The sequence below is a fragment of the Pseudomonas sp. GM74 genome (genome assembly GCF_000282455.1).
Taxonomy (GTDB): Bacteria; Pseudomonadota; Gammaproteobacteria; order Pseudomonadales; family Pseudomonadaceae; genus Aquipseudomonas.
The window spans coordinates 1-84,127 of sequence record NZ_AKJG01000161.1 but is presented as its reverse complement, the minus strand read 5'-3'; the positions used below and the strand labels follow the sequence as shown (position 1 = coordinate 84,127).

Annotated in this window: 89 protein-coding genes and 4 tRNA genes; 72 read left to right on the top strand and 21 right to left on the bottom strand. The window is 59.2% G+C overall.

The annotated features are described in order from the left end of the window. Window positions 1-185: 185 nt before the first annotated feature. From birA to bfr, 49 genes are all read left to right on the top strand, one after another. Window positions 186-1,145 carry a bifunctional biotin--[acetyl-CoA-carboxylase] ligase/biotin operon repressor BirA gene (birA, locus tag PMI34_RS01525; protein WP_008053879.1) on the top strand — a complete coding sequence of 320 codons (960 nt, stop codon included), beginning with the start codon at window positions 186-188 and terminating at the stop codon, window positions 1,143-1,145. Continuing rightward, entirely contained in the window at window positions 1,135-1,884 is a 750-nt protein-coding gene (locus tag PMI34_RS01530) for a pantothenate kinase (RefSeq protein WP_008053878.1), read from the top strand. Before birA ends, PMI34_RS01530 begins: the two co-directional genes overlap by 11 nt. A gap of 7 nt (window positions 1,885-1,891) precedes the next feature. Then, entirely contained in the window at window positions 1,892-2,332 is a 441-nt protein-coding gene (locus PMI34_RS01535) for a hypothetical protein (RefSeq protein WP_008053877.1), read from the top strand. Window positions 2,333-2,475: 143 nt separating this feature from the next. Next, window positions 2,476-2,560: transfer RNA gene (locus PMI34_RS01540), tRNA-Tyr, on the top strand. A gap of 24 nt (window positions 2,561-2,584) precedes the next feature. Further along, window positions 2,585-2,658 (top strand) — tRNA-Gly (locus PMI34_RS01545). Window positions 2,659-2,684: 26 nt separating this feature from the next. Further along, window positions 2,685-2,760, top strand: a tRNA-Thr gene (locus tag PMI34_RS01550). Window positions 2,761-2,934: 174 nt separating this feature from the next. Further along, window positions 2,935-3,010, top strand: a tRNA-Trp gene (locus PMI34_RS01555). Between the two features lie 45 nt (window positions 3,011-3,055). Next, a complete protein-coding gene (secE, locus tag PMI34_RS01560; protein ID WP_007984402.1) occupies window positions 3,056-3,424 on the top strand; it encodes a preprotein translocase subunit SecE in 369 nt (122 codons plus the stop codon). 9 nt (window positions 3,425-3,433) lie between these two features. Further along, window positions 3,434-3,967: a transcription termination/antitermination protein NusG gene (nusG, locus tag PMI34_RS01565; protein WP_007984405.1), complete on the top strand. Its 534-nt coding sequence runs from the start codon at window positions 3,434-3,436 to the stop codon at window positions 3,965-3,967. A 117-nt stretch (window positions 3,968-4,084) separates the two neighbouring features. Further along, window positions 4,085-4,516, top strand: coding sequence for a 50S ribosomal protein L11 (gene rplK / locus PMI34_RS01570; RefSeq protein WP_007933726.1), 432 nt, complete (start codon window positions 4,085-4,087; stop codon window positions 4,514-4,516). Continuing rightward, entirely contained in the window at window positions 4,516-5,211 is a 696-nt protein-coding gene (gene rplA / locus PMI34_RS01575) for a 50S ribosomal protein L1 (RefSeq protein WP_003186095.1), read from the top strand. The genes rplK and rplA overlap by 1 nt, the downstream gene beginning before the upstream one ends. A 198-nt stretch (window positions 5,212-5,409) precedes the next feature. Next, the gene (gene rplJ / locus PMI34_RS01580) at window positions 5,410-5,910 is read left to right on the top strand and encodes a 50S ribosomal protein L10 (protein WP_007970413.1); all 501 of its coding nucleotides are present in this window, start codon (window positions 5,410-5,412) and stop codon (window positions 5,908-5,910) included. Between the two features lie 75 nt (window positions 5,911-5,985). After that, complete coding sequence (gene rplL, locus PMI34_RS01585; protein WP_007970414.1) at window positions 5,986-6,351, top strand: 50S ribosomal protein L7/L12; 366 nt, start codon at window positions 5,986-5,988, stop codon at window positions 6,349-6,351. Window positions 6,352-6,571: 220 nt separating this feature from the next. Next, window positions 6,572-10,645, top strand: a complete 4,074-nt coding sequence (rpoB, locus tag PMI34_RS01590; RefSeq protein WP_007984407.1) for a DNA-directed RNA polymerase subunit beta — start codon at window positions 6,572-6,574, stop codon at window positions 10,643-10,645. A gap of 64 nt (window positions 10,646-10,709) precedes the next feature. Next, entirely contained in the window at window positions 10,710-14,909 is a 4,200-nt protein-coding gene (rpoC, locus tag PMI34_RS01595; protein WP_008053876.1) for a DNA-directed RNA polymerase subunit beta', read from the top strand. A 216-nt stretch (window positions 14,910-15,125) separates the two neighbouring features. After that, on the top strand, window positions 15,126-15,497 hold the full coding sequence (gene rpsL / locus PMI34_RS01600) for a 30S ribosomal protein S12 (protein ID WP_003186084.1): 372 nt from the start codon (window positions 15,126-15,128) through the stop codon (window positions 15,495-15,497). Window positions 15,498-15,605: 108 nt separating this feature from the next. Beyond that, a complete protein-coding gene (rpsG, locus tag PMI34_RS01605) occupies window positions 15,606-16,079 on the top strand; it encodes a 30S ribosomal protein S7 (protein WP_007994653.1) in 474 nt (157 codons plus the stop codon). 30 nt (window positions 16,080-16,109) lie between these two features. Further along, window positions 16,110-18,215 carry an elongation factor G gene (gene fusA, locus PMI34_RS01610; RefSeq protein ID WP_007994652.1) on the top strand — a complete coding sequence of 702 codons (2,106 nt, stop codon included), beginning with the start codon at window positions 16,110-16,112 and terminating at the stop codon, window positions 18,213-18,215. 30 nt (window positions 18,216-18,245) lie between these two features. Beyond that, window positions 18,246-19,439, top strand: coding sequence for an elongation factor Tu (tuf, locus tag PMI34_RS01615; protein WP_008053875.1), 1,194 nt, complete (start codon window positions 18,246-18,248; stop codon window positions 19,437-19,439). Between the two features lie 157 nt (window positions 19,440-19,596). Continuing rightward, complete coding sequence (gene rpsJ / locus PMI34_RS01620) at window positions 19,597-19,908, top strand: 30S ribosomal protein S10 (RefSeq protein WP_003186070.1); 312 nt, start codon at window positions 19,597-19,599, stop codon at window positions 19,906-19,908. Window positions 19,909-19,988: 80 nt separating this feature from the next. Further along, on the top strand, window positions 19,989-20,624 hold the full coding sequence (gene rplC, locus PMI34_RS01625) for a 50S ribosomal protein L3 (protein ID WP_003186059.1): 636 nt from the start codon (window positions 19,989-19,991) through the stop codon (window positions 20,622-20,624). Window positions 20,625-20,636: 12 nt separating this feature from the next. Continuing rightward, window positions 20,637-21,239, top strand: coding sequence for a 50S ribosomal protein L4 (rplD, locus tag PMI34_RS01630; RefSeq protein ID WP_003228735.1), 603 nt, complete (start codon window positions 20,637-20,639; stop codon window positions 21,237-21,239). Beyond that, complete coding sequence (rplW, locus tag PMI34_RS01635; RefSeq protein ID WP_002555488.1) at window positions 21,236-21,535, top strand: 50S ribosomal protein L23; 300 nt, start codon at window positions 21,236-21,238, stop codon at window positions 21,533-21,535. Before rplD ends, rplW begins: the two co-directional genes overlap by 4 nt. Before the next feature lie 14 nt (window positions 21,536-21,549). Continuing rightward, on the top strand, window positions 21,550-22,374 hold the full coding sequence (rplB, locus tag PMI34_RS01640) for a 50S ribosomal protein L2 (protein ID WP_008053874.1): 825 nt from the start codon (window positions 21,550-21,552) through the stop codon (window positions 22,372-22,374). A 16-nt stretch (window positions 22,375-22,390) separates the two neighbouring features. After that, window positions 22,391-22,666 carry a 30S ribosomal protein S19 gene (gene rpsS / locus PMI34_RS01645; protein ID WP_002555486.1) on the top strand — a complete coding sequence of 92 codons (276 nt, stop codon included), beginning with the start codon at window positions 22,391-22,393 and terminating at the stop codon, window positions 22,664-22,666. 11 nt (window positions 22,667-22,677) lie between these two features. Next, window positions 22,678-23,010, top strand: coding sequence for a 50S ribosomal protein L22 (gene rplV / locus PMI34_RS01650; RefSeq protein WP_003103908.1), 333 nt, complete (start codon window positions 22,678-22,680; stop codon window positions 23,008-23,010). A 13-nt stretch (window positions 23,011-23,023) separates the two neighbouring features. Continuing rightward, window positions 23,024-23,710 (top strand): 30S ribosomal protein S3, encoded by a 687-nt coding sequence (gene rpsC, locus PMI34_RS01655; protein WP_007970424.1) that lies wholly within the window; start codon window positions 23,024-23,026, stop codon window positions 23,708-23,710. A gap of 12 nt (window positions 23,711-23,722) precedes the next feature. Continuing rightward, window positions 23,723-24,136 carry a 50S ribosomal protein L16 gene (gene rplP, locus PMI34_RS01660; RefSeq protein ID WP_003228729.1) on the top strand — a complete coding sequence of 138 codons (414 nt, stop codon included), beginning with the start codon at window positions 23,723-23,725 and terminating at the stop codon, window positions 24,134-24,136. Continuing rightward, the gene (gene rpmC / locus PMI34_RS01665; protein ID WP_002555481.1) at window positions 24,136-24,327 is read left to right on the top strand and encodes a 50S ribosomal protein L29; all 192 of its coding nucleotides are present in this window, start codon (window positions 24,136-24,138) and stop codon (window positions 24,325-24,327) included. The genes rplP and rpmC overlap by 1 nt, the downstream gene beginning before the upstream one ends. Window positions 24,328-24,329: 2 nt before the next feature. Next, window positions 24,330-24,596: a 30S ribosomal protein S17 gene (gene rpsQ, locus PMI34_RS01670; protein ID WP_003176419.1), complete on the top strand. Its 267-nt coding sequence runs from the start codon at window positions 24,330-24,332 to the stop codon at window positions 24,594-24,596. Window positions 24,597-24,619: 23 nt separating this feature from the next. Then, window positions 24,620-24,988 (top strand): 50S ribosomal protein L14, encoded by a 369-nt coding sequence (gene rplN, locus PMI34_RS01675; protein ID WP_002555479.1) that lies wholly within the window; start codon window positions 24,620-24,622, stop codon window positions 24,986-24,988. An 11-nt stretch (window positions 24,989-24,999) separates the two neighbouring features. After that, window positions 25,000-25,314, top strand: a complete 315-nt coding sequence (gene rplX, locus PMI34_RS01680; protein ID WP_003186046.1) for a 50S ribosomal protein L24 — start codon at window positions 25,000-25,002, stop codon at window positions 25,312-25,314. Between the two features lie 20 nt (window positions 25,315-25,334). Further along, window positions 25,335-25,874 carry a 50S ribosomal protein L5 gene (rplE, locus tag PMI34_RS01685; RefSeq protein ID WP_003210069.1) on the top strand — a complete coding sequence of 180 codons (540 nt, stop codon included), beginning with the start codon at window positions 25,335-25,337 and terminating at the stop codon, window positions 25,872-25,874. A 13-nt stretch (window positions 25,875-25,887) separates the two neighbouring features. Further along, entirely contained in the window at window positions 25,888-26,193 is a 306-nt protein-coding gene (rpsN, locus tag PMI34_RS01690; RefSeq protein ID WP_003176414.1) for a 30S ribosomal protein S14, read from the top strand. Window positions 26,194-26,402: 209 nt separating this feature from the next. Beyond that, a complete protein-coding gene (gene rpsH / locus PMI34_RS01695; RefSeq protein WP_003186040.1) occupies window positions 26,403-26,795 on the top strand; it encodes a 30S ribosomal protein S8 in 393 nt (130 codons plus the stop codon). A gap of 12 nt (window positions 26,796-26,807) precedes the next feature. Further along, on the top strand, window positions 26,808-27,341 hold the full coding sequence (gene rplF / locus PMI34_RS01700; protein ID WP_003176412.1) for a 50S ribosomal protein L6: 534 nt from the start codon (window positions 26,808-26,810) through the stop codon (window positions 27,339-27,341). Window positions 27,342-27,351: 10 nt separating this feature from the next. Next, the gene (gene rplR, locus PMI34_RS01705) at window positions 27,352-27,702 is read left to right on the top strand and encodes a 50S ribosomal protein L18 (protein WP_003186037.1); all 351 of its coding nucleotides are present in this window, start codon (window positions 27,352-27,354) and stop codon (window positions 27,700-27,702) included. 3 nt (window positions 27,703-27,705) lie between these two features. Beyond that, window positions 27,706-28,206, top strand: a complete 501-nt coding sequence (rpsE, locus tag PMI34_RS01710) for a 30S ribosomal protein S5 (RefSeq protein ID WP_003186035.1) — start codon at window positions 27,706-27,708, stop codon at window positions 28,204-28,206. 2 nt (window positions 28,207-28,208) lie between these two features. Then, on the top strand, window positions 28,209-28,385 hold the full coding sequence (gene rpmD, locus PMI34_RS01715) for a 50S ribosomal protein L30 (protein WP_003176408.1): 177 nt from the start codon (window positions 28,209-28,211) through the stop codon (window positions 28,383-28,385). Between the two features lie 3 nt (window positions 28,386-28,388). Continuing rightward, window positions 28,389-28,826: a 50S ribosomal protein L15 gene (gene rplO, locus PMI34_RS01720; RefSeq protein ID WP_003228720.1), complete on the top strand. Its 438-nt coding sequence runs from the start codon at window positions 28,389-28,391 to the stop codon at window positions 28,824-28,826. Continuing rightward, a complete protein-coding gene (gene secY / locus PMI34_RS01725) occupies window positions 28,827-30,155 on the top strand; it encodes a preprotein translocase subunit SecY (protein WP_003228718.1) in 1,329 nt (442 codons plus the stop codon). It begins immediately after the preceding gene. A gap of 24 nt (window positions 30,156-30,179) precedes the next feature. Then, the gene (gene rpmJ, locus PMI34_RS28630; protein WP_002555468.1) at window positions 30,180-30,296 is read left to right on the top strand and encodes a 50S ribosomal protein L36; all 117 of its coding nucleotides are present in this window, start codon (window positions 30,180-30,182) and stop codon (window positions 30,294-30,296) included. 130 nt (window positions 30,297-30,426) lie between these two features. Next, window positions 30,427-30,783: a 30S ribosomal protein S13 gene (gene rpsM / locus PMI34_RS0127590; protein ID WP_009045849.1), complete on the top strand. Its 357-nt coding sequence runs from the start codon at window positions 30,427-30,429 to the stop codon at window positions 30,781-30,783. A 30-nt stretch (window positions 30,784-30,813) separates the two neighbouring features. After that, window positions 30,814-31,203 carry a 30S ribosomal protein S11 gene (rpsK, locus tag PMI34_RS01730; protein WP_002555466.1) on the top strand — a complete coding sequence of 130 codons (390 nt, stop codon included), beginning with the start codon at window positions 30,814-30,816 and terminating at the stop codon, window positions 31,201-31,203. An 18-nt stretch (window positions 31,204-31,221) separates the two neighbouring features. Continuing rightward, window positions 31,222-31,842 (top strand): 30S ribosomal protein S4, encoded by a 621-nt coding sequence (rpsD, locus tag PMI34_RS01735; RefSeq protein ID WP_003176404.1) that lies wholly within the window; start codon window positions 31,222-31,224, stop codon window positions 31,840-31,842. Window positions 31,843-31,864: 22 nt separating this feature from the next. Continuing rightward, complete coding sequence (locus PMI34_RS01740) at window positions 31,865-32,866, top strand: DNA-directed RNA polymerase subunit alpha (RefSeq protein ID WP_007970428.1); 1,002 nt, start codon at window positions 31,865-31,867, stop codon at window positions 32,864-32,866. Window positions 32,867-32,908: 42 nt separating this feature from the next. Further along, entirely contained in the window at window positions 32,909-33,295 is a 387-nt protein-coding gene (gene rplQ, locus PMI34_RS01745; protein ID WP_007970429.1) for a 50S ribosomal protein L17, read from the top strand. A 238-nt stretch (window positions 33,296-33,533) separates the two neighbouring features. Then, window positions 33,534-34,988 carry a catalase gene (locus PMI34_RS01750; protein ID WP_008053868.1) on the top strand — a complete coding sequence of 485 codons (1,455 nt, stop codon included), beginning with the start codon at window positions 33,534-33,536 and terminating at the stop codon, window positions 34,986-34,988. Window positions 34,989-35,136: 148 nt separating this feature from the next. Further along, the gene (bfr, locus tag PMI34_RS01755) at window positions 35,137-35,601 is read left to right on the top strand and encodes a bacterioferritin (RefSeq protein WP_008053867.1); all 465 of its coding nucleotides are present in this window, start codon (window positions 35,137-35,139) and stop codon (window positions 35,599-35,601) included. A 64-nt stretch (window positions 35,602-35,665) separates the two neighbouring features. On the opposite strand, the gene uvrA is transcribed toward bfr, so the two are convergent. Further along, the gene (gene uvrA, locus PMI34_RS01760) at window positions 35,666-38,500 is read right to left on the bottom strand and encodes an excinuclease ABC subunit UvrA (protein ID WP_008053866.1); all 2,835 of its coding nucleotides are present in this window, start codon (window positions 38,498-38,500) and stop codon (window positions 35,666-35,668) included. A gap of 191 nt (window positions 38,501-38,691) precedes the next feature. Between uvrA and PMI34_RS01765 the strand changes: the two genes are divergently transcribed. The 3 genes from PMI34_RS01765 (at window position 38,692) to PMI34_RS01775 (ending at window position 41,653) form a co-directional block, all read left to right on the top strand. After that, window positions 38,692-40,089 (top strand): MFS transporter, encoded by a 1,398-nt coding sequence (locus tag PMI34_RS01765; protein WP_008053865.1) that lies wholly within the window; start codon window positions 38,692-38,694, stop codon window positions 40,087-40,089. A 9-nt stretch (window positions 40,090-40,098) separates the two neighbouring features. Next, window positions 40,099-40,617, top strand: coding sequence for a single-stranded DNA-binding protein (locus PMI34_RS01770; protein ID WP_007984430.1), 519 nt, complete (start codon window positions 40,099-40,101; stop codon window positions 40,615-40,617). Window positions 40,618-40,780: 163 nt separating this feature from the next. After that, window positions 40,781-41,653, top strand: a complete 873-nt coding sequence (locus PMI34_RS01775) for an AraC family transcriptional regulator (protein ID WP_008053864.1) — start codon at window positions 40,781-40,783, stop codon at window positions 41,651-41,653. Between the two features lie 30 nt (window positions 41,654-41,683). Here PMI34_RS01775 and PMI34_RS01780 read toward each other — a convergent pair whose 3' ends face one another. Together PMI34_RS01780 and PMI34_RS01785 are read right to left on the bottom strand one after the other, a co-directional pair. Continuing rightward, entirely contained in the window at window positions 41,684-42,184 is a 501-nt protein-coding gene (locus PMI34_RS01780; protein ID WP_008053863.1) for a YkgB family protein, read from the bottom strand. Window positions 42,185-42,405: 221 nt separating this feature from the next. Beyond that, complete coding sequence (locus PMI34_RS01785; protein WP_008053862.1) at window positions 42,406-42,966, bottom strand: cysteine hydrolase family protein; 561 nt, start codon at window positions 42,964-42,966, stop codon at window positions 42,406-42,408. 101 nt (window positions 42,967-43,067) lie between these two features. Here PMI34_RS01785 and PMI34_RS01790 point away from each other — a divergent pair, with 101 nt between their 5' ends. From PMI34_RS01790 to PMI34_RS01800, 3 genes are all read left to right on the top strand, one after another. Beyond that, on the top strand, window positions 43,068-44,060 hold the full coding sequence (locus PMI34_RS01790) for a GlxA family transcriptional regulator (RefSeq protein WP_008053861.1): 993 nt from the start codon (window positions 43,068-43,070) through the stop codon (window positions 44,058-44,060). 301 nt (window positions 44,061-44,361) lie between these two features. Next, a complete protein-coding gene (locus PMI34_RS01795; protein WP_008053860.1) occupies window positions 44,362-45,471 on the top strand; it encodes a DUF3182 family protein in 1,110 nt (369 codons plus the stop codon). Then, a complete protein-coding gene (locus tag PMI34_RS01800) occupies window positions 45,461-46,219 on the top strand; it encodes an alpha/beta hydrolase family protein (RefSeq protein ID WP_008053859.1) in 759 nt (252 codons plus the stop codon). The genes PMI34_RS01795 and PMI34_RS01800 overlap by 11 nt, the downstream gene beginning before the upstream one ends. Before the next feature lie 138 nt (window positions 46,220-46,357). Here PMI34_RS01800 and PMI34_RS01805 read toward each other — a convergent pair whose 3' ends face one another. The 4 genes from PMI34_RS01805 to PMI34_RS01820 all read right to left on the bottom strand — a co-directional run bounded on the left by PMI34_RS01805 (window position 46,358) and on the right by PMI34_RS01820 (window position 50,785). Then, a complete protein-coding gene (locus PMI34_RS01805) occupies window positions 46,358-47,344 on the bottom strand; it encodes a lysylphosphatidylglycerol synthase domain-containing protein (protein WP_008053858.1) in 987 nt (328 codons plus the stop codon). Further along, window positions 47,331-48,623, bottom strand: a complete 1,293-nt coding sequence (gene clsB, locus PMI34_RS01810) for a cardiolipin synthase ClsB (protein ID WP_008053857.1) — start codon at window positions 48,621-48,623, stop codon at window positions 47,331-47,333. Before clsB ends, PMI34_RS01805 begins: the two co-directional genes overlap by 14 nt. Continuing rightward, window positions 48,620-49,384, bottom strand: coding sequence for an endonuclease/exonuclease/phosphatase family protein (locus tag PMI34_RS01815; protein WP_032829929.1), 765 nt, complete (start codon window positions 49,382-49,384; stop codon window positions 48,620-48,622). Before PMI34_RS01815 ends, clsB begins: the two co-directional genes overlap by 4 nt. Window positions 49,385-49,573: 189 nt before the next feature. Further along, complete coding sequence (locus tag PMI34_RS01820) at window positions 49,574-50,785, bottom strand: MFS transporter (RefSeq protein WP_008053855.1); 1,212 nt, start codon at window positions 50,783-50,785, stop codon at window positions 49,574-49,576. Between the two features lie 205 nt (window positions 50,786-50,990). Between PMI34_RS01820 and PMI34_RS01825 the strand changes: the two genes are divergently transcribed. After that, the gene (locus tag PMI34_RS01825) at window positions 50,991-53,120 is read left to right on the top strand and encodes a mechanosensitive ion channel family protein (protein ID WP_008053854.1); all 2,130 of its coding nucleotides are present in this window, start codon (window positions 50,991-50,993) and stop codon (window positions 53,118-53,120) included. 151 nt (window positions 53,121-53,271) lie between these two features. Here the strand turns inward: PMI34_RS01825 and PMI34_RS01830 are convergent, their stop codons facing one another. Next, a complete protein-coding gene (locus PMI34_RS01830; RefSeq protein ID WP_008053853.1) occupies window positions 53,272-57,579 on the bottom strand; it encodes a DNA glycosylase AlkZ-like family protein in 4,308 nt (1,435 codons plus the stop codon). Between the two features lie 308 nt (window positions 57,580-57,887). Between PMI34_RS01830 and PMI34_RS01835 the strand changes: the two genes are divergently transcribed. Next, entirely contained in the window at window positions 57,888-58,772 is an 885-nt protein-coding gene (locus PMI34_RS01835) for a sugar nucleotide-binding protein (RefSeq protein ID WP_008053852.1), read from the top strand. Next, window positions 58,765-59,694, top strand: coding sequence for an NAD-dependent epimerase/dehydratase family protein (locus PMI34_RS01840; protein ID WP_008053851.1), 930 nt, complete (start codon window positions 58,765-58,767; stop codon window positions 59,692-59,694). The genes PMI34_RS01835 and PMI34_RS01840 overlap by 8 nt, the downstream gene beginning before the upstream one ends. Window positions 59,695-59,822: 128 nt before the next feature. Here the strand turns inward: PMI34_RS01840 and PMI34_RS01845 are convergent, their stop codons facing one another. The 5 genes from PMI34_RS01845 to PMI34_RS01865 all read right to left on the bottom strand — a co-directional run bounded on the left by PMI34_RS01845 (window position 59,823) and on the right by PMI34_RS01865 (window position 64,002). Beyond that, window positions 59,823-60,521, bottom strand: coding sequence for an OmpW/AlkL family protein (locus tag PMI34_RS01845; protein ID WP_008053850.1), 699 nt, complete (start codon window positions 60,519-60,521; stop codon window positions 59,823-59,825). A 248-nt stretch (window positions 60,522-60,769) separates the two neighbouring features. Then, window positions 60,770-61,288 carry a DUF3299 domain-containing protein gene (locus PMI34_RS01850; protein ID WP_008053849.1) on the bottom strand — a complete coding sequence of 173 codons (519 nt, stop codon included), beginning with the start codon at window positions 61,286-61,288 and terminating at the stop codon, window positions 60,770-60,772. An 11-nt stretch (window positions 61,289-61,299) separates the two neighbouring features. Continuing rightward, a complete protein-coding gene (locus tag PMI34_RS01855) occupies window positions 61,300-62,565 on the bottom strand; it encodes an ABC transporter permease (protein WP_008053848.1) in 1,266 nt (421 codons plus the stop codon). Between the two features lies 1 nt (window position 62,566). Beyond that, window positions 62,567-63,277, bottom strand: a complete 711-nt coding sequence (locus PMI34_RS01860) for an ABC transporter ATP-binding protein (protein WP_008053847.1) — start codon at window positions 63,275-63,277, stop codon at window positions 62,567-62,569. Window positions 63,278-63,411: 134 nt separating this feature from the next. Next, a complete protein-coding gene (locus PMI34_RS01865) occupies window positions 63,412-64,002 on the bottom strand; it encodes a DUF2796 domain-containing protein (RefSeq protein ID WP_008053846.1) in 591 nt (196 codons plus the stop codon). Between the two features lie 135 nt (window positions 64,003-64,137). Between PMI34_RS01865 and PMI34_RS01870 the strand changes: the two genes are divergently transcribed. Further along, window positions 64,138-64,476, top strand: a complete 339-nt coding sequence (locus PMI34_RS01870; RefSeq protein WP_008053845.1) for a hypothetical protein — start codon at window positions 64,138-64,140, stop codon at window positions 64,474-64,476. A gap of 31 nt (window positions 64,477-64,507) precedes the next feature. On the opposite strand, the gene trxA is transcribed toward PMI34_RS01870, so the two are convergent. From trxA to PMI34_RS01885, 3 genes are all read right to left on the bottom strand, one after another. Beyond that, entirely contained in the window at window positions 64,508-65,380 is an 873-nt protein-coding gene (trxA, locus tag PMI34_RS01875; protein ID WP_008053844.1) for a thioredoxin, read from the bottom strand. A gap of 211 nt (window positions 65,381-65,591) precedes the next feature. Continuing rightward, window positions 65,592-66,245 (bottom strand): class I SAM-dependent methyltransferase, encoded by a 654-nt coding sequence (locus PMI34_RS01880; RefSeq protein WP_008053843.1) that lies wholly within the window; start codon window positions 66,243-66,245, stop codon window positions 65,592-65,594. Continuing rightward, the gene (locus tag PMI34_RS01885; RefSeq protein ID WP_008053842.1) at window positions 66,242-66,706 is read right to left on the bottom strand and encodes a YbaY family lipoprotein; all 465 of its coding nucleotides are present in this window, start codon (window positions 66,704-66,706) and stop codon (window positions 66,242-66,244) included. The genes PMI34_RS01880 and PMI34_RS01885 overlap by 4 nt, the downstream gene beginning before the upstream one ends. A gap of 127 nt (window positions 66,707-66,833) precedes the next feature. Here PMI34_RS01885 and nrdR point away from each other — a divergent pair, with 127 nt between their 5' ends. The 11 genes from nrdR to PMI34_RS01940 all read left to right on the top strand — a co-directional run bounded on the left by nrdR (window position 66,834) and on the right by PMI34_RS01940 (window position 74,856). Then, window positions 66,834-67,298 carry a transcriptional regulator NrdR gene (gene nrdR, locus PMI34_RS01890; protein ID WP_003228656.1) on the top strand — a complete coding sequence of 155 codons (465 nt, stop codon included), beginning with the start codon at window positions 66,834-66,836 and terminating at the stop codon, window positions 67,296-67,298. Then, entirely contained in the window at window positions 67,295-68,428 is a 1,134-nt protein-coding gene (ribD, locus tag PMI34_RS01895) for a bifunctional diaminohydroxyphosphoribosylaminopyrimidine deaminase/5-amino-6-(5-phosphoribosylamino)uracil reductase RibD (RefSeq protein WP_008053840.1), read from the top strand. The genes nrdR and ribD overlap by 4 nt, the downstream gene beginning before the upstream one ends. 47 nt (window positions 68,429-68,475) lie before the next feature. Beyond that, window positions 68,476-69,141 carry a riboflavin synthase gene (locus PMI34_RS01900; RefSeq protein ID WP_007984458.1) on the top strand — a complete coding sequence of 222 codons (666 nt, stop codon included), beginning with the start codon at window positions 68,476-68,478 and terminating at the stop codon, window positions 69,139-69,141. A 16-nt stretch (window positions 69,142-69,157) separates the two neighbouring features. Next, the gene (gene ribBA / locus PMI34_RS01905; protein WP_007984459.1) at window positions 69,158-70,249 is read left to right on the top strand and encodes a bifunctional 3,4-dihydroxy-2-butanone-4-phosphate synthase/GTP cyclohydrolase II; all 1,092 of its coding nucleotides are present in this window, start codon (window positions 69,158-69,160) and stop codon (window positions 70,247-70,249) included. A gap of 91 nt (window positions 70,250-70,340) precedes the next feature. Further along, window positions 70,341-70,817 carry a 6,7-dimethyl-8-ribityllumazine synthase gene (ribH, locus tag PMI34_RS01910; protein ID WP_003228649.1) on the top strand — a complete coding sequence of 159 codons (477 nt, stop codon included), beginning with the start codon at window positions 70,341-70,343 and terminating at the stop codon, window positions 70,815-70,817. Continuing rightward, entirely contained in the window at window positions 70,814-71,314 is a 501-nt protein-coding gene (gene nusB / locus PMI34_RS01915) for a transcription antitermination factor NusB (protein WP_008053839.1), read from the top strand. Before ribH ends, nusB begins: the two co-directional genes overlap by 4 nt. Before the next feature lie 18 nt (window positions 71,315-71,332). Continuing rightward, on the top strand, window positions 71,333-72,298 hold the full coding sequence (gene thiL / locus PMI34_RS01920; RefSeq protein ID WP_008053838.1) for a thiamine-phosphate kinase: 966 nt from the start codon (window positions 71,333-71,335) through the stop codon (window positions 72,296-72,298). Beyond that, window positions 72,295-72,798, top strand: coding sequence for a phosphatidylglycerophosphatase A family protein (locus tag PMI34_RS01925; protein ID WP_007970166.1), 504 nt, complete (start codon window positions 72,295-72,297; stop codon window positions 72,796-72,798). The genes thiL and PMI34_RS01925 overlap by 4 nt, the downstream gene beginning before the upstream one ends. Window positions 72,799-73,022: 224 nt before the next feature. Further along, on the top strand, window positions 73,023-73,640 hold the full coding sequence (gene ribA / locus PMI34_RS01930) for a GTP cyclohydrolase II (RefSeq protein WP_008053837.1): 618 nt from the start codon (window positions 73,023-73,025) through the stop codon (window positions 73,638-73,640). Then, window positions 73,637-74,056 (top strand): hypothetical protein, encoded by a 420-nt coding sequence (locus PMI34_RS01935; protein WP_008053835.1) that lies wholly within the window; start codon window positions 73,637-73,639, stop codon window positions 74,054-74,056. Before ribA ends, PMI34_RS01935 begins: the two co-directional genes overlap by 4 nt. Beyond that, window positions 74,056-74,856 carry a cobalamin-binding protein gene (locus PMI34_RS01940; RefSeq protein WP_008053834.1) on the top strand — a complete coding sequence of 267 codons (801 nt, stop codon included), beginning with the start codon at window positions 74,056-74,058 and terminating at the stop codon, window positions 74,854-74,856. Before PMI34_RS01935 ends, PMI34_RS01940 begins: the two co-directional genes overlap by 1 nt. A gap of 108 nt (window positions 74,857-74,964) precedes the next feature. Here PMI34_RS01940 and PMI34_RS01945 read toward each other — a convergent pair whose 3' ends face one another. From PMI34_RS01945 to PMI34_RS01965, 5 genes are all read right to left on the bottom strand, one after another. Further along, entirely contained in the window at window positions 74,965-76,824 is a 1,860-nt protein-coding gene (locus tag PMI34_RS01945) for a TonB-dependent receptor domain-containing protein (RefSeq protein ID WP_008053833.1), read from the bottom strand. A gap of 140 nt (window positions 76,825-76,964) precedes the next feature. Then, window positions 76,965-78,863 carry a 1-deoxy-D-xylulose-5-phosphate synthase gene (gene dxs, locus PMI34_RS01950; RefSeq protein ID WP_008053832.1) on the bottom strand — a complete coding sequence of 633 codons (1,899 nt, stop codon included), beginning with the start codon at window positions 78,861-78,863 and terminating at the stop codon, window positions 76,965-76,967. A 91-nt stretch (window positions 78,864-78,954) separates the two neighbouring features. Beyond that, window positions 78,955-79,842: a (2E,6E)-farnesyl diphosphate synthase gene (ispA, locus tag PMI34_RS01955; protein WP_008053831.1), complete on the bottom strand. Its 888-nt coding sequence runs from the start codon at window positions 79,840-79,842 to the stop codon at window positions 78,955-78,957. Continuing rightward, complete coding sequence (locus PMI34_RS01960; protein ID WP_007970180.1) at window positions 79,839-80,081, bottom strand: exodeoxyribonuclease VII small subunit; 243 nt, start codon at window positions 80,079-80,081, stop codon at window positions 79,839-79,841. Before PMI34_RS01960 ends, ispA begins: the two co-directional genes overlap by 4 nt. A gap of 90 nt (window positions 80,082-80,171) precedes the next feature. Further along, window positions 80,172-81,323: a Fic family protein gene (locus PMI34_RS01965; protein WP_032829928.1), complete on the bottom strand. Its 1,152-nt coding sequence runs from the start codon at window positions 81,321-81,323 to the stop codon at window positions 80,172-80,174. Window positions 81,324-81,600: 277 nt separating this feature from the next. Here PMI34_RS01965 and PMI34_RS01970 point away from each other — a divergent pair, with 277 nt between their 5' ends. Together PMI34_RS01970 and PMI34_RS01975 are read left to right on the top strand one after the other, a co-directional pair. Next, on the top strand, window positions 81,601-82,392 hold the full coding sequence (locus tag PMI34_RS01970; RefSeq protein WP_008053829.1) for a YfaP family protein: 792 nt from the start codon (window positions 81,601-81,603) through the stop codon (window positions 82,390-82,392). A gap of 39 nt (window positions 82,393-82,431) precedes the next feature. Continuing rightward, the coding region (locus PMI34_RS01975; RefSeq protein ID WP_008053828.1) for a DUF2138 domain-containing protein at window positions 82,432-84,127 on the top strand (1,696 nt) is incomplete at its 3' end.

Below are 84,127 nucleotides of genomic sequence, written 5' to 3'. Positions count from 1 at the left end.
GCCGATGGTAGTGTGGGGTTTCCCCATGTGAGAGTAGGTCATCGTCAAGATTAAATTCCGAAACCCCAATTGCGAAAGCAGTTGGGGTTTTGTTTTTGTCCGCAGAAAAGCCACGATTACTGGATTTCTATGCAATCGCTCGGTGCGTGGCTATCATGCGGGCCTCATTGTGAGGCGAGACCTGCATGCTGACGTTGTTAAAGCTTCTTAAAGATGGCCGATTCCATTCGGGTCAAGCATTGGGTGCTGCCCTGGGCGTCAGTCGTAGCGCTGTGTGGAAGCAGCTTCAGCATTTGGAGGCTGAGCTGGGTTTGTCTATTCATAAGGTTCGCGGGCGCGGCTATCAATTGTCCGCGCCATTAGCGCTGCTCGATCCTGCCGAGATCAGCGCTCAGGCGCACTCTTGCGCCTGGCCCGTCCAGGTTTACGACTCGATTGACTCCACTAATGCCGAAGCACTGCGCGCGATTGATCGCGGGCAAGCGGCACCCTTTGTGGTGCTTTCGGAGCGGCAGACGGCCGGGCGCGGGCGACGTGGTCGCAAGTGGGTCAGTCCATTCGCAGAAAACGTCTATTACAGTCTGGTGCTACGTATTGATGGTGGGATGCGTCAGCTGGAGGGCTTGAGTCTTGTTGTTGGACTCGCTGTCTTGCAGACGTTGCGTGAGCTCGGTATTGCAGCCGCTGGATTGAAATGGCCTAACGATGTCCTTGTAGGCCAGAAAAAAATCGCGGGAATACTGCTCGAGTTGGTTGGTGACCCTGCTGATGTGTGTCACGTGGTCCTGGGTGTAGGAATCAATGTGAACATGCAGTCCACTGACGAAGTGGATCAGCAATGGACATCCCTGCGGCTCGAGTCAGGCAAATTGTTTGATCGCAACCAATTGGTTGCGATGCTGGGGGAGATGCTGCAGCAATACCTGGCTCGTCACCAGGCGGGTGGTTTTTTGGCCATCCAGTCGGAGTGGGAGCAAAATCACCTGTGGCAGGGGCAAAGCGTGTCGTTGATTGCCGGCGTCAATCAAATTGATGGTGAGGTACTTGGTATCGATGGCCAGGGCGCCTTGCGCCTGAAGGTGGATGGTGTGGAGAAAGTCTTCAGTGGTGGTGAGTTGAGCCTGAGGTTGCGTGATGATTCTTGAGCTCGATTGTGGGAATAGTTTCATCAAGTGGCGTGTGCTTGCCGCTAATGCCGGGCAGGTGCTGGGTGAAGGGGTCGTCGATTCCAATCCTGGATTGCTGGAGGGGGTGGGGGCGCTCAAGGGGCTTGCCCTCACGTTTTGCCGGTTGGTGAGCGTCAGGACCGCGGAGGAAACCGCTGCGCTGACGTCTTTGCTCGGCGATACCTTTGATGTGCCGGTTGTATGCGCAACGCCTGCGCGCGAAATGTCAGGCGTGCGCAATGGGTATGAAGAGTTTGAGCGGTTGGGCCTGGATCGGTGGCTTGCGATGCTTGGGGGCTTTCATCTGGCTTCAGGTGCGTGCCTGGTACTCGATTTCGGTACGGCGGTGACTGCTGACTTTATCGCGGCGGATGGAGAGCACCTGGGTGGTTTCATCTGTCCGGGGATGCCGTTGATGCGCAACCAGTTACGCACTCACACGCGCAAAATTCGTTATGGGGATCTGGCGGCCGAGCAGGCCCTGGAGCGTCTTGTTCCAGGTCGCGCGACTGTCGAGGCTGTAGAGCGTGGTTGTCTGTTGATGTTGCGCGGCTTCGTGCTGACCCAACTCGAATTGGCGCGCAGTTACTGGGGTGAGGACTTTGTCGTGTTCCTCACCGGGGGGGATGCGAACCTGGTTGCTGAGGTCGTGCCTCAGGCCAGGGTTGTTCCGGACTTGGTGTTTGTCGGATTGGCCATGGCCTGTCCCTTGTCCTGAGGTTTTTATGCGTTGGTTGTTTCTGCTGCTGCTTGTCCTCAATGGGTTCTATTACATCTGGCATCAACAAGAGGCCCCTTTGCGCGCGAAGGATGTCACGCCTTTGAGTCTTTATCGCGGATCTCAACAAGATATCCGCTTGTTGAGCGAAGCAAGTGACGTATCAAGGGATAAGGGTAAAGCTGTCTCGACAGACAATGGCTGCCTCTATCTGGGCGGCTATGCGCGCCAGGAGGCTGCACAGGCGGTTGAACGTCGTTTGAGCGGGATGGAGGTCAAGTATCAGTCCCTGCCGAAAGCTGCGACCGAAGGGGCAGGGTATTGGGTGCGTATCGCACCGGAAAGCCGGCGTTGGCTGGACGATTTGCAGCTGCAAAACCTTTCTAAAGAATTCAATGAGTTAAAACATAAAATAATGCCGTGCGAGGGGGTTGCACCCACCGAATAGTTTGCATAGAATGGCGCCCGCTCCACAGCGAACACCGGAAACGGTAAACGGTGTGAGGCGAGGTCAACGCAGCTAAGCTCAGGTTTTTAATGAGAAAAATGCTTGACAGAAGGCTGGCATGATGTAGAATGCCGGCTCGCTTAGGAGGGGTTCCCGAGCGGCCAAAGGGATCAGACTGTAAATCTGACGTCTACGACTTCGAAGGTTCGAATCCTTCCCCCTCCACCATTTTTAGCGAGAGCTGTAAGCCTCGCGGGTATAGTTTAGTGGTAGAACCTCAGCCTTCCAAGCTGATGATGCGGGTTCGATTCCCGCTACCCGCTCCAAGTTTACAGGTTTTGCACAGTGTTACGCTCTTGTAGCTCAGTTGGTAGAGCACACCCTTGGTAAGGGTGAGGTCAGCGGTTCAAATCCGCTCAAGAGCTCCATATAACAAGGCAGATATGAAAATATCTGCCTTTGTTTTAGGTGGTAGTGGTTGCGCCTGATTGGGTTTCTGAAGGTTGTCGGTATCGTGAATGCCGGCGTTGCAGCCAGGATTGCCTCGTAAGTGTTGTAAAGTCTTTTTCGGGTCGGCATAATGGTCGGCCTGATTTTGTTTTAGGTCAGTAGCTCAATTGGCAGAGCGACGGTCTCCAAAACCGTAGGTTGGGGGTTCGATTCCCTCCTGACCTGCCAGATTCACTCGGTGTGTCTGGCTTTCTTTTCACAGGATCTTCATAGATGACTCCTAAAGCTGAAGCTCAAGGCTCTCGTTTCGACCTCCTCAAGTGGCTTGTAGTAGTCGCTCTGGTGGTTGTTGGCGTTGTTGGCAATCAGTACTTTTCTGCTTCGCCGATCCTGTACCGCGTACTCGCATTGCTTGCCATTGCTGCCGTAGCTGCCTTTGTAGGCCTGCAGACGGTCAAGGGCAAGTCTTTCTTTGTACTGGTTAAGGAAGCGCGCACCGAAATTCGTAAAGTCGTTTGGCCAACTCGCCAAGAAACCACGCAGACCACGTTGATCGTTGTGGCTGTTGTCCTGGTTATGGCGTTGCTGTTGTGGGGGCTCGATTCCCTGCTCGGCTGGCTTGTTTCCTTGATCGTCGGCTAAGGGTGTCCCGTGGCTAAGCGTTGGTATGTTGTGCATGCTTACTCCGGTTACGAGAAGCATGTAATGCGCTCGCTGATCGAGCGCGTAAAGCTGGCCGGTATGGAAGATGGCTTCGGCGAGATTCTGGTTCCCACTGAAGAAGTGGTTGAAATGCGCAATGGCCAGAAGCGCAAAAGCGAACGCAAGTTCTTCCCTGGCTATGTGCTGGTGCAGATGGATATGAACGAGGGTACTTGGCACTTGGTCAAGGACACTCCTCGGGTGATGGGTTTCATTGGCGGTACTGCCGATAAGCCTGCGCCAATTACCGATAAAGAAGCAGAAGCGATTCTGCGTCGTGTTGCCGATGGCAGCGACAAGCCGAAGCCGAAGACGTTGTTCGAGCCGGGTGAGTCGGTGCGCGTCAATGACGGTCCGTTCGCAGACTTTACCGGTGTTGTTGAAGAAGTTAACTACGAAAAGAGCCGGATCCAGGTCGCAGTGCTCATTTTCGGTCGCTCTACTCCGGTGGAGCTCGAGTTCAGCCAGGTCGAAAAGGTCTAGTTGAACAAAAATCCCAACCCCGCAGCCGTAGGCTGTGGGGTTTTGTCGTCACTGGGATAAACGCGCAAGTAACCGGGGAGCCTCTCGAGGCGTTCGAACCCGTAATTGGAGTGCCTCATGGCCAAGAAGATTACCGCTTACATCAAGCTGCAAGTGAAGGCCGCTCAGGCTAACCCAAGCCCACCTGTTGGTCCTGCTCTGGGTCAGCACGGCGTGAACATCATGGAATTCTGCAAGGCTTTCAACGCCCGTACTCAGGGTCTTGAGCCAGGTCTGCCGACTCCAGTGATCATCACTGTCTACAGCGACCGTAGCTTCACTTTCGAAACCAAATCCACCCCTGCTTCGGTTCTGCTGAAGAAGGCGGCCGGTCTGACCAGCGGTTCCGCTCGTCCGAACACCGTTAAGGTTGGCACCGTGACTCGTGCTCAGCTGGAAGAAATCGCGAAAACCAAAAACGCGGATCTGACTGCAGCTGATATGGAAGCAGCCGTGCGTACCATCGCCGGTTCTGCTCGTAGCATGGGCCTTAACGTGGAGGGTGTGTAATGGCTAAGCTGACCAAGCGTCAAAAGGCTATCGCCGGCAAAATCGAAGCAGGCAAGGCCTACAACTTTGTAGACGCCGCTGCCCTGCTGGCCGAGCTGTCGACTGTCAAGTTCAGCGAGTCGTTCGACGTAGCTGTAAACCTGGGTGTTGACCCGCGTAAATCCGACCAGGTCGTTCGTAGCGCTACTGTGCTGCCACACGGCACTGGCAAGACCGTTCGCGTTGCTGTGTTCACCCAGGGTCCAGCTGCTGAAGCCGCTCTGGCTGCCGGCGCTGACCGTGTAGGCATGGACGACCTGGCTGCCGAAATGAAAGGCGGCGACCTGAACTATGACGTAGTGATCGCATCCCCGGATGCAATGCGCGTTGTAGGTCAGTTGGGTCAGATCCTCGGTCCACGTGGCCTGATGCCTAACCCTAAAGTCGGCACCGTAACTCCAGACGTAGCTACCGCGGTTAAAAACGCCAAGGCTGGTCAGGTTCGTTATCGCACCGACAAAAACGGCATTATCCACACTTCCGTTGGCAAGATCGGCTTCGATGCCGTCAAGCTGAAGGAAAACGTTGAAGCCCTGATCGCTGATCTGAAGCGTATCAAGCCAGCTTCCTCGAAAGGCATTTACGTCAAGCGCGTTACCCTGAGCACCACTATGGGCCCAGGTCTGGTCATCGACCAAAGCTCGCTCGACGCGTAAGACACAGATTGGCGCGAGCGATCGCGCCAATTGAAAAATTGGGGTCCCTGCCTGGCGGGGGCTATCCAAGACCGTAGGCGACGCAAGTCTTAAACCTCAAGCCTACGCAGATGGTGCTCCCGGTTCCTTACCGAATCAGACACCAAAACGACATCCGGTTTCGACCAGATGAAACGGTAACAAGCAGGAGTTAAACCCGTGGCAATTAAACTCGAAGACAAGAAGGCCATCGTCGCTGAAGTCAACGAGGCTGCCAAAGTCGCTCTGTCCGCTGTCGTGGCTGATGCCCGTGGCGTAACAGTAGGCGCGATGACCGGACTCCGTAAAGAGGCTCGTGAAGCTGGCGTTTACGTACGTGTTGTACGTAACACCCTGCTCAAGCGCGCTGTTGCTGACACTGAATTCAGTGTCCTCAACGACGTGTTCACTGGCCCTACCCTGATTGCGTTCTCCAAAGAACATCCAGGCGCTGCTGCCCGGATCTTCAAGGAATTCGCAAAGGGTCAGGACAAGTTCGAGATCAAGGCAGCTGCGTTCGAGGGCAAGTTCCTCGCAGCTAACCAAATCGACGTACTGGCAACTCTGCCGACCCGTGACGAAGCAATTTCTCAGCTGATGAGCGTGATTCAAGGCGCTACCAGCAAGTTGGCTCGTACTCTGGCGGCAATTCGCGACCAGAAAGAAGCTGCTGCAGCCTAAGGCTCGTCAACTTCTCGCGTTTTTTGTTTTTTTCGATGGTCGCGTAGGCCGTCCCCAATATCAGGAATTAGATTCATGTCTATCTCTCAGAACGATATCCTTGAAGCAGTTGGCAACATGTCCGTAATGGAAGTTGTTGAGCTGATCAAAGCTTTCGAAGAAAAATTCGGTGTTACCGCTGCTGCTGCATCGGCTGGTCCAGCTGTTGCTGCTGCCGTTGCTGAAGAGCAAACCGAATTCAACGTCATGCTGACCGAAGCTGGCGAGAAGAAAGTTAACGTGATCAAGGCTGTACGTGAACTGACCGGTCTGGGCTTGAAAGAAGCCAAGGCTGTAGTTGACGGCGCACCTGCCATGGTTCTGGAAGCTGTTGCCAAAGACGCAGCTGACAAAGCCAAAGCAGCTCTGGAAGAAGCAGGCGCTAAAGTCGAGCTGAAGTAAGCATCGACTTTGCTCCTCCAGCCCGAGCGTTAAGCGACAGGCTGATGGCTGGTGGCTCTTGCCACCGGCCTTTTTCCGTTATTGGCAGCCGACTGGGTCGGTGTCGATAACGTGCTGTAACCACCCGATGTGGTGGCGCAAACCATGGGGTTTGCACGATTTTCTGGCTGCTCCCGTCGGGAGGGGCCAAACAAGCAGGTGACCAAGCTGGGGAACGCTGATGGCTTACTCATATACTGAGAAAAAACGTATCCGCAAGGACTTTAGCAAGTTGCCGGACGTCATGGATGTGCCGTACCTCCTGGCCATCCAGCTGGATTCGTATCGTGAATTCTTGCAAGCGGGAGCGACTAAAGATCAGTTCCGCGACGTGGGCCTGCATGCGGCCTTCAAATCCGTTTTCCCGATCATCAGCTACTCCGGCAATGCTGCGCTGGAGTACGTCGGTTATCGCCTGGGCGAACCGGCATTTGATGTCAAAGAATGCGTATTGCGCGGTGTAACTTACGCCGTACCTTTGCGGGTAAAAGTGCGCCTGATCATTTTCGACAAAGAATCGTCGAACAAAGCGATCAAGGACATCAAAGAGCAAGAAGTCTACATGGGTGAAATCCCCCTGATGACTGAGAACGGTACCTTCGTAATCAACGGTACCGAGCGTGTAATCGTTTCCCAGCTGCACCGTTCCCCGGGCGTGTTCTTCGACCACGACCGTGGCAAGACGCACAGCTCCGGTAAACTGCTGTACTCCGCGCGCATCATTCCTTACCGCGGTTCGTGGCTGGACTTCGAGTTCGACCCGAAAGACTGCGTATTCGTGCGTATCGACCGTCGTCGCAAGCTGCCAGCCTCGGTACTGCTGCGCGCGCTGGGCTATACCACTGAAGAAGTGCTGGACGCGTTCTATACCACCAACGTATTCCACGTGAAGGGCGAGACCCTGAGCCTGGAGCTGGTGCCTCAGCGCCTGCGCGGTGAAATCGCTGTCCTCGATATTCAGGATGACAAAGGCAAGGTTATTGTCGAGCAGGGTCGTCGTATTACCGCTCGCCACATCAACCAGCTGGAAAAAGCCGGGATCAAAGAGCTGGATGTGCCTCTGGACTATGTCCTGGGTCGTACAACCGCCAAGGTCATCGTGCACCCGGCAACCGGCGAAATCCTGGCAGAGTGCAACACCGAGCTGAACACTGAGATCCTGGCCAAAATCGCCAAGGCTCAGGTTGTTCGCATCGAAACTCTGTACACCAACGATATCGACTGCGGTCCGTTCGTCTCCGACACCCTGAAGATCGACTCCACCAGCAACCAACTGGAAGCACTGGTCGAGATCTATCGCATGATGCGTCCTGGCGAGCCGCCAACCAAGGACGCTGCCGAGACCCTGTTCAACAACCTGTTCTTCAGCCCTGAGCGCTATGACCTGTCTGCAGTCGGCCGGATGAAGTTCAACCGTCGTATCGGTCGTACCGAGATCGAAGGTTCGGGCGTGCTGTGCAAGGAAGACATCGTCGCGGTACTGAAGACCCTGGTCGACATCCGTAACGGTAAAGGCATCGTCGATGACATCGACCACCTGGGTAACCGTCGTGTTCGCTGCGTAGGCGAAATGGCCGAGAACCAGTTCCGTGTTGGCCTGGTACGTGTTGAGCGTGCGGTCAAAGAGCGTCTGTCGATGGCTGAAAGCGAAGGCCTGATGCCGCAAGACCTGATCAACGCCAAGCCAGTGGCTGCGGCGGTGAAAGAGTTCTTCGGTTCCAGCCAGCTGTCCCAGTTCATGGACCAGAACAACCCGCTGTCCGAGATCACCCACAAGCGTCGTGTTTCCGCACTCGGCCCTGGCGGTCTGACTCGTGAGCGTGCCGGCTTTGAAGTGCGTGACGTACACCCGACGCACTACGGTCGTGTTTGCCCGATCGAAACGCCGGAAGGTCCGAACATCGGCCTGATCAACTCCCTGGCTGCCTATGCGCGCACCAACCAGTACGGCTTCCTCGAGAGCCCGTACCGTGTGGTGAAAGACGCTCTGGTCACCGACGAGATCGTGTTCCTGTCCGCCATCGAAGAAGCCGATCACGTGATCGCTCAGGCTTCGGCCACGATGAACGACAAGAAAGTCCTGATCGACGAGCTGGTAGCTGTTCGTCACCTGAACGAATTCACCGTCAAGGCGCCGGAAGACGTCACTTTGATGGACGTTTCGCCGAAGCAGGTAGTTTCGGTTGCTGCGTCGCTGATTCCGTTCCTCGAGCACGACGACGCCAACCGTGCGTTGATGGGTTCGAACATGCAGCGTCAAGCTGTACCAACCCTGCGCGCCGACAAGCCGCTGGTAGGTACCGGCATGGAGCGTAACGTAGCCCGTGACTCCGGCGTTTGCGTCGTGGCTCGTCGTGGCGGCGTGATCGACTCCGTCGACGCCAGCCGTATCGTGGTTCGTGTTGCCGATGACGAAGTTGAAACCGGTGAAGCCGGTGTCGACATCTACAACCTGACCAAATACACCCGCTCCAACCAGAACACCTGCATCAACCAGCGTCCGCTGGTGCGTAAGGGTGATCGGGTTCAGCGTAGCGACATCATGGCCGACGGCCCGTCCACCGACATGGGTGAACTGGCTCTGGGTCAGAACATGCGCATCGCGTTCATGGCATGGAACGGCTTCAACTTCGAAGACTCCATCTGCCTGTCCGAGCGTGTTGTTCAGGAAGACCGTTTCACCACGATCCACATCCAGGAACTGACCTGTGTGGCCCGTGACACCAAGCTTGGCCCAGAGGAAATCACTGCCGACATCCCGAACGTGGGTGAAGCGGCTCTGAACAAGCTGGACGAAGCCGGTATCGTTTACGTAGGTGCTGAAGTTGGCGCAGGCGACATCCTGGTCGGTAAGGTCACTCCGAAAGGCGAGACCCAGCTGACTCCGGAAGAAAAACTGTTGCGTGCGATCTTCGGTGAAAAAGCCAGCGACGTTAAAGACACCTCCCTGCGTGTACCTACCGGTACCAAAGGTACTGTCATCGACGTACAGGTCTTCACCCGCGACGGCGTTGAGCGTGATGCTCGTGCCCTGTCGATCGAGAAGTCCCAGCTGGACGAGATCCGCAAGGACCTGAACGAAGAGTTCCGTATCGTTGAAGGTGCTACTTTCGAACGTCTGCGTTCCGCTCTGGTCGGCCACAAAGCCGAAGGCGGCGCCGGTCTGAAGAAAGGCCAGGACATCACCGACGAAGTTCTCGACGGTCTTGAGCACGGCCAGTGGTTCAAACTGCGCATGGCTGAAGATGCTCTGAACGAGCAGCTCGAGAAGGCTCAGGCCTACATCGTTGATCGTCGCCGTCTGCTGGACGACAAGTTCGAAGACAAGAAGCGCAAACTGCAGCAGGGCGATGACCTGGCTCCAGGCGTGCTGAAAATCGTCAAGGTTTACCTGGCAATCCGTCGTCGCATCCAGCCGGGCGACAAGATGGCCGGTCGTCACGGTAACAAAGGTGTGGTCTCCGTGATCATGCCGGTTGAAGACATGCCGCACGATGCCAATGGCACCCCGGTCGACGTCGTCCTCAACCCGTTGGGCGTACCTTCGCGTATGAACGTCGGTCAGATCCTTGAAACCCACCTGGGCCTCGCGGCCAAGGGTCTGGGCGAGAAGATCAACCGCATGGTTGAAGAGCAGCGCAAGGTTGCCGAGCTGCGCAAATTCCTGCACGAGATCTATAACGAGATCGGCGGTCGTCAGGAAAGCCTCGATGACTTCTCGGACCAGGAAATCCTGGACCTGGCTCAAAACCTGCGTGGCGGCGTTCCAATGGCCACTCCAGTGTTCGACGGCGCCAAGGAAAGCGAAATCAAGGCCATGCTGAAACTGGCGGACCTGCCAGAAAGCGGCCAGATGCAGCTGACCGACGGCCGTACCGGCAACAAGTTCGAGCGCCCGGTTACCGTTGGCTACATGTACATGCTGAAGCTGAACCACTTGGTAGACGACAAGATGCACGCTCGTTCTACCGGTTCGTACAGCCTGGTTACCCAGCAGCCGCTGGGTGGTAAGGCGCAGTTCGGTGGTCAGCGTTTCGGGGAGATGGAGGTCTGGGCACTGGAAGCATACGGTGCCGCTTACACTCTGCAAGAAATGCTCACAGTGAAGTCGGACGATGTGAACGGCCGTACCAAGATGTACAAGAACATCGTGGATGGCGATCACCGTATGGAGCCGGGCATGCCCGAGTCCTTCAACGTGTTGATCAAGGAAATTCGTTCCCTCGGCATCGATATCGATCTGGAAACCGAATAACACGTGACGCGAATCGAGAGCGGGGCTGGATTGCCCGCTCTCTGCTCCGCCAGGAGGAAAGGCCTTGAAAGACCTACTGAATTTGCTGAAAAACCAGGGTCAAGTCGAAGAGTTCGACGCCATCCGTATCGGATTGGCATCGCCTGAGATGATCCGTTCGTGGTCGTTCGGTGAAGTTAAAAAGCCGGAAACCATCAACTACCGTACGTTCAAACCTGAGCGTGACGGCCTGTTCTGCGCCAAGATCTTTGGCCCGGTAAAGGATTACGAGTGCCTGTGCGGTAAGTACAAGCGCTTGAAGCACCGTGGTGTGATCTGCGAGAAGTGCGGCGTTGAAGTCGCGCTGGCAAAAGTTCGTCGTGAGCGCATGGCGCACATCGAACTGGCCTCGCCGGTTGCCCACATCTGGTTCCTGAAATCGCTGCCGTCTCGTATCGGCTTGCTGATGGACATGACCCTGCGTGATATCGAACGCGTTCTCTACTTCGAGAGCTACGTCGTTATCGATCCAGGCATGACCACCCTTGAAAAAGGTCAGCTGCTGAACGACGAGCAGTACTTCGAAGCGCTGGAAGAGTTCGGCGACGATTTCGATGCCCGCATGGGTGCCGAAGCTGTCCGCGAACTGCTGCACGCTATCGACCTGGAGCACGAGATTGGCCGCCTGCGTGAAGAGATTCCGCAAACCAACTCCGAAACCAAGATCAAGAAGCTGTCCAAGCGTCTGAAGTTGATGGAAGCCTTCCAGGGTTCCGGCAACCTGCCAGAGTGGATGGTGCTGACCGTTCTGCCGGTTCTGCCGCCAGATCTGCGTCCACTGGTCCCGCTCGATGGCGGTCGCTTCGCGACTTCCGACCTCAACGATCTGTATCGTCGAGTGATCAACCGTAACAACCGTTTGAAGCGCCTGCTGGATCTGTCCGCTCCGGACATCATCGTGCGCAACGAAAAGCGTATGTTGCAGGAAGCTGTCGACGCATTGCTCGACAACGGTCGTCGTGGCCGCGCTATCACCGGTTCCAACAAGCGTCCTCTGAAATCCCTGGCTGACATGATCAAGGGTAAGCAAGGTCGTTTCCGTCAGAACTTGCTCGGTAAGCGTGTTGACTACTCCGGTCGTTCGGTAATTACCGTAGGTCCGACCCTGCGTCTGCACCAGTGCGGTCTGCCGAAGAAGATGGCTCTCGAGCTGTTCAAGCCGTTCATTTTCGGCAAGCTTGAAATGCGTGGTCTCGCTACCACCATCAAGGCTGCCAAGAAGATGGTCGAGCGCGAGCTGCCAGAGGTTTGGGACGTTCTCGCTGAAGTGATTCGCGAACACCCGGTTCTTCTCAACCGTGCACCGACCCTTCACCGTCTGGGTATCCAGGCGTTTGAACCGGTACTGATCGAAGGCAAGGCTATCCAGCTGCACCCTCTGGTCTGCGCCGCGTACAACGCCGACTTCGACGGCGACCAAATGGCCGTGCACGTACCGCTGACGCTGGAAGCCCAGCTCGAAGCGCGTGCGTTGATGATGTCGACCAACAACATTCTGTCGCCAGCCAACGGTGAGCCAATCATCGTTCCGTCGCAGGACGTTGTATTGGGTCTGTACTACATGACTCGTGAAGCGATCAACGCCAAGGGCGAAGGTCGTGTGTTCGCGGATCTGCAGGAAGTTGACCGTGTGTTCCGTGCCGGCGAAGCCGCACTGCACGCCAAGGTCAAAGTCCGGATCAACGAAACCGTCAACGACCGTGATGGCGGCAGCGTGACCAACACCCGTATCGTCGACACCACTGTCGGCCGTGCGCTGTTGTTCCAGGTTGTGCCAAAGGGTCTGTCGTACGACGTCGTCAACCTGCCGATGAAGAAAAAGGCGATCTCCAAGCTGATCAACCAGTGCTACCGCGTGGTTGGTCTGAAAGAGACCGTGATCTTCGCTGACCAGTTGATGTACACCGGTTTTGCCTATTCGACCATTTCCGGCGTTTCCATCGGTGTTAACGACTTCGTTATCCCGGATGAAAAAGCCCGCATCATCGGTGCAGCCACCGACGAAGTGAAAGAGATCGAAAGTCAGTACGCCTCCGGCCTGGTAACCCAGGGCGAGAAGTACAACAAAGTGATCGACCTTTGGTCCAAGGCGAACGACGAAGTTTCCAAGGCGATGATGGCCAACCTCTCGAAAGAGAAAGTCATCGACCGTCATGGCGTCGAAGTCGACCAGGAATCCTTCAACTCGATGTACATGATGGCTGACTCTGGTGCGCGGGGTTCCGCAGCACAGATTCGTCAGCTGGCCGGTATGCGTGGCCTGATGGCCAAGCCGGACGGTTCCATCATTGAAACGCCGATTACCGCGAACTTCCGTGAAGGTTTGAGCGTACTCCAGTACTTCATCTCCACTCACGGTGCTCGTAAGGGTCTTGCGGATACCGCGTTGAAAACGGCGAACTCGGGTTACCTGACTCGTCGTCTGGTAGACGTGGCGCAGGATCTGGTTGTAACCGAGATCGATTGCGGCACCGAACACGGTCTGCTGATGACTCCGCACATTGAAGGCGGTGACGTTGTAGAGCCGTTGGGTGAGCGCGTATTGGGTCGAGTTATCGCCCGTGACGTATTCAAGCCAGGTACCGAGGACGTCATCGTTCCTGCCGGCACCCTGGTAGACGAGAAGTGGGTCGAGTTCATCGAGCTCAACAGCATCGACGAAGTGATCGTACGTTCGCCGATCAGCTGCGAAACCCGTTTCGGTATCTGCGCCAAGTGCTACGGCCGCGACCTGGCTCGTGGTCACCAGGTGAACATCGGTGAAGCGGTCGGCGTTATCGCTGCCCAGTCCATCGGTGAGCCGGGTACCCAGCTGACGATGCGTACGTTCCACATCGGTGGTGCGGCAAGCCGGACCTCCGCTGCGGACAGCGTCCAGGTGAAGAATGGCGGTACCGTTCGTCTGCACAATTTGAAGCACGTGGAACGAGTTGATGGTCACCTGGTTGCCGTGTCCCGTTCCGGTGAGCTGGCCATCGCTGATGACTTCGGTCGTGAGCGTGAGCGTTACAAGCTGCCGTACGGTGCCGTGATTTCGGTTAAAGAAGGTGACAAGGTCGAAGCTGGCGCCATTGTGGCCAAGTGGGATCCGCACACTCACCCGATCGTTACCGAAATGAAAGGTACCGTGACCTACGTGGGCATGGAAGAAGGCATCACGATCAAGCGTCAGACCGACGAATTGACCGGTATGACCAACATTGAAGTACTCGACGCCAAAGACCGTCCAGCTGCCGGTAAGGACATCCGTCCTGCCGTGAAGATGGTCGACGACAACGGCAAGGATCTGTTGCTGCCAGGCACTGACGTTATCGCTCAGTACTTCCTGCCAGCCAACGCCCTGGTCGGTGTGGCGGATGGCGCGAAGATCGCGATCGGTGATGTTATCGCTCGTATCCCGCAAGAGACTTCGAAAACTCGCGACATCACCGGTGGTCTGCCGCGTGTTGCCGACTTGTTCGAAGCCCGTCGTCCGAAAGAAGCGTCGATTCTGGCTGAAGTCAGCGGCACCATCGCGTTCGGTAAAGAGACCAAGGGCAAGCGCCGTCTGGTTATCACCCCGAACGACGGTAGCGATCCGTACGAAGAGCTGATTCCGAAGTGGCGTCACCTGAACGTGTTCGAAGGCGAACAGGTAAACCGCGGCGAAGTTATCTCCGACGGTCCTAGCGATCCACACGACATCCTGCGTCTGCTGGGTGTGAGTGCGCTGGCCAAGTACATCGTCAACGAGATCCAGGACGTTTACCGTCTGCAAGGCGTGAAGATCAACGACAAGCACATCGAGACCATCCTGCGTCAGATGCTGCGTAAAGTTGAGATCGCTGAATCCGGCGATTCCAGTTTCATCAAGGGCGACCAGATGGAATTGACTCACGTGCTGGTAGAGAACGAACGTCTGAGCGGCGAAGACAAGTTTGTCTCCAAGTTCACTCGCGTTCTGCTGGGTATCACCAAGGCGTCGTTGTCCACCGAATCGTTCATCTCGGCGGCTTCCTTCCAGGAAACCACTCGCGTACTGACCGAGGCGGCGGTAACCGGCAAGCGCGATTACCTGCGCGGCCTGAAAGAAAACGTGGTCGTGGGTCGTCTGATCCCGGCTGGTACCGGCCTGGCTTATCACAGCGAGCGTAAGCGCCGCCGTGATGCAGACAAGCCGTTGCGCGTAAGCGCCAGTGAAGTGGAAGCTGCACTGACCGAAGCGCTGAACTCGAGCGGTAACTGAGTTCTGCGGTAAATGAGTGTGAGGCCCTGGTCACTCCGTTCATCGAATCGAGACAAATTGTCGAGATTGGATGAGCGGGGAGGGCGGGGCCTTGCCTTGACTGGGGACAAGATCCTCTTTAGACTCTTGTACCCCTAAATTTGGCGGGAACTCGTTCCTGCCATTTTGCTTTTCTTGCAAGACAATAGCGTCGCAAGACAACAGTGGAGCTAGTAGATGGCAACTATCAACCAGCTGGTACGTCAGCCGCGTAAGCGTATCGTCGAGAAATCCGACGTGCCTGCGCTGCAGAACTGCCCGCAACGCCGTGGCGTGTGCACCCGTGTGTACACCACCACGCCGAAAAAACCTAACTCGGCACTGCGTAAAGTATGCCGTGTGCGCCTGACCAACGGTTTCGAGGTTTCCTCGTACATCGGCGGTGAAGGCCACAACCTGCAAGAGCACAGCGTGGTACTGATCCGCGGCGGTCGTGTAAAAGACTTGCCAGGTGTTCGTTACCACACCGTTCGCGGTTCGTTGGATACTTCCGGTGTTAAAGGTCGTAACCAGGGTCGTTCGAAGTACGGTACCAAGCGTCCGAAGTAATCGGCCGTTTTGCAGTTTTTCATTTTATTGAGTCGATAAGAGTAAGGTCGGGCACGCATCCACAGGAGCTGTCCCGGGCTAACCTGAAGACCGTTTGAGGGCTTATCAATGCCAAGACGTCGCGTAGCAGCCAAGCGTGAGATTCTGGACGATCCGAAATACGGAAGCCAAATCCTCGCCAAATTCATGAACCACGTAATGGAAAGCGGCAAGAAAGCCGTTGCCGAGCGTATCGTTTATGGTGCCCTGGATACCGTGAAGGCTCGTAAGGCCGGCACCGATCCCCTGGAACTCTTCGAAAAAGCACTCGACGCCATCGCTCCGCTGGTCGAAGTGAAGTCGCGCCGCGTTGGTGGTGCTACTTACCAGGTTCCGGTCGAGGTTCGTCCTTCCCGTCGTAACGCTCTGGCAATGCGCTGGTTGGTAGACTACGCCCGCAAGCGCGGCGAGAAGTCTATGGCTCTGCGTTTGGCTGGCGAACTGTTGGACGCTGCCGAAGGTAAAGGTGCTGCAGTTAAGAAGCGTGAAGACGTTCACCGTATGGCTGAAGCCAACAAGGCTTTCTCGCACTACCGCTTCTAATTTTAGCGTCACTAATTTTGCGAGGGCTTTATGGCTCGTACAACACCGATTAATCGCTACCGTAACATTGGTATCGTTGCACACGTGGATGCTGGTAAAACCACCACCACCGAGCGCGTCCTTTTTTACACTGGCAAAAGTCACAAAATGGGCGAGGTGCATGACGGCGCCGCGACCACAGACTGGATGGTGCAGGAGCAGGAGCGTGGTATTACCATTACTTCTGCTGCCATTACCGCCTTCTGGCAGGGTTCCGCCAAGCAGCACAAAGACCAGTACCGTTTCAACGTCATCGATACCCCGGGCCACGTAGACTTCACTATTGAAGTTGAGCGTTCCCTGCGTGTACTCGACGGCGCGGTCGTTGTGTTCTGCGGTACTTCCGGCGTTGAGCCTCAGTCCGAAACCGTATGGCGTCAAGCCAACAAGTACGGTGTTCCACGTATCGTTTACGTGAACAAGATGGACCGTGCCGGTGCGAACTTCCTGCGCGTGATCGCTCAGATCAAGCAGCGTCTGGGTCACACTCCGGTGCCTATCCAGCTGGCTATCGGTTCCGAAGACAACTTCCAGGGTCAGATCGATCTGATGACCATGGAAGCCGTTTACTGGAACGATGCCGACAAGGGTATGACTCCTCGTCGTGAAGCCATCCCTGCTGAACTGCAGGAGCTGGCTGAAGAGTGGCGCAACAACATGGTTGAGGCTGCGGCCGAAGCCAGCGAAGAACTGATGAACAAGTACCTTGAAGGTGAAGAGCTCACCATCGAGGAGATCAAGGGTGCTCTGCGTCAGCGTACTATCGCTGGTGAGATCGTTCTGGCTGTTTGCGGTTCTTCTTTCAAGAACAAGGGTGTTCCCCTGGTTCTCGACGCCGTTATCGACTACCTGCCGGCTCCAACCGACATTCCTGCCATCAAGGGTACTGACCCGGATGACGAGGAAAAGCAAATGGAGCGTCATGCAGACGACAACGAGCCGTTCTCGGCTCTGGCGTTCAAGATCGCTACCGACCCATTCGTGGGTACCTTGACTTTCGTCCGTGTTTACTCGGGCGTGTTGGCCTCCGGCGACGGCGTGATCAACTCGGTCAAAGGCAAGAAAGAGCGCGTGGGTCGTATGGTGCAAATGCACGCAAACGCCCGCGAAGAGATCAAGGAAGTTCGCGCTGGCGACATCGCGGCCCTGATCGGCATGAAGGACGTCACCACTGGTGAAACCTTGTGCAACGCTGACAAGCCAATCATCCTGGTTCGCATGGACTTCCCGGAGCCGGTTATTTCGGTTGCCGTAGAGCCTAAGACCAAGGATGACCAGGAAAAAATGGGTATCGCTCTGGGCAAGCTTGCTCAGGAAGACCCGTCTTTCCGCGTCAAGACTGATGAAGAGACTGGTCAGACGATCATCTCTGGCATGGGCGAGTTGCACCTGGACATCCTGGTTGACCGGATGCGCCGTGAGTTCAACGTCGAAGCCAACATCGGTAAGCCTCAGGTTTCGTATCGTGAGCGCATCACGAAGAATTGCGAAATCGAAGGCAAGTTCGTTCGTCAGTCCGGCGGTCGTGGCCAGTTCGGCCATTGCTGGATCCGTTTTGCTCCTGCTGACGAAGGTCAGGAAGGTCTGCAATTCGTGAACGAAGTAGTGGGTGGTGTGGTTCCTAAGGAATACATCCCGGCTATCCAGAAGGGTATCGAAGAGCAGATGAAGAACGGCGTAGTTGCCGGCTATCCGCTGATCGGCCTGAAGGCTACCGTGTTTGATGGTTCTTACCACGACGTCGACTCGAACGAGATGGCGTTTAAGGTGGCTGCTTCCATGGCGACCAAGCAACTGGCCCAGAAGGGCGGTGGTGAGTTGCTCGAGCCGATCATGGCGGTAGAGGTTGTTACGCCTGAAGACTATATGGGTGACGTGATGGGCGACCTTAACCGTCGTCGCGGCATGATTCTGGGTATGGAAGACACGGTCTCCGGTAAGGTGATCCGTGCTGAAGTTCCGTTGGGCGAGATGTTCGGTTATGCGACCGACGTTCGTTCGATGTCCCAGGGTCGCGCAAGCTACTCTATGGAATTCAAAAAATACAATACAGCTCCGTCGCACATCGTCGAAACTGTAACCAAAAAACAAGGCTGATTCAGTCCTTTAGGCAAGGAGTTAATTGTCGTGGCTAAAGAAAAATTTGATCGTTCCCTACCGCACGTCAACGTTGGCACCATCGGTCACGTTGACCACGGTAAAACCACTCTGACCGCAGCTCTGACTCGCGTTTGCTCCGAAGTTTTCGGTTCCGCAATCGTTGATTTCGATAAAATCGACAGCGCTCCAGAAGAAAAAGCTCGTGGTATCACCATCAACACCGCGCACGTCGAGTACAACTCGAAGATCCGTCACTACGCTCACGTTGACTGCCCAGGTCACGCTGACTATGTGAAGAACATGATCACCGGTGCTGCCCAGATGGACGGCGCGATCCTGGTTTGCTCGGCCGCTGATGGTCCGATGCCACAAACCCGTGAGCACATCCTGCTGTCCCGTCAGGTAGGCGTTCCGTACATCGTGGTTTTCCTGAACAAGGCTGACCTGGTAGACGACGCTGAGCTGCTGGAACTGGTCGAGATGGAAGTTCGCGACCTGCTGTCCACCTACGACTTCCCGGGCGATGACACTCCAATCATCATCGGTTCGGCTCGTATGGCGCTGGAAGGCAAAGACGACAACGAAATGGGCACCACTGCCGTTCGTAAACTGGTTGAAACCCTGGATAGCTACATCCCAGAACCAGAGCGTGCTATCGACAAGCCATTCCTGATGCCAATCGAAGACGTATTCTCGATCTCGGGTCGTGGTACTGTTGTGACTGGTCGTATCGAGCGCGGTATCGTTCGCGTTCAAGATGCACTGGAAATCGTTGGTCTGCGTGACACCACCACCACCACCTGCACTGGTGTTGAAATGTTCCGCAAGCTGCTCGACGAAGGTCGTGCTGGCGAGAACTGCGGCGTTCTGCTGCGTGGTACCAAGCGTGACGACGTTGAGCGTGGCCAGGTTCTGGTTAAGCCAGGTTCGGTTAAGCCGCACACCAAGTTCACCGCAGAAGTTTACGTTCTGAGCAAGGAAGAAGGCGGTCGTCACACTCCGTTCTTCAAAGGCTACCGTCCACAGTTCTACTTCCGTACTACTGACGTGACTGGTAACTGCCAGCTGCCAGAAGGCGTTGAAATGGTAATGCCAGGTGACAACATCCAGATGGAAGTTACCCTGATCAAGACCATCGCAATGGAAGACGGCCTGCGTTTCGCTATCCGTGAAGGCGGTCGTACCGTCGGCGCTGGCGTCGTAGCCAAAATCATCGAGTAAGCATCTCTTTTGAGATAGCTTCGATGCTTTGAAAAGCCCCCGCTCAGCGGGGGCTTTTTTATTGGGTTGACACCCATCTGGGGCGTCTATAGAATTGCGCCTCCTTTTAACGGGCGTATTGCGCCCGGTGGGAATAGCAGCCGGAGTCTGAAATCCAATGCAAAATCAGCAAATCCGTATCAGGTTGAAGGCTTTCGACCATCGCCTGATCGACCAATCAACCCAGGAAATCGTGGAAACCGCGAAACGTACTGGTGCTCAAGTGCGTGGTCCAATTCCACTGCCTACCCGTAAAGAGCGGTTCACCGTTCTGGTCTCCCCGCACGTCAACAAAGACGCGCGTGACCAGTACGAGATCCGTACTCATAAGCGCGTTCTGGACATCGTCCAGCCAACGGATAAAACCGTTGATGCTCTTATGAAGCTTGATCTTGCGGCCGGTGTGGAAGTGCAGATCAGCCTCGGCTAAGACTCGGTCTTAGTCGTGTAACGCTCTGAAATGGGCGGCCATAGCGGGTGAAAGCCCCGTACACTCATGAGGTTTACAACATGACTATTGGTGTAGTCGGTCGTAAATGCGGTATGACCCGTATTTTCACCGAAGAAGGTGTCTCCATTCCGGTCACGGTCATTGAGATCGAGCCGAATCGCGTCACCCAGTTCAAAACTGAAGAGACCGATGGCTATCGTGCAGTGCAAGTCACTGTCGGCGAGCGTCGTGCTTCGCGTGTAACAGCAGCTCAGGCTGGCCACTTCGCTAAAGCGAACGTTGCCGCTGGTCGTACCGTAATGGAATTCCGCCTTGAAGAAGGCGAGTACCAGGCCGGCGATCTGATCAACGCTGAAATCTTCGCCGCTGGTCAACTGGTTGATGTAACCGGTCAGTCCAAGGGTAAAGGCTTCCAGGGTACGATCAAGCGTTGGAATTTCCGCGGGCAAGATAACACCCACGGTAACTCCGTATCCCACCGCGTTCCAGGCTCTATCGGCCAGTGCCAGACTCCTGGTCGTGTATTCAAGGGCAAAAAAATGTCCGGTCATATGGGCGCTGAGCGCGTGACCGTGCAGTCCCTCGAAGTAGTGCGCGTGGACGCTGAACGCAATCTGTTGTTGGTCAAGGGCGCTGTTCCTGGCGCTACTGGCGGCAACTTGGTTGTACGTCCAGCAGCCAAGGCTCGCGGTTAAGGGGAAGCTGACATGCAATTAAATGTAAATGACGCTCAAGCGATCGAAGTTTCCGAACTGACATTTGGCGGCGAATTCAACGAGACGCTGGTTCACCAAGCAGTCGTAGCCTACATGGCTGGCGGTCGTCAGGGTTCCAAGCAGCAAAAGACCCGTTCCGACGTTCGTGGTGGCGGTAAGCGCCCATGGCGTCAGAAAGGTACTGGCCGTGCTCGTGCCGGTACTATCCGTAGCCCAATCTGGCGTGGCGGCGGTACCACTTTCGCAGCTCGTCCTCAGGATCACTCCCAGAAGCTGAACAAGAAGATGTATCGCGCAGCAATGCGCTCCATCCTTGCTGAGCTGGTGCGTACTGATCGTCTGGTCGTGGTTCAGGATTTCGCCGTTGAAACGCCGAAAACCAAAGACCTGCTGGGCAAACTGAACAACATGAGCCTGACCGACGTTCTGATCGTGTCCGACGCTGTTGATCAGAACCTGTACCTGGCTGCTCGTAACCTGCCACACGTAGATGTACGTGACGTGCAAGGTTCCGATCCAGTTAGTCTGATCGCATACGACAAGGTGTTGATCACCGTGTCGGCCGTGAAGAAATTCGAGGAGCTGCTGGGATGAACCAGGAACGCGTATTTAAAGTTCTGCTTGGCCCGCACGTTTCCGAGAAGGCTACGGTTCTGGCAGACAAGAAAGGCCAGTTCGTTTTCAAGGTTGCTACCGACGCAACCAAGCTGGAAATCAAGAAGGCCGTCGAAAGCCTGTTCAGCGTGAAAGTAGAGCGTGTTACTACCCTGAATGTTCTGGGTAAGAGCAAGCGCACTGCTCGCGGTCTGGGCAAGCGTAATGACTGGAAGAAGGCAGTTATCTCCCTTCAGCCAGGCCAAGATCTCGATTTCAGCAGCAGTGCTGAGTAAGGAAGGGGTGCATCATGGCAATCGTTAAATGCAAACCGACTTCCCCTGGCCGCCGTTTTGTGGTCAAGGTGGTCAACCAGGAGCTGCATAAAGGCGCTCCTCACGCACCGCTGCTCGAGAAGAAATCGAAGTCTGGTGGTCGTAACAACAATGGCCGTATTACCACTCGTCACATCGGTGGTGGTCATAAGCAGCATTATCGTCTGGTCGACTTCCGTCGCAACGACAAAGATGGCATCTCTGCCACTGTCGAGCGTATCGAATACGATCCAAACCGTACTGCTCACATCGCTCTGCTGCTGTACGCAGATGGCGAGCGTCGCTACATCATCGCCCCTAAAGGCGTGAGCGCTGGCGACCAGCTGATCGCAGGTGCCCTGGCGCCGATCAAGCCGGGCAACGCTCTGCAACTGCGCAACATTCCAGTTGGTAGCACCGTACACGGCATCGAATTGAAGCCAGGTAAAGGCGCTCAGATCGCTCGTTCCGCTGGTGCTTCGGCTCAGTTGATCGCTCGTGAAGGCGTGTACGTTACCCTGCGTCTGCGTTCCGGTGAAATGCGTAAAGTCCTGGCTGAATGCCGTGCGACCCTGGGCGAAGTCTCGAACTCCGAGCACAGCCTGCGTTCGCTGGGTAAAGCTGGTGCCAAACGCTGGCGTGGCGTTCGCCCAACCGTTCGTGGTGTTGCCATGAACCCGGTTGACCACCCACATGGTGGTGGTGAAGGTCGTACCTCTGGTGGTCGTCATCCGGTATCGCCATGGGGCTTCCCGACTAAGGGCGCGAAGACTCGTGGTAATAAGCGTACCGACAAAATGATCGTCCGTCGTCGCAAGTAAATAGAGGGATACGACAGTGCCACGTTCTCTGAAAAAAGGTCCTTTTATCGATCTTCACCTACTGAAGAAGATCGAAGTGGCGGCGGAAAAGAACGATCGCAAACCGGTGAAAACCTGGTCGCGTCGTTCGATGATCCTGCCACAAATGGTCGGTCTGACCATCGCAGTACACAACGGTCGTCAGCACGTCCCAGTTCTCGTGAACGAAGACATGGTCGGCCACAAACTGGGCGAGTTCGCCGGTACCCGCACTTATCGCGGGCACGTGGCAGACAAGAAAGCCAAGCGTTAAGGGGTTAGGAAATGGAAGTAGCCGCTAAGTTGTCGGGCGCTCGAATCTCCGCCCAGAAAGCCCGCTTGGTCGCCGACCAGATCCGCGGGAAGAAGGTGGGCGAAGCGCTCAACCTGTTGGCTTTCAGCAGTAAGAAAGCCGCCGAGATCATGAAGAAAGTGCTGGAGTCGGCCGTAGCCAACGCCGAGCATAACGAAGGCGCAGACGTTGATGACCTGAAGGTCAGCACTGTTTTCGTCAACGAAGGGCGTTCGCTGAAGCGCATCATGCCACGTGCCAAAGGCCGTGCTGATCGCATCGTCAAGCGGTCTTGCCATATCACTGTCAAGGTTGCTGACAAGTAACGGAGTCGAAGAGATGGGTCAGAAAGTACATCCCATTGGCATTCGCCTGGGAATCGTCAAGGAGCACACCTCCGTCTGGTACGCAGACGGTCGGACTTATGCGGACTATTTGCTCGCAGATCTGAATGTGCGTGAGTACCTCCAAGACAAACTAAAAAGCGCGTCCGTAAGCCGTATCGATATCCATCGTCCGGCCCAAACTGCACGCATCACCATCCACACCGCTCGTCCAGGTATCGTTATCGGGAAGAAAGGTGAAGATGTTGAGAAACTGCGTCAGGACCTGACCAAGCAAATGGGTGTGCCTGTGCACATCAATATCGAAGAGATCCGTAAGCCGGAGCTCGACGGTATGCTGGTTGCGCAGAGCGTAGCTCAGCAGCTGGAGCGTCGCGTAATGTTCCGTCGCGCTATGAAGCGCGCCGTACAGAACGCCATGCGCATTGGTGCCAAAGGCATCAAAATCCAAGTGAGCGGTCGTCTCGGCGGTGCTGAAATCGCACGTACTGAATGGTATCGCGAAGGTCGTGTGCCATTGCACACCCTGCGTGCCGACATCGACTATGCCAACTACGAAGCTCACACCACTTACGGTGTGATCGGTGTAAAGGTTTGGATCTTCAAAGGCGAAGTAATTGGTGGTCGCCAAGAAGAACTGAAACCACAAGCACCAGCGCCTCGTAAAAAAGCTGCTAAGTAAGGGGTACGCCAAATGTTGCAACCAAAGCGTACGAAGTTCCGCAAGCAAATGACTGGTCACAACCGTGGCCTGGCATTGCGCGGTAGCAAAGTCAGCTTCGGCGAGTTCGCGCTGAAGTCTGTTGCTCGTGGTCGTCTCACCGCTCGTCAGATCGAGTCAGCGCGTCGTGCTCTGACCCGTCACGTAAAACGTGGCGGCAAGATCTGGATCCGTGTATTCCCGGACAAGCCTATTTCCAAGAAGCCACTCGAAGTTCGGATGGGTAAAGGTAAGGGTAACGTCGAATACTGGGTTGCCCAGATTCAGCCAGGCAAAGTCCTGTATGAAATCGAGGGTGTTTCTGAAGAGCTGGCGCGTGAGGCTTTCGCCCTGGCTGCTGCAAAGCTGCCGCTCGCCACCTCCTTTGTTAAACGGACGGTGATGTGATGAAAGCGAATGAACTTCGTGAAAAATCCGCACAGCAGCTGAACGAGCAACTGCTCGGCTTGCTGCGCGACCAGTTCAATCTGCGTATGCAGAAAGCAACTGGCCAGTTGGGGCAGTCTCATCTGCTCTCGCAAGTTAAGCGTGACATCGCTCGCGTGAAGACTGTGCTCAACCAGCAGGCAGGTAAGTAATCATGGCTGAAGCCGAAAAAACTGTCCGTACGCTGACTGGCCGTGTTGTCAGCGACAAGATGGACAAAACCATCACCGTTCTGATCGAGCGTCGCGTTAAGCACCCGATCTACGGTAAATACGTTAAGCGTTCGACTAAGCTGCACGCGCACGACGAAACCAATCAGTGCCACATCGGCGACAAAGTCACTATTCGTGAAACTCGTCCTTTGGCCAAGACCAAGTCTTGGGCGCTGGTTGATGTTCTCGAACGCGCTGTGGAAGTCTAAGGACTAGGGGTCGGAGAAATTATATGATTCAGACTCAATCCATGCTCGATGTGGCCGATAACAGCGGCGCTCGCCGCGTTATGTGCATCAAGGTGCTGGGTGGCTCCCATCGTCGTTACGCTGGTATCGGTGACATCATCAAAGTTACCGTCAAGGAAGCAATTCCTCGCGGTAAAGTGAAAAAAGGCCAAGTGATGACTGCTGTTGTAGTCCGCACTCGTCACGGCGTACGTCGTGCTGATGGCTCCATTATCCGCTTTGATGGCAACGCTGCTGTTCTTCTGAACAACAAGCAAGAGCCGATCGGCACCCGTATCTTTGGGCCAGTGACCCGTGAACTTCGTACTGAGAAGTTCATGAAGATCGTCTCGCTCGCCCCAGAAGTGCTGTAAGGAGATCCGACATGCAAAAGATTCGTCGTGACGACGAGATCATCGTGATCGCCGGCAAAGACAAAGGTAAGCGCGGTAAGGTGCTGAAGGTTCTTGCTGACAACCGTCTGGTTGTTGGTGGTCTGAACCTGGTCAAGCGTCATACCAAGCCTAACCCGATGTCGGGCGTACAGGGCGGTATCGTCGAGAAAGAAGCGCCACTGCACGCTTCCAACGTCGCCATCTTCAACGGCGAAACCAACAAGGCTGACCGCGTTGGTTTCAAAGTAGAAGACGGTAAGAAAATTCGTGTCTTCAAGTCGACCCAAAAAGCGGTTGATGCTTGAACACTGCTAGGTAGAAGACCATGGCACGACTAAAAGAGATTTACCGGAAGGAAATCGCTCCGAAACTTAAGGAAGAACTTAAGCTTTCGAACGTGATGGAAGTTCCGCGCGTTACCAAAATCACCCTGAACATGGGTCTGGGCGAAGCGATCGGCGACAAAAAAGTCATCGAGCACGCTGTTGCTGACCTGGAAAAGATCACCGGCCAGAAAGTCGTTGTGACCTACGCTCGCAAATCCATCGCTGGCTTTAAAGTCCGTGAAGGTTGGCCGATCGGCGTCAAAGTGACCCTGCGCCGTGAGCGTATGTACGAGTTCCTGGATCGTCTGCTGTCGATCTCCCTGCCTCGGGTTCGCGACTTCCGCGGCCTGAATGCCAAGTCCTTCGATGGTCGTGGCAACTACAGCATGGGCGTGAAAGAGCAGATCATCTTCCCGGAAATCGACTACGACAAGATCGATGCTCTCCGCGGTCTGGACATCACCCTGACCACCACTGCCAAGAACGATGATGAAGGCCGCGCTCTGCTGCGTGCGTTCAAATTCCCGTTCCGCAACTGATTGGAGTAGGACCATGGCCAAGATGAGCATGAAAAACCGCGAGCTGAAGCGTCAGCTCACGGTTGCCAAGTACGCCAAGAAGCGTGCAGCACTGAAAGCTATCATCGTTGATCTGAACGCAAGTCCAGAAGCGCGTTGGGAAGCTACAGTAGCCCTGCAGAAGCAGCCACGTGACGCAAGCGCTTCGCGCATGCGTAACCGCTGCCGCCTGACCGGTCGTCCACACGGCGTTTACCGCAAGTTCGGCCTCGGCCGTAACAAGCTGCGTGAAGCTGCCATGCGTGGTGACGTACCGGGTCTGGTTAAAGCCAGCTGGTAAGTACTGTCAAAGTCTCGGTGTCCAGGATCGCAAGATCCTGACCACCGGTGGCCTTGAATCTGGATCAAGCCCCTTTTGGGGCTTGATTCATTTCTGGGGTGTGTCTAGAATACCCGGCTCGCCTGAGCCCGTGTTTTTCATGCTCGGAGATTCTCGGCGACACGTAATAGCCGCAAGGCTAATTTTTTTGTATTAGGAGCGTCTAGCCCATGAGTATGCAGGACCCGTTAGCGGACATGCTAACTCGTATCCGTAATGCCCAGATGGCTGAAAAGTCCGTCGTAAGCATGCCATCTTCCACGTTGAAGGTAGCTGTTGCCAAAGTCCTGAAGGACGAAGGTTACATTGCGGGTTATCAGATCAGCAGCGAAATCAAACCACTGCTGTCCATCGAGCTGAAGTACTTCGAAGGCCGTCCGGTTATCGAAGAAGTGAAGCGCGTTAGCCGTCCAGGCCTGCGTCAGTACAAGTCCGTCGATGATCTGCCAAAAGTTCGTGGCGGTCTCGGTGTGTCTATCGTCTCCACCAACAAGGGTGTGATGACTGATCGTGCTGCGCGCGCTGCCGGTGTCGGCGGCGAAGTTCTTTGCACTGTGTTCTAAGGGGGGATAAGCATGTCTCGCGTCGCTAAGAACCCCGTTAAGCTGCCAGCCGGTGTCGAAGTAAAATTCGCAGGCCAACAGCTTTCGGTGAAGGGTGCCAAGGGCACTCTCGAACTGAACATCCACTCGTCCGTTGAGATCGTTGAAGAAGCCGGTGAGCTGCGTTTCGCTGCTCGCAATGGCGATCAACAGACTCGCGCGATGGCTGGTACCACTCGTGCGTTGGTAAACAACATGGTCCAAGGCGTAAGCCAAGGCTTCGAGCGCAAGCTCCAGCTGGTCGGTGTTGGTTACAAAGCGCAAGCAAAAGGCACAGTGCTGAACCTGGCTCTTGGCTTCTCGCACCCAGTGGATTACGAACTGCCGGAAGGCATCACCGCTGAGACTCCTAGCCAGACCGATATCCTGATCAAGGGCATCGACAAGCAGCTGGTAGGTCAAGTGGCCGCCGAGATCCGCGACTTCCGTCCACCAGAGCCGTACAAAGGCAAAGGTGTGCGCTACGCGGACGAAGTCGTCCGTCGTAAAGAAGCCAAGAAGAAGTAGGGCATAGCAAATGACCGACAAAAAAGTTACTCGACTGCGTCGCGCTCGCAAAGCACGCCTGAAAATGCACGAACTCGAAGTCGTGCGTCTCTGCGTGTTCCGCTCTTCGCAGCACATCTACGCCCAGGTCATTTCGGCCGACGGCAACAAAGTCCTGGCAAGCGCCTCGACTTTGGATAAAGAACTGCGTGATGGTGCCACCGGCAACATCGACGCGGCCACTAAGGTTGGCCAGCTGGTCGCTACGCGTGCTAAAGCCGCTGGCGTCTCGCAGGTGGCTTTCGACCGCTCTGGCTTCAAGTACCACGGCCGCGTCAAGGCGCTGGCTGATGCTGCTCGTGAAGCTGGGCTGGAGTTCTAAGTTATGTCAAATAACGACCAAAAGCGCGACGAAGGCTACATCGAGAAGCTGGTTCAAGTTAACCGCGTAGCCAAAACCGTTAAAGGCGGCCGTATCTTCACTTTCACCGCGTTGACCGTGGTTGGTGATGGTAAGGGCCGTGTTGGCTTCGGCCGTGGCAAGTCGCGTGAAGTGCCTGCTGCGATCCAGAAGGCAATGGAAGCTGCTCGCCGCAACATGATCCAGGTTGATCTGAACGGCACCACTCTGCAGTACGCAATGAAGTCCGCTCACGGCGCTTCGAAGGTGTACATGCAGCCTGCTTCTGAAGGTACCGGTATCATCGCTGGCGGCGCTATGCGTGCTGTCCTCGAAGTTGCTGGCGTTCAGAACGTTCTGGCCAAGTGCTACGGCTCGACTAACCCGGTAAACGTGGTTCACGCCACTTTCAAGGGTTTGAAAGCAATGCAGTCTCCTGAATCCATTGCTGCCAAGCGTGGCAAAAGCGTCAAGGAGATCTTCTGATCATGGCTACCGTAAAAGTAACGCTGATCAAAAGCATGACCGGCCGCATCCCTAACCACAAACTGTGCGTTAAGGGTCTGGGTCTGCGTCGCATCGGTCACACTGTAGAAGTCCAGGATACTCCCGAGAATCGCGGGATGATCAACAAGGCTTACTACATGCTGCGTGTCGAGGGTTAATCGATGAAACTCAATGATCTGAGTCCAGCGCCGGGTTCCCGTCGCGAAAAGCATCGTCCGGGCCGTGGTATCGGTAGCGGTTTGGGTAAGACTGGTGGCCGTGGTCACAAAGGTCAGACCTCCCGCTCCGGTGGCACCATTGCTCCAGGCTTTGAAGGCGGTCAACAGCCGCTGCATCGTCGCCTGCCGAAGTTCGGTTTCGTTTCCCTGAAGGCCATGGACCGCGCAGAAGTGCGTCTGTCCGAGCTGGCTAAAGTGGAAGGCGACATCGTCACCGTGCAGTCCCTGAAAGATGCCAACGTGATCAACGTCAACGTACAGCGTGTGAAAATCATGCTGTCCGGTGAAGTGACTCGCGCTGTCACTATCGGCAAGGGAATCGGCGCCACCAAAGGTGCGCGTGCGGCTATCGAAGCAGCTGGCGGCAAGTTCGAGGAATAAATGGCTAAGCAAGGTGCTCTCTCTGCGCTCGGCAAAGGCGGTATGTCTGAACTCTGGGCTCGTCTGCGTTTTCTGTTCCTGGCGATTATCGTCTACCGAATAGGCGCACACATCCCGGTTCCAGGTATCAACCCGGACCGACTCGCGGACCTGTTTCGACAGAATGAGGGGACCATTCTTAGCTTGTTCAACATGTTTTCCGGCGGCGCGCTGGAACGGATGAGCATCTTTGCACTGGGGATCATGCCGTACATCTCGGCATCGATCATCATGCAGCTGATGACCGCCGTCAGCCCGCAGCTGGAGCAGTTGAAGAAGGAAGGTGAAGCTGGCCGTCGCAAGATCAGCCAGTACACCCGCTACGGCACTGTCGTCCTCGCTCTCGTCCAGGCCATTGGCATGTCCATTGGTCTGGCAGGGCAGGGCGTTGCGTTCACTGGTGACTTTGGCTTCCATTTCGTCGCGGTATCCACGTTTGTGGCTGGTGCGATGTTCATGATGTGGCTGGGTGAGCAGATTACTGAGCGTGGTGTTGGCAACGGTATCTCGATGTTGATTTTTTCGGGTATCGTCGCCGGTCTTCCGAGAGCGATCGGGCAGTCTTTCGAGTCTGCACGTCAGGGTGATATCAACATCTTCGCCCTGGTTGCCATCGGTTTGCTGGCAGTAGCGATTATCGGTTTCGTGGTGTTCATTGAGCGTGGTCAGCGTCGTATTGCTGTTCACTACGCCAAGCGTCAGCAGGGCCGCAAGGTCTTCGCTGCGCAGACCAGCCACTTGCCGCTGAAGGTGAACATGGCCGGTGTTATTCCGGCTATTTTCGCGAGCAGCATTTTGCTGTTCCCGGCTTCGTTGGGTGCCTGGTTCGGTCAGTCTGAAGGTATGGGCTGGTTGCAGGACATCTCGCAGTCGATCGCTCCTGGTCAGCCGTTGAATATTCTGCTGTTTAGTGCAGGGATTATTTTCTTCTGCTTCTTCTATACGGCGTTGATGTTCAATCCGAAAGACGTAGCGGAAAACCTGAAGAAGTCCGGTGCCTTTATTCCGGGCATCCGTCCAGGTGAGCAGTCTGCGCGCTACATTGATGGCGTTCTGACTCGCTTGACCATGTTCGGTGCTCTTTACATGACGGCCGTCTGCCTGTTGCCCCAGTTCCTGGTGGTTGCAGCCAACGTACCGTTCTACCTTGGCGGGACCTCGTTGCTGATCGTCGTCGTGGTTGTGATGGACTTCATGTCCCAAGTACAATCGCACCTCGTTTCGCACCAGTACGAATCCCTGATGAAGAAAGCCAACCTGAAGGGTTACGGCAGCGGCATGCTGCGCTGACCCATAAGGTTCGAGGAGTTGGTGATGAAAGTTCGTGCATCGGTGAAAAAGCTGTGCCGTAACTGCAAGATTATTCGCCGCGAAGGTGTTGTTCGAGTAATTTGCAGCGCGGAACCGCGTCACAAACAGCGCCAAGGCTGAGTGTGATTGTGCTTCAAGCCCGGTAGCTAGTGCGCTACCGGGTTGATTATTTGTTATTACAGCGATATTATCTCGCGCCCTATTTCTTGGCTTCCGGGGCGTAGGTAGCTGTCAATTGGAGTCCCACTGAATGGCCCGTATTGCAGGCGTTAACATTCCAGATAACAAGCATACTGTTATCTCGCTGACCTACATCTATGGTGTTGGTCGCACTACTGCACAGAAAATTTGTGCAGAGACTGGGGTAAACCCAGCAGCAAAGATCAAAGATCTGAGCGACGAGCAGATTGAACAGCTGCGTGGCGAAGTGGCGAAGTTCACCACTGAAGGTGACCTGCGTCGCGAAATCAACATGAAAATCAAGCGCTTGATGGACCTCGGTTGCTATCGCGGTCTGCGTCATCGTCGCGGTCTTCCAGTACGCGGTCAGCGTACCAAGACCAACGCGCGTACCCGTAAAGGTCCGCGTAAGCCGATCCGCAAGTAATCGCCCCAGCGAATCGACAGGAATTTAATCATGGCAAAACCTGCTGCTCGTCCTCGTAAAAAAGTTAAAAAGACAGTGGTTGATGGCATCGCCCACATCCATGCATCTTTTAACAACACCATCGTGACCATCACCGACCGTCAAGGTAACGCTCTTTCCTGGGCTACCTCCGGTGGTTCGGGTTTCCGCGGTTCCCGCAAGTCCACCCCGTTTGCTGCTCAAGTAGCTGCTGAACGTGCTGGTCAAGCTGCGCTGGAATACGGCCTGAAAAACCTCGACGTCAACGTCAAAGGTCCAGGTCCAGGTCGTGAATCCGCAGTCCGCGCTTTGAACGGCTGTGGCTACAAGATCGCCAGCATCACCGACGTGACGCCAATCCCGCACAACGGGTGCCGTCCGCCGAAGAAGCGCCGCGTGTAATCCAGGAGATTGTAAAGAATGGCTCGTTACATTGGTCCAAAATGCAAACTCGCTCGTCGCGAAGGCACCGATCTCTTCCTGAAGAGCGGCGTGCGCGCGATCGAATCGAAGTGCAACATTGAAGCAGCACCTGGTATCCACGGCCAACGCCGCGGTCGCCAGTCCGACTACGGCACCCAACTGCGTGAAAAGCAGAAGGTCCGTCGTATCTACGGCGTTCTCGAGCGTCAGTTCAGCGGCTACTACAAAGAAGCTGCTGGCAAGAAAGGTGCAACCGGTGAAAACCTGCTGCAACTGCTCGAATGCCGTCTGGACAACGTTGTATACCGTATGGGCTTTGGTTCGACTCGTGCCGAATCCCGTCAGCTGGTATCGCACAAGTCGATCAGCGTAAACGGTCAGACCGTTAACGTTCCGTCCTACCAGGTTCGTGCTGGTGACGTGGTTGCTGTTCGCGAGAAAGCAAAAAATCAACTTCGCATTGTCCAAGCTCTCGATCTGTGTGCCCAACGTGGCCGCGTAGAATGGGTAGAAGTAGACACTGAGAAGAAGTCGGGCGTTTTCAAGAACGTTCCAGCTCGCAGTGATCTGTCCGCCGACATCAACGAAAGCCTGATTGTCGAGCTCTACTCCAAGTAAGGGCTAGAAAATAGGTGCATCCATGCAGATTTCGGTAAATGAGTTCCTGACACCCCGCCACATTGATGTGCAGGTTGTCAGTCCAACCCGCGCCAAGATCACTCTCGAGCCTCTCGAGCGTGGTTTCGGCCATACCCTGGGCAACGCGCTGCGCCGCATCCTGTTGTCCTCAATGCCCGGCTGTGCAGTAGTCGAGGCCGAGATTGACGGTGTGCTCCACGAGTACAGCGCCATCGAAGGTGTACAGGAAGACGTAATTGAAATCCTGTTGAACCTTAAAGGTCTGGCTATCAAGCTGCACGGTCGTGACGAAGTTACGCTGACCTTGTCGAAGAAGGGTTCGGGGGTGGTTACCGCTGCCGATATTCAGCTGGATCATGATGTCGAGATCGTTAATCCCGATCACGTAATCGCTAACCTGGCGTCTAACGGCGCCCTGAACATGAAGCTCGTAGTAGCTCGTGGTCGTGGTTATGAACCGGCAGATTCGCGTCAGAGCGATGAAGACGAAAGCCGCAGCATCGGTCGCTTGCAGCTTGACTCTTCGTTCAGCCCGGTTCGCCGTATCGCATACGTGGTGGAAAACGCCCGTGTCGAGCAGCGTACTAACCTGGACAAGCTGGTTATTGATCTGGAAACCAACGGTACTCTGGATCCTGAAGAGGCAATTCGCCGCGCTGCAACCATCCTGCAACAGCAGTTGGCTGCGTTCGTCGACCTCAAGGGTGACAGTGAGCCAGTGGTTGTCGAGCAGGAAGACGAGATCGATCCGATCCTGCTTCGCCCGGTTGACGATCTGGAACTGACTGTACGTTCGGCTAACTGCCTTAAGGCGGAAAACATCTACTACATCGGCGACCTGATTCAGCGTACCGAAGTAGAGCTGTTGAAGACTCCGAACCTGGGCAAGAAATCCTTGACTGAAATCAAGGACGTTCTGGCCTCCCGCGGTCTGTCCCTCGGCATGCGCCTCGACAACTGGCCGCCTGCAAGTCTTAAGAAGGACGACAAGGCGACTGCCTGATCGTCGTAATCACCGAACGTAGTGTTTGGTAAGGAATGAACCATGCGTCATCGTAAAAGTGGTCGTCACCTGAGCCGCACCAGCTCGCACCGCAAGGCCATGTTCCAAAACATGGCGGTGTCGCTGTTCGAGCACGAGCTGATCAAAACTACTCTGCCAAAAGCTAAAGAACTGCGCCGCGTTGCCGAGCCGCTGATCACTTTGGCCAAGACAGATAGCGTTGCTAACCGCCGTCTGGCTTTCGACCGTACTCGTTCGAAAGCTATCGTTGGTAAGCTCTTCAACGACCTGGGCAAGCGTTACGCTACCCGTGAGGGTGGCTACCTGCGCATCCTCAAGTGCGGTTTCCGCGCTGGCGACAACGCGCCTATGGCGTACGTCGAGTTGGTTGATCGTGCTACTGCTGGCGAAGCTGTATCTGCCGAGTAAGACGTCAGTCTGAAACAAAGAACCGGGCCTAGTGCCCGGTTTTTTGTGCCTGTAAGAAACGCGCCCTCCGTACAAGCGTCTCCTTCGTCCACATCGGCATTATGTGATGGGGGGTGTTCATTAGTTTTTTTCTATCGATGTCTACAAGTTAATGAATTTGTAGCTGTCATATTGATGATCAATACTCCCTCTCAGCCGATAGCCGGCAGTTCAAGACCGACAGAGGAAGGAAGATCGCATGAGCCAAAACAAAACGCTTACCACCGCCAGTGGCGCTCCTGTTGCCGATAACCAGAATTCCCGTTCCGCCGGCCCTCGTGGCCCGCTGCTGCTCGACGACTTTCACCTGATCGAGAAGCTTGCCCACTTCAACCGTGAAAACATCCCTGAGCGCCGTGTACACGCCAAAGGCTCGGGTGCCTACGGTACGTTCACCGTGACACGCGATATCACTCAATACACCAGCGCGAAGCTGTTTGAGGCAGTCGGCAAGCAAACCCCGACTTTCCTGCGGTTTTCCACCGTGGGCGGTGAGCGTGGTTCGGCCGATACCGAGCGTGATCCGCGGGGCTTTGCCTTGAAGTTCTACACCGAGGAAGGCAACTGGGACATCGTCGGCAACAACACCCCCGTGTTCTTCATTCGCGATCCGCTCAAGTTTCCTGACTTTATCCACACCCAGAAGCGTTTGCCGCAAAGCAACCTGAAGAGTGCCCAGGCGATGTGGGACTTCTGGTCGCATTCGCCCGAGGCGCTGCACCAGGTCACCATCCTGTTCTCCGACCGGGGTATCCCTGATGGATACCGGCACATGCATGGCTTTGGCAGCCACACTTACAGCCTTATCAACGCTCAAGGTGAGCGTCACTGGGTGAAGTGGCACTACAAGACCAGACAGGGGATCAAGAACCTTGCTCCTGCCGAGGCTGCGCGCCTTGCGGGTACTGATCCGGATTACGCCCAGCGCGACTTGTTCAATGCCATCGAGCAGGGTGATTTCCCGAAATGGCGCGTGTGCATTCAGATCATGAGCGAGACTCAGGCGGCGGGGCACTACGAGAACCCGTTTGATGTCACCAAAACCTGGTCGCAGAAAGAGTTTCCACTGATTGAGGTCGGAGAGCTTGAGCTCAATCGCAATCCGCAGAACTACTTCGCGGAAGTCGAGCAGGCGGCGTTCGGTCCCAGCAATATGGTTCCAGGCGTTGGTCTGTCGCCGGATCGTATGCTGCAAGGTCGGGTCTTCGCCTACGCGGACGCTCATCGCTACCGTGTCGGCACCAATCACCAGCAGTTGCCAGTCAACGCTGCGCGCAGTCCGGTCAACACTTACCAGCGCGATGGTTCGATGGCCTTTGGCAGCAATGGCGGTGCGACGCCGAACTATGAGCCGAACAGCTATGTCGAGTCGCCGAAGCAGGCGCCTCGTTACGCAGAGCCGGCATTGACCCTCAGTGGTGCCGCCGATCGTTACGACCACCGTGAAGACACTGATTACTACAGTCACGCCGGCGCGTTGTTCCGCTTGATGACTGATGAGCAGAAATCATTGCTGGTCGGCAACATCGCCGGTGCGATGGCGGGTGTGTCGAGTGATGTGGTTGATCGCCAGCTGCAGCATTTCTACAAGGCTGACCCGGCGTATGGAGAAGCAATCGCAAAGCTGCTCAACGTACAGCTTAACGAAGTCTAAATGAGAAGCAGAACCGCCCTTGTTTGGGCGGTTTTTGCGTTATTTCAGCTGGTTTTCTCAGAATATCTTCGCTTTTATTGCGTCTTGCGAGTGACGATAAGGACATGTTGGTTCAAACTACAACTTTCAAGCAGGGAGATGTAGGGCGATGCAAGGCCACCCAGATGTGATCGATTACCTCAACACGTTGCTGACCGGCGAACTGGCCGCGCGTGATCAATATTTCGTCCACTCGCGGATGTATGAGGACTGGGGTTTCACCAAGCTCTACGAACGAATCAACCACGAAATGGAAGAAGAAGCAGGGCACGCTGATGCCCTGATGCGCCGGATTCTGATGCTTGAAGGCACGCCGCGCATGCGTCCGGACGATCTCGATGTCGGCACCACGGTGACCGAGATGCTCGAAGCGGACTTGCGCCTGGAATACAAGGTGCGGGCTGCGCTGTGCAAAGGCATCAAGCTCTGCGAACAGCACAAGGACTATGTCAGCCGCGAAATGCTGCGGGTTCAATTGCATGACACCGAAGAGGATCACACCTACTGGCTCGAGAAGCAGTTGGGTCTGATCAAGTTGATCGGGCTTGAGAACTACTTGCAATCCCACACCTGATTCCGCGAATACAAAAAAGCCCCTGTCACTGATGAAGTGACAGGGGCTTTTTCATGGAGCCCGGTTAAGCCCTGTCACGTTCCAGCAGCGGCTTGAGGTAGTAACCGGTATGGGATTGCTTCATCTCTGACACCTCTTCCGGTGTGCCGACGGCAATGATCTGCCCGCCCTTGGAACCACCCTCCGGACCCAGGTCCACCAGCCAGTCAGCGGTCTTGATCACGTCCAGATTGTGTTCGATCACTACTACTGTGTTGCCGTGGTCGCGCAGGCGGTGCAACACGTCGAGCAGTTGCTGGATATCCGCGAAGTGCAGCCCGGTGGTGGGTTCGTCGAGGATGTACAGGGTCTTGCCGGTATCACGCTTGGACAGCTCGCGGGACAGTTTCACCCGCTGGGCTTCACCGCCGGACAGCGTGGTCGCCGATTGCCCCAGCTTGATGTACGACAGGCCGACGTCCATCAACGTTTGCAGCTTGCGCGCCAGGGCCGGTACGGCATCGAAGAACTCCCGTGCTTCCTCGATGGTCATCTCGAGGGTTTCGTGGATGCTCTTGCCCTTGTACTTGATCTCCAGGGTCTCGCGGTTGTAACGCTTGCTCTTGCACACGTCGCAGGGCACGTAGATGTCCGGCAGGAAGTGCATCTCGACCTTGATCAGGCCGTCGCCTTGGCAGGCCTCGCAGCGGCCGCCCTTGACGTTGAAGGAGAAGCGCCCCGGCCCGTAGCCCCGGGAGCGGGATTCCGGTACGCCGGCGAACAGCTCGCGAATCGGCGTGAACAATCCGGTGTAGGTCGCCGGGTTGGAGCGCGGTGTACGGCCGATCGGGCTCTGGTCGATGTCGACGACCTTGTCCAGGTGTTCCAGGCCCTTGATGCTGTCGTGTACGGCCGCTTCAAGGGTAGTGGCGCCATTCAGCGCTGTAGCGCTCAAAGGGAACAGCGTGTTGTTGATCAGCGTCGACTTGCCGGAGCCGGACACGCCGGTCACACAGGTCAGCAGGCCGATCGGAATCTCCAGGTCGACATTACGCAGGTTGTTGCCGCGCGCGCCCTTGAGCGACAGCGTCAGCTTCTTGTTGCGCGGCGTACGCTTGGCCGGGACTTCGATCTTCACCCGGCCCGACAGGTATTTGCCCGTCAGCGAGTCCGGATGCGCCATGACCTCGGCCGGTGTGCCTTCGGCAACGATATGCCCGCCGTGTACGCCAGCGCCCGGGCCGATGTCCACCACGTAGTCGGCCAGACGGATCGCGTCTTCGTCGTGCTCGACCACGATCACCGTGTTGCCGATATCGCGCAGGTGCTTGAGGGTGCCCAGCAGCCGGTCGTTATCGCGCTGATGCAGGCCGATGGAGGGTTCGTCGAGGATGTAGAGGACGCCCACCAGGCCGGCGCCAATCTGGCTGGCCAGGCGAATACGCTGGGCCTCGCCACCGGACAGGGTGTCCGCGCTGCGATCCAGCGACAGGTAGTCGAGGCCGACGTTGACCAGGAACTGCAGGCGCTCGCGGATTTCCTTGAGGATCTTGTCGGCAATTTCGCCACGCCGGCCGGTGAGCTTGAGCCCACCAAAATAATCGGATGCATCTCCGATCGGCAGGTTGGTCACCGCCGGCAGGGTTTTCTCGCCGACCCACACATGCCGCGCCTCACGTCGCAGACGGGTGCCACGGCAATCCGGGCACGACTGGGTGCTGAGGAACTTGGCCAGTTCTTCGCGCACCGATGCCGATTCGGTTTCGCGATAGCGACGCTCCAGGTTCGGCACGATGCCTTCGAACGGGTGAGAACGTTTGACGATATCGCCACGGTCGTTCAGGTATTTGAAGTCGACGTTTTGCGAGCCGCTGCCGTGCAGGATGAATTTCTGCTGATCGGCGGGCAGTTCGTTGAACGGTACTTCCAGACTGAACTTGTAGTGCGAGGCCAGCGAGCCGAGCATCTGGAAGTAATAGACGTTACGCCGGTCCCAGCCACGAATCGCCCCTTCGGCCAGGGTCAGTTCACCATTGACCAGGCGCTTGATGTCGAAGAACTGCTTCACCCCCAAGCCATCGCAGGTCGGGCAAGCGCCGGCCGGGTTGTTGAAGGAGAACAGCTTTGGCTCAAGTTCGCTGATGGCGTGGCCGCAGATCGGGCAGGCGAAGCGTGCGGAGAAGATCATCTCTTCACCCGGCTCGTCGTCCATCGGCGCCACCAGGGCGATGCCGTCCGCCAGTTTCAGCGCGGTCTCGAAGGACTCGGCCAGGCGCTGTTGCAGATCGGCGCGGACCTTGAAGCGGTCGACCACGACATCGATGGTGTGTTTTTTCTGCTTGTCGAGTTTGGGGGCTTCGTCCAGCTCATAGAGCTTGCCGTTGATTCGGGCACGGACAAAACCCTGGGCGCGCAGCTCTTCGAAAACCGACAGGTGCTCGCCTTTGCGCTCGCGGATGACCGGCGCCAGCAGCATCAGCTTGCTGCCCTCCGGTTCGGCGAGGACTAGGTCGACCATCTGGCTGACGGTCTGCGCTTCCAGCGGGATGTCGTGGTCCGGGCAGCGCGGGATACCCACGCGTGCATAGAGCAGGCGCAGGTAGTCGTAGATTTCGGTGATGGTGCCGACCGTCGAGCGCGGGTTGTGCGAGGTCGACTTCTGCTCGATGGAGATCGCCGGCGACAGGCCTTCGATGGTGTCGACGTCGGGCTTTTCCATCATCGACAGGAACTGCCGGGCGTAGGCCGACAGCGATTCGACGTAGCGGCGCTGACCTTCGGCGTACAGGGTATCGAAAGCCAGGGACGACTTGCCGGAGCCGGACAGGCCGGTGATGACGATCAGCTTGTCCCGCGGCAGGGTCAGGTCGATGTTCTTCAGGTTGTGGGTTCGAGCCCCACGAATCAGGATCTTGTCCAAGGTGGCCTCGCTCGGCGGGCGTCGAAAACGTAGGAGTATACGGCCAAATACTGGATGGATGCACACTATCGAACGAGTGGGCTACTGTCTTACATGAAGAGTGTGTCAGCAATGCGCGTCAAAGCGTCGCGATATACCCTGCCAATCGATGGGACTGGTAGAATCGCCGCCGGTTCACATGAGGTTTTTCCATGCACGATCCCCACAGCGAGCACATGAGTGGCAGCGAGACCCGGGCGGCAAGCGGTCTGGCCCTGGTGTTCGCCTTCCGTATGCTTGGCATGTTCATGGTGTTGCCGGTACTGGCGACCTATGGGATGGATCTGGCCGGAGCCACGCCGGCCCTGATCGGTCTGGCGATTGGCGCTTATGGCCTGACCCAGGCAGTGTTCCAGATTCCTTTCGGTTTCATTTCCGACCGCATCGGTCGCCGCCCGGTGATTTACCTGGGCCTGGTCGTCTTTGCCCTCGGCAGTCTGCTGGCAGCCAATGCCGACTCGATCTGGGGCGTGATCGCCGGGCGGATCCTGCAGGGCGCCGGAGCGATTTCCGCGGCGGTCATGGCCTTGCTGTCCGACCTGACCCGCGAGCAACACCGGACCAAGGCCATGGCCATGATCGGCATGACCATCGGCCTGTCGTTTGCGGTGGCCATGGTGGTCGGCCCGCTGCTGACCCGCGCCTTCGGGTTGTCCGGACTGTTCCTTGCTACCGGCGGCATGGCGCTGTTCGGCATCGTGATCGTGATGTTCATGGTGCCGCGCTCCACCGGCCCGTTGCAGCACCGTGAGTCCGGAGTCGCGCGCCAGGCGTTGATTCCGACCCTCAAGCATCCGGACCTGCTGCGCCTGGACCTGGGCATTTTTGTGTTGCACGCGATGTTGATGTCCAGCTTCGTCGCCTTGCCGCTGGCGCTGGTCGAGAAAGCCGGGCTGCCCAAAGAGCAGCACTGGTGGGTGTACCTGACCGCGTTGCTGATTTCTTTCTTCGCCATGATCCCGTTCATTATCTACGGCGAGAGGAAACGCAAAATGAAACGAGTTTTACTCGGCGCCGTCGTGACGCTGATGCTCACTGAGCTATTCTTCTGGCAGTTCGGCGATAGCTTGCGGGCTCTGGTGATCGGTACGGTGGTGTTCTTCACCGCGTTCAATCTGCTGGAAGCTTCGTTGCCATCGCTGATCAGCAAGGTTTCACCGGCCGGCGGCAAGGGCACGGCGATGGGGGTTTACTCCACCAGCCAGTTCCTGGGCTCGGCACTGGGGGGAATCCTCGGTGGCTGGCTGTTCCAGCATGGCGGTCTGTCGGTTGTGTTCCTCGGATGCGCCGGTCTGGCTGCCCTCTGGCTGGCCTTTGCTGTTACCATGCGCGAACCTCCCTACGTCACGAGCCTGCGCTTGCCGTTGTCGCCAGAGGCGATCCGCGAAGCGGGTCTGGTCGAGCGCCTGATGGCGGTCGTAGGGGTAACAGATGCAGTCATCGTCGCGGAAGAGGCGGCGATTTACATCAAACTGGACACCGAACTATTGGATCGCACCACCCTTGAGCGCCTGGTGAACAACCCGGCCGGGGCAGCGTGCGTAGCCTAGGAGAACGTTATGGCCCGTGGGGTTAACAAAGTCATATTGGTCGGCACTTGCGGCCAGGATCCCGAAGTTCGCTACTTGCCTAACGGTAACGCCGTGACCAACCTGAGTCTGGCGACCAGCGAACAGTGGACCGACAAGCAAACCGGTCAGAAAGTCGAAAAGACCGAATGGCACCGTGTGTCGATGTTCGGCAAGGTTGCGGAAATCGCCGGCGAATACCTGCGTAAAGGTTCGCAGGTCTACATCGAAGGCAAGCTGCAGACCCGCGAGTGGGAAAAAGACGGTATCAAGCGTTACACCACCGAAATCGTGGTCGACATGCAAGGCACCATGCAACTGCTCGGCGGCCGTCCACAGGGCGACCAGCAGGGCCAGGGTGGCGGTAACAACTACCAGCAATCCGCTCCGCGCCAGCAGGCTCCGCGTCCACAGCAGTCGGCGCCGCAGCAGTCGCGCCCTGCTCCACAGCAGGCGGCTCCTCAACCGGCTCCGGATTTCGACAGCTTTGATGACGATATCCCGTTCTGATTCTTTCACCGAAGAATAGAACCTGAAAAAGCCCGGCCTCCTTATGGATGCCGGGCTTTTTTGCATTTTTACCAAGGCATTCCTCGCCGGGATCGAGGACCGTCCAGCCGTCAGCGCGCAGTGATACTCTGCTATGGGTCCAGACCCTGTGCAGAGTTGCCCTATGGATCGCCTGTCTACGTTGTTGTCACAGTTCGGAGTGCGCGCGCACCTGTTTTACAGCGGCAAGCTTTGCGGCGTGGCGTCCTACGATGGCGCCGACCAGCGCGGTCATATTCACCTGTTGCAGGCCGGCTCCGTCACGTTGAAAGGCCTGGGGAGGAGTGAGTTGTTGCTCGCTCGCCCCAGCCTGATTTTCCTGCCGCGCCCCAACCGACATCAGCTCATCGCCAGTGACACTGAAGGTGCTCAGCTGTTATGCGCGTCGATGCTGTTCGATGGCGGCGCGAGTAATCCGATATCTGCTTCGCTCCCCGATCTTCTGGTATTACCTCTGGATGAGCTGCCGTTGCTGGCCGACACCCTGAGATGGCTGTTCGGTGAAGCTGGCGCCGGGCATTGTGGCAGGGAGGCGGTGCTTGATCGTTTGTTCGAACTGTTGATCATCCTGCTGCTCCGGCATTTGCTCGACCACCAGCAGTTGAGCACTGGAATGATGGCCGGGTTGGCCGACGTGCGGCTGTCGCGCTCGTTGATTCAGATGCACAACCAACCTCAGCGGGCCTGGTCAGTGGCCGAGTTGGCGAATGAATCGAACATGTCCCGCGCCGCTTATGCGGTGCATTTTCGCGCGGTTCTGGGGCAAACACCGTTGGATTATCTTTTGAGCTGGCGGATCAGCCTGGCGCAGAAGCGCCTGCGGGAGGGGCGGCCGATTACGCTGATCGCCGATGAGGTGGGCTATGAAAGTCCGTCGGCGCTTGCCCGTGCGTTTCGCCGCAAGACCGGCTGCAGTCCACGGGACTGGATGAAGTCCCTGGTGGCTGAGGGCGGCGTACTGGCTGAGGATGACGATGACCTGAATGCATTGAGCTGATTCAGGCCATCGGCGGATGAGGTTGTCAGCTCAAGGAGTTTCCAGTCTGGTCAGCGAATGGCCCGCCACGAACAGGGAGGCGGCAAGCAAGCCGATGTCCTTGAGCAGGAACTGGCCTGGCGCGACCGTAATGGCCGGGAAACCAAGGCCTGGCTCAATCACTCCGGGCGTCGAGAACATAAAGCTCAAGGTGGTGAAAAATAACCCGGCAGACAAGGCGCCTCCGATCAAGGAAAGCTTTGGTGACAGCAGGCGGCCTGCAATCAGTACACCGATGGAAATCTCCAGGACACCGAGCAAACTGGAAAACAGATCGACACTGATAAGGTCATAGACCCAACCCAGGAAAGGGCTGTTGCTCACCAGAGGCACCAGTCCCTCTGCTTCATAGTGAGTAAATTTCATACCGCCGAACCAGAAGTAGATAACGGCGAGGGCAAAGTAAATGCCATAGGTCCCGATCGCCATGGTGGTGAGTCCGAGGGATGTTTTTTTCGACAGGCTGTCAGTGCTGATATTCATGCTGTTCATTGTTCAGGCTTCCAGTGAGTTATCCAGAGAGTGGCATGGGTGAAAGCAACATCCCCGGCGTATGCGTAGGGAGTGGAGTGATTGTTGGCTTTGGCATGACTTTCCAGGGTTCTGGCGGTATTGCGTTCGATGCAGATCGTCCAGACTCACTGGCAATAAAAAGCCCATGGCATGTGAGGCCATGGGCTTTTTCATTTTTGCTGTCTCGTCCTGAATGAGGTTTACACCTTCTGGCTTCCTATCAGGAACTCGTTGGTCGACACCACGCTGGCATACGCAAACGCCAGGGCCGCCATGAACGCCGCATGAACCTGCACCGCCGGAACTGTCACGCCATTGAACTCCAGGTCACGGGTGGCGCAGGCGTCGTGGATCACGGTGACTGTATAGCCAAAATCCGCCGCCGCACGGGTGATGCCGTCCACGCACATGTGGCTCATGCTGCCCACGACCACCAGTTCCCTGATGCCTTGTTCGTCGAGGATCGATTTCAGTTCGGTTTCACGGAACGAGTTGACGAAATGCTTGAGTACCACCGGTTCGTCGGCGCGGTTGAGGACCTTGGGATGCAGCTTGGCGCCTTCGGAGTTCGGGGTGAAAAACGGCGCCTCTTCGGAGGTGAATTCATGGCGGATATGCACCACCGAATCCCCTGCGTCGCGGAAGGCCTTGATCAGGCGGACGGCGTTGTCTGCGGCGGCGTCGGCACCGACCAGCGGCCACTTGCCTTGGGGGAAGTAGTCGTTCTGGATATCGACTACGATGAGCGCTTGCTTGGCCATGACTGTTTCCTCGAAGTGTGTGTTGGTGTGGAATCAAGTATTGGCCCTGGCAGACGATCCGGGGATTGGCCGCACCGACAATAGAAGGGGGAAAACTGACAATGGACGCAGAAAGGGCAATCGCCGAACTCGGTGTGCTGATCTATCCCGGCGCGCAGATGGCGGCGGTGCATGGCTTGACGGATTTGTTCGGGGTGGCCAACCGGATCGCCGCCGAGCATCAGTCTGCGCAGTTGCCGCTGTTGCGGGTCAGCCATTGGCAGGTCGAAGGCGATCGGCCACCGGATCGGGTGTTCGACAGCCATCCTGGCCCGGAGCGCGCCCTGGTGGCCGTGTTGATTCCGCCTTCGATTGCCGGTTTTTCCGAGGGCCAGGCGTCACAGGGATTGATCCGCTGGTTGCATGAGCAACATGCCAGCGGTGCGACACTGGGCGGGGTTTGCGTGGGTTCTATCCTGTTGGCCGAAAGTGGTCTGCTCGACGGTCGCAGCGCCACGACTCACTGGACCTCGGCCAAAGCCTTCGCCGAACGTTATCCGGCGATCCGGCTCAAGGCCGATACGCCGATTGTCGATGACGGCGACCTGATTACCACCGCCGGACTGATGGCCTGGTCGGAACTGGGTCTGCGCCTGGTCAACCGGCTGCTGGGGCCGAGCATCGCCACCCATACCGCACGTTTTCTGGTGGTGGAACACAGCGACAGCGCCAGTGAGTGCGGCAGCAATTTTGCGCCGATCCTCAGCCACGGCGATGCGGCGATCCTCAAGGTGCAGCACTGGCTGCAAAGCACCGGGGCGACCGATGTGTCGCTGGCGGCAATGGCCGAAAAGGCAGGGCTGGAAGAACGCACCTTCCTGCGCCGCTTCCGCGCCGCAACCGGGCTCAAACCCACCGAATACTGCCAGCATCTGCGAGTCGGCAAGGCCCGGGAAATGCTCGAATTCACCAACGGCACCATTGACCACATCGCCTGGACCGTGGGTTATCAGGACCCCGGGGCGTTTCGCGCGACGTTCAAGAAAATCACCGGGCTGGCGCCGAGTGATTATCGGATGCGGTTCGGGGTGAGCCCTGGATCGGTTGCACGGTAGTCGCATCACCCCCGATCCCCTGTGGGAGCGAGCTTGCTCGCGATGAGGGCATGACATTCAACATTGATGTGTCTGGAACACCGCTATCGCGAGCAAGCTCGCTCCCACAAGGTCGGGTGTGTGGGCTGGAGTCGTGCAAAATGCCGGAGTATCAAAGGGCGTCGTGCAGAATAAAACAGGCCCAATGCCATCACTTTCTACGCAACGGGCTGATTTAAAACCCCTTTTGCCGTAACGGGCCTTGGCCTGATCCCTGCACCCCTTCAGCTACATTCATCAAGCGTCGATTGAAGGGGGATGCATGACCCCAACAAACCGCAGGAAACTGGTGGTCGCCCATTCGGTGCTCGCCGATGCGCCAGAGCACGAAATTGAAACCAACCGTGCACTGGCCCGCTGGCTGGCGCAGATACTGGAGCTCAAGTACGGCGGCAGCTACGACCCGCAGTTGCATGGCGGTCGGGACCTCTACCTGTTGCCGACCCAGACCCTGGTGGGCGCCGCGGCTGCCCGGCAACTGGGGGTCAAGGGACCGGAGGATTTGTGGGGCGGTTATGTCGACCACGACTTCATCTGCACCAAGGCCATCAGCCACGGATTGCTCAACCGCCACGCCCATGCGCCGCCAGGCTGGGCGCCGTTGTTTTCCGAGCGGGTGCGCAGCGTGGTGCTCGACGGTCTCAGCGTGTTCTCCCTGAAGGATGCGCGCCCGGCGGCGGAACAACTGTTGTACACCGGGCCGATCCGCCTGAAACCGATTCATGCCTGCGCCGGACGTGGTCAGGAAGTGATCAAAAACCTCGACGAGTTCGATGAAATTCTGGCCAGGCCCGAGGCTGACGCGACCTTCACCGAAGGTGTGGTGCTGGAGCAGGATCTTGATCAGGTGATTACCCACAGCGTCGGCCAGAGTTTCATCGGCGACAAGGTGCTGAGTTACTGCGGTGATCAATACTTGACCAAAGACGCTGAGGGCGAGGAAGTGTATGGCGGCTCGAACCTGTTGGTGGTGCAGGGCAGCTATGACGATTTACTGAAGCTGGACCTGGCCGATGACGTGCGGATGGCTATCAGGCAGGCGCAGGTGTTCGACAGCGCCGCGGATGAAGCCTATCCGCGTTTCTATGCGTCACGGCGCAACTACGACATCGCTCAGGGCATCGATAGCGACGGCAAACAGCGCAGCGGCGTGCTCGAACAATCCTGGCGCATGGGCGGTGCCAGCAGTGCCGAGGTGGCGGCTTTGCAGAGTTTCGTCAACGATCCGGGGATGCGCGCGATTCGTGTGTCTTCGGTGGAAACCTACATTGATCAGCCGCTGCCGACAGATGCCATCGAGGTGTATCGCGGGCCGGCGCAAAGCAGTGAATTTCTCCTCAAGTACGTAACGGTTAAATCCTATGACGGCTAGAAGCGAATCCATTCAGATCGATATCGATAACGAACAGATGAGCGGGACTTTTCTGAGCCCCAAATCGAAAGTCCCCGGCGTACTTTTTGTGCACGGTTGGGGCGGTAGTCAGGAGCGGGACCTGGAGCGCGCCAAAGGCATCGCCGGTTTGGGGTGTGTATGCCTGACCTTCGACCTGCGCGGGCACACCGGTGGCACCGGCATTCCATTGTCCCGGGTGACCCGGGAGGACAATCTGCGCGACCTGCTGGCAGCCTATGACCGCTTGCTCGCGCACCCGGCCCTCGATACCTCGGCGATTGCCGTGGTCGGCACCAGTTATGGGGGGTATCTGGCCTCGATTCTGACTTCGCTGAGGCCCGTTCGCTGGCTGGCGCTGCGGGTGCCGGCGCTGTATCGCGACGAGCAATGGCACGCGCCGAAACGCGATCTGGACAAGCTGGATTTGCGCGACTACCGAAGCACCCTGGTGTGCGCCGACAGCAATCGTGCCTTGCATGCCTGCTCACAATTCACCGGGGATGTGCTGTTAGTGCAGTCGGAGACCGACGACTACGTGCCCCATGCGACGATCATGAGCTACCGGGCGGCCTGCCAGCAGACTCACTCGCTGACCCACCGCATCATCGACGGTGCCGACCACGCCTTGAGCGACCCGGTTTCCCAGCAGGCCTACACCTCTATCCTTGTCGACTGGATTACCGAGATGGTGGTCGGGGAGCGGTTGAGCATTATTCAATCCCAGTGATTTGCGGTGTGCATGCGGACGCCTTCGCGGGCAAGCCCGCTCCCACAATGTCTGCAGGTGTTCACAAAGAATGTGTTCATCACCGATCAACTGTGGGAGCGGGCTTGCCCGCGAAGGCGTCCGCATGCTCACCCCAAATCATTTGGGTTTTTTGGTAATCCGCAACGCCTTGGCCTTGGCCTCCACCAACAGGTACATCACCAGGGCAATCAATAGCGGCAGGATGAAATAAATCGCCCGATAGGCCAGCAGCCCGGCCACCAGGCTGCCCCGCGAAACCTCGTGTTGCAGCAGCGCCACGAACACCGCCTCGAGCACGCCGAGCCCGGCCGGGATGTGGGTGATGACCCCGGCGATGGCGCTGATCAACAGCACGCCCAGTACCAGTGGATAGTCCAGTTTGCTCGGCAGCAAGGTGAAGATCACCGCGGCCATCAGCGACCAGTTCAGCGCACCGAGGGTCAGTTGCAGCACCGCCATGCGCAAGGACGGGAGGTCGATTTCGATACCGCGAATCGCCCACTCCCGACGTTTGGCAAACCGGCACGCCACCAGGTAGCCGGCGCTCAACAGCAACAACAAGACCCCCACGCCTTGCAGCGCACTGCTGTTGAGCTTCCAGCCCGGCGGCATACGCACCAGCCCGCTGCTGAACACGGCTCCGGCAATGACCATGTAGCCGAACCAGTTGGTCGCCAGGCTCAGGCCAAGGATCTTCGCGATGTTGCTCTTGCTGACCCCTAGCCGCGAATACAGCCGGTAACGCATGGCGATACCGCCGACCCAGGCGCTCAGGTTCAGGTTGAAGGCGTAGCTGATGATCCCCACGGGCAGGATCTGCTTCCAGGTCAGGTTCTGGCGGATGTAGGTGCGGCCGATCAGGTCGAAGCAGGCGTACACCAGAAAACTCACCAGGGTCAGCCCCGACGCAATAATCAGTGTGCGCACCTTGAAGTCAGCCAGGTTATCGAACACTTCGTTCCATTCGAGGCGCTGGGCGAGCATGGTGAACAGCACGATCAGCATCAGGAAAAACAGCATCGTCAGCGGTCGTTTCCAGCGACTCCAGTGCGACTTGCCATCGCTTTTGGCGTGAGTTGCCGTGTCGGGCTCAGCGCGGTTCATGGTCAGCGCTCCCGGTTGGAGGGGGGAAGGGTTTCAGGCGAGGTTTATGCGCCGGCAACCAACCGGCCCATGCCGGGAAATGCCGCAGGAAGTGAAACACCAGAAAACCGATGGTCATGTGCCAGACCCGCCCGCGTGGCGCGATGTCGTGAGACATGGCCTTGCAATGGTTGTCGCTGAGGTCTTCCAGGCGATCGAACAGAACTCGGTTGAAGCCACGGTCGCGGATCAGCACGTTGGCTTCCAGATTCATCGACAGGCTCAACGGGTCGAGGTTGCTCGAGCCAACGGTGCTCCAGTCCTCATCCACCAGTGCGACCTTGCCGTGCAGCGGGCGGTCGCAATACTCGTAGATCTTCACCCCGGATTTGAGCAAGTAATCGTAGGTCATACGCGCCGCGAGCCTTGCCACCCGCATGTCTGGCTGGCCCTGCAGGATCAGCCGCACATCCACGCCTCGGCGGGCCGCGTTGCGGATCTCGCGCAGCAAACGGAAACCGGGAAAGAAGTAGGCGTTGGCGATCACCACCCGGCGCTGCGCCTGGCGCAATACATGGCGGTAAACTTCCTCGATGTCGGTCTGGTGTTCCCCATTGTCGCGGTACACCAGCCGCACCTGGCCATCGTGGTCGTTGAAGGCCAGTTCCGAGCGCCGCTGCCGACGGTGTTGCCACCAGTATTTGGCGTGCGCCGGGCGACCGCATTGCAGCAGGGCAAAGTGATGGATATCGGCCACGGCCGGGCCTTGCACTTCTACGGAATAATCCTGTTTGGCCTCGGGGCCGAAATCGGCCAGATGATCGGCGGAAAAGTTGATCCCGCCGACGAACGCTACGGTGCCATCGACCACCACAATCTTGCGGTGCAGGCGCCGGAACCAGTTGGTGCGGATGCCCAGGCGCTTCGGTGCCGGGTCGAACATTTGCAGATGCACACCGGCGGCGGTCAGGGCGGTGAGAAACCCGGTACTCAGTTCGCCGCAGCCAAAGCCGTCGAGGCTGACGGTGGTGCGCACGCCGCGTTGAGCGGCTTCGATCAGGATCTGTTGCAGCTCATTGCCGACCTTGTCCTCGAACACGATGAAGGTTTCCAGCAGGATTTCACTTTGCGCCCGGCGCAGGGCTTCAAACACCCGGGGAAAGTACGCCTCGCCATTTTCCAGCAACTCGACCCGATTGCTGCCTTGCCAGCCATATTCGACATCGACCGCTGTCGGCTCGAAGGTGGGCGGAGCGGGGATGTGTTCCAGCGTGTTTTTTTCCATCGACTGGCTGCTCATAGCTCGATCTCCACCGACAGCGGAGCGTGGTCGGAAAGGTGCGACCAGGGCCGGGAGGTCAGCACTTGCGGATGGCTGGCCTTGAGGTTGCGTACGTAGATGCGGTCCAGGCGCAGTGCCGGCCAGCGCGCGGGGAAACTGCGCGCCGGTTTGCCATGATGCGCGGCGAAGACTTCGCGTAAACCGCTGGGCTTGAGCAATGCATCGGCGCGCTGGCGCCAATCGTTGAAGTCCCCGGCGACAATCACCGGGGCGTCTCCCGGCAGGACGTCCAGGCGCTGGGCGAGCAGCTTCAGTTGCGCGGTGCGATGGGTTTCGAGCAACCCCAGGTGTACGCAAATGGCATGCACTTCCTGGCCGTCGCCGGGCAAGCGCAACACGCAATGCAAGAGCCCGCGGTTCTCGTGACCGCTGAAGGACACGTCGAGGTTGTCGTGGCGGATGATCTGGAACTTCGACAACAACGCATTGCCGTGATCGCCCGCCGGATACACTGCATTGCGGCCATAGGCGAACTGCGGCCACAGGCTGTCGGCGAGGAACTCGTATTGCGGCATCGCCGGCCAGTTGGTGTAGCGCCTGGGATGCTGTTCGTGAGTGCCGTGGACTTCCTGCAAAAACACCACATCGGCAGACACACTGCGCACTGCTTCACGCAGTTCCGGCAGGATGAAACGCCGGTTCAACGCGGTGAAGCCTTTATGGGTGTTGACCGTCAGCACGGTGAAACGACAAGTGACGGACGAACCCTGTACCCGCATCTCGGTTGCGTTTGAGTGTGCGGGAATATCGGTGTGATTCGCTGTCATGTCGCCTCCCGCCTGACGGCTCCTGTCATTGGATGACCCTGAGGCAGCGGCGAAAGTTTCGATGGGGCTACAGACGGTACCCGACTTGAACTCACATCCATCCAGTGTGGGAGCGGCGGTGCGCCGCTCCCACAGGGTTTATCAGTGGCCGGCGATAATGCGGGCAGAGCCTTCAGCCGGTTCGGCGAACACCGGGCCGAGGCGATCAAGACGTCCACTCCACGCGGTCAATGCCAGCGCCACCAACACCACCAGGCCACCGATCCATGCGGTATGAATCAACCCCATGTGGGCGACGATCAGGCCGCCGCCCCAGGCGCCACCAGCAATGCCGAGGTTGAATGCCGCGATGTTCAGGCCGGACGCCACGTCCACCGCCTGCGGGGTGTGATGCTCGGCCTGACGCACCACATACACCTGCAACCCCGGCACGTTGCCGAATGCCACCGCCCCCCAGACCAGCACGGTGGCCAGCGCCAGCCACGGATTGCCGGCAGTGAAGGTCAGCACGAACAACACGGCGGCGAGCAGGGCAAAGATGATTTTAAGGGCGTTGATCGGGCCGCGCTTGTCCGCGAGCTTGCCGCCCCAGATGTTGCCGACGGCCACGGAGATACCGTAGACCAGCAGCACCAGGCTAACGGTGCCGGCGCTGAAGCCGGAGAGGTCCTGAAGAATCGGCGCGAGGAAGGTGAAGGCAATGAACGAGCCGCCGTAGCCGACGGCCGTCATGGCATACACCAGCAGCAGGCGCGGTTGCTTGAGCACCTGCAATTGCTGCAACAACGATGCGGGTTTGCTGTGGGCGATATTTTTCGGCACGTAGATCAGGCTGCCGATGAAGGCGATCACGCCCAGGACCGAAACGGCAAGGAAGGTTTCACGCCAGCCGAAATGCTGGCCGATGAATGTCCCCAGCGGCACGCCTGTGACCAGCGCCACGGTCAGGCCGGTGAACATGATGGCAATCGCGCTGGCGGCTTTTTCCTTCGGCACTAGACTGGTGGCGATGGTCGAGCCGATCGAGAAAAACACCCCGTGGGCCAGGCCGGTGACGATCCGTGCGAGGATCAGCGACTCGTAACCTGGTGCTTGCCACGCCAGCAGGTTGCCGAGGGTGAACAGCACCATCAGCGACAACAGCAGCAACTTGCGCGGAACCTTGCCGGTGAGGGCGGTCAGCACCGGGGCGCCGACGGCGACGCCAAGGGCATACAGGCTGACCAGCAGGCCGGCGGACGGCAGGCTGACGCCGAGGTCGGCGCCAATAGTGGGTAACAGGCCAACGATGACGAACTCTGTCGTCCCGATGGCAAAGGCGCTGAGGGTCAGCGCGAGCAAGGCAATGGGCATGGCTGCAACTCCGGTGGATTCATTCGATGGAGCGCAGTGTCGGGGTTTGGGTTGTGCGGAAAAATACAGGGAAGGACATTTGATATTTGCCCTGAGCGCAAAGATCGCGAGCGCGGGTGTTAGTCTGTGGCGAGGGAGCCATATCCGAACTTGCCCGGCATTTCTCGATCAGTTCCATACAGACACAGCCAAAGGAGCGGATGCTTTGATCAGGCTCAAGACCGCGATACTGCTGGGAGCGTTGCTGTTTGTGGGCAGCGGGCAACTGGAAGCCGCCGCGATACCGGGGCTGCCCGCCACCGCGACCGCAGCAACTCCGCCGGCCCACCCCGAACCGCTGGTGCAAGGCGGGTTACTGGGGGCCATCAGTACAAGCATCGACGAGGTCCAGACCAAACTCGATCTCAACGAAAACCTCGTCGACGTCTGGCGCCTGCGTGCCGATCTCGCGGTCGATGAAGTGGATCAGTTGGTCAATCAGCCGTCGGCCCGTTCGCCCTGGAGCGTCGCCGGCGATTTCCTGCTGCTGACCTGCGTGTGGACGGTGGTGTTTGCCTGTCTTTGGCTGCTCGGGCGGATGGTCTCCAGGCGGCTGTGCGAGCATCGTCTGCTGCTTAGTCGTGAACGGGGCCAGGCGTTGCTCAGATACGTGCTGCCCTACACCTTTGCGGCGGTGATCAGTCTGCCGTTGACGATTTATGCCAGCCAGTTTTTGCCGATATCGGCGGGACGGGCGCTGGCACTGTGTCTGGCTTATGCCGCCAGCGCGGGGATATTTTCCGCATCATTGGTGCTGTCGCTGGTGGTGGTGTTCAATGCCGGGCACAAGCGGCGGGCGGTGCAGATCATCCGCGAGAAAAGTCCCCGGCCGTTGTTCGTTATCGGCTTTCTGGTGGCATTGAGCGACGCCCTGACCAGCCCGCAGATCGCCCATCAACTGGGCAGCAACCTCACCAGCAGCATCGCCGTGTTCACCGGGTTGGCAGCGTCGATGTCCTTCGGCTTGCTGGTGATCCGCATGCGCCGCCCGGTCGCTCACGTGATCCGCATCCTGCCGCTGGCCCAGCGCCAAAGTCAGCCGGCGTTGCGTGAAACCCTGCGGATATTTTCCGGGCTCTGGTACTGGCCGATTCTGTTGATGGTACTGGTTTCGATCATCAATCTGATCGGTGCCGGGGCGGACAACCAGAGAGTGCTGCGCAGCGCCTTGTTCACCACGGTGCTGCTGATTGCCACGGTGTTTCTCAGCACCACGCTGCACCATTTGTTCAAGGCCCGCAGCGAAGCGGACCTGCGCCGCAGCGGCGCCTACAAGGAACGTTTTCTCAACCTGTCCCATGCCTTGCTGCGCATCGGCATGGCCATCGTGTTCATCGATATCCTCGGGCGAATCTGGGGCGTGTCGCTGTTCGAATTCGCGGTGAGCAATGCCGTGGGCCGGGCGATCAGTGATTCCCTGAGCCACATCGGTCTGATCCTGCTGGTGACCTGGATGGTCTGGGTGGTGCTCGACACGGCGATACAGGAAGCTCTGAAACCACCGACCAACAAGCGCTCGGCGCGCCAGCCGAGTACGCGGGTGAAAACCATCCTGCCGCTGTTGCGCAATGCGATCAAAATCATCCTGGTGGTGATTTGCGCGATCACCACAATGGCCAACCTCGGGATCAACGTCGCGCCGTTCCTGGCCGGTGCCGGGGTCATCGGCCTGGCGATCGGTTTCGGTTCCCAGCAACTGGTGCAGGACGTGATTACCGGGCTGTTCATCATCATCGAAGACACCTTGTCCATCGGTGACTGGGTGGTGCTCGATTCCGGTCATGCAGGCACGGTCGAAGGCCTGACCATCCGCACCTTGCGCCTGCGCGATGGCAAGGGCTTCGTACACTCGGTGCCGTTCGGGCAGATCAAGGCCGTGACCAACCAATCGCGGCAATTCGCCTATGCGTTTTTCTCGGTGCAATTGACCTACGACACCGATGTCGACAAGGCCATCGAACTGATCCGCGAGGCGGGGCATTCCATCAGCAACGACCCGTTCCTGCGCTACAACCTGCAAGGGCCGCTGGATGTGTTTGGTGTCGACAAGATGGACCTCAACGGTGTGGTGCTGACCGCGCAATTCCGCACGGTGTCCGGGGGGCAATACGCGGTGAGCCGGGCCTTCAACCAGCGTTTGAAAAAGCTTGTGGATAACTGCCCGTGGGTGCATTTCGCGCAGACTTATCCACAGCAGGCGCTGGTGCCGCGGCATCCGGTCGAGCCGCCAGTCGAGGCAGGGCATGAGCCGGATCATTCAGCGGTGCTGATGCCGGGTCGGCCGCGGTCTCAATAGTCAGTTTTGTAATTGAGGTTTTCAGTGGCTGGTCTGGCCCCATCGCGAGCAAGCTCGCTCCCACAGTGATCTCTGTTGTGCCAAAATTTGTATTCACAGAAAATCCCCTGTGGGAGCGAGCTTGCTCGCGATGGGGCCGGTCCAGACGACATTAATGCCGGATAAGCTTACTGCGCACTTCAGCCATCGCCTGTTCATTCAGCTCCAACCAGAACTGCTGCTTGCCGGCAATCTCGGCAGCAACCGGCAACCCGTCCCGATACACCAGCCGATTGCTCGCCAGCGCCGGGACTTTCGCGCCGGGCAATAGCGTACCGGCGAGGTTCAGCGGATCGACCCCGCACACCGCGACCAGGCTGCCGTCATGGGGTCGACGCCGGACCTCGCGCAACAAGGGGATCGCCTCGGGCAGGGCGAATTGCTCGCCCGCCAGGCCACTGACAAACCGCCCGCCGCGAATCTCGCCCCGCGCCTCCAGGCGATGGAACGTACGCAGCAGTTCGCGCCAGCTCGGCAACCAGTCTGCCTCACGCTCCAGCAAGCGCCAGAACACCACGCCGTAGCGGCGCAGCAAGGTCATGGCGATGTGTTCAAGGGTTTCGGCAGGCATCCGCTGGTTTTGCACCACCGGCGCGGCCGGCGCGCGTCGCAACAGGGCCCAGCGCCCGGCGTCGTCCATGCCACCGATGAATGCCCCGCGTCCACGCCGGCTGTTGCGCGGCTGGCGCTTGCTGGCCGGGGTGATCAGTGCGCGCAATCCGGCGAAGCTGTCGGCATTCACCAGCCCCGCGCCCACCAGTTCCTGCAGGGCGATCTCCAGCTCTGAACGCAGCAGGTGGGCCTCATGGATCAGTTCGTCGAAAAACAGCGCGCCATGCTGGCTGAGGGCGGCGTGGACCTTTTGTGTTTTCGGCGACAGTTCGCTGACCGGCGTCTGTTCGGTCAAGCCGCTCCAGAGGCCGACCCGGTTGCGCGGCAGCAACACAATCGGCGTGCTGCGCAGGGCGGTGCTGGCGCTTTTGTTGTGCGCAGTCAGGCGCGTCCACACCAGTCTGCCACTGCGGCACAGTTCATCGAGCCAGGTCGCCGAGTAGTCCTTGATTCGCGCTGGCAGGATGTCGCTGTCCCAGGCTGAAGCGGCGGCGGGGTAGCCTTCGAATTGCGCAATAACGGCTGGCAATGCTGCCGCGCCCTGGACCTGGCTCGCGCTCGACACATGCTGCCAGTCGAACAGGAATCGCATGAAGTCCTGCAATGCCACCGGTTCGATTTCCCGGCGCAGGCGCTTGACCGTATAGCGGTGAATCCGCGCCAGCAAATGCCGCTCGCACCATTCTTCCTGGGTGGTGCCCGGGGTGAAGCGGCCGCGCAGCACGTAGCCCTCGCGTTCCAGTTGCGCCAGGGCCTGGTTGACCTGCGCAGCGGGCAAGCCGAGTGGTTCGGCAATACGATCGAGCGCCAGCGGCCCGAAGGCGCTAAGCCGTGCGCGGATCAGTTCGAGGACGGCTTCGTCGGGTTCCCAGGCTTCATCGAAGTCCGGCAGCGCTTGCAGGGCGGGCGTCAATTCGGCCTGTGGATAAGTCGTCCGCAGGCAGGTCAGGCGCTCCAGCGCCAGCCACAGCGATTGCCCTGCGTTGATCTGCAAACGGCCTGCACGTCCGCTGTCGGTCAGGGTATTGAGCCAGTCGGGCCACTGCGGATTGGCACCGGCTTCGGCATCGGTGATGCACGCCAGGCCCATCAAGGCCTCGTGCATTTCATCGACACCGCAGGGCGCTGGCCAGGCTTCGTCGCGTACAGCGGCAATCGCCTCGGCGTCCAGGGCACCGAGGTCGTCGGTGGATTGCGGGTCGCTCCAGCGGCGGTTGAGCACGGCCTGGGTGCGGCGTTCTTCCAGTGGTGCATCGTCGAGAAAGGTATAGGGCCGGGCGCTGAGTATCTCCGCCGCCAGCGGCGAAGGCGCCGGCAAGTCGCGGCTGATCAGGCGAATGTCGCCGCGTTCCATGCGCCGTAACAAGGCCAGCCAGCCTTCCGTATCCATGGCTTCGTGCAGGCAATCGTCGAGGGTCTGTTCCACCAGCGGATGGTCGGGAATTTCCCGTTCGCCGGCGAGGTTTTCCACGCAGGCAATCTGATCGGGAAACACGCTGGCGATCAGGTCTTCGCTTTTCATCCGCTGAATCTGTGGCGGGACTTTACGCCCACCGCTGTAGCGCGGCAGGGCCAGGGCCACGCTGGCATTCCAGCGCCAGCGCACGCCGAACAGCGGCGCGTCGAGCACGGCCTGGATCAGGATGTGTTCGGCGCTGTTGCTGTGCAGGTAGCGCCAGACGTCGTCCAGTTCAAAGCTGTGGCTGGTGGACAGCGATAGCACGATGGCGTCTTCGCTGGCGGCGGCCTGCAGTTCGAAGTTGAAGGTGCGACAGAAACGCTTGCGCAGGGCCAGGCCCCAGGCGCGGTTGATGCGGCTGCCGAACGGCGTGTGAATGACCAGTTGGGTGCCGCCGGACTCGTCGAAAAAGCGCTCCATCAGCAGCGTGTCTTGGGATGGCAGGGCGCCCAGCGTCTGTCGCGCTCGGGCCAGGTAATCCACCAGTTGTTCGGCGCTGGCGAGGTTCAGGCCCAGGGTCTCGGTCAGCCAGTCGAGCGCTGGCTGCAAGTTGCCTGGCGCGGCACCCAGCAGGTCGTCAAGTTGCGCCTGCAAGCGCGCCACCGCCGCAGACAATTCGGCGCTGCGCCCCGGTGCTTCACCGAGCCAGAACGGAATGGTCGGCGGCTGGCCCTGGGCGTCCTCGACCCGAACCTTACCGGTTTCCACCCGCAGGATCCGATAGGACGTATTGCCCAACTGGAAGATATCCCCGGCAATGCTTTCCACCGCAAAGTCTTCGTTGATGGTGCCGATGTTCAGCCCTTGAGGCTCCAGCAGCACGCTGTAGTCGGCGTTGTCCGGAATGGTCCCGCCACTGGTCACCGCCGTCAGTTTCGCGCCCCGGCGGCCGCGCAGGGTGCGGCTCACGGCGTCGCGATGCAGGTAGGCGCTACGGATGCCCTGACGCCCGTTGTAACCTTCGGCGAGCATGTGCAGCAGTGCCTGATAGTGTTTGTCGTCGAGTGCGGCGTAGGGCGAGGCGCGGCGCAGCATCTCCAGCAGCGCTTGCTCCGGCCACTCCTGACAACTGACTTCGGCGATGATCTGCTGCGCCAGTACGTCCAGCGGCGCTTGCGGGATCAGCAAGGTATCGAGTTCGCCCCGGCGCACGCAGTCGAGCAGCGCGGCGCATTCGATCAGGTCGTCGCGGGTGGTGGCAAACAAACGGCCCTTGGGCGTGCCGCCGACCTGGTGCCCGGAACGGCCGACCCGTTGCAGAAACCCGGCAATCGAACGCGGCGAGGCGATCTGGCAGACCAGGTCGACGTCGCCGATGTCGATCCCCAGTTCCAGCGACGCCGTGGCGATCAGCACTTGCAGGTCGCCGCGCTTGAGTCGCTGCTCGGCGTCCAGGCGAAACTCCTTGGCCAGGCTGCCGTGGTGCGCCGCCACGGCATCCTTGCCCAGGCGCTCGCTCAGGTGCCGGCTCAGGCGTTCGGCCAGGCGCCGGGTGTTGACGAAAATCAGCGTGGTCCGGTGCTCCCGGGCGAGGGCGGCGAGGCGGTCGTACACCAGTTCCCAGACATCGTTGGCCATCACGGCCGATAGCGGCACGGGCGGCACTTCGATGTCCAGGTCGCGGGGGCGGGCGTGGCCGATGTCGACGATCTCGCACGGGCGGTCGTGACCGGCCAGGAAGCGCGAGACGGCTTCGATGGGTTTTTGCGTGGCCGACAGACCAATGCGCAGCAGCGGCTCCGGGCAGAGGGCTTGCAGGCGTTCAAGGCTCAGTGCCAGATGGCTGCCGCGCTTGCTGGCGGCCATGGCGTGGATTTCGTCGACGATCACCGTTTGCGCCGTGCCGAGCATCTGCCTGCCCGAGTCGGAACCGAGCAGCACATACAGGGATTCCGGCGTGGTCACCAGTATGTGCGGCGCCGTTTTGCGCATCGCCGAACGGTCTTTTTGCGGTGTGTCACCGGTGCGAACGGCGGTGGTGATCTGCAATGGCGGCAGGCCCATCACGCGCAATTGCCCGGTAATGCCGGCCAGCGGGTTTTGCAGGTTGATCCGGATGTCGTTGGACAGCGCCTTGAGGGGCGAGACGTAGACCACCAGGGTGGCGTCGGGCAAGCCTTCGGGGCTTTCCAGGCCGCGGTGCACCAGGTCGTCGATGACGGCGAGAAAGGCGGTGAGGGTCTTGCCGGAACCGGTGGGCGCGGCGACCAGGGTCGAGCGGCGCTGGCGGATCAACGGCCACGCCCGGGCCTGGGCGGCGGTGACCGCCGGGAACGTGTGGCTGAACCAGGCGCTGACGGCAGGGTGGAAGCCGCTCAGGGCACTGTCTGCGGGAATGGGCAGGTTCATGCAGCAAGTTATGCGGGTGGGGGCTGAAGATGCAAGTACCGCTCGGGATCTCTAGTGGTCTTCAGGGCCACTTCGCGGGCAAGCCCGCTCCCACAGGGGATAGGCGGTGTACCCACATCCAGTGTGGGAGCGGGCTTGCCCGCGAAGGGGCCAGTAGCAGCACCGCAAAAGTCGGACATCTACACTTTACGGATGACGGTTGCGCTCTAAACCCGCAAAATGCAACGATTCCGGCAATTACCAATGACATCGCCTGGGGGCGGTGTCGATAAAGCCATTGTTTCAATCAGACTGGGCCTGCTGACTCTATGCGAATGCGCCTTATGTTACTGGGCGGCGGAAATGCCCTTGGGCAGGCGCTGATTCGCCTCGGTGCGGAGGAAGACATCGGTTTCCTCGCTCCCCGCCCGCCCGAAGACGGCTGGGATGCCGCGAGCCTGACACAACTGCTCGACGACACCCGTCCCGATGCATTGATCAACCTTGCCTACTACTTCGACTGGTTTCAGGCCGAGGCAGTGAGCGAGTCGCGCCTGGCCGGCCAGGAACGCGCGATCGAGCGTCTGGCGGAGCTGTGCCAGCACCACAACATCGTGCTGCTGCAACCCTCCAGCTATCGCGTGTTCGACGGCTCCCGAGCCACGGCCTACAGCGAAAAAGACGAACCGGTGCCCCTGGGCTTGCGGGGTCAGGCCTTGTGGCGGATCGAGCAAAGCGTGCGCGCCACCTGCCCGCAACACGTGCTGCTGCGTTTCGGCTGGCTGCTGGACGACAGCCCGGATGGCGCCCTTGGCCGCTTCCTCGCCCGTGCCGAACAACCCGAAGAGCTGCTGATGGCCGACGACCGGCGCGGCAATCCGACGCCGGTCGACGATGCCGCCCGTGTGATCATTTCTGTGCTCAAGCAACTCGATTGCGCCGCGCCGCTGTGGGGCACCTACCACTACGCCGGGCATGAGGCCACCACGCCGCTGGCGCTGGGGCAGGCGATTCTGACCGAAGCCCGCAGCCTGCATCCGCTGGCCATCGAAGCTCCGACCGCCCAGGCCCACGCCGCGCGTCCGGATGCTGCGGAAGAGCCGCAACACGCGGTACTGGCCTGCAAAAAAATTCTGCACACCTTCGGGATCAAACCACGCGCCTGGCGTGCGGCGCTTCCCGGTCTACTGGACAGGTTCTATCGCCATGGCTGACGGCCCCGTTTTGATTACCGGTGGTGCCGGTTTCATTGGTTCACACCTGACTGACGCCTTGCTCGCCAAGGGCCATGCAGTGCGGATTCTCGATGACCTGTCCACCGGCAAGCGCAGTAATCTGCCGCTGGACAATCCCAGAGTCGAACTGATCGTCGGCGACGTGGCCGATGCGGCTGTGGTCGCCCAGGCAATGGCCGGTTGCAGCGCCGTGGCGCACCTGGCTGCCGTGGCGTCGGTACAGGCCTCGGTGGACGATCCGGTGCGCACGCACCAGAGCAATTTCATCGGCACGCTGAACGTCTGCGAAGCCATGCGCCAGGCTGGGGTCAAGCGCGTGCTGTTTGCCTCCAGCGCGGCGGTGTATGGCAACAATGGCGAGGGCGAGTCGATCGACGAAGACACGCCAAAGGCGCCGCTGACGCCGTATGCGGTGGACAAACTGGCCAGCGAGCAGTACTTCGATTTCTACCGTCGCCAGCATGGGCTGGAGCCGGTGATTTTCCGCTTCTTCAACATCTTCGGACCACGCCAGGATCCGTCCTCGCCGTACTCCGGGGTGATCAGCATTTTCAGCGAGCGCGCACTGAAGGGCTTGCCGATCACCGTGTTCGGCGATGGTGAGCAGACCCGGGATTTTGTCTACGTCGAAGACCTGGTCGACTTGCTGGTGCAGGCCATCGAGAAGCCCCTGGCCGAGGTCGGTGCGGTCAACGTTGGCTGGAACCAGGCGACGACCCTCAAGCAAATGCTCGAAGCGCTTGAGGCCGTGGTCGGCAAGCTGCCGCCGGTAAGCTACGGCCCGGCGCGCTCCGGTGACATCCGCCATTCCCGGGCGAACAACCGGCGTCTGCTGGAGCGCTTCACTACCACAGGGCAGACACCGATGCGTGTGGGGCTGGCGCGGTTACTGGGGCGCTGAGATTCTTGCAGCCACAAAAAAGGCGTCCATCAAGGACGCCTTTTTTGTGGCCGGAATTTGCTTTGACAGCTTATGTAATTCCTGTGGCCAGGTTCACCACCACGTGAACATTCTTCCAGCGATGTCGCTTAGAACTTGTAGCCCAGGCCAACCATGTAGATGAACGGGTCTACATCGACGTCCACACGTGCCCGGGTACCTGGGGCAATCGAGTTGTTCTCGACAGTGGCGCGGGTATCGATGTCGATGTAGCGCACCTGGGCGTTGATCATGATGTTGTCGGTCAGCATGTAGTCCGCACCGACCTGCCAGGCCAGGCCCCAGGAGTTTTCCGCCTTGAAGTTGCTGAAACCGGCGGACTGCGCCTGGCTGCCTACGTGTTCGTCGTAGATATAGGTGTAGTTGATGCCGCCGCCGACGTACGGCTGGAAGGCCGACTTCGGGTCCAGCGGGTAGTACACCAGGCTCAAGGTCGGCGGCAGGTGCTTGAGGGTGCCGAGTTTGCCGTTGGCCGCGCTCAGGGCCGTGCCCTTGAGTTTCACGTCATGCTCGAACGGTGTGGCTGCCAGCAGTTCGATACCCAGGTGATTGGTGAGCATGTAGGCGAAGTTCAAGCCCAGTTGCGTGTCGCTGCTCATGGTCGCCTTGCCACCCAGGTCGGCGCCCGCCAGCGGGCCTTGATCAACCTTGACGCTGGAGCTGTCGGCTTCCGGGTTGACGGTGATTGCACCGGCGCGAAGGAGAATGTCGCCGGCCTCGAAGGCGTGGGCGAGCGGGGCTGCGAGCGCGAGGGCAACCAGCGAAGCGCTGAGCATGGACTTGTTCATGGGGGCTCCAGAGGACGTTAAAAGTGTTCGATGTCCAATGGTAAGCCGGCTAACTATTCGGTCTTTTGATGCAGCTCAATGAAAGTGGGAAGGGCGTGATTTTTGTGGTGTTTTTGATGGCCCCTTCGCGAGCAAGCCCGCTCCCACAAGGAGTTGCGCGCTGCTGAAGATTTTTGTTTCAACATTGCACCTGTGGGAGCGGGCTTGCCCGCGATGGCGATTGTGTTGGCGACAAGGAAACTCCGGATTCACTCCGGCAATTCATACAGGTAAATCTTGTCCGCCTCCATCTGATACCCGGCATCCGCCAGTTCGCTGGTGGACGCCTTGACCTGCAATGCGCCCTCGATCCAGTACGGCTGATACAACTCGTCGAGCTTCACGCCGACTTCGCTTTTGACGTGCACGATCTGGTTCGACGGCGGTGGCGGCACATGGATGCAGGCGCCGAAATAGGGCACCAGCAGAAACTCCGTGGTGCGGCCTTCCTCGCTCACCTCCAGGGGCACAATGTATCCCGGCAGTCGAATGCTCTGGCCATCGAGGGTCTTGACCACCGGTGCGTTGGGCATGTCCTGCTTTGCTGCTGGCGCCGACTCTGCCGAGAGCGTGCTGCTCATCTGCGACAGATCGTGCAGCGGCGTCATGTTCGGCACTTCTTTCGGCGCGTCGGGCGGGATCATCTCCGACCAGGTCAGGTCTTTTGGCTGGGCCGCCCACAGGGGCAGGGCGACCAGCATCAACAGCGCAAGTACAGCGCGGGGCATTTTCAACGTCCTCATAAACGAATCGACAGGCCATCGGCCAGGGATTGGCGATAGGCGCGCCAAGCCGGCACGCTGCCCATCAGCAACGCGGCGATCAGGATGCCACCGAGCAGCGTCCATTCATACTCGCTCGGCCAGGACAGCGGAAGGAACAGGCCGTAGTTGGCTTGCACGTACCCTTGGGCCGCCGCGATGCACACATACAGCAACGCCACACCGGCGATCACGCCCGACAGTGCCAGGGCAAAGGCTTCGAGCACCAACAGCGTTGCGATGTGCCATGGCCGAGCACCCACCGAGCGCAGGATCGCCATTTCCCGGCGGCGTTCGTTGAGGCTGGTGAGAATGGCCGTGAGCATGCCGATCAACCCGGTCAGTACCACAAACAGCGAGACCACGAACAGGGCTTTTTCCGCCGTGCCCATCAGGCTCCACAGCTCTTGCAGCGCCACGCCCGGCAGGATCGCCAGCATCGGCTCGCCGCGGAATTCGTTGATTTCCCGTTGCAGGGCAAAGGTCGAAATTTTGTTGTTCAGACCGAGCATGAACGCGGTGATCGCTTGTGGCGTGAGGTCCATGTTGCGCGCCTGATCGGCGGTGATGCGCCCCTCGCCCCGAGCCGGTACGCCGTTATGCCAGTCGATGTGAATCGCTTCCATCCCACCGAGGCTGATGTGCAACGTGCGGTCCACCGGCGTGCCGGTGCGCTTGAGAATACCGACCACGGTGAACGGTTTGTCATCGTGCTTGACCAGGCTGATCGCCGCCACGCCGTGGGCCAGCACCAGTTTGTCACCGAGTTTGTAGTGCAGTGCCTCGGCCACTTCGGCACCGAGCACCACTTCGAACGGGTCGGTTTCGAAGGCGCGGCCATCGCTCAATTGCAGGTGTTGCTGGCGGCCGTACCGGTAGTGCTCGAAGTAGGCTTCGGTGGTGCCCATCACCCGGTAGCCGCGATGGGAGTCGCCGAGGGACATCGGGATCGCCCACTTCACTTTCGGGTTGCTGGCGAAATGTTCGAAGCTGTCCCAGCGGATATTGTTGGTGGCGTTGCCGATGCGGAACACCGAATACAGCAACAGGTTCACCGAGCCTGAGCGGGCACCGACGATCAGGTCGGTGCCGCTGATGGTGCTGGCGAAACTGGCCTTGGCTTCGGTGCGCACGCGCTCCACCGCCAGCAGCAGGCACACCGAGAGGGCGATGGCGAAAGCCGTGAGGATCGCGGTGAAGCGGCGGTTAGCCAGGCTGGCCATGGCTAGACGAAACAGATACATCTCAGACCTCGTACGGGGTCGCGGCGCGATTGAGTTCAGCCAGCGACAGGTTGTGGTCGAACAGCGGCGCCAGGCTCTGGTCGTGGCTAACGAACAACAGGCTCGACCCGGCGTCGCGGCACTCGGCGAACAGCAGGCGAATGAAATTCTCGCGGGCGTCGTAATCGAGGGCCGAGGTCGGCTCGTCGGCGATCACCAGTTCCGGTTGACCGATCAGCGCGCGGGCGGCGGCGACCCGTTGCTGCTGGCCGATGGACAACGAATCGGCGCGGCGACCGAGGATGCTTTCATCCTTCAAACCCAAGTGGGCGAGCAGCGTGGCGGCGGCTTTGTCGACGCTGCCGTGACGTTGTTTCGCCCGTTGGGCGCGCAGTTTCGAGAAGTGGCAGGGCAGTTCGACGTTTTCACGCACCGACAGAAACGGCAGCAGGTTGAACTGCTGGAAGATGTAGCCGGTGTGATCGACGCGGAAGTGGTCGCGGGCGCCGGCCGAGAGTTGCGTCAGTTCCTGGCCGAGCAGGCGGATGCTGCCGCGATCCGGTTTTTGCACACCGCCGAGCAGGCCGAGCAGGGTGGTCTTGCCGCTGCCACTGGGGCCTTTGAGGAACAGGGTTTCGCCGCGCTCCAGGCGAAACGCCGGGATGTCCAGCAGCGGCGGGTGACCGGGCCAGCTGAAGCCCAGGTCGGACAGTTCGATGAGTGCTTGGGTCATGTGAAACCGGTCTGGTTGGTGGTGAACCCTGTGGGAGCGGGCTTGCTCGCGAATGCGGTGTGTCAGAGACATTGATGCAAACTGATACGGCGCTTTCGCGAGCAAGCCCGCTCCCACATTTGATTTGCGGTGGATCAGAATTTCAGTGCAGCAGCCTTGGCCGTCACATCAACCCCTTGCTGCCCGCTCGGGCCGATCAGTTGTACCTGAATTTTTTGGGTGGCCGGGAAGCTGGTGAAAATATTCGTCAGGTCCAGGGTCTTCAGCGCGTCTGGCGTGGCGCAGGTGAACTGATAGCGAGCGTTGATTTCGCTGTGATCATGGTGATGTTCGTGGCCGTCTTTGTCCTTGGCGTCTTCATTGTGATCATCGTCGGCCTCGGGCTGGCCGCCGAACAGCGGGCTTTCCAGATCCTGGTTCTCCACCACGCAACCGGCGGGTTTCGGCAGGTTGAACAGGGCCAGTGGTTGCTCAAGTCGAGCACGGACGGCGGCGACTTTGGCTTTGTCTGCTTCGCTGGTGGCGACGTGCTCGAAACCCACCAGGTTCATGGCCGGGCTTTCCAGCTCCAGTTCCAGGGTCTTGCCGTCCAGCGCCGCGTTCAGGCGTCCCACGCCATGTTCGTGGGCGCTCAGGCTGCCATGTTCATGATCGTGTTCGTCGGCGGCATGGGCGACAGCCAGCGGCAACATGGCAAACGGCAGGGCGAGAAGCAGACGACGCATGGCGAGTCTCCGAAAAGTAAAATGAAGAAAATGTTATGTAATCTTATAACGTAAGTGCGGAGAGTTTGACTGCCTGCTTGGCGTTGCACAAGTCCCATGGGAGCATGCCGGGAAGAAATGTGCGGGAGCAGACCTATGTTGCGAATTCGCGGAAGCATCGGCGACTGGCCGGTGGATTTGACCCTGGAGATGGACGACGCGGACTGGGCGCGATTAGGGGCGCAGTTGCAGGTAGAAAAATCCCCGGTCAGCGCCCCTGTGGCGAAACCGCTGAATCAGGATGATGCGCTGTGGCAGATCGCCCGGGATTTGCTGCGTAAGGCCGGACAGTTGAGTGGGCCGGATTTGCTCGATCAATTGGAAGGCCTGACCGGCAGTGCGGCGGCGGGCAAACGCCTGTTGGTGCGCTTGCGCCATTGTGCGGATGTGAAAGTGGAAAGCGGCGGCGATACACCGTTGTACCGCTGGTTGTAGGAGCGAGCTTGCTCGCTCCTACAAGGGCAATTCAATACAGCGCGGCAAACAACTTGCGACGGTAGGTGCTCACCAACGGGTGATCGTTGCCCAGCAACTCGAACACCTGCAGCAAGGTCTTGTGCGGCAAGCCTTCGCTGTAGCTGCGGTTGCGGGTGAACAGCTTGAGCAATGCATCCAGCGCGGCGTCGTACTGCTGACGGGCCAGTTGCTGGATTGCCAGTTGATAGACCGCCTCATCGTCCAGCGGGTCTTTCGCCAGCCGGGCCTTCAGGTCGGCGGCATCCGGCAAGTCCTTGGCCAAACCGAGAAACTTGATCTGTGCCTTGGCGCCGGCCAGCGCGGCCTTGTGCTCGTCGCTCTTGACCGCATCGAGCACGGCTTGCGCTTCGCCCAGTTCACCGCGCTCGGTCAGGCAGCGGGCGTAGAGAATCAGTGCCTTGGCGTTGGTGTTGTCTTCACCCAGGATCACTTTGAGTAGCGCTTCGGCATCGGCAAAACGGCTGTCGTCGAACAGCGCCTGGGCCTGCTCGAACGGATCGGCGGCGGCCGGTGGCGGCATCTGCACATGGGGTTCGAGCAGGGCGCGCACGGCGGATTCCGGCTGGGCACCGGCAAAGCCGTCGACAGGCTGGCCGTCCTTGAAAAGCACCACGGTCGGCAGGCTGCGGATGCCGAAGCGGGCGACGATGTCTTGCTCGAGGTCGCAGTTGACCTTGGCCAGCAGCAACTCACCCTGATAGCTCTCGGCAATGCTCTGCAACATCGGCATCAGTACTTTGCAGGGCGCGCACCATTCGGCCCAGAAATCCACCAGCACCGGCTTGTGGAAAGAGTTCTCGATCACCGACTGGTCGAAATCGGCAGTCGTGGCGTCGAAGATGTACGGCGTTTCCTGACTCATGGGCAATCTCGTAGAAGCGTGAATTGGGCAACTATACGGCTTGGTGGGGGGCGGCCGGAAGCGGTTGGCCGTGAGAGGTGTGTTGCCTGACAGGGCGCCTTCGCGGGCAAGCCCGCTCCCACAGGGATTGAAGTCGCCACAAGATGTGTGGTTCACACCAACCATTGTGGGAGCGGGCTTGCTCCGGGCGGCGATCCGACGAAGCTTTTAACTAGCGCTGTGCATGGTAGAGGCTCACATGCCGAAACTCGTGGGGCTCGGCCAGATCCGGCAGGGTCATCGCCTCCAGCATCTCTATGCGCCGGTACAACGGATGGCGAAAATCCCGCACTCGGGAATCCGCCACCAGCGCCTCTCGGCCGCGGCTGAGGAACTGGTCGAGCAGCGGCAGGTTCGCCCGGTCGTACAGTACATCCGCCACCAGGATCAGATCGAAGCGATCGGCCTCGGCGAAAAAGTCTGTCGAATAATTAAGCTGCACATCATTGAGCTCGGCATTGGCCCGACAAGCGGCAATCGCCAGTGGGTCGAGGTCGCAGGCCAGCACTTCCATCGCCCCGGCCTTCGCCGCAGCAATCCCCGCCACCCCGGAACCGGCACCGAAATCCAGCACCCGTTTGCCTTCGACCCAATGCGGGTTTTCGGCCAGATAGCGGGCCACGGCCAGACCACTGGCCCAGCAGAAACTCCAGTACGGCGGTTCATGCAAAATTCGCCGGGTCTCTTCCGGGCTGAAGGCGCGGTCCATATTGTCGCCGTCGATCAGCCACAACTTCAGGTCGGTCCCTGGTAACTCACAGGCGATCAATTGCGCATCACCGAGCAGTTCACCCAACGCCTTTTGCAGGTCGAGCGGTGCACTCATGGGGCTTTGACGAATTGCAGTTGGCCCAGGGCCTGGGTGGTCGGCTGGGTAATCAGCTGCGACGGCAGGTGCAGGATCAACTGCCCGGACTGACTGGCGCGGCCTCGCAGTTCAACGCGGGCCCCGGCCGGGAAGGATTGCGGATTGAAACGCAGGTGAAACGCCAGCACCTGGTTGTTGCCGATCAGGCTGGAACTGGCGAGCAATTGTTGCGGGCGATCCTTATCGTCGATCACCAAAAGCGCCAGTTCGACTTCAGCGCCGGCCGGTACGCCTTGCAAGGTGCCGCTCAGTTCACGCTGATGGGCGGGCAGGGGGCCAAGCTCGGCGGCCTCCCGGGCTTTCTTCTGCGCTTGCTGTGGCGCCGGGCCAGGCGTTGGCGGCTGGGGCTTGGGTGCATCGCTGCCGCAAGCCACCAGCAGGCTGAAAACACTGAGCAAAATGAGCGGACGTAACGACATTGCTGGCTCCATAAAGCTGAATTCCATGGATCAAGTGATCATCCCGTCTGTATACCGCAAACCCTATGGCTTGTCTTGCCACCGGGATGCGCTACCATGGCCCTCCCTTTTTTTGTTGCCTGCCACCATGCACTGTCCCTTCTGCGGTGCCAACGACACCAAGGTCATCGACTCGCGTCTGGTCGCCGAGGGCGAACAGGTGCGCCGCCGGCGTGAATGCCTGGCCTGCGGCGAGCGTTTCACGACGTTCGAGACGGCTGAACTGGTGTTGCCGCGCCTGATCAAAACCGACGGCAGTCGCCAGCCGTTCGACGAAGAAAAACTCCGCGCCGGCATGCAGCGGGCGCTGGAAAAGCGCCCGGTGAGTGTCGAGCGCCTCGAATCGTCGCTGGTGCACATCAAACACAAACTGCGCGCCACGGGCGAGCGCGAGGTCAAATCCCTCGTGGTCGGCGAACTGGTGATGGCCGAGCTGCAGAAGCTCGACGAAGTCGCCTACATCCGCTTCGCTTCGGTATATCGCCGCTTCCAGGACCTCAACGAGTTCCGCGAAGAGATCGATCGCCTGGCCCGTGAACCGGTGAAAGAATGAACACGCCCGCAGAACTTGCCATCCTCGATGCTCATTTCATGGCCCGCGCCCTGGAACTGGCGCGCAAGGGGCAGTACACGACGCACCCCAATCCGCGGGTCGGTTGCGTGATCGTGCAGGGCGGCCAGATTGTCGGCGAAGGCTGGCACGAGCGCGCCGGTGAGCCCCACGCCGAAGTCCACGCCTTGCGCGCGGCCGGTGAGCAGGCTCGTGGCGCTACCGCTTATGTAACGCTTGAGCCTTGCAGCCACCACGGCCGTACGCCGCCCTGTGCCGATGCGCTGGTGAATGCCGGTGTGGCCCGCGTGGTCGCGGCGATGCAGGACCCGAACCCGGAAGTCGCCGGTCGCGGTCTGCAACGTCTGGCCCAGGCCGGCATCGCCACCGAAAGCGGCGTGCTGGAAGGCGAGGCGCGCAAGCTCAATCAAGGTTTCCTGAAACGCATGGAACACGGCTTGCCGTTCGTGCGGGTCAAGCTGGCCATGAGCCTGGACGGTCGCACCGCGATGGAAAGCGGTGAAAGCCAGTGGATCACCGGCCCGGCGGCGCGTTCGGCGGTACAACGGCTACGTGCCCAGGCGAGCGTGGTGCTGACCGGCGCCGATACGGTGTTGGCGGACAATGCTCGGTTGACCGTGCGCGCCGATGAGCTGGGGCTGGATGCAGAGCAAACCGCCTTGGCCATGAGCCGTCCGCCGCTGCGGGTGCTGGTCGACGGACGCCTGCGGGTGCCGCTGGATGCACCGTTCTTCAAGGCCGGCCCGGCGCTGGTCGCGACCTGCGTGGCGGTGGAAGAGCAATACGCCAATGGCCCGGAATGCCTGATCGTGCCCGGCTACGACGGCCAGGTCGATTTGCGCCAGCTGCTGGTTGAGCTCGCCGCCCGTGGCGTCAATGAGGTGTTGGTCGAGGCCGGTCCGCGTCTGGCAGGTGCTTTCGCCCAGCTCGGGCTGGTGGACGAGTTCCAGATTTTCATTGCCGGCAAGTTCCTGGGTTCCTCGGCGCGGCCGCTGCTGGACTGGCCGCTCGCGCAAATGAAGGATGCGCCGGAACTCAAAATCACCGAAATTCGTGCAGTTGGCGATGACTGGCGAGTCATCGCCATCCCAGTGCCAGTAGCAAGCGTATAATTTCCGGCCATCGCTATAGCGCTGGCTTTGTTCTCGAGGAGAACCTCATGTTTACCGGCATCATCGAATCCATCGGCAGTATTCGTGCATTGACCCCAAAGGGCGGTGATGTGCGGGTACACGTCGAAACCGGCAAGCTCGATCTGAGCGACGTCAAGCTGGGCGACAGCATCGCGGTCAATGGCGTGTGCCTGACAGCCGTTGAATTGCCGGGCAACGGCTTTGCGGCGGACGTCAGTCGCGAAACCCTCGACTGCACCGCCATGAACGACCTGAAAAGCGGCAGCCCGGTCAATCTGGAAAAAGCCCTGACCCCGACCACTCGCCTCGGCGGGCATCTGGTCAGTGGTCACGTCGACGGCGTGGGCGAAGTGGTTGCCCGTACCGAGAACGCGCGGGCCGTGGAATTCCGCATCCGCGCGCCGAAGGACCTGGCCAAGTACATTGCCCATAAAGGCTCGATCACCGTCGACGGCACCAGCCTGACCGTGAACGCAGTCGATGGCGCCGAGTTCCTGCTGACCATCATTCCCCACACCCTGAGCGAAACCATCATGGCGTCGTATCAGCCGGGTCGCCGGGTGAACCTGGAAGTGGACTTGCTGGCCCGTTATCTGGAGCGCCTGCTGCTGGGCGACAAGGCCGCAGAGCCTGCAAAATCCGGAAACATCACTGAAAGCTTTCTGGCCGCCAACGGCTACCTCAAATCCTGACTCAAGGGGGTGCCTTGTGGCGCTCAATAGCATCGAAGAACTGGTTGAAGACATCCGCCAAGGCAAGATGGTCATCCTCATGGATGACGAAGACCGCGAGAACGAAGGCGACCTGATCATGGCCGCCGAGTGCTGCAAGCCTGAGCACATCAACTTCATGGCCAAGCACGCCCGTGGCCTGATCTGCATGCCGATGAGCCGCGAGCGCTGCGAACTGCTCAAGCTGCCGTTGATGGCGCCGCGCAATGGTTCCGGTTTTGGCACCAAGTTCACCGTATCGATCGAAGCGGCCACCGGCGTGACCACCGGCATCTCCGCCGCCGACCGCGCGCGCACCGTGCAGGCCGCCGCCGCCCGTGATGCCAAGGCTGAAGACATCGTCAGCCCGGGCCACATCTTCCCGCTGATGGCCCAGGCCGGCGGCACCCTGGCCCGTGCCGGCCACACCGAAGCGGCGTGCGACCTGGCGCGCATGGCCGGTTTCGAGCCGAGCGGCGTGATCTGCGAAGTGATGAACGACGACGGCACCATGTCCCGTCGCGCCGAGCTGGAAGCTTTTGCCGCCGAACACGACATCAAGATCGGCACCATCGCCGACCTGATTCACTACCGGATGATCCACGAACGTACCGTTCAGCGGATTGCCGAGCAGCCACTGGACAGCGAACTGGGCCAATTCAACCTGGTGACCTATCGTGATTCGGTGGAAGGCGACGTGCACATGGCGCTGACCCTGGGCAACGTGTGTGCCGAAGAGCCGACCCTGGTTCGCGTGCACAACATGGACCCGCTGCGTGACCTGCTGATGGTCAAGCAGCCGGGCCGCTGGAGCCTGCGGGCCGCCATGGCCACGGTTGCCGAGGCCGGCAGCGGCGTGGTGCTGTTGCTCGGTCACCCGCTCGATGGCGACGTGTTGCTGGCGCATATCCGCGAAACCGCCGATCACGCCGCGGTGAAAAAACCGACCACCTACAGCACTGTCGGTGCCGGTTCGCAGATCCTGCGGGACCTGGGCGTGCGCAAAATGCGCCTGATGTCGGCGCCAATGAAATTTAATGCGATATCCGGTTTCGATCTGGAAGTTGTAGAATACGTGCCCTCCGAATAATGACCGGTTGTTTCCGGCCTTGAATTCGCGGTTCAAATATCACCGAGGGGCGCGTACGAGACGCGTCCCGGCTCTTTAAGAGATCTATCGAATGACCCTGAAGACCATCGAAGGTACCTTCATCGCCCCTAAAGGCCGCTACGCTCTGGTAGTGGGCCGTTTCAACAGCTTCGTCGTTGAAAGCCTGGTCAGCGGTGCAGTTGATGCCCTGGTTCGCCACGGCGTGAGCGAAAGCGACATCACCATCATCCGCGCACCTGGCGCCTTCGAAATTCCGCTGGTTGCGCAGAAAGTCGCCCAGAAAGGCGAATTCGCGGCAATCATCGCCCTGGGCGCGGTCATTCGTGGCGGCACTCCGCACTTCGAATACGTGGCTGGCGAATGCACCAAGGGCCTGGCCCAGGTGTCCATGGAGTTCGGCGTTCCTGTCGCCTTCGGCGTCCTGACCGTTGATTCCATCGAGCAAGCCATCGAACGTTCCGGCACCAAGGCCGGCAACAAAGGTGCTGAAGCTGCCCTGTCCGCTCTGGAAATGGTCAGCCTGCTGGCGCAGTTGGAGGCCAAGTGATTAGCGACGAAAGCGATCGTTTCAACCCGCGCGATCCAAAGCCTGCGGATGCCGGCAAGCCATCGAAAAGCGTCAAGCGTCGCGAAGCCCGTCAGCTCGCGACCCAGGCGCTGTACCAATGGCACATGGCCAAGCAATCGCTGAACGAGATCGAAGCGCAGTTCCGGGTCGATAACGATTTCACCGATGTCGACGGCGCCTACTTCCGCGAGATCCTGCACGGGGTTCCGCAGTTCAAGACCGAAATCGACACCGCGCTCACGCCATGTCTGGATTTGACCATCGAAGAGCTGGACCCGGTTGAACTGGCGGTTCTGCGCCTGTCCACCTGGGAACTGCTCAAGCGCGTCGACGTGCCGTACCGCGTTGTGATCAACGAAGGTATCGAACTGGCCAAGGTCTTCGGTTCCACCGACGGCCACAAGTTCGTCAACGGTGTGCTCGACAAGCTGGCCCCGCGTCTGCGTGAAGCTGAAGTCAAGGCGTTCAAGCGCTGATCGGCGCTTGCAACTGCTATGGGTGAGTTTGAACTGATCCGTAACTTCTTCGCCGCTGCGCCTTGTGCGCAGGGCGGCGAAGGCGTTGCCCTCGGGATTGGCGATGACTGCGCCTTGCTGGCTGTTCCTCCCGGGGAGCAGTTGGCGATTTCTACCGATACGTTGGTGGCCGGCGTGCATTTCGCCGATCCCTGCGATCCGTTTCTGCTCGGTCAGCGCTCGCTGGCCGTAGCCGTCAGCGACCTGGCCGCCATGGGCGCCACTCCGGTTGCCTTTACCCTTGCCCTGACCTTGCCGACGGTGACCGCCGATTGGCTGCAAGCCTATGCCCGCGGTTTGAACCAGATGGCGCAAAGTTGCGGCGTGGCGCTGGTGGGTGGCGACACGACCCGCGGGCCGCTGAGCCTGACCATGACCGTGTTCGGGCGCGTACCGGCCGGTCTGGCGCTGACCCGCAGCGGTGCGCAACCGGGCGACCTGCTGTGTGTCGGCGGCAACCTGGGCAATGCCGCCGGTGCCTTGCCCTTGGTGCTCGGCCAGCGCACAGCGCAAGCGAGCATTGCCGAGCCGTTGCTGGCGCATTACTGGTCGCCGCAACCGCAGCTCGGTTTGGGTCAGGCGCTACGGGGCAAGGCCACTTCGGCAATGGATATCTCCGACGGCTTGCTCGCTGATTGCGGGCATATCGCGCTGGCTTCGAAGGTCGGTATCGAAGTCGAGCGGGATCGTTTACCGCTGTCGCAGAGCCTGGTCGACTTTCTCGGTCAATCGGACGCACAGGTTGCGGCCCTGAGCGGCGGCGACGATTACGTCCTGGTTTTCACTTTACCGTCCGTCGAGTTGCCGCTATTGCTGGGCGCTGGCTGGCCGATCCATGTAATCGGGCAGGTGGTGACGGGGCAGGGCGTGAGGCTGCTGGACGCCGATGGCAAAGACATCACCCCGCAAACCCGGGGTTATCAACATTTTCGGGAGTCACCGTGACAGATCATCCCAAACAGGTCCCGGCGGAGTTCGTACCGCCGTCGGTCTGGCGTAATCCATGGCATTTCCTGGCGTTCGGCTTCGGCTCGGGCACCTTGCCAAAGGCGCCCGGCACTTGGGGGTCGTTGGTTGCGCTGCCCTTTATTCCGTTGTGGCAAATGCTGCCCGACTGGGGTTACTGGCTGATGCTGGGCATCACCATGCTGTTCGGTTTCTGGCTGTGCGGCAAAGTGGCCGACGATTTGCGGGTACACGACCATGAAGGCATCGTCTGGGACGAAATGGTCGGGATGTGGATCACCCTGTGGCTGGTGCCGGAAGGCTGGCAGTGGTTGCTGGCGGGTTTCCTGATGTTCCGCTTCTTCGACATTCTCAAGCCATGGCCGATTCGCTGGATTGACCGGCACGTACATGGCGGCGTCGGCATCATGCTCGATGATGTCCTGGCCGGGGTGTTCGCCTGGTTGGCGATGCAGGGGCTGGTGTGGTTTTTCGCCTGATCGAGGGGGGCCAGGCGTTAATCAGGAGAACGGTTAATCGGGGGGAGGCACGGGTGGCGGTGACGAGTGGCAAGGTGAAGACAGTTGCTCCCACATTGATTGTGGCGGCGTATATCAAACATTTTGATGGTTATCGCCGATAATTCAGCCTAAGCGTCCTCCGGAACCTGCTGTTACAATGCCGGCTCTGCGAATCTTCAGACTTTTAGATCAGGAGCACACCGGTGCCTGTCGTTTTTGTCGCCGCTTCCAAGCTGCCAACGCCTTTTGCGCAATTCACCATGCATGGCTTTCTCGATGAAGCCACCGGCCGCGAGCACGTTGTGCTGAGCCTGGGTGAATTCGACGACGGTGCCCCGGTACTCGGCCGGTTGCACTCCGAATGCCTGACGGGCGATGCCCTGTTCAGCCAGCGTTGCGACTGCGGCTCGCAACTGGAGGCCGCCTTGCAGGCCATCGCCCGTGAAGGTCGTGGCGTCTTGCTCTACCTGCGCCAGGAAGGCCGGGGCATTGGCCTGCTGAACAAGATCCGCGCCTATGAGCTGCAGGACGGTGGCGCCGATACCGTCGAAGCCAACGAGCGCCTGGGCTTTGCCGCCGACCAGCGTGACTACGCCATGTGCCTGCCGATGCTGGAGCACCTGGGCGTGAAGTCCCTGCGCCTGATGACCAACAACCCGCGCAAGGTCAAGGCTTTGACCGACATGGGTATCGTGGTCGCCGAGCGCGTGCCGCTGCACACCGGCCACAACCCGCATAACCGACTCTACCTGGCGACCAAGGCCAGCAAGCTAGACCACATGATGGGCAATGAGCATCAGGGCGAGGTAGACCGGGCGTGACCCGCGGTCAGGTGCGGCGGCGACTGTCGGTCAACTGGTGGCAATACCTGGCACTGGCCCTGTTGCCGCTGTTTGTGATCAACGCGCTGTTCGGCCAGAGCGAAGCCATTCTGCCGGTGCTGGCGATGCCGTTGTTCATCGCCGGAGTCGCCTCGATGTTTGTCAGCCTGAAGTTTTTCGGCGCCTACAAACACGCGCTGATCGCCACCCAGAAAGCCCTCGATACCCCTGAAGAACCTGCCGCCTGGATCAGTCTGGCGGCCAAGCGGCGCACGGCATTCCTGGCCGCCGGACTGCCGGCCTGGATCGGTGCCCTGGCGGTGTTCGTCGGTCTCGAAGCCGTGCCGCTGTTGCTGCTGGCACTGTCGACCGCGGTGCTGTTCTACCTCTACCGTATTCCGCGTCAACTCGGTTGATGCGCGCGCGCTGGCTGGCGGTGTTGCTGCTGGCCGCCAGCGCCTCGGCATTCGCGGTCGAGCGGGTTGTCAGCCTGGCACCGTCGCTCTCTGAAATCGTCGTTGAACTGGGCTCCGCCGACCTCCTGGTCGGTGTGCTGGACGCCGGTGAGCGACCTGCCGAACTCAAGGGCCTGCCCTCCGTTGGCCGCTATGGCCAGCTGGACATGGAGCGCTTGCTCAGCCTGAAACCCGATCTGTTGCTGCTATGGCCCGGTAGCGTCGGACCGGCCCAGCGTGACCAGCTCAAGCGCCTGAATATTCCCACTTTCGTCGCCGAACCCCACAGCCTGGACCAGCTCGCCGCACAGATCGAGACCATTGCCGCTCAGCTCGGTCGGCCTGAACGCGGAATTTCGTTGGCCACTGATTTACGCCAGCGGCTGGATGAATTGCGCCAACGCTATCGGCGGGATCAGCCACTACGGGTGTTCTATCAGGTGTGGGATCGACCGCTGTACACGGTGGGTGGCGAGCAGATCATCAGTGATGCGCTGGAGGTCTGCGGCGCGCACAACGTGTTTGCCGACCTGACACTGCCTGCACCGCAAGTCAGTGTGGAAGCCGTGTTGCAGCGTAATCCCGAGGTGATTCTGGTCAGCGATCAGGCGCAACTTGATGCGTGGAAAGCCTGGCCGCAGGTGGCGGCCGTGGCACAGGGACAGTTGCGCCTGGTCACGGATAAGGGGTTGGAACGGCCGAGTGGGCAGATGATCGAGGCGACTGCAAAGCTTTGTCATTTGATTGCGCCCGACCGCTGAGACCGAGTTGACTGTTTCGCGAGCAAGCCCGCTCCCACAGGATCGCGCTAAACCTGTGGGAGCGGGCTTGCCCGCGAAGAGGTCGGCCCAGACAGTACAAGGTCCGGCTCAGATCTCCGGCGTCCAGGTCACCCCGAACATCCACGCCCGACCTTCCTCGCGATACCCATACTGGCTACCTTGGTAGCTGTACAACGCCCGGCTGTAACCCTTGTCCAGCAGGTTATCGACCTTCAGTTGCAGCCTGATTTCACGATTGAGCTCCCAGCTGCTGCGCAGTCCCAACAAGGCATAGCCGCCAAGCGGCTGTTGATTGTTCAGGTCGTCATAGCTGCTGCTGACCGCTTGCCAACTGGCGCCGAGGCCCAGGCGATCGAATTGCCGATCCAGGTCCAGGCTCAAGGTGCGCCGCGCACGACGGGCCAGGGTATGGCCAGTGTCGCGATCCCGCGGGTCGATGATCGCCACGCCAAGGTTGCTCTGCCAGCCGAACAACTCCTGCTTCAATGCCGCTTCAAAACCGTTGATCCGCGCCGAGGCAACGTTTTCGGGGCGCGAGTTGCTGCCGAAGATAATCGCGTCTTCAAGGTCGGTGCGATACAGCGAAGCCTCCAGACGACTGCTCTCGGTCAACTGGCTGCGCCACTGCAGTTCATAGCTTTTCGAGGTTTCAGGCTTCAGGTCCGGGTTGCTGAAGTCCGGGTAATACAGATCGTTGAACGTCGGCGCGCGGAAGCCTTCGCTGTAGGTCAGCAGCATTTCGTTGTCCGGGTTCAGCGGCAGGGTGAAGGTGCCGCTCCAGGTATTCTGGCTACCGAACTGCTGGTTATCGTCGTGACGCAGGCCCAACTCCGTGGAGAAACTGTCCGCCTGAAAACGATGCTGGATAAACGCGGCGCGGTTCCAGCGGCTGTCTTCGTCATACGCCGTGCTGCTGTTGATCCGGTCTTCATACCAGTCGCCGCCCAGCAGCAGGCTATTGCGCTCGTTTAGCGTCAGGTCGTTTTGCCAGGTCACCGAGTCGCGATACGTGTTGAACACCGTGCGTTCATCGCTGAGCTTGTCGAGGGGCTCCTCGCGGTTTTCGCTGTGGCCGAAATCAATGCGGGTTTTCCACAGGTCGTTGACCCGTGCATCGACATAGCTGCTGACGCTACTGACATCGAAGTTGCTGTAGGGCTGTTGCTGGACCGACGCGAACGGGCTGTCGAACTCGCTCTTGCCACGGTTATCCAGCACGTTGGCGCCGATCTCGACGTCATCGCCCAGGGCATGGCTCAAGCTCAGGCTGAACGACTGGTTGCGATACTCGTCATGGTCGCCGTCGCTGGGGTGTGACTGGTGGGTGCGATTGATCCCGGCGCTGTCGTCGAGGCTGGCGCCGAGGTTGAAGCGGGTTCGCTCATCCCCACCGGACAGGCCAAGGCTGTGCTCCCAGGTCTGGTTGCTGCCAAAACCCGTGTGCAAACGCGGTTGCAGGCCTTGTTCGCTACCACGGCGAGTGAAGATCTGGATCACCCCGCCAATCGCATCGCTGCCATAAATCACCGAGCGGGAGCCGCGCAGCACTTCCACGCGCTCGACTTGCTCGATATTGATGTGTTGCAGGTTGCTGTCGCCGGAGGTCGAGCTGCCGATGCGCTGGCCGTCCACCAACACCAGGCTCTGGGCCGACTGGGTGCCGCGGATGTATACACCCGGAAGGCTGCCGCGCCCACCCGTTTGCGAAACCTGCACACCCGGCACCCGACGTAGCAGATCGGTAACGCTGTCGGGTTGCAGGCGATCGATGTCCTCGCGGGTGAACACCGTGTTGGCGGCGCTGCTGTCGTTGCGCGCTTCGACCTGGCGGTTGGCGCTGATCAATACGTCGGGCAGCTTCAATGCCTGGTCGCGTTCGAAGGTGTCGGCAAGCAGCTGGCCAGCCGGCAGCAGAGCCAGCGTCAGGGCGAGGGGGGAGAGTTTCATTGGCAGTCCGTTGGTGCTTCGTGGCGCACACAAATCAAATGTGGGAGCGGGCTTGCTCGCGAAGGCGGAGTGTCAGTCAACTTTCCAGTTGAATGATCCGACGCTTTCGCGAGCAAGCCCGCTCCCACAGGGTATTGCGATTAGATGTTGAGCAGTTGCAAGCGCTCGCGAATGGACGCTTCGATTCCCGCCTCATCCAGGCCGCACTCGGCCAGCATTTGCGCAGGCTTGGCGTGTTCGACGTAAATGTCCGGCAAGCCCAGGTGCAGCATCGACTTGAGGATGTTCTCGCGAGCGAGGAATTCGCTGACCGCACCACCGGCGCCGCCCATGATCGCGTTTTCTTCGACGGTCACCAGCAGATCGTGGCTGCCGGCGATTTCGCGAACCAGTGCTTCATCCAGCGGCTTGACGAAACGCATGTCGACCACCGTCGCGTCCAGCGTTTCGGCGACTTTCAGGGCTTCGGCCAGTTGCACGCCGAATACCAGCAGGGCGACTTTGCTGCCTTGGCGGCGGACTATGCCTTTGCCGATCTCGATCGGTTCGAGGTCTTTCTCGATGGTCGCGTTCGGGCCGTTGCCGCGCGGGTAACGCACCGCCGCCGGGCCTTCGTACAGGTGGCCGGTGGTGAGCATCTTGCGCAGCTCGTTTTCATCGCTCGGGGTCATCACCAGCATGCCGGGAATGCAGCGCAGGAACGACAAATCGAAGCTGCCGGCGTGGGTCGGGCCGTCTTCGCCCACCAGGCCTGCACGGTCGATGGCGAACAGCACGTCGAGATTCTGCACCGCCACATCGTGGACAAGCTGGTCGTAGCCGCGCTGCAGGAAGGTCGAATAGATGGCCACCACGGGTTTGGCACCTTCGCAGGCCATGCCGGCCGCGAGGGTGACGGCGTGCTGCTCGGCAATGGCCACGTCGAAGTAACGCAGCGGGAAACGTTCGCTGAAGGCAACCAGGTCCGAGCCTTCCTTCATCGCCGGGGTAATCCCGACCAGGCGCGGATCGGCCGCCGCCATGTCGCACAGCCATTCGCCGAACACACCGGAGTACTTCGGCCCGCTGGCCTTCTTCGGCGCGGCGGCCGGAGCGTCCAGCGGTTCGAGTTTGGTGATGGCGTGGTAACCGATCGGGTCGACTTCCGCCGGAGCGAAGCCTTTGCCTTTCTTGGTGACGACGTGCAGGAACTGCGGACCTTTCAGGTCGCGCATGTTGCGCAGGGTGGCGATCAGGGTCGGCAGGTCGTGGCCATCGATCGGGCCGATGTAGTTCCAGCCCAATTCTTCGAACAGCGTGCCGGGAACCAGCATGCCTTTGGCATATTCTTCGGTCCGGCGAGCGATTTCCCAGGCGCCGGGCAGGCGCGACAACACTTTTTTGCTGCCTTCGCGCATGCTCGCGTAGGTGCGGCTGGAAAGGATCTTCGCCAGGTAGTTCGACAAGCCACCGACGTTGCGCGAGATCGACATGTCGTTGTCGTTGAGGATCACCAGCATGTTGGCGTCCACTTCCGGCGCATGGTTCAGCGCCTCGAACGCCATGCCCGCGGTCAGCGCGCCGTCGCCGATCACCGCGATCGCCTTGCGCTCGCTGTTTTGCAGGCGGGCGGCAATCGCCATGCCCAGCGCTGCACTGATCGAGGTGCTGGAGTGGCCGACGCCAAAGGTGTCGTATTCGCTCTCGGAGCGGCGCGGGAACGCAGCGACGCCGTCCTTCTGGCGCAGGGTGCCCATGCGCTCGCGACGACCGGTGAGGATCTTGTGTGGATAAGCCTGATGACCCACGTCCCACACCAGCCGGTCGTCCGGGGTGTCGAAGACGTAATGCAGCGCAATGGTCAGCTCGATCACGCCCAGGCCGGCACCGAAATGCCCACCGGTCTGGCCGACCGTGTAGAGCAATTCCAGGCGCAACTCATCGGCCAGGGTTTCCAGCTCGGCTTCGCCTAACCGGCGCAGGCCGTCCGGCGTGTTCGCGCGGTCGAGCAGGGGCGTGGTCGGGCGCTTGCGGGGAATCTCATGAAACGTCGTGGGCATCAGGCGAATCGTTATAGGTATAAAAGATGCGGCAGTTTACCTGATGCATCGCCCCCTGCCCACGCGTTGGGCTTTTTTGGCGCAATCGCCTTCAGCTGCGGCGATCGACGATATACCGGGCCAGATCACGCAAGGGCTCGGCCGCCGCGTCAAACGGTCGCAGCGCGTGCAGGGCCTGGTCGCGCAGCTCCAGGGCATAGGCCTTGGCGGCGTCGAGGCCGAGCAGGGCCGGGTAGGTCGGCTTGTCCCGGGCAATGTCGGCGCCCTGGCGTTTGCCGAGGGTTTCGGTATCGCTTTCGACGTCGAGAATGTCGTCCTGCACCTGGAATGCCAGGCCGATGGCCTGTGCATAAGTCTGCAGGGACTTGAGTTCGTCTTTCTCGGCACGGCCGCTGGCCAGGGCACCGAGCTTGACGCTGACTTCGATCAACGCACCGGTCTTGTGCCGGTGCATGTACTCCAGGGCTTTCTGGTCAAGCTTCAGACCGACCGAGCCGAGGTCGATGGCCTGACCGCCGACCATGCCCGCCGGGCCTGCCGCCAGCGCCAAGGCACTGACCATCTGCAGGTGGATCTCGGTGTCCAATGTGCTCAGGCGTGGGTCGAGCAGGGCGCTGAAGGCCAGACTCTGCAAACCGTCGCCGGCGAGGATTGCGCAGGCTTCATCGAATTTCTTGTGGGTGGTGGGCTGGCCGCGACGCAGATCGTCATCGTCCATCGCCGGCAAATCGTCATGTACCAGCGAATAGGCGTGGATCAGCTCCACCGCACAGGCTGCGCCGTTGGCTTGCTCGGCCTTGCCGCCCAACGCTTCGCACGCGGCGTAGGCCAACAGTGGGCGCACGCGTTTGCCGCCATTCATCACGCTGTAGCGCATGGCTTCATACAGCCGCGCCAGCTCCGGGCTCGGTGCCGTGAACAGGGTTTCCAGAGCCGCATTGACGCGGGCCTGGCTGCTTGCCGAGTACGCTGCAATCATTCTGGCTGATCCGCGTCGAAGGGTTCCTCGGCCAACTCGCCATCACGCTCGAGCAGCACCTGAACCTTTTGCTCGGCCTGGGCCAGCGCCGCCTGGCAATCGCGGGTCAGACCGATGCCTTGCTCGAAAGCGGCCAGCGAGTCTTCCAGCGACAATTCGCCATTCTCCAGACGCTCCACCAGCGTTTGCAGGTCGGCGAGGGACTGTTCGAAATCCAGTGCAGCTTTTTTGCGGGCCATGGCGGCGATTTCCGGTTGACGTTAAACCGGCGCGACACTAGCAGATAGGGGGTTCATGGGCAAATGAGCGGGGTGGTTGGTGCAAGGGTTTCAGCGCTCAGGATGCGCTTGGTCGGGATATTTGATCTGGTAGCGAGTACTGCGCCCGCCACCCGGCAGGCGTTGCAGGCAATCCTTCTCCAGCAGTTCCGCCAGATGCCGGGTCGCGGTCGCTTTGGAGACTTTCGCCACGGCCTGATACTGCGCCGCACTGATCCCGCCTTCGAATCCACGCTCCCCTCCGTCCAGCAAACGATTCAGTACTTTGGTCTGCTCGGTCGACAGCTCGGACTCCCGGTGCGCCTGCCAGAAGCGCGCTTTGCCCAGCACGGATTCGATCCGTGCCATGGCTTGTTGCAAGCTGCGCAATAGAGTTTGCAGGAACCATTCGAGCCAAACCGTAATGTCCGTGTTGGATTTCTGGCAGGTTTCCAGCACCCGGTAATAGCCAGATCGATCCTCGAGAATACTCGCCGACATGGCATAAAAACGGATCGCCTGAGCCTCGCCTTGAGCCAATGCAAGGTCGGTGATCGTCCTGGTCAGGCGACCGTTGCCGTCGTCAAACGGGTGGAGTGTGACAAACCAGAAGTGTGCGATGCCAGCTCGCAGCACAGGGTCGGGCCCGGACTGATTTCGGCTGGTTTCAAACCATTCGAGGAAGGCATCGAGTTGGCGCTCAAGGCCCAGGCGAGGCGGTGCTTCGAAGTGCACGGTCGGTCTGTCGAGACGACCGGAAACCACTTGCATTGGATCATCGCCGCGCAAAGCACCTACACGAATGCTTTGCGCGGCCAAGCCAATTTCCTGTTCTGGAAACAGCCATTCATGCCAATCCAGCAATCGTTCAAGTGTCAGCGGCTCGGCGAAATGCCGGGTAGCATCGAGCATTAATTGCGCGAGCCCTTCACTGCGCTTGCTGACGTTGTCGCCATCATTGAGTTCCAACCCCAATCGCCGCGCCAATGAAGAACGAACTGAACCGACATTCAGCTGTTCGCCTTCAATCGCCGACGAGGTGACGATGTTCTGCAGCAATGCATCCAGTTCACTTTGCGCGCTCAGCGAACTGCCCACGGAACTGGCCATGCCCATTAGCCGGCCTTGTCCTTGAACGCACTCGCGTAACAAAGGCGCCAGGCGTTCGGCATTCCAGGTGAACCCCGGCCAATCAGGCTGCTGCCATATCCATTGAGGTGTCATGAACTTGATGCTCTAAGTGGGGTGAGCCGATTGGAAAGGATATTCGGCTCACATAATGAGCCGAATATGGCGCGTATTCGGCTCACCGTCCACCCGTAACCGTGATTCCCGCCGCAATTTCGGAGCCATCCGATTGTTAAAAAACACCCGAATGGCTAACCTTTGCGCCATCTACGACCCAATAGTCACGGGTCTTTCAGACGAAACGCAGTATCGACATCTGCAATGCGCTCAGGATCAGGCGCAAGGTTTCGTCATGCATGGCAGGAGGCGTCGCATGCGCTCATTTCTTTTGCTGCTGATCGGGCTGGTTTTCGCGCCCGTGATTCTGGCCGCGCCGAATGCCGAGTTGTCGGAACCGGTGGGCGGCTGGCGTTACAACGGTCTGCTGGACCGTAGCGAATACCCGCAAGTCGCCTATCCCACGCCACCCATCGACCGGGGTGTGCAGCGCAATCGCACGATGATCGAAGGTCGGCTCAAGGCGATCGGCACCCAGCGCGGGCCGCATACCTTGGCGGTCAACGGCAATCCGCTGAATCTCTATACCGACGAGCAAGGGCATTTCGCCCGGCCCTATGCGTTTGGCGCCGGTTCCAACAGCGTCGAAGTGCGCAGCGCCGAAGGCCAGTCCCTCAAGCGTGTTCAATTCTATGAAGCCAACAACCTGCGCACCCCGGCGCGGATTCGCGTGGTACTGGGTTGGGACGATCCGAAAGCCGAACTCGACCTGCATATTGTCACGCCAGATGGCCAGCATGCCTTCTGGGCGCACTCGGCCTTGACCAATGGCGGCGGCCTCGACCCTGACGGCGTCGATGGCCCGGGTCCGGAAATGTTCACCATGACCGCACCGCAGCGTGGCACTTATCTGGTTTACGTGAACTATTGGGGCAACTTCGGCAGCGGCGGCTATAACTTCGATGAGTCCGGCAACCAGAACGAGGTGATCACCTCGCAGATCAACCTGGTGCTCAACGAAAACACCGTCGATGAAAAGCGCGAGACCTTCATCGTGCCCCTGCGCGCAATCGGCGACCTGCTGCTGGTCAAGACTTTCAACTACTAAGCATCCCCGCTCCACGGATGAACATCGGGTTTTGTGAACATGAGTGATTGCACTGTTACTCCGGCCGCTGGCGAACCAGCGGCCAAACCTTCCTTGCATTGGCCGACGCTGCTGATCGGAATATGCCTGGTCATTGGCGTGGCCGGTGGGTTGGGGTGGTTCATGCACAAGCCCAGGGCCCCGGCGCCTGTGTTGGCCAGTGACAAACTGGGCATGAGCCGCCCCGATGGCCTGCTGGAAACTCATTCCCTGAGCCAGTTGCCCAAGGACTTGCTGGCGGTGCCGTTCCTCAAGGAAACCCTGACCGAAGATTTCGTCTTCTATTACGAAACCCACGTCGACCGCCTGGGGTTGATCGGCAGCTTGCGGCGGATCATCTACGAACATGACCTGAAACTGCAGGACACCTTGATCGAGCAACTGTTCGATCAGCCTGCCGACGTAGCGTTGTGGCGCGGGGCGGATGGGCGACTCAAGGATTTCCTGCTGGTGATGGATCGCGGCGGGCTGGCCAAGGTGCTGGAGCCGCTGGCCAAAGTGGCGCTGGACGACTCGCAGTTGAGCAAAGTCACTGACGTGAAAGTCGGTGCCGACGACGTGGCGTTCTATCAACTCAGTTACAACGCGAGCAAGGCGCTGCTGTTCGCGTCCCATGGCAACAAACTGGTGGTGCTGTCCAACCCGGCGAAACTCTACGATCCGCAGAGCGGTGCAACGGAGGAGCCGGGCAGCGTGTCGACCACGGCTATTGCCGCGTTGCTCAATGGCGACAAACTGTTCCCCGAAGCCTTCGGCCTGCCGCCGCGCGCACCGGAGGTGAAACAACGTCTGTCGGTCAATGCCAGTGTGTTGGCCATGGGGTATCAGCGCTTCATTCCGAATTTCGCCGGTCTGCGTTTCGACATGGACGACAAGGGCTGGCACAGCTTCCTGGCCATGGATGAACTGGAGAATCAACCGGACTTCGATTTCAAACCGATCTGGCAAGCCATGCCCATGGGCGCCAGCGCTTGCGTGGCGCTGCCGCTGGCTGCCGAACAACAGACACCGCTGCTGGTGAAACTCGGTGCGCAGGAGAAGGTGGCCCAGGCGCTGACCGAACACATGGCCGGCGCGGCGGGGCTTTGCTGGTATGCCGATTCGCGGTTGTACACACCCTTGCTGGTGGCCAGCCTCAACGATGCCGACAGCGGCAAACTCGATGGGGATTTGGGCAGCCTGTTCGGCTCGATGGTCGGTGCCTACGAGAGCAATGTCGAAGTAGGCGCCTTCCCGGTGGTGGAAAAACAGGAAGGCCAGAGCCATCAGTGGCAACGCCAGGTCAGCTCCAGTTTCGGTCCTTATGCGGCCAAGGAAGCTGAAGCCCCCGATGCCATTACCGGCAAGGCGTTCATGAAAGTCAGTCTGGCGCGGCATGGTTCAACCTTGCTGTTTTCCCTAGACGACAAACTCGTGGACAAAGCCCTCGGCACCCTCGACAAACGCTTCCCGCCGATGGCCGACGTGGTACCGAAAGACCTGCTGATGCCGGTCTATTTCGGCCCGGACTCGATGGCGCAACTGATGCAGCAGGAAACCCTCGACAGCCTGCCCCAGGGCATGGAGCCGGTGTTCTACAACGCCGCGCAAACCTACCTGATCCCGAAACTGCGCAAGCTCGGCGGCTACGGCAAATATGCCCTGACATTGCCCGAAGGCAGCGAGCCCGACGGCCACTGGCAGTGGCTGGCACTGG

Bases quoted from the DNA above. Each gene is read 5' to 3' on its own strand.
- PMI34_RS01785 (WP_008053862.1), bottom strand. From the start codon at position 42,966: ATGGCCAAGCAAGCGCTCATCGTAGTCGATATCCAGAACGACTACTTC.
- PMI34_RS01740 (WP_007970428.1), top strand. From the start codon at position 31,865: ATGCAGATTTCGGTAAATGAGTTCCTGACACCCCGCCACATTGATGTG.
- rpsJ (WP_003186070.1), top strand. From the start codon at position 19,597: ATGCAAAATCAGCAAATCCGTATCAGGTTGAAGGCTTTCGACCATCGC.
- rplB (WP_008053874.1), top strand. From the start codon at position 21,550: ATGGCAATCGTTAAATGCAAACCGACTTCCCCTGGCCGCCGTTTTGTG.
- ribH (WP_003228649.1), top strand. From the start codon at position 70,341: ATGACCCTGAAGACCATCGAAGGTACCTTCATCGCCCCTAAAGGCCGC.
- rplO (WP_003228720.1), top strand. From the start codon at position 28,389: ATGAAACTCAATGATCTGAGTCCAGCGCCGGGTTCCCGTCGCGAAAAG.
- clsB (WP_008053857.1), bottom strand. From the start codon at position 48,623: ATGAGCAGCCAGTCGATGGAAAAAAACACGCTGGAACACATCCCCGCT.
- rplQ (WP_007970429.1), top strand. From the start codon at position 32,909: ATGCGTCATCGTAAAAGTGGTCGTCACCTGAGCCGCACCAGCTCGCAC.
- PMI34_RS01870 (WP_008053845.1), top strand. From the start codon at position 64,138: ATGTTGCGAATTCGCGGAAGCATCGGCGACTGGCCGGTGGATTTGACC.
- dxs (WP_008053832.1), bottom strand. From the start codon at position 78,863: ATGCCCACGACGTTTCATGAGATTCCCCGCAAGCGCCCGACCACGCCC.
- rpsC (WP_007970424.1), top strand. From the start codon at position 23,024: ATGGGTCAGAAAGTACATCCCATTGGCATTCGCCTGGGAATCGTCAAG.
- rplV (WP_003103908.1), top strand. From the start codon at position 22,678: ATGGAAGTAGCCGCTAAGTTGTCGGGCGCTCGAATCTCCGCCCAGAAA.
- rpsQ (WP_003176419.1), top strand. From the start codon at position 24,330: ATGGCTGAAGCCGAAAAAACTGTCCGTACGCTGACTGGCCGTGTTGTC.
- rplA (WP_003186095.1), top strand. From the start codon at position 4,516: ATGGCTAAGCTGACCAAGCGTCAAAAGGCTATCGCCGGCAAAATCGAA.
- PMI34_RS01795 (WP_008053860.1), top strand. From the start codon at position 44,362: ATGACCCCAACAAACCGCAGGAAACTGGTGGTCGCCCATTCGGTGCTC.
- PMI34_RS01805 (WP_008053858.1), bottom strand. From the start codon at position 47,344: ATGAACCGCGCTGAGCCCGACACGGCAACTCACGCCAAAAGCGATGGC.
- rpsH (WP_003186040.1), top strand. From the start codon at position 26,403: ATGAGTATGCAGGACCCGTTAGCGGACATGCTAACTCGTATCCGTAAT.
- PMI34_RS01845 (WP_008053850.1), bottom strand. From the start codon at position 60,521: ATGAACAAGTCCATGCTCAGCGCTTCGCTGGTTGCCCTCGCGCTCGCA.
- PMI34_RS01885 (WP_008053842.1), bottom strand. From the start codon at position 66,706: ATGTCGTTACGTCCGCTCATTTTGCTCAGTGTTTTCAGCCTGCTGGTG.
- rpsG (WP_007994653.1), top strand. From the start codon at position 15,606: ATGCCAAGACGTCGCGTAGCAGCCAAGCGTGAGATTCTGGACGATCCG.
- secE (WP_007984402.1), top strand. From the start codon at position 3,056: ATGACTCCTAAAGCTGAAGCTCAAGGCTCTCGTTTCGACCTCCTCAAG.
- PMI34_RS01840 (WP_008053851.1), top strand. From the start codon at position 58,765: ATGGCTGACGGCCCCGTTTTGATTACCGGTGGTGCCGGTTTCATTGGT.
- rpsD (WP_003176404.1), top strand. From the start codon at position 31,222: ATGGCTCGTTACATTGGTCCAAAATGCAAACTCGCTCGTCGCGAAGGC.
- rpmJ (WP_002555468.1), top strand. From the start codon at position 30,180: ATGAAAGTTCGTGCATCGGTGAAAAAGCTGTGCCGTAACTGCAAGATT.
- PMI34_RS01800 (WP_008053859.1), top strand. From the start codon at position 45,461: ATGACGGCTAGAAGCGAATCCATTCAGATCGATATCGATAACGAACAG.
- rplP (WP_003228729.1), top strand. From the start codon at position 23,723: ATGTTGCAACCAAAGCGTACGAAGTTCCGCAAGCAAATGACTGGTCAC.
- PMI34_RS01865 (WP_008053846.1), bottom strand. From the start codon at position 64,002: ATGCGTCGTCTGCTTCTCGCCCTGCCGTTTGCCATGTTGCCGCTGGCT.
- secY (WP_003228718.1), top strand. From the start codon at position 28,827: ATGGCTAAGCAAGGTGCTCTCTCTGCGCTCGGCAAAGGCGGTATGTCT.
- PMI34_RS01965 (WP_032829928.1), bottom strand. From the start codon at position 81,323: ATGACACCTCAATGGATATGGCAGCAGCCTGATTGGCCGGGGTTCACC.
- rpoB (WP_007984407.1), top strand. From the start codon at position 6,572: ATGGCTTACTCATATACTGAGAAAAAACGTATCCGCAAGGACTTTAGC.
- rplK (WP_007933726.1), top strand. From the start codon at position 4,085: ATGGCCAAGAAGATTACCGCTTACATCAAGCTGCAAGTGAAGGCCGCT.
- PMI34_RS01535 (WP_008053877.1), top strand. From the start codon at position 1,892: ATGCGTTGGTTGTTTCTGCTGCTGCTTGTCCTCAATGGGTTCTATTAC.
- PMI34_RS01820 (WP_008053855.1), bottom strand. From the start codon at position 50,785: ATGCCCATTGCCTTGCTCGCGCTGACCCTCAGCGCCTTTGCCATCGGG.
- PMI34_RS01880 (WP_008053843.1), bottom strand. From the start codon at position 66,245: ATGAGTGCACCGCTCGACCTGCAAAAGGCGTTGGGTGAACTGCTCGGT.
- PMI34_RS01835 (WP_008053852.1), top strand. From the start codon at position 57,888: ATGCGAATGCGCCTTATGTTACTGGGCGGCGGAAATGCCCTTGGGCAG.
- rplE (WP_003210069.1), top strand. From the start codon at position 25,335: ATGGCACGACTAAAAGAGATTTACCGGAAGGAAATCGCTCCGAAACTT.
- rpsL (WP_003186084.1), top strand. From the start codon at position 15,126: ATGGCAACTATCAACCAGCTGGTACGTCAGCCGCGTAAGCGTATCGTC.
- rplL (WP_007970414.1), top strand. From the start codon at position 5,986: ATGTCTATCTCTCAGAACGATATCCTTGAAGCAGTTGGCAACATGTCC.
- trxA (WP_008053844.1), bottom strand. From the start codon at position 65,380: ATGAGTCAGGAAACGCCGTACATCTTCGACGCCACGACTGCCGATTTC.
- ispA (WP_008053831.1), bottom strand. From the start codon at position 79,842: ATGATTGCAGCGTACTCGGCAAGCAGCCAGGCCCGCGTCAATGCGGCT.
- rplR (WP_003186037.1), top strand. From the start codon at position 27,352: ATGACCGACAAAAAAGTTACTCGACTGCGTCGCGCTCGCAAAGCACGC.
- nrdR (WP_003228656.1), top strand. From the start codon at position 66,834: ATGCACTGTCCCTTCTGCGGTGCCAACGACACCAAGGTCATCGACTCG.
- thiL (WP_008053838.1), top strand. From the start codon at position 71,333: ATGGGTGAGTTTGAACTGATCCGTAACTTCTTCGCCGCTGCGCCTTGT.
- PMI34_RS01780 (WP_008053863.1), bottom strand. From the start codon at position 42,184: ATGAACAGCATGAATATCAGCACTGACAGCCTGTCGAAAAAAACATCC.
- PMI34_RS01860 (WP_008053847.1), bottom strand. From the start codon at position 63,277: ATGACCCAAGCACTCATCGAACTGTCCGACCTGGGCTTCAGCTGGCCC.
- birA (WP_008053879.1), top strand. From the start codon at position 186: ATGCTGACGTTGTTAAAGCTTCTTAAAGATGGCCGATTCCATTCGGGT.
- PMI34_RS01850 (WP_008053849.1), bottom strand. From the start codon at position 61,288: ATGCCCCGCGCTGTACTTGCGCTGTTGATGCTGGTCGCCCTGCCCCTG.
- rpsN (WP_003176414.1), top strand. From the start codon at position 25,888: ATGGCCAAGATGAGCATGAAAAACCGCGAGCTGAAGCGTCAGCTCACG.
- PMI34_RS01775 (WP_008053864.1), top strand. From the start codon at position 40,781: ATGGATCGCCTGTCTACGTTGTTGTCACAGTTCGGAGTGCGCGCGCAC.
- PMI34_RS01830 (WP_008053853.1), bottom strand. From the start codon at position 57,579: ATGAACCTGCCCATTCCCGCAGACAGTGCCCTGAGCGGCTTCCACCCT.
- PMI34_RS01770 (WP_007984430.1), top strand. From the start codon at position 40,099: ATGGCCCGTGGGGTTAACAAAGTCATATTGGTCGGCACTTGCGGCCAG.
- PMI34_RS01970 (WP_008053829.1), top strand. From the start codon at position 81,601: ATGCGCTCATTTCTTTTGCTGCTGATCGGGCTGGTTTTCGCGCCCGTG.
- rpsE (WP_003186035.1), top strand. From the start codon at position 27,706: ATGTCAAATAACGACCAAAAGCGCGACGAAGGCTACATCGAGAAGCTG.
- PMI34_RS01815 (WP_032829929.1), bottom strand. From the start codon at position 49,384: ATGCGGGTACAGGGTTCGTCCGTCACTTGTCGTTTCACCGTGCTGACG.
- rpmC (WP_002555481.1), top strand. From the start codon at position 24,136: ATGAAAGCGAATGAACTTCGTGAAAAATCCGCACAGCAGCTGAACGAG.
- PMI34_RS01945 (WP_008053833.1), bottom strand. From the start codon at position 76,824: ATGAAACTCTCCCCCCTCGCCCTGACGCTGGCTCTGCTGCCGGCTGGC.
- rplC (WP_003186059.1), top strand. From the start codon at position 19,989: ATGACTATTGGTGTAGTCGGTCGTAAATGCGGTATGACCCGTATTTTC.
- PMI34_RS01765 (WP_008053865.1), top strand. From the start codon at position 38,692: ATGCACGATCCCCACAGCGAGCACATGAGTGGCAGCGAGACCCGGGCG.
- rplX (WP_003186046.1), top strand. From the start codon at position 25,000: ATGCAAAAGATTCGTCGTGACGACGAGATCATCGTGATCGCCGGCAAA.
- PMI34_RS01960 (WP_007970180.1), bottom strand. From the start codon at position 80,081: ATGGCCCGCAAAAAAGCTGCACTGGATTTCGAACAGTCCCTCGCCGAC.
- ribD (WP_008053840.1), top strand. From the start codon at position 67,295: ATGAACACGCCCGCAGAACTTGCCATCCTCGATGCTCATTTCATGGCC.
- rplF (WP_003176412.1), top strand. From the start codon at position 26,808: ATGTCTCGCGTCGCTAAGAACCCCGTTAAGCTGCCAGCCGGTGTCGAA.
- rplD (WP_003228735.1), top strand. From the start codon at position 20,637: ATGCAATTAAATGTAAATGACGCTCAAGCGATCGAAGTTTCCGAACTG.
- PMI34_RS01940 (WP_008053834.1), top strand. From the start codon at position 74,056: ATGCGCGCGCGCTGGCTGGCGGTGTTGCTGCTGGCCGCCAGCGCCTCG.
- rplN (WP_002555479.1), top strand. From the start codon at position 24,620: ATGATTCAGACTCAATCCATGCTCGATGTGGCCGATAACAGCGGCGCT.
- bfr (WP_008053867.1), top strand. From the start codon at position 35,137: ATGCAAGGCCACCCAGATGTGATCGATTACCTCAACACGTTGCTGACC.
- rpsK (WP_002555466.1), top strand. From the start codon at position 30,814: ATGGCAAAACCTGCTGCTCGTCCTCGTAAAAAAGTTAAAAAGACAGTG.
- PMI34_RS01530 (WP_008053878.1), top strand. From the start codon at position 1,135: ATGATTCTTGAGCTCGATTGTGGGAATAGTTTCATCAAGTGGCGTGTG.
- rplW (WP_002555488.1), top strand. From the start codon at position 21,236: ATGAACCAGGAACGCGTATTTAAAGTTCTGCTTGGCCCGCACGTTTCC.
- fusA (WP_007994652.1), top strand. From the start codon at position 16,110: ATGGCTCGTACAACACCGATTAATCGCTACCGTAACATTGGTATCGTT.
- PMI34_RS01855 (WP_008053848.1), bottom strand. From the start codon at position 62,565: ATGTATCTGTTTCGTCTAGCCATGGCCAGCCTGGCTAACCGCCGCTTC.
- PMI34_RS01900 (WP_007984458.1), top strand. From the start codon at position 68,476: ATGTTTACCGGCATCATCGAATCCATCGGCAGTATTCGTGCATTGACC.
- PMI34_RS01750 (WP_008053868.1), top strand. From the start codon at position 33,534: ATGAGCCAAAACAAAACGCTTACCACCGCCAGTGGCGCTCCTGTTGCC.
- rpmD (WP_003176408.1), top strand. From the start codon at position 28,209: ATGGCTACCGTAAAAGTAACGCTGATCAAAAGCATGACCGGCCGCATC.
- rpsM (WP_009045849.1), top strand. From the start codon at position 30,427: ATGGCCCGTATTGCAGGCGTTAACATTCCAGATAACAAGCATACTGTT.
- PMI34_RS01790 (WP_008053861.1), top strand. From the start codon at position 43,068: ATGGACGCAGAAAGGGCAATCGCCGAACTCGGTGTGCTGATCTATCCC.